Below are 113,435 nucleotides of genomic sequence, written 5' to 3' on the forward strand. Positions count from 1 at the left end.
CGGACTTCGACGTGGAGGCGGAGAAGAAGCGGCTGGCCAACGCCTAGGTTCCGGGCTCAGCTCGCGAGGGCCTTCCTGGCGGACGCCTTCCTTGCAGACGTCTTTTTGGCAGGCGCCTTCTTGGCCGGTGCCTTGCTCGCGACGGCTTTCTTCTTGGCGGGCGCCTTTCTCGCGGCGGCTTTCTTCGCCGTGGCTCTGCTGGCGGGTGCCTTTTTCGCCGGAACCTTCTTGGCGGGTGCCTTTTTCGCCGGAGCCTTCTTGGCCGGAGCTTTCTTGGCGGCGGCCTTCGCCGGAGCTTTCTTGGCCGGCTTGGCCGGACGCGCGGCGGACAGCTCCGCCAGGCGGCTCTCGAGTATCGAGACGTACCGTCCCAGGCTTGCGACGTAGTCGATCAATGACTTGTCCCCCAGCTGGATCCAGCCGTTCCCGAGGGGCCCGCGCAGTTGCTCCCAGATCTCTTCGAGCAGTTCGCGGTCGGTGCGGGTGTTGGTCGGCTTGGGCAGGTGCGGCACCGGGGCCGGCGTAACCGCAACCGGTGTCGGTTCGCTGAACTCACCGCGCATCGCCTTGGCGACCTCGCCACGGAACCAGTCCATGCTGAGATTGCCCGGGTCCCATTTCCCCTGCGCGGACCCGGCCCACTCCTTGTGACCGATGTTGCGCTCGGCCCCGTATCCGAGCCGTGTGGTGAGCGCAGCGGCCACATCGCGCATCGAGATGATCTGCGCATCCGGCCACCGCTCGTCGGCGCGATAGCTGCCGTCGGGGTTGATTGTCGGCCAGGCGCATTCGACCCCGATGAGCCGGTTGTTCGCCGCATTGGCAGGCAGGCCGAAGCCGCTACCCCGTCCAGAATGGTTGCAGACACCGACCGCGACGATGGTGACCGTCCCGTCAGGGGCGATGTGCAAATTGGCCAGCGGGCCCTGCAGATCGGGGCGGCCGGCTCGAATGCTCTCCGCCCTTTCCCGGCTGTTGCCCGTGTGGTGCCACATCACTCCCCAGATGTCGCCGAAATCCCCGACGCCCGAGTTCTCCCACCCCGCAAGGGTCTTCAACTTGTCTCCGAGAACGGGACGCAGCACCTCCTCCAGCCAGACCGGATCGCCGGCCCATCCGGCCTGTTGCTGCGCCGGCACCTGAACTTGGCCGTTCAGGGCACGGGCCAGCACCTCATGTGCCTCGTCCCATTTCTCCCGGTACCGGTCAGGGAAGGCGCTGCCCTGCACAAGTTGGGCGAACACACCGGCCGAGTGTGCGTCGCGCGCGTTGACGTAATCATCGGACAACCGGTCCAGGAACATGTCTGCGGCGGCATCCAGCGTCATCCGCTGGCTGGCGGTGCCCCACCATGCCTCACCATTCGGCCCTGGTTGTTGCTGGAAGTAGCCGGACGAGCGGTTGTCGTCTGAGGTGGAATCGTGCGGGAAGCCTTCTGTATCAGGATCGTTCGTGGGGTTCGACGGGCACCACCACTGCCGGTTCCCGTTCCCGTCAGACGAGCCCACCTCGGTGGAGATGGTCATCAATGCGATGATCGTCGCGGTTTCGGTCAGTCCGCGACGACGCGACACGGCGTGCACCTCCCGCGCAATCTGCTCGCGGGTCCTCAGCGGGGCGGGTTTGAAGGATGTGAAACTCATTGGTGTTACCTCGAATTCGATGTGGATGGTTACATGCGTACCGACGTGCGATCGGCCCAGTCGCGCACGTGGTCGATGCCGAGTTGAAGGTAAGTGCGTCCGGGCAACACGTCGACGAATTCATAGGTGATGTGTGGCCTGGTCGGCGGCTGGGCGGCGAAGAACGTCAGGGCCAGGCGCGCGGCATGCACCGCGGCCGCGGTCTCGGAGCCGAATTGAGCCGGGACCACTCCCGGCAGCAGCGAGGAGACGAGCCCCGCCCAGACACCGTTGAGTATCCCGAGCGGATTGGGCGGCAAGTCCACACCCGCCTCGTCCAGAATCTTGATCAGATGCGGAATGACCTTCTGCATCATGCCGATCGGATCGCTGACCGTGGTATCCATGACGATGTTCTGACCTTGCCGGCAGACGTCACCGACGTCGCCCAACGGCACGTTGGCGTAGAAGTCGTCCGGTTGCACCAGCTCGCACCAATCCCAGGTACATGCCTCGCGGGGCAGATGGAAATTGCTGATGCCCTCCCCGTCCGGAACGGGGCCGAGGAAGAACGTATGCCCAAACGCCCGTGAGGGATTCGCGATCATCATGCCGCAGACATAGTTGTCGGCGAATTTCTCCAGGCGTCCTCCCGGCAGCAGCTCGGCGCGCACCTTGCTCGCGCCGATCGCGCCCTGCGAATACCCGAGCAGGCAGAAAGACCGCTTCGGATGCTGCTCGATCCAGTCGATGGCCAGCTCCACCGCGATATCGACCGAGTCGTTACCGCTCGGTGCGTTCGGGTTGTTCTCGGCGCCGACGGGAATGCCGCCCATCGAACCCGGATACAGGATCGGGATCTCTTCGAGGCCGGCAGCCTGCGCGACCCGGGACGTGTAGTCCATGCCGACGATGCCGCCCGTGCCACGGAACGTGAGCCCCGCGTGACGAGGAGGCGGAGGCGGAGGCCAGGCACCAAGGCGCACACGGGTTTTGAAATCGGCGATGCCATTTTCGGGCAGACCGACACGTCGTTGAAACTCGGTGACCGCATCGGCGGTGACCTGATCGTAGACGTCGCCCTCGGTGACGCCCATGGCGCGGGCCCAGTTGAACTTGGCCACCAGTTTGTCGCGGATCAATGCGATATCGGGTCCGCTCATCGGCGGATCTGTCAGTTCGAAACCTCGCCACGTCATCAGCGGAGACCTTCCACGGAAACCAATGCCGATCACTTGCGCCTGCCCCCTGCGGGTGCGGCAATCCGATACTCGCAGTCAGCTCACCCAGGAGCGCGAGTAGTGAGGTACTCGAATTTCGGTCGGCGGATCAGTCCGGAGGCGGCGGGTCGAGCATCTCGACCTTGTTGCCGTTCCAGTGATAGCGCACGGTCGTCACGATGCCGTCGGCGCAGGCGTTGCAGCTCTGACCCGAACGGTAATTCAGCACGACGGTGTCATCGGTCGAGGCGTTCGCGTCCAGCGACGTGAACCCGTATGCCTTCCAGGTTCCGGTTCCGAGGAACGTCCCACGGTGAAACATCAGCGCCTGGACCGGTGAACTGCCCGTCCCGCCTTCGATGCCGACCAGGATGGTGGACAGGTTGGCACAGGGGTTGTAATTGCTCTCCAGCGGCGCGCCCGCCCAGCGGCGGCCGGTGACCCGGTCGACGGGCATCCGTGCCAGGGCCGACCACAAAGCGCTCATCTCATCCGGACCGCACACCGCCCGCGCCGGCGTCGTGCGCGCGGACAACCCCATGAGGCCCGTGACCATGACGACAATCGCTACGACGCTCACGATCGCCCGACGAGGTGCGATGCTCACGGCGGCCCTCCCGCCTCAGTCAGTCAAGCCGAGTCCGTCCAGACTAAAACAGCAGCTGAGCCGGCGGGCCGACTCAGCTGCTGTTCTACGTGCTCAGCTCGATGGGACGGAGCCCATCGGCAGGACTACTTGACCAGGGTGAACTGGCCGATGTTGGTGATGCCGCGACGGAAGAAGTCGGCGCAGCCGGTCAGGTACTTCATGAACCGGTCGTACACTTCCTGACCCTGCAGGGCGATGGCCTCGTCCTTCTTGGCCTCGAGGTTGGCCGCCCACATGTCGAGCGTGCGCGCGTAGTGCGGACGCAGCAGGTGGATGCGCTCCAGCTTGAAACCCGAGCCGTCGGCCAGCTTCTCGATGTCCTCGACCGCGGGCAGCTGCCCACCGGGGAAGATCTCCTCACCGATGAACTTCATGAACTTCAGGTCGCTGATCGTCAGCTTGATGTTGTTCTCACGGAAGAACTGCTGGGTGTGCGCCAGGATCGTGTGCAGCAGCATCCGGCCACCGTTGTCGGGCAGGATGTTGTAGGCCCGCTCGAAGAAGATCGGGTAACGCTCCTGCTTGAACGCCTCGAACGCGCCGATCGAGACGATGCGGTCGACAGGCTCGTTGAACTCTTCCCAGCCCTGCAACCGGATCTCGACGTTGCGGTTGGTGTCGATCTTGGCCAGCCGCTTGCGGGCGTAGTCCGACTGCTCCTTGCTCAGCGTGATCCCGATGACGTTGACATCGTGGTTGATCAGCGCACGCTCGAGGCAGCCACCCCAGCCGCAGCCGATGTCCAGCAGCGTCATACCCGGCTTGAGGTCGAGCTTGCCCAGCGCGAGGTCGAACTTGGCGTTCTGCGACTCCTCGAGGTTCATGTCCTCGCGCTCGTAGTAACCGCAGGTGTACCCCATGGTCGGCCCGAGGAAGAGTGCGTAGAACTCGTTCGAGATGTCGTAGATCGACTGCGACTCCTCGTAGTACGGAGCAAGATCGGACTCGACGTTAGACATGCGAAAAATTACCTCTTTGCGTTTTCTGCTGCTGACGACCGTTAGTTGCGGGCCGACACGTGTTCTTACATGCAGACTCTATAGAGCGAGCCAGCAGGCCCTACTGTGGGTAGACTAGCTAAGCCTCGGCCATAGTGCCAGCGCGGGTCGGTTCAGTACTTGTAGAACCCCTGGCCTGATTTTTTGCCCAGTTGCCCCGCCTCCACCATCCGCAACAAGAGCGGCGGCGCGGCGTACAAAGGCTCTTTGAACTCGTCAAACATCTTGTCGGCAATCAGCTTCAGGGTGTCCAGACCGACCAGGTCGGACAGGCGCAGCGGGCCCATCGGGTGGGACAACCCCGCCACTACTGCCTTGTCGACATCGTCAATTGTGGCAAAGCCACCTTCGACCATTCGGATGGCCGCGAGGAGGTACGGAACCAGCAACGCGTTGACCACGAAACCGGACCGGTCAGAACAACGGACAACCTGTTTTCCGAGAACCGTGCCGGCGAATTCCTCGACGCGCGCGGCGGCGCCGTCGGAGGTCACCAGAGTGCTGACCAATTCGACCAACGGCAACACCGGAACCGGGTTGAAGAAGTGCAGGCCGAGCACCCTGGCAGGATTCTGGGTAGCTGCTGCGAGTTTCATGATCGGAATGCTGGAGGTGTTGGAGGCCAGCACCGCGTCGGGATCGGTGACCACGCGGTCCAGGTCGGCGAAGATCTTCGCCTTGACGTTCTCGTCCTCGATCACGGCCTCGATGACCAGCTGCCGGTCGGCCAGATCGTCGATCGTGGTGGTGAACGTGAGCTTGCCCAGCGCGGCATCCTTCTCCCGCTCGGTGACCTTGCCCGCGCTGACCGCGCGCTCGAGCGACTTGGTGATGCGGTTGCGCCCCGCGGTGACCAGTGCGTCGGTGGTCTCGAACACCAGCACGTCGACGCCGGCACGGGCGGACACCTCGGCGATACCCGCGCCCATCTGGCCGGCACCGATCACGCCTACTCGTTCAATTTGATTGCTCACTACTTCACTTTCGTCTCAAGATCTGGACATGCGACAGGCCCCGCCCAAGAATTCTGAGCGGGGCCTGCGCTGTCAACCTTTGGCAGGTCTAGTGGCTCCGGCTATTCGGTTCCACTTCGCATGCTCAGTGGCTCCGGCTATTCGGTTCCACTTCGCATGCTCAGTGGAACTGACCCTCTTCGGTGGAACCGGCCAGCGCGGTGGTCGAGCTGTTCGGGTCGACCGTGGTGGCGATCCGGTCGAAGTAGCCGGCGCCGACCTCACGCTGGTGCTTGGTGGCGGTGTAACCGCGCTCTTCGGCGGCGAACTCGCGCTCCTGAAGCTCGACGTAAGCCTTCATCTGCTCGCGGGCGTAGCCGTAGGCCAGGTCGAACATCGAGTAGTTGAGGGCGTGGAAGCCCGCCAGGGTGATGAACTGGAACTTGAAGCCCATCGCGCCCAGCTCGCGCTGGAACTTGGCGATGGTGTCGTCGTCCAGGTGCTGCTTCCAGTTGAAGGACGGCGAGCAGTTGTAGGCCAGCATCTGGTCCGGGAACTCGGCCTTGACACCCTCGGCGAACTTCTTGGCCAGCTCCAGGTCCGGGGTGCCGGTCTCCATCCAGATCAGGTCGGAGTAGGGCGCGTAGGCCTTGGCGCGGGCGATGCAGGGCTCGAGGCCGTTCTTGATCCGGTAGAAGCCCTCGGCGGTGCGCTCACCGGTGATGAACGGACGGTCACGCTCGTCGACATCGGAGGTGATCAGGGTGGCGGCCTCGGCGTCGGTGCGGGCGATGACGACGGTAGGAACGTCAGCCACGTCGGCAGCCAGGCGGGCCGAGGTCAGGGTGCGGATGTGCTGCTGGGTCGGGATCAGCACCTTGCCACCGAGGTGGCCGCACTTCTTCTCCGAGGCGAGCTGGTCTTCCCAGTGAGAACCGGCGACACCGGCGGCGATCATGGCCTTCTGCAGCTCGTAGACGTTGAGCGCACCACCGAAGCCGGCCTCACCGTCGGCGACGATCGGGGCGAGCCAGTTCTCGACCGAGGTGTCGCCCTCGACCTTGGCGATCTCGTCGGCGCGCAGCAGCGCGTTGTTGATGCGGCGGACCACCTGCGGCACCGAGTTGGCCGGGTAGAGGCTCTGGTCGGGGTAGGTGTGGCCGGACAGGTTGGCGTCACCGGCGACCTGCCAACCCGACAGGTAGATGGCCTTCAGGCCGGCGCGGACCTGCTGGACGGCCATGTTGCCGGTCAGCGCGCCCAGCGCGTTGACGAAGTCCATGTCGTGCAGCTGCTCCCACAGCACCTCGGCACCGCGGCGGGCCAGGGTGGCCTCTTCGACGACGGAACCCTGCAGGGCAACCACGTCGGCCGGGGTGTAGGTACGGGTGATGCCCTTCCAGCGGGGGTTGTGATCCCAGTCGTGCTGGATCTGCTCCGGTGACTTGGGGGTGCCCACGGTCGACATAGGACTGCTCCTTCGGTTTTGGTTCAACCGCCGCGGATAGTTGCTAACGCCGCAGCAGCTTCACTGGTGTGCTAATCCGAAGATGGCACAACCTATATCCGCAGGTCCACCCGTTTCAGTTGCCAAGTTTCGCCAAAGCGCTTAGTTAACTTGCAAAGGTTGCGAAGAAATATGATGGCTGTACCGGTTCAGAAGCTACCGGCGAGTAGCCCAAAGGTGCAGGTCAGTACGCTCGTACTGTTAAACCGGGAGGGGTCAGAGCGAGAACAGTGAAGCGATCGCTTTTGTCTCGTCGCCGACGGCATATGTGAGCGTTCTAACAGTGCGGTCGGAGAGCTCTTCGCCGAATTTGTCGGTCGATCCGGCCGGATGAACATGCGACAGGATCTCGAGCTTCTCGCCGAGGGCCACCGCGGCATCGTGCTCGATGGTCACCCGCAGCGGCTTCTCCAGCAGCTCGGGATGCGAGTAGAGGTAGTCCTCGATCACCGTCCAGTAGACCGAGTTGTTCATGTGGTCGAACAGGTCGATGTCGGACACCCGCACCGGGTACTCGCGGATCTCGGCCGCATCCTCACGGCTGCCGGCCTTCAGATAGGACTTCCAGCGCAGACGCGCTTCGTCGGTGGTGCGGCGCAGGCCCGCCAGGAAGTCGTCGGAGATCCGGGCCGGCCCCTGGGTTTCGCGGTTGATGTTGATCCAGAACGCCTCGGACTCCATGAGCCCGCCCTTGCGGCCGTCGATCCGCACGCGCATCTCGCACCACCGGTTCGAGGTGCCCGAACACCACCGGCGCATCCGCAGCATGTCCTGGAACTCGATGGGCCGGATCAGGTCGATCATCGTGCGCCGCACGATCCACAGCGGGTGGGTCTCCTCGAAGCCGAGTTCGCGAAGGTGGTCGGAACCGATGTCCTGGATGTGACGGGCGGCGGCGTCGAAGCGCAGCCGGCCCACCCGGTCGATGTCGCCGACCCGCAGCGGCCATTCCCGGTCGAAGACGTCGGGATGGGGATCGGGCACCGGCATCAGCACCTTGTTCAGCCCGGTGGTCGAAGTCTGCGCGGTTCCCGTCATCGTCATCTCCAGTCGCTGTCGCCTCAGCCGATCATGCCAGGCAGCCCGATAATGCCAGTAGAGGTAAAACTGCCAAGAATGCAAAGGCAAACTTCGCACCCTTGTTAGGCTGTTTGACGTGGCAAAAACGTTCGTGGGGTCGCGGGTGCGGCAACTGCGGAGCGAGCGTGGATTCAGCCAGGCGGCACTGGCCCAGATGCTGGAGATCTCCCCCAGTTACCTCAACCAGATCGAGCACGACGTGCGCCCGCTGACCGTGGCGGTGCTGCTGCGCATCACCGAGGTTTTCGGGGTGGACGCGACGTTCTTCGCCTCGCACGACGACACCCGGCTGGTCGCCGAGATGCGCGAAGTGGCGATGGACCGCGACCTGGGCGCCGACATGGACGTTGGTGAAGTGGCCGACATGGTGGCGGCACATCCGAATTTCGCCCGCGCGATGGTCAACCTGCACCGCCGCTACCGCCTGACCACCACGCAGCTGGCGGCCGCCACCGAGGACCGGTACTCCGACGGCAGCGGCAGCGGATCGATCACCATGCCGCACGAGGAAGTGCGCGACTACTTCTACCAACGGCAGAACTACCTGCACGAACTCGACACCGCTGCCGAGGATCTGACCGCCAAGATCCGCATGCACCGCGGCGATCTGGCCGGCGAGCTGGCCAACCGGATGACCACGGTGCACGGCGTGCGGATCGTGCGGCGCATCGATCTGGGCGACACCGTGCTGCACCGCTACGACCCGGCCACCAAGACCCTTGAGATGGGCAACCACCTCTCCAGCGGCCAGCAGGTCTTCAAGATGGCGGCCGAGTTGGCCTTCCTCGAGTTCGGCGACCTGATCGACAAGATGGTCGACGAGGGCATGTTCACCAGCGACGAATCGCGCACCCTGGCCCGGCTGGGGCTGGCCAACTACTTCGCGGCAGCGACCGTGCTCCCCTACCGCCAGTTCCACGACGTGACCGAGAACTTCCGCTATGACGTGGAGCGGCTGTCGGCGTTCTACTCAGTGAGCTACGAGACCATCGCGCACCGGCTGTCCACCCTGCAGCGCCCGTCGATGCGCGGCGTGCCGTTCTCCTTCGTCCGGGTCGACCGCGCAGGCAACATGTCGAAGCGCCAGTCCGCCACCGGTTTTCACTTCTCCTCATCAGGCGGCACCTGCCCGCTGTGGAACGTTTACGAGACCTTCGGCAATCCGGGCAAGATCGGCGTGCAGATCGCCCAGATGCCCGACGGCCGCAACTACATGTGGGTGGCCCGCACCGTGGAGCGCCGGGCATCGCGCTACGGCCAACCCGGCAAGACCTTCGCGATCGGGCTTGGATGCGAGCTGCGCCATGCCCATCGGCTGGTGTATTCGGAAGGGCTCGATCTCTCCGGCGACGTGGCGACCCCCATCGGCTCGGGGTGCCGGGTATGCGAACGCGACAACTGTCCGCAACGTGCGTTCCCCGCCCTCGGCAAGGCGCTGGACCTCAACGAGCACCGCTCGACGGTGTCGCCGTATCTGGTGCGCCAGCCGTAAAGGCCCGACGAAATCCACGATGCCCGGCGCGGGAATGGATTTCGAGCGTCCTCCGTTGACCACGAAAGTAAGTTACTTTTAGTAGGTTACTGTCAGTAAGTTGCTGCCCGTAGGTGACCGACGAGGAGTCAAGATGAGCGACCCACCCGTCGCCGCCCCGAAACAACGCCTGTCGAAGCAGGACCGGCACACCCAACTCCTCGACGTGGCACGGGAGTTGATCCGGGAGGCGGGCACGGAGGAGTTCACCCTCGCACGGCTCGCCGACCGGGCCGGCGTGACCAAGCCCGTGGTCTACGACCACTTCGGCGACAAAGCGGGAGTCCTCACCGAGCTCTACCGTGAGTTCGAGGAGCGCCAGCGCGAAATGCTCGACGCCGCACTGGAAAGCGTCGAGCCGGAGGTGCACGCCGTGGCCCGCGTGGTGGCGGACGCATACATCGACTGCTGCCTCACGGAGGGACGCGAACTGGCCGACGTGGTCGCCGCACTCGCCGGCTCCCCCACCCTGAGCCGGATGCGTCGGGAGGCCGAGGACGCGTACCTCGCCAAGTGCCGCCGGGCGTTGGCACCGTACTCCGTTGGGCTAGACGAAGCAGGTCTGCGCGCCGTCGTCGGGGCCGGCGACGCCTTGGCCCGAGACGCGCTCACCAAAAGGATCAGCTCCGCTGATGCCCGCGGCACCCTGGCCCGTGTCATCACGGCCATCGCTACCGACCGATAACACGATACGAAGCAGGTGACTTCATGACGATCACCCATCCGCCGAAGCCGGGCACCGCGCTGTGGCTCTACGCGCACCCCCGCCGCGGCTCACTGAACGACCACCTCTTCCGGGCCGGAACCGAAGCACTGTCCGCACGGTATGAGGTGATGACCTCCGACCTGCACGCCCAGGAGTTCGACCCGGTGCTCAGTAACCGCGACCTCGGAGAGCCCGCCGACAAGCCGGGAAACATCGTCGAGCTGGCAGGCGAGGCGTACTCCCGGGGCCAGCTGCCCGCCGATGTCCGCGCGGAACAGGCCAAGCTCGCCACAGCGGAGCTGGTGGTCGTGCAGTTCCCACTGTGGTGGTACGGGCCGCCGGCAATCTTGAAAGGCTGGTTCGACCGAGTGCTCACCAACGGGTTCGCCTACGGCGATCTCGATCCCGAACTCGGGGTGCCCCGGCGCTACGGCGACGGCGGCCTGATCGGGCGCAGGGCCCTGATCGTGGTGACCGCGGGCGAGGATGCGCGCTCGATCGGCCCGCGCGGCATCAGCGGTGACCTCGAGTCACTCCTCTTTCCTCTCATCCACGGCACTCTCTGGTACGTCGGGATCGAGACACTCGACCTGCACGTAATCTACGACGCCGACGGTTTGGAGCCGGCCGGCATCGACCTGGAGACTCAGCGCCTGCAGGACAGACTGCGGACCATCGATACCGAGCCGGTCCGCCGGTTCCGGCGCTTGCGCGACGGCGACTACCAGGAGACTCGCGCGCTGCGCGGAGACCTTCTTCGAGGCCGCACCGACCTGGGCATCCACCTGGCCGACCACGGATAGCCCACACCGGGTTGGTCTGGGGCACGAACCGGCGCCTGCACCTTCTGAAGTCCAAAACCTGTGCCAGACTCGGCTGGGTGAGTGCACTCGAGCCGGCCCGCATCGCACCCGGCGGATTCCGTGAGCTGGGCCCGGTCAACTGGGCCATCGCAAAGCTGGGCGCCCGCGCCATCCGCGCCCCCCGGTTTACCTTGATGAACGTGCTGGGCCAGCACAGGCTGCTGTTCCTGGCCTGGCTGCCGTATTCAGGACTGCTGCTCGGCCCGCTGGGCAAGTTGCCGCGTAAAGACGCCGAGCTGGTCATCCTGCGGGTGGGCCATCTGCGCGATTGTGAGTACGAGCTGCAGCAGCACCGCCGGCTGGCCCGCAGCCGCGGTGTCGACGCCGAGACCCAGGCCCGCATCTTCGAGGGGCCCGACGCCGAGGGTCTGACCGACCGTCAGCGGGTGCTGATCACCGCGACCGACGAGTTCGTCGTCACCCGGTCGGTGTCGGCGGAAACCTGGGCCGCGCTCTCGGCGATCCTGACCAAGCAGCAGCTCATCGAATTCTGCATGCTGGCAAGTCAATACGATGGCCTGGCGGCGACGATGACCACGCTGCGGATCCCGCTGGACTTCCCCGACTAGCAGTCGCCGCTAACCCGACCGTACCGCTTCGCGGTCCGACGTGGTCTTGGCGTTGCAGGCCTCGCTCAGCGAGCGGCCCGCCGTCTCCACACCCCAGGCCAGCGTGACCGCCAGCCCGACGAATGAGATGGCGGCACCGGCCAGCAGCACCCAGTTGACACCCTTGTCGAGGGCGAAGGGCATGAGGTAGACGGCTACCGCCGCACCGATCCGGCTGGCCGCGGTGCCGATGCCCACGGCCGTCGCGCGCACCTCCGTCGGGAACAACTCGTTGGGGTACACGATCTCCAGGAAGTTGGATGCCCCGGACAGCAGCGCGAAGGCGCACACCGCGGTGAAGACGATCATCACCGGCAGCCCGGGAACCAGACCCGCAATGCCCCAGATGATTCCGATGCCGGCGAAGGTGTAGATCAGCAGCGCCTTGCGGCCGATCCGGTCGACCAGGAACAGGCCCGGAACACCTCCGACGACGAACAGCGCGGCGAGGAACACCTCGGCACCGTTGCCGGTGATCCCGACCTCGCCCAGGATGTCGAACGAGAACGAGTAGATGGACAGCAGCGGGATCACCTGACACATCCAGAACAGGCTGACGAACAGTGTCCGCTTCAAGTAGGGCGGCTTGAACACCGAGCGGAAGGTCGCGCGTTCCGCCGGTTCGGGCTCGCCGAGGTCCTCGACGCCATAGTCGGGTCCGAAGACCTGTTTGATGGACCGGTCCGCTTCCTCGACGCGTCCCTTGCTGATCAGCCAGCGCGGTGATTCGGGTGTCCCCAACCGCAGGAACAGGGTGACGAGTGCGAACACGGCCGGGCTGGCCAGCATCCAGCGCCAGGCGTTGTCGCCGGCCAGGTGGGTGCACACCATCGCCACGGCGGGGGCGGCGGTGGCACCGACGGCCCATACGACGAACGTCGCGCCGAGCATGCGGCCCCGGTATTTGGCCGGCAGGTATTCGGCGAGCAGAGAGGTGGCGATCGGATAGTCGGCGCCGATCGCCATGCCGATGAGGAACCGCAACAGGATCAGTTGCCAGACCTCGGTGGCGAACATGCAGGCCATCGAAAAGACCGCAAGGGCAAGCAGATCCAGGATGTACATCATGTGGCGGCCGACCTTGTCGGTCACCCAGCCGAACAGTCCGCCGCCGACGAAGATACCTACGAGGACCGCGGCGGCGATCAGCCCCTTGTCGGCGGTGGTGACCGTGAACGACGTGCTCATGGTCGCCCAGGTGAACCCGATGATGGCAATGGCGTAGCCGTCGATGAACGGTCCGCCCGACGAGTAGAGCGTCAGCTTCTTGTGGAACGCCGTGAGCGGCGCGTCATCGATCAGTCCACTGCTAGATGCCATTGGGTTCCCTGTGCTGCCGATGTGGACGGGCCGCGGCCCGATCTGTCACATCGACATTCGTCCAGGGTGTTGCGGTCCAGAAGCAGAAAATCGCTCGAAACGCGTGCCCTGTTGTTGTGCGATCACACAAACCTAAAGGTAGGTGACCCCGAGCAGGACGAGGGAGAACAGCACCGGCGAGACCGGCAGCGCCCACAGGAAGGCCGCCCACGTGTGGGATTTCTGCTGGTACTTACGCCAGCCGAAGTATCCGCCGGCCGCCCCGCCGATGAACGACAGGGCGGCGACCAAGAGCACCCAGACGTTGACCCGGGAGCCCTCGGTCGCCAGCGTGATGGCGGCCAGCCACACAATGTGACCGACCACCAATCCGGCGATGCCGGCGACGATTTCGTTTCTCAAAAGTTGATCATGTGGCCGGCCAGACCGTGGAAGCACTCCTGCAGCGCCTCCGACAGGGTCGGGTGGGTGTGCACGTTGCGGGCCAGCTCGTTGGCCGTCAGATCCCACTTCTGCGCCAGGGTCAGCTCCGGCAGCAACTCGGACACGTCCGGTCCGATCAGGTGCCCGCCGATGAGCTCGAGGTGCTTCTTGTCGGCGATCAGCTTCACGAAGCCGGTCGGGTCGGCCAGGCCGTGGGCCTTGCCGTTGGCGGTGAACGGGAACTTGGCGACGACTACGTCGTAGCCCTCGGCCTTGGCCTGCTCTTCGGTGAGGCCGAAGCTGGCCACCTGCGGCTGGCAGAAGGTGGCACGCGGCATCATCCGGTAGTCGCCGAGGGCGAGAGTCTCTGCCCCGCCGATGGTTTCGGCGGCCACCACGGCCTGGGCCTCGGCGACGTGGGCCAGCTGCAGCTTGCTGGTGACGTCGCCGATGGCGTAGATGCCCGGCACATTCGTGCGCATGTAGTCGTCGATGGCGATGGCCCCGCGGTCGGTCAGCACCACACCGGCGGCCTCCAGGCCGTAGCCCTCGATGTTGGGTGCGAAGCCGATGGCCTGCAGCACCTTGTCGGCCTTGAGCTCATCGGTCTTGCCATCCTTGCTCACGGTGACCTTGACCGTCGAGCCATCATCGGCGATGGCCTCGACCTTGGTGCCGGTGAGGATCTTGACGCCCAGCTTCTTGTACTGCTTCTCGATCTCCTTGGAGACCTCGGCGTCCTCGTTGGGCAGCGCGCGCGGGAGGAACTCGACGATGGTGACGTCGACGCCGTAGTTCTTCAGCACGTAGGCGAATTCCATGCCGATCGCACCGGCGCCGGCGATGATGATCGAGCCCGGCAGGTCGCGCGAGAGGATCTGGGTTTCGTAGGTGACCACGTTGTCGGACAGGGCGGTGCCTGGAACGAGGCGGGTCGACGACCCGGTGGCGATGATGGCGTTGTCGAAGGTGAGTTCTTCTGAACCTCCCTCGTTGAGCTTCACCGTCATCGACTTGGGTCCGGTGAAGGTGCCGTAGCCGTGGACCTCGGTGATCTTGTTCTTCTTCATCAGGAAGTGCACGCCGGCGACGCGGCCGTCGGCGACCTTGCGGCTGCGGTCGAAGGCGGCGCCGTAATCGAAGGTGGCCTCACCGGTGATACCGAAGGTCTTGGCTTCCTTGTTGAAGATGTGTGCAAGTTCCGCGTTGCGCAGCAGCGCCTTCGACGGGATACACCCGACATTGAGGCACACGCCACCCCAGTACTTGGGTTCGACAATTGCGGTGTTCAGCCCCAGTTGGGCGGCACGAATGGCCGCGACGTATCCACCGGGACCAGCTCCGAGAACGACGACGTCAAAGTGGGTCACGTCCCCACCCTAGTGGGCGGCGCAATGGTCCTACCGGGCGATCCAGCCGAACACGTAGGCGCCGTAGAAAACCGCTGCGGCGGCCATCGCCGCCAGCGGCGCCGACATCAGCGCGATGGCCAGCGCCGATACCAGGGGTTTGCGCTGCGCGGTCGAGGCCACTAGGGCGCCGACCGTGGTGACGACGACGTAGACGAGTGCGACGAACACCGGCCAGGTCTTGTCGACGGATTGATACCAGTAGTAGTACAGGCCGGCCCCTGCCGCTGCGGAGACGAACCACACCGCGGCCAGGATGCCCACGAAGGTCCACCACTTCACCGACAGGTAGGACCCTTCCACCACGATGGGCGGGGCCGGGGTGGGCAGTGGCGCCGAGGGCGCGTCGTCGGAGACCGTCTCGTCGGGGGTCATGTCTTCCGCGGGCGTCGAGGCGCTCGTCGGTTCGTCGTCGAGAACCTCGTTTTCCCCGGTGTCGAACAGCGGGGTGAAGTCGGCGGTGGAGGTGTCGAGGCTTTCAGGCATGGGTCGCCGCCTGGATGATCGTCAGGGCGCCGAACCAGCCGGGCGCGATGGCCAGGACACTGGCACCGAGCGTCGTCACCCACCGTCGCCCTGAGACCAGGATCATCACCATCCCGAGGGCGCCGGGTACGCCGAGCACGAGTGCGATCACCACATCGGGCCGGACGGTGGCCGTGACCAGCAACGTCGTCGCGATCCCGGCCAGCAGGCCGACCGCTACGCCGACCAACATCGCGCTGGTCAGCAGCCACGCCCGTGGCAGCGGAATCACTCTTCGACGATAACGCCGCGGCCCGTGAGGTCCCGCTACATCTGTCCGGCGCGTCCCCCGGGGACCGGGCAGGCGTCGGCGGCCTCGTCGACGATGTGGGTGCCGGTGTCGGGCGGCCGGGCACCGGCGCTGTACTGGGCACCGGTCACCGGGGGCTGCCCGGCGAGTAGGTCATTCTCGGCTGCGGTGAAGGCTCGGCCGCGGGACAGGAACCGCATGCCTTCGGGTGATTCCAGGCTGAAGCCACCGCCGCGTCCGGGGACGACGTCGATCACCAGTTGCGTGTGCTTCCAGGCTTCGAACTGGGGGCCGGAGATCCACACCGGCACACCGGTGCCGACGTCAAGAACACCGAGAAGGATGTCGCGGTCACCCACGATGAACTCGCCGTCGGGGTAACACATCGGGGACGACCCGTCACAGCAGCCGCCGGACTGGTGGAACATCAGCGCCCCGTGGCGGCCCTGAAGCCGTGCCAGCAGGTCGGCGGCGGCCGCGGTGATCAGGGCCCGTGCCGGTGCTCGGCCCATCTCAACCTCGATTCTGTCGGCCGCCACTGGTGTTGTTCAGCTCACAGTACTCGCGCGGTCACAATGGACGGGTGTCAGAGGACCCTTATCTGTGGCTTGAGGACATCACCGGCGACGACGCGTTGGCGTGGGTGCGCGCCCACAACGAGCCGACGATCGCCGCGCTGAGTGGTGACCGTTTCGAGGCGATCCGCGCACAGGTGTTGGAGATTCTCGACACCGATGCGCGAATCCCCTATCCGGGCCGCCGCGGTGAGTACCTGTACAACTTCTGGCGCGATGAGGCGAATCCGCGCGGCCTGTGGCGGCGCACGACGCTGGAGAGCTACCGCACCGATGATCCGGACTGGGATGTGATCCTGGACCTCGATGAGCTGGCCCGCGCCGAGGACGAGAACTGGGTGTGGGGCGGGCCGGAGGTGATCGAGCCGGACCACACGCTGGCGATGATCAGCCTGTCCCGCGGCGGAGCCGACGCCACGGTGGTGCGCGAGTTCGACATGCGGGCACGGCAATTCGTGCCCGGCGGGTTCGAGCTGGCCGAGGCCAAGTCGTCGGTGTCCTGGGAGGACGAGGACACCCTGCTGGTGTGCACCGATTTCGGTGAGGGGTCGATGACCGAGTCCGGTTATCCGCGGATCGCCAAGCGCTGGCGCCGCGGTGAGCCCCTGGCCGACGCCGAGACGGTGTACGAGGCCGAGCCGACCGATGTCCGGGTGATCGCCTCGGTCGACCGGACCCCGGGGTTCGAGCACACCAGGCTGGGGCGTTACACCGACTTCTACCACCGCGTCCGCTACGAAGTGCGTGACGGCGAGCTCATCGAGCTCATGGTCCCGACCGACTCGTCACTGTCGCTGCACCGCGAGTGGCTGCTGATCTCGTTGCGGACCGACTGGCAGGTGGGAGGGGTCACCTACCCCGCCGGGGCGCTGCTGGGCACCAACTTCGACGATTTCCTTTCCGGCACAGCCGAGCTCGCGATGATCTACGAGCCCGACGAGCACAGCAGCCTGTCGAGTGTGCAGTGGACCAAAGAGAAGCTGATCCTCATCACCCTGCGCGATGTCGCCAGCCATGTCGAGGTGGTCATCCCTGGGACGTGGGAGCGCAGGGACGCTCCGGACATTCCGCCGGCGACGGACACCATCGTGGTCGACATCGATCACTTCGGTGACGAGGTCTTCTACAACTCAAGCGGATTCACCACGCCGTCTCGGCTGTTGTACGGCACCGCGGGTGGACCGCTGGTCCAGGTCAAGTCCGCGCCGGCGTTCTACGACGCGGACGGAATCGGCGTCGAGCAGTACTTCGCCGCGTCCAAGGACGGCACGAAGGTCCCGTACTTCGTCGTGGGTCGCCGCGACGAGCCGAGCCCGACCTACCTGTACGGCTATGGCGGATTCCAGAACTCGCTCACCCCGGGCTACATCGGCGGCGTCGGCCGGGGCTGGCTGGAGCGCGGCGGCACCTACGTGCAGGCCAACATCCGCGGCGGCGGTGAGTACGGCCCGGGCTGGCACAAGCAGGCGATGCGGGAGAACCGCCATCTGGTGTACGAGGATTTCGCCGCGATCGCCGCGGATCTGGTGCGTCGCGGCATCACCACGGTGGAGCAGCTCGGTGCGTCGGGCGGCAGCAACGGCGGCTTGCTGATGGGCGTGATGCTGACCCGGTATCCGGAGCTTTTCGGCGCACTGGTCTGCAGCGTGCCGCTGCTGGACATGAAGAGGTTCCACCTGCTGCTCGCCGGCGCGTCCTGGGTGGCCGAGTACGGCAACCCCGACGATCCGGCCGACTGGGAGTTCATGTCGAAATATTCGCCATACCAGAATATTTCGGCCACGGCGCAGTATCCACCGATCCTGATCACCACGTCGACCCGTGACGATCGGGTGCATCCGGGCCATGCCAGGAAGATGACGGCGGCGCTGGAGGCGGCCGGGCACCGCGTGTTGTACTACGAGAACATCGAGGGCGGGCACGGGGGCGCGGCCGACAACAAGCAGGCCGCGTTCAAGGCGGCGCTGACCTACGAGTTCCTCTGGCAGACGATCGGCGCCTAGCCCAGCACTCCCCGTCCGGCGATCATCGGCAGGTCCAGGAAGGTCCGGATGCCGATGGCGTGTCGGGGAATCGCCTGCCGGATATGCTGGCCGCCATGTCGGTGTTCCGCCGCTACCTCGCCTTTCAGGGGATGATGTTCGTCTTCGGCATCGTCGGCCCCATCTTCCTCGTCATCTACTTTGCCGCGCAACCGGATCCGACATTGAAGTGGATGTACTGGGCCGGCTTGTTCATCACCGCGGCCGACATTCTGATCGCTCTGGCGCTCACCGCATCGAGCATCAAGGAGGACCGGACACCCACCGATGTCCGCATCGCCCTCACCCTGCAGCACCTCCGCCAACGTCGCGACGATTCCTGACTGCAGCACTGGGGCAGCGACGCCGAATGCGGTCAAACCGCGATCTCAACAGGCTCTGCGATGTCCTCGCGTACCGGTGGTCGCGGCCGGGCGAGCAGCGAATGCGCACGCCCGTAGGCCAGGTAGACGACCGCACCGATCCCCATCCAGATCGCGAAGCGAAGCCAGGTCTCGACTTCGAGGTTGAGCATCAGCCACAGGCAGGAGCCCGCGGCCAGGATCGGGATCAGCGGGACGAACGGGACCCGGAAGCCGCGCTTCAGATCTGGCCGGGTCCGGCGCAGGACCGGGACGCCCACCGCGACCAGCACGAACGCCACCAATGTGCCGATGTTGACCATCCCCGCAAGCGTGCCGAAGTCGACGAACGCTGCCAGGCCCGCGCAGACCGTGCCGACGATGGCCGTGAGCCGCACCGGCGTGCCCCGCTTGCCGGTGCGTGCGAGGCCGCGGGGAATCAGGCCGTCGCGAGCCATCGCGAACAGCACGCGGGTCTGGCCGAGGAACATCACCATGACGACGGTGGACAAGCCGGCCAGCGCGCCGATGGCGATGATGTTCTTCACCCAGGTAGCGCCGTGGAGGGCAAATGCCGTTGCCAGGGTGACGTTTTCGCCCTGGAGCTGGGTGTAGTGCACCATGCCGGTGAGCACGATCGATACCGCGACGTAGCACACGGTGACGATGGCCAGCGACGCGAAGATGCCGCGCGGCACGTCGCGTTGCGGGTTGCGGGTCTCCTCCGCGGCGGTGGCGACCACGTCGAAGCCGACGAACGCGAAGAACGCGATGCTTGCCGCCGACAGCAGGCCGAGCCACCCGAAGCTCGTGCCGCCGGATCCGGTGAGCCAGGCGAGCATCGACTGGTGCACGCCGTCGGCCTTTGCCGACGGTTCCGACGGCGGGATGAAGGGCGTCAGGTTGGACGGTTTGAAGTAGGTGGCCCCGACGATCAGGATCAGGAGGATCACCGCGAGCTTGATCGCCACCGCGATGGCCGATACCCGCGACGACAGCTTGGTCCCGGTCGCGAGAAGGAACCCGACGATCGCGATGATCGCCACCGCACCCCAGTCGAACGAGACCGACCCGATATGCGCCACCGGCGACAATCCGCCGAGCACATCGCCGAGGTACTGCGACCATCCTTTGGCGACAACGGAAACCGCGAGCGCGAACTCGAGGATCAGGTCCCAGCCGATGATCCAGGCGATCGCCTCACCGAAGGTGGCGTAGGCGAACGTATAGGCGCTGCCCGCGACGGGAACCGTTGAGGCGAACTCGGCGTAGCAGAGCGCGGTCAGCCCACACGCGATCGCCGCCAGAACGAAGGCCAAGGACACCGACGGCCCGGCCATGGTGCCCGCGGTCCGGGCGGTCAGGGTGAAGATGCCGGCGCCGATGACGACCGCGACACCGAACACGGTGAGATCCCGTGCTGTCAGGTCCTTGCGCAGCTTCGAGTCCGGCTCGTCGGTGTCCTGGATCGACTGCTCGACCGATTTGGTGCGGAACATCCCGCCCGCGGCCGGCATCAGATCGCCCCGTCGAGTCGCCGCTCGGCGAACAGGTTGGCCGCCGCACCGGTGCCGATGCCCGCATCGCGTGCCGTGGCGATGATGTCGCGGCAACGGTCGAAGATGCGCGTCACGTCGGCTTCGACGTCCGCGGGGTCCGCACCATGCAGTTCACCACCGACCTGGATGAGACCGCCGGCGTTGGCGACGAAGTCGGGCACCCAGGTGATCCCGCGACGGCCGAGGGCCTGCTCGACGTCGGCAGTGGCGAGCTGATTGTTGGCCGCACCGCAGATCAGCTTCGCCTCGATGGCTTCGGCGCTCGCCGGCGTCAGGGTGGCGCCGAGGGCGCACGGGGCGTACACGTCGACCGGGGCGGCGGCGACTGTACTCAACAGGCGGACCGACGGGTGGTCGGCCGAGACACGCTGCAGCGCGGCGTCGTTCACATCGCTCGCACACACCTCGGCGCCGTCGGCGAGCAGCAGGGTGATCAGTTCGCGGCCGACCTTGCCCACGCCTTCGACACCGACCGTCCGCCTTGCCAAGGATGCTGTTCCCCAGACGGATTCGGCACCTGCGCGCATCGCGTTGAACACGCCGAGCGCGGTCAGCCGCGCGCTGTCGCCGGAGCCGCCCGCGGCGACGCTGCGGCCGGTCACATGCGCGGTGTACTTGCCGATGACGTCCAGGTCGTCGGTGTTGGTGCCGACGTCGCCTGCGGTGACATATCGGCCGCCGAGACCGTTGACGAACCGCGCGTAGGCGGCGAACAACGCTTCGCTCTTGTCGGTCGCGGGGTCGCCGATGATCACGGCCTTGCCGCCGCCGAGGTTCACCCCGGCCGCCGCGGCTTTGTACGACATGCCCCACGACAGCCGGAGCACATCTTCGAGCGCTGCGAATTCGTCGGCGTACGGGTACATCCGGGTGCCGCCGAGCGCCGGCCCCAGCGCGGTCGAGTGGATGGCGATGATCGCCTTCAGGCCGGACTTGGCGTCCTCGCAGAACACGACCTGCTCATGGCTTCGTCCGCTCAATTCCTGCGAACGGCCGAACACTCCGACGGCGGTGGACATAGCGGTCACAACGAATTCCTTTCAGATTGCCGCATGTTCGGCGGCATGGGTTGGGCTGCCGCATGTTTGGCGGCAGTGACTCAGCGGTGGCCGGTCAGGCCGTGATGCCGAGGTCGCGCAGGCGGGCCCGGTACAGCTCGACGTTGCCGAGCTTGACGTCCTCGTAGCCCCGAACCAGGTCGGGCAGTCCGGCCGCCTCGACCGCTTGTGCGTAGTTTTCAGAGCTCAGCTCAGCGGCGAGACGGTGCACCATGTCGGTGTAGTGGGCCAGCAGCTCTCGCTCCACTTTCCGGACGTGGGCATAGCCGAAGGGGTCGAGCTTGGTGCCGCGCAGCACCTTGCCCTTGGCGAGCAGCTTCAATGCGCCATGCGATTTCGGGCCGAACCCGACCTTCTTCGTGCGGCCCATCGCCCGCAGCGCCGGCGGATGCAGCCGATAGGTGAGCTTTTTCCCACCGGGCACCTGCGCCTGCACGTCGGCCAGGAAGACCGGGTCGACCAGCAGGCGCGCGACTTCGTACTCGTCCTTGTAGGCGGTGAACTTGTGCAGCCCGCGCGCCACGGCCTCGCTGAACGCGGTGCTTTCGGTGACGGCACGTTCGGCCTGCCACACGGAATGGACCGTCTCGACATAGCGCCGCGCCACCTTCGCGTTCTGGTAGCGGACCAGCTCGCCGGCCCGCAGCTCGACCAGTCGGCGGACCTCGCCGTCGAAGGTGGTGCCCGCCAGCAGTTCTCGGCTTACGACGGCCGCGGTGCGCTGCGGGCCCGACACGGCCGCGGCGAACGCTGCCGGATCGGCGACCGCCACGCGCCCCCAACGGAAAGCCGCGACATTGGCGGCGACCGCGATCCCGTTGATACCGATGGCCTCCTCGATACTCGCCTCGGGCAGGCGCAGCCCGCCGTTCTGGAACGCGGCGCCGACGACGAGGAAATTGGCCGCCGCGGTGTTGCCGAACAACGCCTGGGCCGCGGCGAGCGCGTCGAAGTGGGTCAGCGTCCGGGTGGTCGCGGTGAGCCGGTCCAACAGTGACCGGGTGTCCGGGTAGGCGACGGACTTGTCGTACACCATGTCGCCCGTGGGGGTCTGGCTCGTGGAGGCAACGGCCACGGTGCGTTCCGGGCTGCCATAGGACAGGTTCTTGCTGTCGGTCGCGGTCAACAGGTCCATCGCGATGATGCAGTCGGCGCTGCCCGGGGTCAGCCGATTGGACGGCTCAAGTTCGGTGGTCGAGAACCGCAGGTGGGACACCACCGGTCCGGCCTTCTGGCTCAGCCCGATCTGGTCGAGGCTCTCCACCGCGTAGCCGGCGCGCAGCGCGGCGGTGGCCAGCACCTGGTTGACCGTCACGATCCCGGTGCCACCGATACCGGCCAGCAGGACGTTCTGGGTCCCGTTGGGCGCGGCAAGACCAGGATCGGCAACGCGCGGCGGCTCAGCAGCCCCGCTACGTCGGGATGATCTGCGCCCCTTCGTATCCGGCGTCATCTCCACCGTCACGAATGACGGACAGTCACCGTCGAGGCAGCTGTAGTCGGTGTTGCAGGAGGTCTGGTCGATGCGGGTCTTGCGCCCGAACTCGGTGTCGACCGGCTGCACGGACAAGCAGTTCGACTTGGTGCCGCAGTCGCCGCAGCCCTCGCAGACGGCCTCGTTGACGACAACGCGGGTGGTGCGGGTGGGCAGTGTGCCGCGCTTGCGCTGGCGGCGTGCATCGGCGGCGCAGTGCTGGTCGTAGATGAGCACGGTGACGCCGGGGATTTCGCGTAGCAGCTTCTGCGCCTCGTCGAGCCGGTCGCGGTGCCACAGCAGCGTGCCCTTCGCGAGCGCTTTCCTGTTGTGCCGCTTGGGTTCGTCGGCGCAGATGATGATCTGCCTGACGCCTTCGGTGGTGAGCTTGTGGGTGAGCTGTGCGACACCCAGGCCGCCCTCGACGTCCTGTGCGCCCGTCATGGCGACGACCTCGTTGTAGAGCAGCTTGTAGGTGATGTTCACCCCCGCCGCGATGCACGCCTGCACCGCAAGCTGCCCGGAGTGGAAGAACGTGCCGTCGCCGACGTTCTGGAACACGTGCGGGACATCGGTGAACGGCGCCTGCCCGATCCACTGGCTGCCCTCGCCACCCATCTGGGTCAGGCCGACCACCGCGCTGTCACTGCGACCGGACATCGTGACCAGCGTGTGGCAGCCGATGCCGCCGCCACCGATCGAACCCTCGGGAATCGCCGTGGAGCGGTTGTGCGGGCATCCGCTGCAGAAGTACGCGGTTCGCTTGGCGGACAGGACCTCCAGCGACAGCGGGGGCGGCGGAGTCCGCTTGAGCTCGAGATGTTCGCGCAGTACGCGGCGCAGCGGCGCCAGCAATCGGCCGGCGGTCAGCTCGCCGCCGACCGGGAACAGCGGCGCGCCGGTGGCGTCGTACTTGCCCACGATCTGCGGTGTATCTGCTGAGCCGTAAAGGATTTCGCGGATCTGGGTCTCGATGAACGCGGTCTTGTCCTCGATCACGATCACCTTCTCGAGCCCGCGGGCGAACGCCAGCACCGACTGCTGACCGAGGGGGTACGGCATGCCGATGCGCAGCAGGCGGATGCCCGCACGATGCATGGCCGCGTCGTCGACACCCAGGTCGAGCAGCGCCTGTCGCACCGCATCGAACGTCGTGCCGGTGGCGGCGATGCCGACCTTCGCCCGGTGCGGCGCGACCTCAAGGACATCGATCTCGTTCGCGTCGCCGAAGGCGCGCACGGTCGCCCAACGCGGTCCGTAGAGATCTGCTTCGGCGAGCAGGCTGTCCGCCGGTGCGGCCATCGGGCGTTGGCGGTAGGTGAACGGCTTTCCATCCCAGCTTATTTCGGGCACCATGATCGCCAGATCGACCACGTCGGGATCGATCGTCCACGCGCCGTCGGCGACGTCGGCCACGATCTTCATCGCCACCACGCAACCCGACGCGCGCGACAGCGCCACCCCCTGCATGCCCATCGTGATGATCTCTTCGGCGTTGCGCGGGAACAGCACCGGGATGCCCAGGGCCGCGAGTGACCGCTCGCTGACCGCGGGCACGGTCGACGACTTCGACGCCGGGTCGTCGCCGACCAGCAGCAGTATCCCACCGCGCGGGTTGACGCCGTACATGTTGGCGTGCCGCAGTGCGTCGGTGGCGCGGTCGACGCCGGGACCCTTGCCGTACCAGATGCCGACCACCCCGTCGTGGGTTGCGTTACCGGCGGGAAGATCGGTCTGGCTGCCCCAGACCGCGGTGGCGGCGAGTTCCTCGTTGAACCCCGGCGTGAAGACGATGTCGTGCTCGGTCAGCACGCCCGGCATGTCGAGCAGCATCTTGTCGACGCCACCCAGCGGGCTGCCCTGGTAGCCGGAGACGAAGGTCGCGACGCGACGTCCGGCGCGGGTATCCCGCGCGTGTTGTTCGACCATCATCCTGGCGATGGCCTGCACCCCGGTCAGCAGTACCGGGCCGGCCCCGGAGCGATACCGGTCAGCGAGGTCGTAGGGCGCGGAGGGTTCCACCACCGCGAGTTCGGAAGCGCTCAGCACGCTGGTCACGTCTCACCACCACACTTTCCACAACCCAGATCGTGAGCTGCAAAGCGAGAAAGATCTAGCAATCGGTGCAGCGAAATCTGCCTTTGCGCGTGATCTGCGTCAATAGTCAGCGGAAATGTTGATCAAACTGCTCAATTGTGACGTGGCCCACTGTGACGCACGCATCATTTTGTTCGGTCCTGGGTCAACTGCTGGACGAGAGGCAGCGACCGGTATTCGACCGGCGTCGCCATCGCCAGCATCGTTTCGGAGTGCTTCACCCCATCGATCCGGTGCACCTGCTGGATGATGCCGAGCAGTTCCTGCTGGGTCTGAGCGGCGATACGGACCAGCAGATCGGCCCGCCCGGTCGTCGCATGTACTTCGAGCACGTGGGGGTACGCCCGCAGCGCCTCGATGATGGCGTCCATCTTGTTCTGGTCCGTTTCGATGCCGACGAAGGCGTGCACCGCGAACCCGAGCTCGGCGAGGTTGATGTTCGGTGGATAGCCACGGACCACACCGGATTCCTCCAACCGCTTCATCCGGGCCTGCACGGTGTTGCGGGCGACCTTCAGCCGCGACGCCAGCTCAAGGATCGGCAGGCGCGGATCGGACGCCAGCATCGACAGCAGCGCGGAATCGAGGGCGTCGAGCTTGATGGCCATGGGACATTGTCCCACTTGATGAGTCGGCTGACGGATCAGCTCGACTTGCGCCGCAAACCGCCCAACATCGCGACCACCACGCCGAACACCACCAGCGCACCACCGGCGGCCAGCGTCAGATTGAGCCATTGATGCAGGCTGTCGATCGCGTGGCCGGCCATGGCGTCGGCGATCTGCCGGATGTCTCCGCTGGTGTGGTTGAGCGCCTCGTTGAGATAGCGCCGGCCGGTCTCCAGCCCGGCCCAGCCGGCCGCCCCCACCAGCAGCGCTGAAACACCCAGGGCGGCAAGGGCTTTACCACGGGCCCGGGCCGCAGCCAGCGTCAGCAGGGCGAATACGCCGGCCAGCACCGTCACCCCGACACTGACCCACGGGCCCCACACCGCCAGCGGACGCAAGATGCCCGGTCGCAAGTTGTCGGGCGCCGAGGACGCGATGGGAACCGTAAGGGTTTGCGGCACTTCGACTCCGAAGCCGGACAAGGTCTCGCGGAACGAGGCATCCGAGAGCATCGGGGCCAGGTCCACCACCCAGCTGCCGTCCTCGTTGCGGGACAGCCGGTCGGTGAACATCCAGGTGTGCGCAACCTGGTTGGCCAGCGCGAATTGGCCGGGGAAGTCCGGGCCCGCGGTGTAGGCGCCGGCCACGGCGCGGATCTGCCGCGCGTCCACCTCCGCACCGTTCTGCGCGGCCAGAGATTGCACCTGGGTGGTGAGTTCACCGGCCACCGCCTGCTGCAGCTGCGGGTCTTTCGCCGCAGCCGCGGCGAAGGCCGAGTAGCCCTGCTGGTCGATGATGTTCTTCTGAACCCACGCGGACGGCACCGCAGCGGCCAGCAGAACCGTCGTCAGCACCCACAGGAACAGCGTCATGACGAATCGCACGCCGTCCTCCTAGTCTCGGGCGGCGGCCAGACTGCTCAGTCCGACAGGGCACGCCCCACGATCAGCGGATCGGCGTGGCCGACCACGTCAAAATCCTTGTTGTCGTAGTCGAACTTACCGAGCACATAGCGCATGGCGTTGATGCGGGCGCGTTTCTTGTCGTTGCTCTTGACCACGGTCCAGGGCGCGATTTCGGTGTCGGTCCAGGCGAACATGTCTTCCTTGGCCGCGGTGTAGTCCTCCCATTTGTCCAGCGACGCGAGGTCGGTGGGTGAGAGCTTCCACTGCCGCACCGGGTCGACCTGACGGATCGTGAACCGGGTGCGCTGCTCGGACTGCGTGACGGAGAACCACAGCTTGGTCAGGCTGATGCCGTCGTTGACCAGCATCTGCTCGAACAACGGGGCCTGGCGGATGAATTCGGCATGCTGCTTGGGCGAGCAGTAGCCCATCACGCGCTCCACCCCGGCGCGGTTGTACCAGGACCGGTCGAACAGCACGATCTCACCGGCGGCCGGCAGGTGCTGCACGTAGCGCTGGAAATACCACTGGGTGCGCTCTTTTTCGGTCGGCTTCTCCAGCGCGACGACACGGGCCCCGCGGGGGTTGAGGTGCTCCATGAACCGCTTGATCGTGCCGCCCTTGCCTGCGGCGTCGCGGCCCTCGAAGACGATGACGTGCCGAAGCCCGTTGCCCTGGCTCCACTTCTGCAGCTTCAGCAGCTCGATCTGCAGCAGCCGCTTCTGCTCCTCGTACTCTTGGCGCGACATGCGGTCGGAGTACGGGTAGTTCTCCCGCCAGGTGTCCACGACCTCGCCGCCGGGCTCCAGCAACAGCACGGGGTCGTCATCGTCGTCGTCACGGACCGTATAGCCGGTGATGTCCAGAGTCACCGGCCGACGGTATCCACCCCGGCGAACACGAAGGTGTCGCCGGGGTGAACGCCCGGTACGTCGTTACCCGGAGTTACTTGGCCTTACGACGCGGACGAGCCAATGCCAGCTTGGTCAGGAGCTTGTTCATCCGAACGATGGCCTTCTCCGAGTTGTTGTAGTAGCTGCCGCCGGCGCCCACGCTGGTGCGCGGCACCACCACGGTCTCCTGCTTGCAGAACTTGCGCACCCCGTCGACGCCGCCGAAGCGGGCGCCGATGCCCGAGGTCTTCCAGCCGCCCATCGGCGCGGTGGTGCACATCAGGTTGGAGATGACGTCGTTGACGTTGACGGCGCCGCAGTCAAGCTGCAGCGCAATGGCCTTGGCCCGGTCGACGTCCTTGGAGAACACCGAGGCGCTCAGACCGTAGGGGCTGTCGTTGGCCAGCCGGATGGCTTCTTCGACCGAGGACACCTTCATGATCGGCAGGGTCGGCCCGAAGGTCTCTTCGGTCATGCAGGCCATCGTGTGATCGACGTCGACGAGCACGGTGGGCTCGAAGAAGCTGCCCCCGCCTTCGGGGCGCTTGCCACCGGTCAGCGCCTTGGCGCCGGCGGCGACGGCCTCGTTGACGTGCCGTTCGGTGATCGCGACCTGGCTGTCGTCGATCTGGGAGCCGAAGTGGTAGCCCTCGCCGGTGCCCATCTTGAGGTTCTCGACGGCTTTCACGGTGGCGGCGACGAACTGGTCGTAGACCGGATCGAGCACATAGACCCGCTCGACCGACACGCAGGTCTGGCCGGCGTTGAACATCCCGCCCCACACCGCGGCGTTGGCGGCCAGCTCGACGTCGGCGTCCTCGAGCACGATCATCGGGTCCTTGCCGCCGAGCTCCAGGCTCACCGGGGTCAGACGACGCGCCGCGCGCTCCATCACCTTGGCGCCCGTCGCGCACGAACCGGTGAACTGGATGTAGTCGGAGTTGTCGATGACGGCCTCGGACACCGCCCGCGCACCCTGCGCCAGGGCGAACACCTCGGGCGCACCGGAATCCAGCCAGCCGCGCAGCAGCACCTCGGCGGTCAGCGGGGTGCGCTCGGACGGCTTGAGCAGCACCGCGCACCCGGCGGCCAGGGCACCGATGGCGTCCATCATGGCGTTGGCCACGGGGTAGTTCCACGGCGCGATGATCCCGACGACGGGGCGCGGCCGGTAATGCACGGCAATCTTCTTGATCGACATGATCGGCAGCGCGGCCGGACGGGTATCCGGCGCCATCGCCTCCTCGACGACCTTGATGTAGTACGAGAGGATCATGATCAGCAGCGGGACCTCTTGCGCGGCGTCCATGGCCGACTTGCCGGTCTCGGCGATCAGGAGTTTCTCGATCTCGTCGCGGTGGTCCCCCAGCCACACCGCGTAGCGGGCCAGCACCTTGGCACGCCCTTTGGCGCCGCGGGCCTCCCACTCCTTCTGAGCTTCCCGCAGCCCGGCCGCGATGCGCGGCACATCGGCGGCGTCGGTCCAGGTCACCTGGCCGGCGACGGCGCCGGTTGCGGGGTTGTAAATGGTGCCGGAACCCGTGAACTCTCCGGTCAGAGCTACCTCTGGCGTCGCTGTCATGCCGCCTATGTTAATCACCGTGTGTGACCCACGTCGCACCGGGGTTGACACCTGTCAAGTGGGAGCGCGGCCCCAGGCGCCCAGATCAACGAAATGGTCGCCCCGCGTGGGCGGGAACGACCATTCCGTTGATCTCGCGGAGCGGCGCAGAGCGCGGCTACCCCTCAGTGCCCCGCCCCGGCCGCCTCGTCGCTCAGTCGTCCGATTTCTTGGATTCCGCCTTCTTCGGGCTGAGCTTCTTGGCCGTGTTCTCGGCGGCTTCCTTGACCTTCTTCACGACTCGGTCCACGTTGGCCTTGGCCTTGTCGGCCCGCTTCTCGGCCCGGTCCCTTGCGCCGTCGAGCGAGGCGTTGAGGCTGGTGACGTGAGGCTTGAGCTTGTTCACCTTGGGCGCGTCGGTGTCCGGCTCATCCGCGGCCGAGGACGTCCGGTTCTGAGCGCTGAACGTCGTCGGCAGGCTGCCGTCCTCGTTCACCTCGACCCCGAGAACGTTCGCGGCCGCGACGCGCACCGCGTTCCGTGCGCCGAGCATCTGGTTGTTGCGGAACTGCATGAGGGCGCCGTCGCCGGTCGGGTCGGTCGGAATGCCGTTGGTGCCGCCGCCCAACGATTCGGGCAGCGCCTCCGCGAGCCCCTCGATGGTCGGGTCGATCACCCATTGCGGGGCATCGATGTAGTTGCGGATGGCCTTGTACAGCTCGACGTTGTCACCGGATGCCATTGCCTCGGCGACGGCGGCCAGCCCCACGACCCCGAGCACGGTGCCGTTGACGGCCCGCACCGCCGACTCCTGCATGCCCGCAGCGAGCGCCGCGGTGTAGTTCTCGTTGGGCCACGGCTTGTCGACTCCGAGGGCCGAGGCGAACTGCGCGTTGATGGCATCCCGCAGTCCCAGCAGTTCGTTGTTGCGGAACTGCATGAAGTCGCCGTCATCGGCCGTTGTGTTCGTCACGTGGTCCGAACCACCGCCGAGCTCATCCGGCAACGTGATGGCGATCGCCTCGATCAGCGGGTCGGCGACGTAGAGCGGTGAATCGACGATCTGCCTGATCTGGGAGAACAGCCTCTCGTTGTCGCCGGCCGCGAGTTGCGCGGCGAGGACGAACGGAGTCAGTGGTGCCTGCGCGAACTGGTCGGCAAGCCGTTGGCCGGCCAGGAACGCCAAGCCGAGTTGATTCATCCCCTCGAAGCTGGCCATCAAGGACGCCGATGCGTCCAGGATGCGCGGCGGCGTCGGTGGTGACACCACCACCGGGGTCATGGCGATGACGCTGGCGCCGGCGATGGCGACACAAGCGGTCAGGCTGCTCGAGACACGACTGTTCATGGACGAAATCCCCTCGGATGACTAGATGTTGGGCTGACCGATTGCTCGGCTCGCGCAGCAAATTACGCCGACGAAAGCGATTTCTCAGGTTTTTCTCAGGCCGTATTTGCGTTTGCAACTAATCGATCGCTCAACACCGTTGCCGCAAAGCCGCAAATGTTGCCATCGGCCCAGTTCGCCTGCTGCTGACATGATTTGCCGACCCACCCTGAAGAATCCGAAACTCTTGCGGCACGCAACTGCCTCGGTCAGCACGCCGGGCTGAATGATCAAGCGATACTTGACACTTAGGCTTCGGCCAGAATTCAAGATCAATGGGATTGACGGGATGCTGATCACGATCCGCACGTCCCGAGTTGCCATCCCGGGAAACGTCGGCGTCCGACAAGCGGTCGCTCAGCGAAGCTCAGATGCGGGGCTACCCACGGTGCCAGATCGCCCGTCGCACGCCCACAGGGCCACCATGCCCACCACTGAAGTGCCCAGCAACAGTCCGCCGACAGTGTCGGTGAAGTAGTGAAAAGTCATTCCCAGGCCGAACATGCCCAGCAGGACGAGGCCGGCCGCGACGATCACCGACCACAGGCCCACCCCGGCAACCAGGACCAGCAGACCCGTCACCACCACGAGAAAGGTGGTGTGACCGCTGGGATAGGCCAGCGCGCCGCCTTTCTCCCTGCCGAAGACGGGCTTGAGGACCCGCACGATGGCGATGGCCACCAGCGGGCTCACCACCATCGCGAGTGCCAGCCGATTCCGGTGCTGCCGCACGGCGACGACGATGCCGATGACCAATGCGGCCGTCAGGACCGCGGGAGTGGTGACCCCCAGCAAGGCCGTCGCAGCAGAACCCAGGTCACTGCCGAGCCGCTGAAACCAGCTGTCGACCGGGAGCGGCGCCCCGCGGACGGCCCAGCCGAGCAGCACCATGCCGGCGAAGCCGATCGGCGGCCACCACCGGGCGATCAAGGGATGATGCCGCGCAGATACGCCGCCTGGCCCAAGTGCTGGGCGCAATCGTCGATGATGCTGACCAGCCGTGCGCTCGCCGTCACCGGCGGATCCCACCGCGTATCGACGATGCGGCCGAGGTCTTCGGCGGTCACGCCGGCGATGTAGGCCAGCGTCACCTTGTGCACCGCCAGGTAGTACCCGGCCAGCAGGTCGGCCGGGGCATGCACCTTCGCAACGTCCTGTGGGCTGTGCCCGTATCCGATGTCGTTGCCGGGCAGGTCGAGCCCGAACCGGTCTTTCCAGCCATCGCGGGTCCAGACCTGCTCGATGCCCGCGATGTCGCACAACTGCAGGTCCTGGCAGCGGGCGCTGTGCCAGATGAGCCAGGCGATGCTGTTGGCCTGCGGGGTGGGGCGGTAACTCGAGACCTCTTCGGTCAATCCGTCGGTGAGGTCGTCGACATGCTCGATGAGCCGGGTGAATGCGTCGCGCAGCAATTCTCGGACGGCATCGGAATCAGCGGCAGCCATGGCCTCGACGCTACTCGCGAACCGCCCCGTCACGGTCCCGACTACGATCACGGGCATGCCGTTGAATACCGGCGACGTGTTCGCCGGGTACACGATTCAACGTCTGCTCGGCTCCGGCGGCATGGGCGAGGTGTATCTCGCGCAGCATCCGCGGCTCCCTCGCCAGGATGCGCTGAAGATCATGCCGGCCTCGCTGACCAGTGATGCCCAATACCGCGATCGCTTCAACCGCGAAGCCGACATCGCCGCCTCGCTCTGGCATCCCCACATCGTGGGCCTGCACGATCGCGGTGAGTACGAGGGGCAGCTGTGGATCGCGATGGATTACGTGGACGGCACCGACGCCGCGCGCTACGTCCGCGAGCACCATCCCGGCGGGATGCCGCTGCGCGAGGCGGTCGAGATCGTCACCGCCATCGCCGAGGCACTCGATTACGCGCACGAACGCGGCCTGCTGCACCGCGACGTGAAACCCGCCAACATCCTGTTGGGCAGCCCGGAGGCGGCCCGGCGTCGAATTCTGTTGGCCGACTTCGGTGTTGCCCGCCGGATCGACGACATCAGCGGGATCACCGCCACCAACATGGCCGTCGGCTCGATGGCCTACTCCGCCCCCGAGCAGCTGCTGGGGCAGGCGATGGACGGAGGGGCCGACCAATATGCCTTGGCGGCCAGTGCGTTTCAGCTCCTGGTCGGGCATTCGCCGTTCCACCATTCGAACCCCGCGGTGGTCATCAGCAAGCAACTCAACGAGCTCCCGCCGAGCCTGCGCACCATCCGCCCCGAACTGGCCCACCTGGATGAGGTGATGCTCAAGGGCATGGCCAAGGATCGGGATGGCCGGTACGGGCGGTGCGGCGATTTCGCGACAGCACTCGCTGACGCCAGGGCGACCACCCCGGTTGCCAAACGACCTCCCGCCGCCCAACCGGCGGCACCGCAACCGGTTGCCGCTGAGCCGCCGCGGATCATCTCAGCTCCGGCCTTCACCTCACCCGGGCCTCCGATTGTCAGCGCGCAGCACCACTCCCCCACCTGGTCGGGCCCCAGCCCGATCCCCCGGCGCCCCGAGAAGCACAGCGCGGCAAGGGTTGTGGTGCCGATCGTGCTGGCAGTGCTGCTGGTGTGCGCCGTCGGCTTCGCGATCAGCCAGTTTGTCCGCGCCACTCCGACGGCGCGAGACACCCCGTCCTGGCAGCCGTATGTCGAGGCCGCCGAGACCTTCGCGCTGCACACCGTCACCGTCAGCGCCGACACCGTGGACACCGATCTCGCGATGATCATGGACGGCGCCACCGACGAGTTCCGGGCCGATCTGCAGAACCAGGCGCCTCAGATCAAACGCAAGGCCCAGGAATTGGGCGTCAAGACCGACGGAACCGTCACCGGAGCGGGCGTCGAATCATTGTTCTCGGATGAAGCGGTCGTGCTGGTCACCGTCGACACCAAGGTAACCGTCACGACCAATCGGGTCGGCGTCGTTTCTCTGCAGCGGGTCAGGGTCACGGTGGAGCATGTCGACGGCAGCTACAAGGCCTCGAAGCTGGAGTTCGTGAACTGATGCGGACACGGACGCGCGGTTGGACATCGCTGATCATCGCCCTCGTCGTCGGGGTCGTCGTGGCTTCCGGCCTGGGGTTCTGGCAGCTGTCGGTCAAGGGCCAGCCGGCGCCGGCACCCATCGCCGACGACGATCATGCCCGTGAGCAGGTCACCGGTTTCGTGGCCACCAATGTGGTCAAGATGCTGAGCTTCACTCCCACGACCAGCCGGGCCGAAATCGATGCGGTCACCGAACTGCTGACCGGCCCGGCGGTCGACGAGTACCGGAAGACGATCCGCGCGAAGGCCGACAACGTCACGCAGTCCGCGACGGTCCGCAACACCGGGGTGGAGTCGCTGACGGCCGACGACGCCGAAGTGGTGGCATTCGTCGACCAGACAAGCGAGACCACGGGCAACGACCAGTCGACCAAGGACGCGCTGGCCTACCGGGTCAGCCTCACCCGCGTCGACGGCGACTGGCGGATCTCCGAACTCGAACCGCTGTAGCGGCTACTGCGCGGGTGGCGCGCCGTGGAAGACCGCCTCGACGTTGTTGCCGTCGGGATCGCGGACGAAGGCGCCGAAGTAACCCGGGTGGTACTCGGGCCACAGCCGCGGCGCGTGCAGCGACTCGGCACCCAGCTTGAGCGCGGCGTCGTAGAACGCCGTGACGGCGTCCACGTCCGCGGCCTGGAAGGCGACATGGATCTCCCGGTTAGGCCCGCCGGCATCGCCTGCGCTGGCGTCGGCGATCCAGAAGTCCGGATGCCCGTCGGTGCCGTAGCCGATGGCCACGCCGTAGTCCATCTGCCGGCTGTAGCCCAGCACGCCCAGCACGGTGTCGTAGAACTGGGAGGCCTTGGTGAAGTCGGTGCAGTTGATACCGAAGTGATCGATCACCGCCTGATCTTGGCACGGCCCACCGACAACACCTCGAATTTCGGCGCACCCCATAGGCATACGCGGTTGATCGTCGTAGGTTAGTTAGATGAGCTACGACCTGTGCATCCGCGGCGGGACCATTGTCGACGGTCTGGGCGGCGAACCGTACGTGGGCGACGTCGCGGTGCGCGATGGAGTGATCGCCGCAATCGGTTCCGTGGCCGGGACGGCCGAACGCGAGATCGACGCCACCGGGTTGTTGGTCACCCCGGGTTTCGTCGATCTGCACACGCACTACGACGGTCAGGCGATCTGGTCGGACCGGCTCAATCCGTCCTCGGCGCACGGGGTCACCACCGCGGTGATGGGTAACTGCGGTGTCGGGTTCGCGCCCTGCCGCCCAGACGATCACGACGTGCTCGTCGATGTGATGGCCGGCGTGGAGGACATTCCGGGGGTCGTCATGGTCGACGGGCTGCCCTGGACGTGGGAGACGTTCCCCGAGTTCCTCGATGCCCTGTCCTCGCGCCGCCTGGACATCGACGTGGCCGCGTTCCTACCGCACTCCCCGCTGCGGGTGTACGTGATGGGCCGGCGCGGCGTGGACCGAGAACCGGCCACCACCGAGGATCTGGCACTCATGCGCAAGCTTGCCGCCGAGGCCGTGACCTGCGGCGCGCTGGGGTTCGCCTCGTCCCGTCTGACGATCCACAAGACCGAGAGCGGCAAGCCGATTCCCAGTTATGACGCCGGCTACGCGGAGATCGAGGCGATCGCCCGTGGGGTCGACGACGCCGGTGGCGGCCTGATCCAGTTCGTCCCCGATCTGGTCGCCGGCGACTACGAACCGGCGCTGCAGACGGTGTTCGACGTGGCCGCCGACGTGGGGTTGCCCGTCACGTTCACATTGGCGATCGGCAATGCCGGGCCGCCGTTCTTCGAGGACGCGCTGCGCATGGTGGAGAAGGCGAACACCGACGGCGGCAACATCACCGCGCAGATCTTCCCCCGCCCGATCGGACTGGTGCTCGGCCTTGAGCTGTCGGGCAACCCGTTCGTCCTCTACCCCAGCTACCGCGAGATCGCCCACCTGCCGCTCGCCGAGCGTGTCGCCGAGATGCGCAAACCCGAAGTCCGCCAACGGATTCTGGGCGATTCCGCGGCCAGCGACGGACATCCGCTGATGTTCGCCGTCCAGGCCTGGGACTACATGTATCCGCTGGGCGAGCAGCCCGATTACGAGCCCGACCCGTCGAACTCGATCGGTGCCCGGGCCCGGGCTCGCGGCGTCGACCCGCTCGAGGAGGCCTACGACCGCCTGCTCGACGACGACGGGCACGCCATGCTGCTGGTCACGCTGGCCAACTTCCGCGACAACTCCCTCGACACCGTCGCCGAGTTGATCCGGCGCGACGACGTCATCCTGGGTCTCGGCGATGGAGGCGCGCATTACGGCATGATCTGCGACGCGAGCTTCCCGACCTACCTGCTGACGCACTGGGTACGCGACCGGGGTGCGGGCACGCTGCGCGTCGCCGACGCCGTCCGGGAGCTGACCTCGGTACCTGCGCGTGTCGCCGGGCTGGCCGATCGTGGACGAATTGCGTTGGGCTACAAGGCCGATCTCAATGTCATCGACCATGCGGCACTGCGGTTGCACCGGCCGGTCGTCGCCTACGACCTCCCCGGGGGCGGGCGCCGCCTTGACCAGTCCGCGGACGGTTATGTCGCGACCGTGGTGTCCGGGGAGATCATCGCCGAGAACGGGGTCCCGACGGACGCGCGCCCCGGACGTCTGGTCCGCGGCAGACAACCTGCACCCATGTGACAGGTCCGCCACGACGGGGCGCCAACAGAACTATTCTCACGTCATGAGCGTGAAAGTGGATCTCAACCAGCTGGCCGACAAGCTGGCGGACTACACGTTCGCCTACCTCGTCACGGTCGACGACAACTACCACGCACACACTGTCGCGGTGGAGCCTCACCTGGTCAACGGCGTCATTCATGTGGGCCCGGTCGGTGGGCACACCCGCAGAAACCTCGCCTCTCACGAGCACGCGACGCTGGTCTGTCCGCCACGTCAGCCCGGCGGGTATTCACTGATCGTCGACGGCCGGGGTCAGGCCGGCACGGCCGGCGACGAGACGCATCAGATCGTGCCCAGCCGCGCGGTGCTGCATCGCAAGGCGGCGCAGCCCGGACCACCTGGTCAGTGCGACAGCGACTGCATCGTCTTGTCGGAGAACTGACCTCGCCGTTCCTCGCCGAGCGTGGCGCTCATGCCCGCAATTCCGCCAAAAAACGTGCATAAGGCCCACACTCGTCATCAAATCGGGCAACCGGCGGCCCGCAGCTTGGCCCGCACGCGATCGATCACGATGTGCGGCCGGGACATCATCTCCGCGCTGACCCGGACGACCGACCAACCGGCCTCCTCCAGCAACGCGATGCGGTCGATGTCCCAGGATCGCTGGCGCCGGTCGGTCCAGTGCTGAACGCCGTCGTATTCGACCGCGACCTTCCATTCCCGCCATCCCATGTCGACGCGGATGTGCAGTTCATGAAACTCGATCTGGGTCTCGGGAGTCGGCAAGCCGGCACCAACGACGATCAGCCGCAGCCTGCTCTCCTGAGGAGACTCGGCACCACCATCGAGCAAGGGCAACACCGAACGTAGCCGCGCGACACCTCTGGCGCCCGGGTGAGCCTCGGCCACGGCGAGTACATCGGCGGGCTTGATGTCGGTGGCGTTGAGCAGAGCATCCACGAGTGGGACGGCGACTTCACAACGGTATGACCGACCGAGGTCGAACGCTGTGCGGGCCGGGCTGGTCAGATCCATCCCGGCGACCGTGCACATCTCGGTGGGGCTGAGTGTCCACGAGTGCACGACCATCCCCGCGGGCATGCGTCGGTCGGCGCGGATGATTTCCGCGGGCCTGTCCGGGTTCAACCACTTGGTGCCCAGTACGGCGGCGGCCGAGGTTCCGGCAAGCGTCGCACCGGTGGACAGCCAGGCCGCCTGAGCTCTGATCCGGGCGGTCAGCTCAAGATCGCGCCTGACGTACACATCCCGATAGAGCGCGACGTGATCGCGGGCCAGCCGGCGTCGGGTCAACTCACCGCGGCGTACCGCGGCACTTCCGATGAAGGGTTCCATGCCCGCAGGCTGGGTGCCCGCACCGACGAGCGTGGCGCCCGTGCACGGAAACTCGGCAATCCCTGTGCACAGACGCCACGCTGGGGACAAAAACGAAAAAGCCCCGGCGCGCAGAGCGCACCGGGGCTTCCTCGTAAGCAGGACTTAGAAGTCCATACCGCCCATGCCACCGGTCGGGTCGGCCGCGGGGGCCGCCTTCTCCGGCTTGTCGGCGACGACGGCCTCGGTGGTGAGGAACAGCGCCGCGATGGACGCCGCGTTCTGCAGCGCCGAGCGGGTGACCTTGACCGGGTCGGCAACGCCGGCGGCCAGCAGGTCCTCGTACTCACCGGTCGCGGCGTTCAGGCCGTGACCCGCGGGCAGGTTCGACACCTTCTCGGCGACGACGCCCGGCTCCAGACCACCGTTGAAGGCGATCTGCTTCAGCGGGGCCGACAGCGAGACGCGCACGATGTTGGCGCCGGTGGCCTCATCGCCGGTGAGCGACAGCTCCTCCAGCGACGGAGCCGACTGCAGCAGGGCCACGCCACCACCGGCGACGATGCCCTCCTCGACGGCAGCCTTGGCGTTACGCACGGCGTCCTCGATGCGGTGCTTGCGCTCCTTGAGCTCCACCTCGGTGGCAGCGCCGGCCTTGATCACCGCAACACCGCCGGCCAGCTTGGCCAGGCGCTCCTGCAGCTTCTCGCGGTCGTAGTCGGAGTCGCTGTTCTCGATCTCGGCGCGGATCTGGGCGACACGGCCCTGGATCGCGTCGGCATCGCCGGCACCCTCGATGACGGTGGTCTCGTCCTTGGTGACGACGACCTTGCGGGCCTGGCCCAGCAGCGCGACATCGGCGGTCTCCAGCGAGAGGCCGACCTCTTCGCTGATGACCTGGCCACCGGTGAGGATGGCGATGTCCTGCAGCATGGCCTTGCGGCGGTCACCGAAGCCCGGAGCCTTGACGGCCACGGACTTGAAGGTGCCACGGATCTTGTTGACCACCAGGGTCGACAGGGCCTCGCCCTCGACGTCCTCGGCGATGATCAGCAGCGGCTTGCCGGACTGGATGACCTTCTCCAGCAGCGGCAGCAGGTCCTTGACGGTCGAGACCTTGGAGCTGACCAGCAGGATGTAGGGATCCTCCAGGACGGCTTCCTGACGCTCGGCGTCGGTCACGAAGTAACCCGAGATGTAGCCCTTGTCGAAGCGCATACCCTCGGTGAGCTCCAGCTGCAGGCCGAAGGTGTTGCTCTCCTCGACGGTGATGACACCCTCGTTGCCGACCTTGTCCATGGCCTCGGCGATCAGGTCACCGATGGACTGGTCACCGGCGGAGATACCGGCGGTGGCAGCGATCTGCTCCTTGGTCTCCACCTCCTTGGCGGACTTCAGGAGGGTCTCGGTGACCTTTTCCACGGCCTTCTCGATGCCGCGCTTCAGGCCGAGCGGGTTGGCGCCGGCAGCGACGTTGCGCAGACCTTCGCGAACCAGGGCCTGGGCCAGAACGGTGGCGGTGGTGGTGCCGTCGCCCGCGACGTCGTCAGTCTTCTTGGCGACCTCTTTGACGAGCTCAGCGCCGATCTTCTCGTACGGGTCCTCCAGCTCGATCTCCTTGGCGATGGACACACCATCGTTGGTGATCGTGGGGGCGCCCCACTTCTTCTCCAGGACGACGTTGCGACCCTTGGGGCCCAGCGTCACCTTTACCGCGTCGGCGAGGCTGTTCAGGCCCCGCTCGAGGCCGCGACGGGCCTCTTCGTCATACGCAATTGTCTTAGCCATTGCGAAGTGATTCCTCCGGATAGGGGATCGCACGTTCGTTGGTCGGGTTCAGTGCCCGCGACGGACGACTGGGGTGTGCTCCCGCAGGTGCGGCCCCGGTCTCACCGTCCCGACCTAGCACTCACTGATCGAGAGTGCCAACTGCATTCTTAGCACTCGACCAGGGCGAGTGCAAGGTTGTGGAGCGCTCGTTCAGTGTCCCGTCCTACGCCGCTGGCGAAATGCGGATCAGACGCCACATCAGCACCAACAGATCCCGCAGCCGTCCTACCGTGCGAGCACGAACTGCCAGCCCGCGGCCTGCATGGCCGGTATCGCCTCGGCGAAACCGGCGTGCGTGCCGGACTGGGGGTGGTTCATGTGGGCGATGACGATCGATCCCGGCGCGGCGTTCATGACGTTGGACCGCACGGCCGCCGCGGATGCCGTCGCACCATTGTCGGCGTTCACAGTGAACCCCAACGGTTGCTCGCCCAGTTCGCGCACGATCTCGACGGCCACGTCGTCATAGTGGGCGGTGCCGGGCCGGAACCAGGTGGGCGCCCGGCCGGTCAGCGCGGTCAGTCGCTGGTGATTGCCCCACACCTCATCGACCGCCTCGCCGGCCGAGCGGGTCCCGGCGATGCCATAGGCCGACCGTCCCGTCACCGACAGCGGCACATGCCGGGTGCCGTGATTGCCGATCTCGAACAGCGGGTTGGCGGCCAGCTGCCGCGCCCGGTCCGGGTTCCGGTCCAGCCATTTCGAGTTGAGCATGAGCACCGCCGGCACACCGTTGCGTTGCAGCGTGTCGAGCAGCGCGTCGTCGCAGGCACCGTCGCAGGCGTCGAACGTCAGCGCGATCTGGCGGCCGGCGGTGGCAAAGGACGTGGCGATCCCAGGCAGGGCCATCCCCCACTGGGTGGGCACACGTGTCTTGTCGGTGACGGCCACGGACGGCGGGTCGATGGCGTTGGGGTCCGCCCCGGCCGTCGGCATCCCGGCACGCAAGGTGTAGCCGGCGGCGACCGCGCTGACCGCGCTCGCCGCCAGGAAGGCGCGCCTGGTGATCACATTTGCTGACGGTAGGTCGGGATCTTGACGACCCGCCATCGATTGGCTGTGGGTTGGCTGCGGGCCTGCGCGTCAGTGCCCTTGCGACAACACGAACAGTTCGGCGCGATCGCCGTTGCGTACGAGCAACACGGTCTCGCAGTCGGGAGGCGTGCCCCGGTAGTTGTCGGTCAGGACGTCCTCACCGGACAAGACCCGGGTGCTGATCGCGAGCTGGGTTCCCGCATCGCAGTGGAATTCCGGGCGGCCGACGAAGTCCTGTTCGACGATCTCGTCATCGCAGGTGGCAGCTCGCAACCGGGGAAAGTCTGGATTCGCTTGGGCAAGTGCCTGTTTCGCGGAGTCGAAGCTCCCGCTCACCAGGCACCTCCCCCGGTAGAAGTCGGCACCGGCGAACATCGGCGCGACGGTCATTTCCTCGAACGTGACACCGTCTGGGATTCCGATGCGGCGCAGTTCCATCGCTTCGGCTGCCCCTTTGGCGTCGAGGCCGTGCGGGCCGAGGTCGTCGTCACCGAAACCGAATATGGCGAAGACAACACCCGATGCCACGATCAACAGGCCCACACCGGACACCACGACGGCGACGGCGATCAAGGCCACAACCCACCAGTTGATCCCCCGACCCATTCAGCCAGGCTAATGCGCCTACGACTGGTACCGGCGCACCTTTTCGGCGTAGTCATCGAGCAGGCGCAGCGATTCGTCCTTGCCGACCGACGGCAGGAACAGCCCGAGCTGGCCGAAGCCGAGATCCTCGGCGGCACGCCAATAGTCGGCCTTGATCGGTGCGCCGAACATCATCAACGGCACGTCCTGCACACCGCCGCCTCGCATCTGCCCGATCCGCTGCGCCAGCACATCCCTGGGCAGCGGGTTCGAAATCCAGCCTGCGCCATGACGAATCACCCTCTTGACCGTGGCGTCGGAATTGCCGCCGACATAGATGGGCGGGTGTGGTTGCCGAACCGGCTTGGGACGGCAGTACGACGATTCGAAGTTGACGTACTTGCCGTGGTACTCGGCGGGTTCATCGGTCCACAGCGCCTTGATCGCCTCGATGCTCTCATCCAGCCGTGCGCCACGGGTTTTCGGATCGGTGCCGTGGTCGCGCATCTCCTCGAGGTTCCAGCCGGCGCCGACGCCGAACACGAATCGGCCGCCGGAGACGAGGTCGATGCTGGCGGCTTCTTTGGCGGTGTGGATCGGATCGCGCTGAATCAGCAGGGCGACTCCGGTAACGAGTTCGATCGTGGACGTCACCGCCGCGGCGGCCGCGAGGGTGACGAACGGGTCGAGGGTGTTGTAGTACCACGGCGGCAAGTCGCCGCCGCTCGGATACGGGGACTCGCGACTGACCGGGATATGGCTGTGCTCGGCAACGATGAGTGAGGCGAAGCCCCGCTCCTCGATCGCGCGGGCCAGTGAGACCGGGTCGATGCTGTCGTCGTCGACGAAGGTGGCGATGCCGAACTTCATCTGGCCGACGCTACTCCCGCGGGCAGGCCGCCGGCCCGGGACGCGTGAGGCAAGCGGGGCGTGGTCACCGAGCGAACCGGCCGGCAGCGCCGATATGAACATCTGGCCAACTTCGGTCTCCGATGCCTCGCGGCGGCGACCGATCGACAGTGACCATCCACCTTCGCTCGCGCCGCCAAGTTACCCACTGTCACATGGGCGTTCAGACAAGCCATGGCAATGCAGCAACCATCCGCGTCCGAGAATTTGACTAGGTCATCAAATATCTGGCAAATCTCAAGATATTGATCTATCTGCGGGTTTAGCCACTCCCCAAGCCTTGCGGCAAGCAACAGTTGCGCCAGTTTGCTTGCATGTGCAACAACCGCCGAAAACCGCCTGAGAAAAAGCTGAGTTTTCAGACGGGTTGTGCGTAAATTTCTCCGCGAAACCGGGGGAAATCGCCCATCGGAATCGAGGGGTCTCACCAACTGGAGCGACATCGTCAGTGATTGCTGCTCGCCTGCCGAAAATATTGACGGCAGCGTCAACGCTCATTGTCGGAGATAGGGGCGTAAACGTGGGAAAGCACAGCGTCGCAGGAGGCCGCGGCCGGAGAAGCGCGGCAGGTCCCATCGCGACGGCAGGTCTGGCGAGTATCGCGTTGGCCGGGGCCGGCGTCATGCTCCTGTTGGGGCCCGACTCACCGACGATGAGATCGGTGACCGCGGATGTGCGGCTCGTCAACACCGAGGGCCCGTCCGGCGACTCCAACTCCGATGCAGGCACCACCACTGACAAGCCCAAGGCCGAGAAGCCGCGGCACCCTGACGTCAAGCAGGTGCAAGAACGTTTGCGCGAGCGGGCAGATGACGCGAAGAAGGCTCTCAACGACATCGCCCGGGAGGCCGGGCTCAAACGCGCCACCGATATTGTGACGGCAAAGGTCAACGGCGACAAAGACACTCGCAGCTCGCTTCGGCGCCATAGGTCACCGGCCACATCAAAGGCCGGTACCGGCTCGACCGACGCACCGACCACCACCGCCACGGAGGAGCCGGCACAGACCTCGGGCCCCCGTCACCGCCTGCGCGAGGTCACCGAGCGGGTGCCTACCGCGCTGACGCATCCCACGAGCACCGACGCGCCGGACGACGCCACGGCCACGAGCCTCCTGAGCGGCCACCAGGGTGACTCTGCCCCGGTCACGCGAGCGAAGGAGTTCGCCGCCCCGCCGCCCGCCCCGGCACCGGTGGCGCCGGTCAGCCCGATCACCGGACTGCTGTCCGCGGTCACACTCGGCACCATCATGACGCCCAACGCACCGACAGAACCTGCCGACATGCCCGCTGTCTGGGCGGTAATGGCTTGGGCGCGTCGGCAATCCGCGTACTCGACGAGCAACAACACGGCCGTGAACCGGAACACCCTGGTCGCCCCGAGCGCTGCGTCAGCCACCCTCGATCCGGGAGTCCTCGACCCGACCGAGATCGTCAACCGCTGGATCTATCAGCCGGTGCACTACGGCACGCAACTGTGGATCACCAGCCCCCTCGGCAGCGCCCTCGGCGGCGCGATCAACACGATCTCGGGGCAGTACCTGATCGGCAATGGCGTCGACGGCACCTTGGAGAACCCCGATGGCGGCGACGCCGGATTATGGATCGGCGACGGCGGTGACGGTTTCGACGGAGTCGCCGACGGGGTGGCCGGGGGCGACGGCGGTGATGCCGGCTGGTTCGGCGACGGCGGCGAAGGCGGTGCGGGCTGGGCCGGTCTGAACGGCGGCGACGGCGGCGACGGCGGCAGCTTCGCCGGTATCGGCGGCAGTGGCGGTGCGGGCGGCGCGTCGTCCAATGGCCAGGCTGCCGGTGATGGCGGCCACGGTGGCGACGCCAATGGCTGGCTGTTTGGCATCGCCGGCGACGGCGGGCAGGGCGGCGTAGGTGTCACCGGCACGACCGGCCGCGAAGGCGCCTGGGACGTCGACTACGGCAACGGTTTTGGCAACGGCGAGGATGGTGGTGTCGGCGGCGGCAATGGCGGCAAGGGCGGTGACGGCGGCAACGCCACCGGTTTCTTCTTCGCCAGCGGCGGCGACGGCGGCCAGGGCGGTACCGCCAGGAGCGGCGACGGTGGTGACGGCACCGGTGCAGGCAGCATCGGCGGTAACGGCACCATCGGCAACATCCAGGCATTCGGGGTGGACAGCGAGGCAAGTGGTACGGCCACCGGCGGTGACGGTGGCGACGCCACCAATGGTGGGCACGGTGGCACCGGCGGCCAGGGCCGCGTCGTGGCCAACGGCACCGGCAGCAAAGCCACGAACAGCACCGCGACGGCCGGTGCCGGCGGCGATGCCAATACTGGCAGCGGCGCCTTGGGCGGCCAGGCCTATGTCTTCGCGGGAACCTACGGTGACCCCGCCAGTGGCGGCAACATCGACGGCGGCACCGCCGTCGGTGGTGACGCCGTCAATGGCCAGGGTGGGATCGGCTTGGTCGAGGCGATCAACGGAACCATTTCCGACAGCAGCGCGACGGGCGCGGACGGCAATTCCGGCGGTCTGGGCGGATACGCGACGGTGAGCGCCACCAACGGCGGCACCATCTCGGGCAGCCATGCGGTTGGCGGCCAGAACAGCGACGCCGCGGCCGGCGGCAACGCCACGATCACCGCAGGCGGTGCCGGCAGCACGGTGACCGACGCCGACGCCACCGGTGGTGACGCAGGGACGGGCGACGCCAACGGCGGGATCGGTGGCAACGGCGGTGCCGCCAACGTCGCTTCGACCAACGGCGGGAAAGTCGAGAATGCGTCTGCGACCGGAGGTGCCGGCGGCGACGGCAGTAACGGCGGCAAGGGCGGCGCAGGCGGCATCGGCGGGGTCATCGCCCAGCGGTCGGGTAGCCAAGCCACCGGTGATGCCCTCGGCGGATCCGGGGGATCAGCCGATGGCGCCGGAAGCTTTGGCGGACAGGGCGGCGACGGCTGGGTTCAGGCCGGCCTCTACGCCAACCTGGGCGCCGACAGCACGGCGAGCGGTTACGCCCGTGGCGGTGCCGGCGGCGACGCGACCGGTGGCGGCAAGGGCGGTGCCGGCGGTTTCGCCACCGTCATCTCCTCCGGCGACAGCTCCGCGGCCGATGGCTCTGCCTACGGCGGCGCAGGCGGCGCCGGATCCAACGGCGGAACCGGCGGCGGCGGGGCGCGGGCACAGATCACCGCGTTGGGCAACCATTCCACGGCCGGCGGCACGGTCAGTGCCGGTGACGGGGGCAGTGGCACCGGCGCCGGCGTCACCGGCGGCGCCGGGGGGCAGGCCGTCATCGGTGCGGGGCAGAGCTCCGGCTTCGGCGACGCCACCGCCCAGGGCACCGCGACCGGTGGCGACGGCGGCGACGGTCTGAACGGTCACAACGGCGGCAGCGGTGGTGGGGCTGTGATCACGGCCAGACGCGAGGGCGACTCCATCACCGGCAGCACCGCGACCGGCGGCAAGGGCGGCATCAACGGGGCATCCGGCGGCGGTGCCACCATCAACGCGGCCGGAACCAGTTCCGCGGTGCCGAGCGTCATCGTGGACTCATCGGCGACCGGTGGCGATGCCGGTTCGGGCAACGCAAGTGGCGGAGCCGGCGGCAACGGCGGGAACGCCTCGATCTCGGCCGCTGGTGGCGGCGAGATCTCCGACACCCACGCCACGGGCGGCAACGGCGGGAACGCCGATGCCGACACGGCGATCGCCGGTGCCGGTGGTACTGCCGGCGTGACCGCCACCGACGCCACGATCACGAACACCTCCGCCACCGGTGGCAACGGATCCGACAGTGCCGCCGGCGGCAACGTCGTCATCACTGCCACCGGTGCCGGCACCACGATCACCAACGCCAAGGCAACCGGTGGCAATGCCGGACTGGGCGACGCCAACGGCGGCACCGGTGGCAAGGGTGGTGATGTGAAGCTGACGGCCGACACGGGGGGTCACATCGGAACGGACGACCACGTCGCTACGGCCATCGGCGGCGATGGCGGAGATGGAACCAACGGCGGCACCGGTGGCGCCGGCGGCACCAACGGCGCCGGCGCCGGCCAGACGGAATTTGTGGCCCGATACGGCGGCACCGTCTACGGCGAGGTCCGCGGTGGGCGGGGCGGTGACGCTGACGGCGCCGGCAACAAGGGTGGCGAAGGCGGGTTCGGTTACATGAGTGCCGGCCGGGACAACCTGGTGGTGTCCGGCCCCAACGGCAATCTGACCATCGCCCCCGGAAGCAACTCCCTGGCCCACGGGACTGCGGTGGGCGGCGACGGCGGGTCTGCTTCTGGCACAACGGGTTCCAAGGGCGGCAATGGCAGCCGGGTGGCCATCAATGCGGCCGGCGAGAATGCGGTTGCCGAAGGCACCATCACCGGCGGCACCGGCGGTAACGCCACCGACGGCGGCACAGGCGGTGGGGATCAAGGCATTTCGTCGATCAGCGCGCTGGGGCCGAATGCCGTGGCAACCGGTGTCACCGCGTTCAGCGGCAATGGTGGCGACGGGATCGACGGAGGCACGGGTGGCAAGGGCGGCTATTTCCAGATCGGCGCCTACAGCTTCAACGATCCTGCCGGTGCCAACTACATCAACAACACGATGACGGCAGGCGGCGGTGGCGACGGCACCGGCGTCGGGTTCACCGGGGGCAACGGGGCAAACCTGACGCAATCCGCGGCCGGGGCCACGGCCAAGCCCGGAAACCCGATCCAGGGTCAGACGATCACCACCGCCGACGGAGCCAACAACCCGTAGTCGGCGTCGGGCGAGCAGAGCTCCGCACACCCACTCCCTGGTGTGCGGGGCTCCTGCTTTTGTCCTATGTAGGCACCACCCTTAGCCCGTCGAACACCACCGAGGTAACGCGCTCGGCCACGTCGTCGTTGTAGGCCTGCATGGCCTGGCAGCCGACCAACAGTGCCTTCACTTCCGCGACGGTGACGTCACCGCGCACCGTGCCGGCCTTCTGCCCGGCGGTCAGTAGGTCGCCGAGGACAGAGAGGTATTCGCCTTCGGCCTCGGGCACCACGGTGTTGACGTCGATGCCCGATCCGGCCAGCGCGTCGACGAGTCCGCGGTCCGCGGCACCCCACTGGAGAACCATCGACCGGAGGAAGTCGAAGAGGCCTTCATCGGGATTCACCTCGAGCAGGCCGCGCGCCTCTTCGACGATGCCGCGGATCCGTTCGGCGATCACTGCCTGGAACAACGCCTCTTTGGTGGGGAAATGCCGATAGACGGTCCCGGCCCCGACGCCCGCCCGCCGTGCGATCTCGTCGATGGGCACGGACAGTCCGTCGGCCGCGAACGTTTCGTAGGCGACCTCGAGCACCCGGGCACGGTTGCGCGCCGCATCCGCACGCATCTGTCATCACCTCACAACCCACTCAGCATCGAACCATTGACAAAGCGGGGCGCACGTTCCGTATATTCGTACACAACCGGAGTGCTCACTCCGCTTAGCCCTACTAGGAGTCTCTCATGACCAAGTGGACTACCGCCGACATTCCCGGCCAAAGCGGCCGAACCGCCGTCGTCACAGGGGCCAACACCGGCCTCGGGCTCGAAACCGCAAAGGCCCTGGCCGCCAAGGGCGCCCACGTCGTCCTGGCCGTCCGCAACATCGACAAGGGCGAGGCCGCCGCCGAGTGGATCTCGCGCTCGGTACCGGACGCCGATCTCGAACTGCAGCGCCTCGACCTCGGCTCGCTGGCGTCGGTGCGTGAATCCGCCGAGGAGATCAAGGCCAAGCACGATCGCATCGACCTGCTTATCAACAACGCCGGCGTCATGTATCCGCCGAGAGAGACCACCGTCGACGGGTTCGAGCTGCAGTTCGGCACCAATCATCTCGGCCATTTCGCACTCACCGGCCTGCTGCTCGAGCGTCTGCTGCCCGTCCCGGGGTCGCGCGTCGTCACCGTCAGCAGCATCGGGCACCGCATCAACGCAGCGATCCACTTCGACGACCTGCAGTGGGAACGCAGCTACAGCCGGGTGGGCGCCTACGGCCAGTCCAAGTTGGCCAACCTGCTGTTCACCTACGAGCTGCAGCGTCGCCTGATCGGCCAGAACACCACCGCACTAGCCGCACACCCGGGCGGTTCGGACACCGAGTTGATGCGTCACCTGCCCGGCGTCCTGCAACGGACTGTCCCGCTGTTGCGGCCGCTGTTCCAGGACGCCGCGGCCGGCGCACTGCCGACGCTGCGAGCGGCTACTGATCCAGGTGCCCTCGGCGGGCAGTACTTCGGGCCGAACCTCACCACCCGCGGCTACCCCAAGGTCGTGCCGTCCAGCGACCAGTCCCATGACCTGGAGCTGCAGCGCCGGCTGTGGGCAGTGTCCGAGGAACTGACGGGCGTCACCTTCCCGGCGTTGCAGCCTTCGCGCGCCTGACGGCCCGCCGATTTCGACACCAGGGCCGTTCCGACGCACGTGGAGCGACCCTGGTGTCGATCTCGACGCGAACCACCGCATCGCCGCTAGGCTGGCGGTCGTGTCGTTCTGGGATCCCAGGAATGTGCCGCCTTATCCCCCGATCCGCTATACGAAGGACGAGCCCGAAGTCAGCGCGCGGCTCAGACGCGGTGACGAGCCGCCCGACTATGACTCGGGCAGGATGGTGTACCACTACCTGGCCAACCAGCAGCAGACCGATGGCGATTACGGCCTGTACCGCGTCGACATCAGCCCGCCGGGTGGCATCCACGGGTTCCGCAATGACGCCGATGCGCCGACGTCGCTGCTGATGTTGTTTGCTCCCGGCGCGCCACGGGAGGCTTTTTTCGAAGGGTTCGCCCAGTTGGCCGACCTCAGCGACGAGGAACGCGCCGAGTGGTTCATCAAGAACGACAACTACTTCCTCTGACCGTGCGCCGCTCGCTGATACTTGCCTACGCCGCGCTGGCCTCCATGGTGCTCGCGGGGTGCGTGGACGACCGGGACAGTGAAGCCCGGTCGATCGGGGCAAAGGTCCGCGCGCTGCCCGGCGTCGCCACCGTCGAGGTCGACTACAAGAACGACTTCACCCACGGCGAGTTCTTCGACCTCGACGTCGAGCTTGATGCCGCGGCCACCACCGAACAAGCCCAAGATGTGGTCCACACATTCGAATCGGCCGCGCGCGGTGTCGAGTTCGACGCCCACTACGTCGAGCTGAAGATCGGCAGCGACAAGGGCGACGTGACACTGCGTCCGCTGTCCGGCACAGGTACCGAGGTGGTGGCGCAGTGGTTCGGCGTGATGTCCTCGCCTGTGGTCGAACGCGTCGCGATGGGGGCCGATCACCCGCCCATCGTGACGCTGCGCCAACCCGTCGATACCCGCTCGGCGGACGAGCTGCTGCGTCATCATCCCGAGCTCGGCGATGCGCAGTGGCTCCTGCAGGTGCCCAAGACAAAGTCGTTCGAGTCGACCAGCACCTACACCTCGTACGGCGTGATTCCCGACGCTGCCACTTCGCAGGCGTGGACCGAGATTGTCCGACTGGCCGGTCCGCATCTGGTGATCGGCAAATTCGGCACCGACCCGACCACCGACCGACCGGTCTCCAGCATCGAGATCAGCATGAAGCCCAACACCAAACCCTGGGACGCCGACATCGCCAGGTCCGTCGCTGCCGTTTTGGTCGGGCTCGGCCGGCCTGTCGATCTGATCCTCAAGGGCGGCCACCAGTGGGTGGAGATCACGATCGGCGGCTGCTTTCAGCATGAGAAGGCGCACGTGGCGTCCGTACTCGAAACCGAACTGACCCGCGAGTACGAACGCTGCTGAGCGTTTGCTCCATCTCAGCCGGGTTCGCGACGTGGGCTCGGCACACCCGGGGTGAGCGAACGCACCGGACCGGCAGCAGACAACCAGCTCGATGAGCGACACGCCCGGCGGGCTCCTGCGGATATGCGCCGACGTAACGCACTGGCCTAGACTGCTTTCCGACTGAGAGGAGTCCTCGGGTGCGGGCTGATGCAGCGCCCAGCACCCAGGCACTGCGGGGCTGGCAGCGCAAGGCGCTGGTGAAGTATTTGACGGCCAAACCGCGGGATTACCTCGCGGTCGCCACGCCTGGCGCAGGTAAGACTACGTTTGCGCTGCGGATCGCGGCGGAGCTACTCAACGACCGCACGGTCGATGCGATCACCGTGGTGGTGCCCACCGAGCACCTCAAGATCCAGTGGGCGCAGTCAGCGGCACGGAACGGCATTTCGCTCGATCCGAAATTCAGCAACTCGAACTCGCAGACCTCGGCCGAATACCACGGTGTCGTCGTCACCTACGCGCAGGTGGCCAGCCACCCCACCAGGCACCGGGTGCGCACCGAGAACCACAAGACCTTGGTCATCTTCGACGAGATCCACCACGGCGGTGACTCGAAGAGCTGGGGCGACGCGATGCGCGAAGCCTTCGACGATGCGACGCGGCGGCTGGCCCTCACGGGTACCCCGTTCCGCAGCGACGACAGCCCGATCCCGTTCGTCAACTACGAACCCGATGAGGGCGGCTTCCAACGCTCCCAGGCCGACCACGTGTACGGCTATTCCGATGCGCTGGCCGACGGTGTGGTGCGGCCGGTGGTGTTCCTGGCCTATTCGGGTGAGGCACGCTGGCGTGACAGTGCCGGCGAGGAGCACGCGGCCCGGCTGGGCGAACCGCTGACGGCCGAGCAGACCGCACGTGCCTGGCGGACCGCGCTGAACCCGACCGGTGAGTGGATGCCCGCGGTCATCGCGGCCGCCGACAAGCGGCTGCAGCAGAAGCGTCAGCATGTGCCCGATGCGGGCGGCATGATCATCGCGACCAACCAGACCACGGCCCGCGCCTACGCCGACCTGCTCACCAAGATCACCGGTGAGGTGCCCACCGTGGTGCTCTCCGACGACCCGAGCGCCTCGGACCGGATCAGCCAGTATTCGGCGGGAACCAGCCGGTGGCTGGTCGCTGTGCGCATGGTGTCCGAGGGCGTGGACGTGCCGCGCCTGTCCGTCGGGGTGTACGCGACGAGTGCGTCGACGCCACTGTTCTTCGCCCAGGCCATCGGCCGGTTCGTGCGGTCACGCCGGCCCGGCGAGACCGCCAGTATTTTCTTGCCCTCGGTGCCGAACCTGTTGCTGCTGGCCAGTGAGATGGAGGCGCAGCGCAACCACGTGCTGGGCAAGCCGCACCGTGAGTCCGACGGTCTCGACGACGAGGCGCTCGAAGCCGCCGAGAAGCGTAAGGACGAGAAGAGCGAGCTGGAGAACGGCTTCGAGTACCTGGGTGCGGACGCCGAACTGGACCAGGTCATCTTCGACGGCGCCTCGTTCGGCACCGCCACCCCGGCCGGCAGCGACGAGGAGGCCGATTATCTCGGCATCCCGGGCCTGCTCGATGCCGAGCAGATGCGAGACCTGTTGCGCCGCAGGCAAGATGAGCAACTCACCAAGCGAACGGCCGAGGCGGCAGCATCGGGCGGTCCCCCACCACCGCGCACCACACACGGTCAGATCCGGGAGTTGCGGCGTGAGCTCAACGCGTTGGTGACCATCGCCCATCACCGCACCGGAAAGCCGCACGGCTGGATCCACAACGAGCTTCGACGCATCTGCGGAGGCCCTCCGGTGGCCGCCGCCACCACTGATCAGTTGAAGGCCCGCATCGAAGCCGTGCGGGATTTGAAGGCCTGACGAAGGACCCGCACAGCAATAAATTCAGAGTCCGCCAAACTCGCCCGAGACCGAACTGGAACTTGTTACAGTCGGCCAATTGCGTTCTGTGACAGCCAGAACAGTTGGGGGGAGGCGAAATGACGACGACGTCCGCTACCGCTGGCGGGGCACGTTTCATCGGGCGGGTGGGCACACTCGCGGTCGCGCTGGGCATCGGCGTGGCGATGGCCAACGGCACCGCGATCGCGTCGACCGGGACCGGTAGCTCAGACTCGTCCGGCAGCACTTCAGGGACAACCAGCAGTCCGAAAACGGATAGCTCGACCCCGAAGCGCGGCCCGCGTAAGCCGTCGTCTTCCGGCCCCGAGAAGCTGGCCAAACACCTCGGCGAGGTGTCCGCCAAAGTGGAGTCCGCCCTGAGCGGCTCGACGGCCGCGCAGCATCGGTCGGCCACAGTATCTTCCGCCCGCAAGGCCGCCAAGAACCGCAACGACGACAAGCCGGGCGCCGCGGCCGGCGAGGCCGTTGAGTCCGCCATCGGCAGCGTCCGGCAGGCGGTATCCCGCGCCGTCGGCGCACCGGCCGATGCGCCCCGCAAGCGCCCGGCCGTGCTGGACACCAAACCGGAGGCCGAAGCCACCGCGCCCTTGGAAACACTGACGGTCGTCGCGAAGGCCGTGACCAATGATGTTGTGAACAAGGTGGTTCCGTCGTTCGCGCCCCGTGTCCAGGCGACCCCGGCGCAGGTGATACCTCAGCTCGTGGCGGCGGACGTGACTGAGCGGCTCAAACCGCGCATCCCCGAAACGCCGGTGAACCCGGTCCAAGATCTCGGGCTGGCGGCGCTGCTCGGGTGGTCGCGCCGCGACGGTCAGCAGGCCTCGTCGTTCGACCTCTTCGGCCGGTCGCGCGAGACTCAACAGGTCGAGAGCACCGTCACCACCTCGGAGGTGACCGAGGAGGGCACCAGCATTTTGGCCACCGAGGATCAGCTTGAGGCCGAACAACAGGTCAGCGAGATCGTCAACACCCCCATCGTCCAGGTGGCCAAGCTGGTCCTGATGGCGGCCTGGTACGTGGAGGCGGCGAAGAACTTCTCGGCGGTCGGTGGCCCCGACTGGACGAATCTGTCCCAGCTCAACGAGGCCGCCACCGAGTTCGCCAACCAGTCGGCGACGGAGTTCCTGCTGCTGAATTCGAACGATCCGAAGCTGCTGCTCCAGGTCAACCCGCCGCACAGCTGGAATGGGCAGGACGCCGGCGGCACCCGGATCTGGTACGACAACCCCGACACCGTCTACCGATTCACGGGCATCAACGGCGCCTCGACGTACGAGATCCAGGGGAAGATCGAGGGCTACGACCCGGCCGACCCGAGCACCCATCCCACCTCTGCCAACACCAATTTCAGTGTGCTGACGGGCATCAACGGTGTCACTGCCGAAAATCTCGATGGTGAGCAACTCAGCATCCGCGACGACGGGACGTTCACCATCGTGGTGAGCCCGAACGCGGCACCGGAGAACCCCGAGCAGGGCATGAACTACATCCAGGCACCGGCCAACTCGACCATCCTGGCCACCCGAAACACGTTGGGGGACTGGAACACCGAGACACCGATGACGCTGACGATCGAGAAGACCGACGGGCCGCCCAGCAGCTTGTTCAGCCAGATCGGTGGATTCGCCATCCCGGGTATCGGCGAGACCGTGGTCAAGAACCCGGCGTTGATGAACCTGGTGTCGATCATCCCGGCGTTCGACAAGGCACCGCTGCTGCTGTCGTCGACCGAGACCGCCCTGCTGATGCTGGTCACCGGAATCAGCGGCGAGAACACCTACATGACAGTGGCCACCGGCGCCACCGGCACGCCCAACACGCTGTCTCAACCGCAGCACAACGCGCAGTTCCTCTCCACACAGTTGCAGAGCGCCGGCTACTTCCAGCTCAAGGACGACGAGGCGATGATCATCACGGTGTACCCGGGTGACGCCGAGTATTTCGTGGTGCCGGTGACCAACGACTGGACCATCACCAACGACACCCGCAACGAGCAGACCAGCCTGAACAACAGCCAGGCGATCAAGAATGCGGACGGCTCCTACACGATCGTGGTGTCCAAGAACGATCCCGGCGTGGCGAACTGGGTGTCCACCGGCGGGCTGAACCAGGGCACCATCTCGATGCGGTTCCAGGGTGTGGACCCTGATGCCGAGAACATGCCGCGGGTGGAGACGCAGGTGGTGAAGGTCTCGGAGGTCGAGGGCATCGTGAGCGATCCGGATGATCCCAACTACAACCTCGACCAGTTGGACTACGACCGCGCGCAGCAGATCGCCGAGCGTCAGGCCGGGTACGACCGCCGGTACACGGTGTAGCGGCGGGCGGGCTACAAGCCCAGCAGTTCGGTAAGGTCGGCGACCGAGTCGATGACGTAGTTGGGTTGCATCGCGAATTCGTCTGCGGCCCAGCGGTCCAATGTGGCCTGCCGGAACTTCCCGGTCCGCACCAGCACCCCGGCCATCCCCACCACCTGGGCGGCCAGCACGTCGTTGTTGAGGTCGTCGCCGATCATGTACATCTCTTCGGGGTCGGCGCCCAGCCGGTTCGCGGCGGCCAAAAAACCTTCGGGGGCGGGCTTGCCGACGGCGATGGCCTTGCGGCCCGAGGTCTCCTCCATGCCGGCCAGGTACATGCCGGTGTCCACCCGAAGCCCGTCGGTGGTCGTCCACGCCGTGCTGCGGTGCATCGCCACGACCGGGACCCCTTGTGCCATCCAGTCGTACACCCAGCTGAGGGTGAGGTGGTTGTACTCCGGCCCGGCCCCGCCGAGCAGGACCACGTCGGGGGTCTCGGGTGCGGCGGGTCCGGTGAAGTCGCCGGAGTACACGACGTCGACGCCGGGCATGTCCTCACCGATCTGCCCGCTGTTGACCAGGAAACATCGCGCACCCGGATAGCGGTCGCGCACGTACTCGGCGGTCAGCGCGGCCGCGGTGATCACTTCGTCGGCGGCGACCTCCATCCCGGCCGCGGTCAGCAGGTCGGCGATCTGCGCACGGGTGCGGGTGGTGGTGTTGGTCAGGTAGGACCGGGCGATCTCGTGTTCAGCCAGGATCCGCAACGTCTGGGCCGCACCTTCGATGGGCTGCCAGGACGTCACCAGCACACCATCGATGTCGAACAGCACTCCACCGATAGCCATGCAGCGACAGTAAACGCCCGCGATTTCAGCGCAACTCGGGGCCCGCCGGGCCGGTTGCCCAGGGGTTGTCGGCCACCCATGGGCAGGCGGCCACCGCCACCGACCACGCCTGCGCGGCCGGCACGTCGATCACGGCATAGCGCTTCTCCCCCGCCGCCGTCGCGGCGATCAGGGTGGCCACCCCGGCCCGGCGCTGAAAGAACGTCTGGCGCACCGTCCACCCGATGATCCCGGTGGCATCCAGGTGGTCGCGGCGCCGCTCCAGGCTGCCGGTGCGGGCCACCAACCAGCCGTCGCGCACCACGTGGCCCAGGGACCGCGCCCGGTCGGCGGCCAGCAGGCAGGCACCCCCGACGCACAGTGCCCACAGCAGCCACACCCATGCCGGCACCCCGATCACCGCCGGCACCACCCCCAGCAAGGCGGGCGGCGTCAGGGCCCGGGTCCAGCGCCGGCGTACCGCAGCCGGCCCGTGGGACACCAGTGGTGCGTCGACGGCGCCGGGGCTGTCGATCAACTCGGCCAGCACCGACGTGGCAGTCGCGGAAGGGCAGGGTGGCAGCAGGAGCGAGGCCTCCCCCTCTCCTCCGACGCCGGTCATCACCGCGTCCAGGCGGGCACCACCGAACGCGCGGACCAGCAGTGGCTCACGCAGGGTGCCGCCGCGCATCCGGCGCATGTCGTAGGTGTGCTCACGCAGCCGCAGCAGTCCGTGCTGCAGGTGCAGTACGTCGGAATCTTTGCGCAGCACCAGATTCCCGTAGGTGAGCAATGACCGCAGCACCGAGAGCAGCACCGAGAAGACCAGAATCGCCAGCGCCCCGAGAACCACGCTGGCCAGGACCCCGAGGCGTTCGGCGAATGCGATGCCCGACCGGGCCAGCTCTGAATCCCGCAGCGCGGGGCCCACTCCGGCTTGGTAGATCACCCCGAACGCGGCGGCGATCATGGCCAGGCCGGTGAAACTCAGCGGGCTGTATCGCAACCAGGACGGCTGCCAACGGGCCAGCTCCCGGCCGGCCGGCGCGTCGACCACCGGTACGGCGTCGGCCAGCAGGATCGCGCGCAGCCTCGGAACCTGCTGCGCCTCGACGGCATCGAGGGCAAACTCCGTGTCGCCCTTGGCCTCCTGGCCGGTGCTGATCCGTAACACGGTCAACCCGAGCAGCCGGTGCAGCAACCGCGCATCGGTGGATACCGACCGGATCCGGTTGCGCGGCACCGACAGCACCTTGCGCTGCAACAGCCCGGTGCGCAGTTGCACCTCGTCCGGTTCGATGCGGTAGCTGGTGGTGAACCACCTGGCCAGGCCGACAGCGACGGTCAGGGCGATCGCCGCGATCGTCCATCCCTGGTTGCCGGTCGCCGAACCCAGCACCACCGCCCCGATCAGCAGCGGAATCTGCTGCAGCACTTCGTGAACGGGGTGGACCAGCAGCATGCGCGGGCTCAGCCGCTGCCACGGCGGTTGGACGGCCGGCTCGGGCGGCGCCGTCACGTGGCGTCCTGTTCACCGATGGCGGCGATGTCGGTCAGCTGCGCCACCACCCGCTCGGCGACGTCGTCATCGAGCGCCACGATCCGCACCGCCCCGGCCGAGGAGGCCGTCGTCACCGTCACGTTGGCCAGCCCGAACAGCCGGTCCAGCGGGCCCCGGTAGGTGTCGACGGTCTGCACCCGGGAGATCGGCGCGATGCGACGCTCCTGTACCAGCCACCCGGTGCGGGTGTACACCGCCGGGGTGCCGGACTCGACATTGATGTCCCAGCGGTGTACCCGGTAGCGCCACATCGGGACCACCACGATGAACAGCACCGACCCCAGCACCGTGACGATCGCGGCGGTCCCGTGCAGCCACGGCATCCGGGAGTCGAGTGCGAACCAGATCACCTGGGCCATTGCCAGCACCGCCCACGGGATCGCCGCGCCCACCGCCCACACCAGTGGCGCCTTGCGGCTGGGCGGCTGGGCCGGATCGACCAATTTCATTGGGCGAACACCGTCTTCCAGTCGTTCTTCATGTCGACGACGGTCCAGCCGTTCGGCCCGGCCGCCTGCAGCGCGGTGACGAGTTTTCCGGATGACGGCGGGTTGGCGTCGTAGGCGTACTCGCGTTCGGCGTCGGTGTGGTGGATCAGCACGCCGAGGCTGGGCCGCGGATTGTCGATCGTGGTGTACTCCAGCATCGCCTGGTCGCCGTCGCTGTTGCCGACGGCCAGGATCGGGCGCCGGCCGATGAACTCGTGGATCCCCGACGGCTTGCCGGCCTTGTCGTCGACAAACACGTAGTCCATGGTCTTGACGAGCACCGGCTTGCCGTCCCGCAGTTCGTATCTGGTGGTGCCGGTGGAGCCCACCACCTGCTCGGGCGGGATCCCGTAGACCCGTTGCGAGAACACCCGCATGAAGTCGGCGCCCCCACCGGAAACGATGAAGGTGCGGAACCCGTTGTCCCGCAGGTAGTTCAGGAGCTGTTGCTGTGGCTCATAGGTCAGCTGGTCGTAAGGCTCGCCGAAGCGGGGGTGGCGTGCGGTCGCCATCCAGTCGGTCACCCGCTGGTTGAACTCGTCGGTGGTCATCCCGGAGTGGGTGAGGGCCAGCACGCGCAGCAGACCTTCGTGCCGGTCACCGGCGAGCAGCGTCGCCACATCTGCCTTGAGCGCGGCCTGCACCATGGGGTCGGCGGCCAGCGCGGGCTCCTGGGGCGCCCGGCGTTTGAGCTCGTCGATGACGAACGCCGCCTGGAACGGCAGCGGCGCTTCGGCCCACAACGTGCCGTCGTTGTCGAACACCGCGACGCGGTCTGCCGGTTCGACGAAATCGGGGGTGTCGGCGGCGCTGACCCGCTCGACGAACTCGGTGATCGAGTTCTTGGCCGATGTGTCGTTCCACGCGGACAACGGATCTGCGGCAGTCTCGTTCGACGAACAGCCGGTCAAGCACAGCAACATGGCGAACAGGACAGCCAACAGGTTGCGCATGACTCCCAGACTGCTATGGCACCGGGGTGCCGTCCAGCGTCGGGATTACCGAGCCGGGTACTCGGCCGTCATCTTCCGCAGGTACGGACAGTCCTCGGCGGGGTTGTCGTCGGGACAGGTCAAGAGGTGTTCAAGGTGGTCCTTGGCTTTCGCCAGCCGGTCCTGTTGCCGCTCGATCTCGCCGAGGCGGTCGCGCACGGCGTCGCGCCAGTCATGGTCACCCGCGGTGAGGATTGCCTCGATCTCGTCCAGACTCATGAGGCCGCTCTCCCGCCACATTTTGATCAGCCCGATCCGGTGCAGTTGCTCCGGGCCGTACAACCGCCAGCTGGAGCGGCGCTGGGCCGGATGGAGCAGGCCGCGCTTCTCCCAGTACCGCAGGGCGGATTCGGCCAGACCGAATTGCCGCGCGGCCGCACCGATGCCGATGAAGCCGTCGTCACTCATGTCACCCCCGCCTTCCGGCCTTGATCTAAAGCCCGCTTGAAGTGCTCTTGTTAGGTAACCCTAACTAACTCCGCGTGAAAAGAAAGGCTCTCCCGTGAGCAACGGATATATCGAAACCGTCATCATCGGCGCTGGCCAGCAGGGCTGCGGCGTGGCCGGGGCGCTCCAGGAACTCGGGCACGAGGCGATTGTGTTCGAGAAGGGCGAGGTCGGCCAACGCTGGGCGCACGAACGGTGGGACAGCCTGCTCGTCGGGAGCGGCAACCGCTCGATCCGGCTGCCCGGGTGGGATTACGACGGCGACGACCCGTTGGCCCTGCCCTCGGGCCCACAGGTGGCCGGCCATCTGCGGCGCTATGTGCGGGACCGCGATCTGACGGTCCGTGAGCACACCCCGGTACAGGCCGTCGAAGGCCGGTTCGGCGTATCCGACGACGACATGCGGTTCAGGACCCGGCTGCACGACGGCGAGACGGTCGAATCGCGCAACCTCGTCGCAGCCCTCGGCGGCTACGCCCAGCCACGCAAGCCCATCCTGTCCTGTGACGTCGATTCGGCCATCCATCAAACCCATTCGTCGGACTACCGCAATCCTGGTTCGCTTCCTGGCGGGGCGGTGCTGGTGGTCGGCGCGGGCATCAGCGGTCAGCAGATCGCCGACGAACTGATAGATGCCGGACGACGGGTCTTCCTGTCAGTGGGGCGGCACCGAGCCTGGCCCCGGCACTATCGCGGCCGCACCATCCATGAATGGATGCATGTGTTCTCGCTGTACGACGACTTCGTCGCCGCAGGCGCCGGTGACAGCGCGCGGCTGCCCGGATTGCCGGTGTGCGGCAACAGGCTTGGCACCGCCGAACTCAATCTCGGCACCTTGGCCGAAAAGGGCGTCGTACTGGTCGGTTCGGCGCGCGGGGCACGGGGAAGCGAGCTGATGCTGGAAGACAACGTCGTCGACGTCGCCGAGGAATCCGCACTCACATTCCGAGAGGTGATCAACAAGATCGACACCGGGCTGCGCGACCGCGGCTTCGTCGCCCCCGCGGCTGCGACAGCACCCGCCGTGAATCTCGATGCGATCACGGGTTTCGGCACCCGACTCGACCTGGCCCGCCACGGCATCTCAACCATCGTGTGGTGCACCGGATTCCGCCCGGACTATCGGATCCTGCCTGCCCAGGCGCTCGACGAGAACGGGGCACCACTTCAGCGGGGCGGCATCCTGGGCGCCCTGCCCGGCCTGTACTACGCGGGTCTGCCCGACGGTAACTCGCTGGCCCGGACCGGCCTGGCCGCAGTCGCGGACAACGGCCGGTTCATCGCGGGCCAGATCCATGCCGATCACGTCATGCGGACGAAGTCGTCGGAATCCCTGATCGCAGCGGTGTGAGGCGCAGCGATGCCCCCGTAGAGTTCGAAACATGAGCGCCAATTCCAAGTGGACCGAGGCCGATGTCCCCGATCAGTCCGGCCGGATCGCGATCGTCACCGGCTCCAACACCGGCCTGGGGTATGAGACCGCCCGCGTGCTCGCCGCCAAGGGCGCGCATGTCGTCGTCGCGGTGCGCAATCTGGACAAGGGCCGTCAGGCCGTCGACCGGATCACCGCCGCCGTGCCGAAGGCTGATCTCAAGCTGCAGCAGCTCGATGTAGGCTCGCTGGATTCGGTCCGTACCGCGGCCGACGAACTCAAGGCCGCGTATCCGCGGATCGATCTGCTGATCAACAACGCCGGAGTCATGTACCCGCCCAAGCAGACCACGGTCGATGGCTTCGAGCTGCAGTTCGGCACCAACCATCTCGGCGCCTTCGCGCTGACCGGACTGCTGCTCGACCATCTGCTGCCGGTCGACGGGTCGCGCGTCGTCGCGGTCGCCAGTGTCGCGCACCGCATCCAGGCCGCCATCCACTTCGACGACCTGCAGTGGGAACGCAGCTACAACCGGGTCGCCGCGTACGGGCAGTCCAAGCTGTCGAACCTGTTGTTCACCTATGAGCTCCAGCGTCGTCTCGCCGCCAAGAACGAGCCGACGATCGCGGTGGCCGCCCATCCTGGGGTCTCGACCACCGAGCTCACCCGCCACATCCCCGGCGCCGGGCTGCCGGGCGTCAACCAACTCGGCAGCCTGCTCGTCAACAGCGCACAGAAGGGTGCGCTTGCCACGCTGCGGGCCGCCACCGACCCCGACGTGCACGGCGGCCAGTACTACGGACCCGACGGCTTCCGGGAGGTGCGCGGCTACCCCAAGCTCGTGAGCTCCAGCAAGCAGTCGCATGACGAGGAGCTGCAGCGCCGGCTCTGGACGGTGTCCGAAGAGCTCACCGGCGTCAGCTTCCCGGTGTGATGATGCGTAGCGTCGAAGAACACCAGAAAGTGGTCGCCGGGCTGATCAAAGCCCGTACACCACAAGCTCTTCCGTTGAACGGCACGCTCGGACTCATGCTGGCCGCCGACGTGGTCGCCCCGTTGTCCCTGCCCGGCTTCGACAACTCGGCGATGGACGGGTACGCCGTGGTCGCCGACGACGTCGCCGGTGCCACCGACGATGCGCCGGTGCGACTGCCGGTCGCCGAGGACATCCCGGCCGGCCGCACCGACCCGCTGACGCTGCAGCCGGGCACCGCGCACCGAATCATGACCGGGGCTCCCCTGCCGTCCGGAGCCACCGCGGTCGTCCCGGTCGAGGCCACCGACGGGGCGACGGACACGGTCACCATCCGTGCCGCCGCCCGCCCGGGCCAGCACGTGCGCCGCGCCGGTGAGGATGTCACCGCCGGCACCACGGTGCTGCGTGCCGGTCAGGTGGTCAGCCCGGCCGCCCTCGGGTTGGCCGCGGCGCTGGGCCTGGCGACGTTGCCCGTGGTGCCGCCGCAGCGCGTCATGGTGATGTCCACCGGCACCGAGCTCGTGGCCCCGGGCACCGAGCTGCAGCCGGGGCAGATCTATGAGTCGAATGCGGTGATGCTGGCCGCGGCGGTCCGCGACGCCGGCGCCCAGGCGACGATCGCCCCGATGTCCGCCGACGATGTCGACGCCTTCCGGGCCGCGCTTGCCGAGCACGCCGGGGATGCGGATCTGATCATCACCACCGGCGGTGTCAGTGCAGGCGCGTATGAGGTCGTCAAGGACTCACTGTCGGATCAGGTGGAGTTCGTGAAGGTGGCGATGCAACCCGGTATGCCGCAGGGGGCGGGGACCGTCAACGGAATTCCGATCATCACGCTGCCCGGCAATCCGGTCAGCGCGCTGGTCTCATTCGAGGTGTTCGTCCGCTCGCCGCTGCGCGCCGCGATGTGCCACACCGAACCGGACCGGCCGCGGCGGACCGCACAGCTGACCGAGGATTTGACGTCGCCGCGCGGAAAACGGCAGTTCCGGCGGGGTGTGCTGACCGGGGAGTCGGTGAGCAGCTATGGTCCCCCTGCCTCGCATCATCTGCGCTGGCTCGCCTCGGCGAACTGTCTGTTGGAGATCGGCGAGGACATCACCGAACTGAAGGCCGGGTCGACGGTCCCCGTCTGGGACCTGAGCTAGCAATTCCGACGGCGCCCGCACGTAGAATCCTCCCGATGGCCAGACGCCCCGACCTCCAGTCCGGACCAGAACGCCTTGTGGCGCTGGTGCGATCCAGTGTTCCGCCGATGCATTCGGCGGGCCTTCCGTTCGTCGGCGCCAGCCTCGGCGTGGCCGCCCTGGGCCGTAAGCGCCCTTGGGTGCGCCGGGCCGGCCTGCTGGCCGCCGGGGCCAACGCGGCGTTCTTCCGGCACCCACCCCGGGTACCGCCGACGCGCCCCGGCGTGGTGGTGGCTCCCGCCGACGGGCTGGTCTGCCTGATCGAAGAAGCCGTGCCCCCGGCCGAGCTCGGGTTGCCCGATACGCCGCGGCCGCGGATCAGCATCTTCCTGTCGGTTCTCGATGCCCATGTGCAGCGGGCGCCGATCGGCGGTGACGTCGTGGCCGTGCAGCATCGTCCCGGACGCTTCCATTCGGCCGAGCTCGAAGCCGCGAGCGAGGACAACGAACGCAACAGCGTCGTCATCCGCGCCGCGGATGGCACCGAGGTGATCGCGGTGCAGATCGCGGGTCTGATCGCGCGACGCATCGTGTGCAATGCGCACGTCGGCGACAAGCTCGACATCGGCGAGACCTACGGCTTGATCCGGTACGGCTCCCGGCTGGACACCTATCTCCCTGTTGGTTCCAAGCTGCTCGTCTCCCGCGGCCAGCGGACGTTGGCCGGAGAGACCGTCCTGGCGGAGTTGCCATGATCAAGCCGCGCATGAGGCCCCCGTCGTTGATCAAGGGCCGCATGAAGCCGCCGCCGTTCAGCGTGCGGATGCTGCCGAGCGCGATGACGGTGGCCGCGATCTGCCTCGGCCTGTCCTCGGTCAAGATGGCGCTCGACGGGCGGCCCACCGAGTCGATGGCGTTCCTGGCGGTCGCGGCGATCCTCGACGCACTCGACGGCCGGGTGGCCCGGATGCTCAACGCCACCTCCAAGATGGGCGAGGAGATCGACTCGCTGGCCGACGCGGTGAATTTCGGTGTGGCACCGGCATTCATCGTCTACGGCACCTTGCTGTCGCATTCGCGGATCGGGTGGATCGTGGTGCTGCTGTATGCGGTGTGCATCGTGTTGCGGCTCGCGCGGTTCAACGCACTGCTCGACGTGGATCAGCCCGCGTACGAGAAGGAGTACTTCGTCGGGATGCCCGCCCCGGCAGGTGCCATCGGCGCGATCGGTCTGCTGGCCGCCAAGATGCAGTTCGGCGAGGGTTGGTGGACCAGCGAGTGGGCGGTGTCGATCTGGATGATCGGCGTCTCGCTCTTGGTGGTCAGCCGGATCCCGATGCGCAAGATCCACACGTTCTCGGTGCCGCCGAACATGGTGGCGCCCTTGCTGGCCCTGGTCGCGATCGGCGTGGCGGCGTCGGTGTTCTACGGCTACATCGTGATCATGGTGATCATCGTGGCCTACGTCATCCATATCCCGTTCGCGGTGCGCACCAAGAAGTGGGTGGCCAGCCACCCCGAATCGTGGGACGACAAGCCGCAGCAGCGCCGTGCCACCCGGCGCGCGATTCGCCGGGCGCAGCCGCACCGGCGCTCGATGGCGCGCCTGGGACTCCGGAAGCCGGGACGCTGACATGTCGCAGCTCGAGGTTGATGAGGATCACGCGCTCGGGCATCTGCGCCTGACGGCACGGCTGAACACCTCCGCGCTCGACTCCCGTCGTGGGGTGGTCCGGCTGCACCCGGAGGCGATCGCCGCCCTGGGTATCCGCGAGTGGGACGCGGTGTCGCTGACCGGTTCCCGGACCACCGCCGCGGTCGTGGGCATTGCTCCCGGCGGCACGCCGACCGGAACCGCCCTGCTCGACGACGTCACACTGTCCAATGCCGGACTGCGTGAGACCGCGACGGTGATCGTGGCGCCGGTGACGGTGTACGGCGCCAGGGCTGTCACGGTGAGCGGGTCCAAGCTGGCGACCGACTCGATTTCGTCGGCGACGCTGCGGCAGGCCCTGCTGGGCAAGGTTATGACGGTCGGCGACACGGTGTCGCTGCTGCCCCGCGATCTCGGCCCGGGCACCTCGACGTCGGCGGCCACCGCCGCGCTGGCGTCGTCGGTGGGCATCACCTGGACCTCCGAGCTGCTGACGGTCACCGGGGTCGATCCCGCCGGGCCGGTGAGCATTCAACCGAATTCGGTGGTGTCGTGGGGATCTGGCCTCGAGCCGAGTACGTCGGATTCCACCGGCGCACATACCGTCAGCCCAGCGCGTACCGAGCCGGCGGTGAGCTTCGACGACCTCAAGGGCTCACACACCCAGGCCGGCAAGCTCACCGAGTGGCTCAAGCTGTCACTCGACGAACCCCAGCTCCTCGAAACCCTGGGTGCCACCCCGAATCTCGGCGTGCTGGTCACCGGCCCGGCCGGCGTGGGCAAGGCCACCATGGTGCGTACGGTGTGCGCCGAGCGGCGGTTGGTGGAACTCGACGGGCCGGAGGTGGGGGCGCTGGCCGCCGACGACCGGTTGCGCCGGGTGTCCGACGCCGTGGCGACCGTGCGCGACGGCGGCGGCGTGCTGCTGATCTCCGACGTCGACGCGCTGTTGCCGGCCACCGCGGCCGACCGTGCTCCGGAACCCGTCGCGGCCCTGATCATCGCCGAGCTGCGGGATGCCGTGGCCACCCGTGGCGTGGCGTTCATCGCGACGTCGGCCGTGCCCGTCGGGGTGGATCCGCGGCTACGGGCACCGGACCTGTGCGACCGCGAACTCGCCCTGACCCTGCCCGACGCGGCCACCCGCAAGGCGCTGCTGGAGGTGCTGCTGCGCGGCGTTCCGGCCGCCGAGTTGGATCTGAGCCAAATCGCGGACCGGACACCGGGTTTCGTGGTGGCCGATTTGGCTGCCCTGGTGCGCGAGGGCGCGTTGCGGGCAGCCTCGCGGGCCAGCGCCGACGGCAACGAGCCGGTGCTGTGGCAGGAGGACCTGACCGGGGCGCTGACCGTGATCCGTCCGCTGTCGAGGTCCGCGGCCGAAGAGGTGTCGGTCGGCTCGGTGACGCTCGACGACGTCGGTGACATGGTCGAGACCAAACAGGCACTCACCGAAGCGGTGTTGTGGCCGCTGCAGCATCCGGACACCTTCCAGCGGCTCGGCGTTCAGCCGCCGCGTGGCGTGCTGCTGTACGGTCCGCCCGGTTGCGGCAAGACCTTCGTGGTGCGGGCCCTGGCCAGTTCTGGCAAGCTTTCCGTGCACGCCGTCAAAGGCGCTGAGCTCATGGACAAGTGGGTCGGCTCGTCGGAGAAGGCGGTGCGTGAGCTGTTCGCCCGGGCGAGGGATTCCGCGCCGTCACTGGTGTTCCTCGACGAGATCGACGCGTTGGCTCCGCGACGCGGGCAGAGCTTCGATTCCGGGGTGACCGACCGCGTGGTGGCCGCCCTGTTGACCGAACTCGATGGCATCGAACCGATGAACGACGTCGTCGTACTCGGTGCGACGAACCGTCCCGATCTCATCGACCCTGCACTGCTTCGGCCCGGCCGGCTGGAGAAGTTGGTGTTCGTCGAACCGCCGGATGCCGATGCGCGCCGCGAAATCCTGCGCACCTCAGGCAAATCCATCCCGCTGGCCGCCGATGTCGACCTCGACGCCCTGGCCACCGAGCTGGATGGCTACAGCGCGGCCGATTGTGTGGCCCTGCTGCGGGAGGCGGCGTTGACGGCGATGCGCCGGTCCATCGATGCCGCCGACGTCACCGCCGCTGACGTCGCCAAGGCCCGTGAGACCGTGCGGCCGTCGTTGGATGCCGAGCAGGTGGCATCGTTGCGGGAGTTCGCCGCCGGGCGCTGATTGGCTCAACTGGATGGGGGTTTTGTGGGTGGACTGAGAGCATTCTCTATGGCGATGCTCGGTCTCGTTGCTTTTGCGTGCGCAGCGTGGGCCGGACTGGCTGTGGTCCAAGGCCACTACCTGACGGCATTGATAGCTGTCGGTGCCACAGTTTTCTGGCTCGCACCACTACGCGTCTGGTGGATCATGCCTTCAGTCGTTGCACGGGCTGTCTGCGACGCTGAAGGGACGACCATCCGGGTCGACCGACGCGTAGACATCCTGCTGTTCATCGGCGTGCTGACCGGAGCTCTCGCTCTTGGCGCCGGTGGCGTACTGGGTGCCATGAACAAGCTTGATATCCCCTTACCCCCGGATATTGCCCCCATGTTCGCGATGGCATTCATCGGACCGGCCTTGGTCTTTGTCGTCGCCCTGGTACTGACAGTCAAGCGTGGAGGGGTCGGATACATCCGCCTGACCGCGGAGGGCTTCAAATTCGTCGAGGCGTTCTCGACGGCGAGCGGTGAGTGGGCACAGGTCGTCGATGTCACCGACAAGGCACCCGAGGACATGCCGGCCAAGAACCCCGTGGCCATGGTGATGGCCGATGGTGACGTCAAGATGATCAAGGAGCCTGGGCTGTACTCCCGTGACGGACGGGCGATACTTCGGTTTGTCAGGTTCTACTGGCAGAACATCGATGACCGTGTTGAGCTAACCGACGGCCGAGCACTAGACCGACTTCGCGCCGTGCAGCTTGAGGAGGCCACCGACGCCGCCTGACGTGGCCAGTAGGTGGCTAACGAACATCGCAATTATTGGTGCGTCGGCTACGCCCGGCTGATTGCTAGCCTTGGTCAGAAGGCCGACAGTGAGGGGAAGTACCACAGCGATGGGCACCTTTGTAGACGTCTACTCCTCGCTCAACTGGGCCAATGGGCTCATTCTCGACCACCCCTCCAGCATGGACACGCGGAACGGGAAAGACGGACACGTCGGATGGGGCATGGCCGGCATCGGGTCCGATTTCGTCGGTCTGATGCAATCGATGGGTTCGCTGGGTAGCGCACGATTCGCCGGGGCCACCGCCACTCCGATCATCCAGGCGGCACTGGTTGTAATGATGGGGATGGCGAACAGCTGCGGCTTCGGTGAACCCGACAAAGGTGGCTACTTTGACCAGGGAGCCAGCAAATTCGGTGAAGCGAAGAACAAGCTCGAAACCGCAGACCGCCCAGAGAGTTGGGAAGGCGACGCCGCCAATGCGTATGAGGTTCGCAACCGTGAACATGGCTGGCGGGCCGACAAGCTGAAGGCCGCCGACGAGGCGATCAGGGATGCCGTCAAGAGTCAGGCCGAACAGAATGGCGTCACGCGCAAGATGCTCGACCGTTGCCAAACGACCCTTGGCCTCGCCATCGCCCCAGCAATCGCGATGAATGCGGTCCCAGGTTGGGGCCAAGCCGCCTCGCTGGCATTTCAAGCCGCCGCCGTCGCCGGTACTTTGCCTCTCGCCGAGTGGAGATTCCTCGACCTCATCAACAACTCCGCGCACAACGCCACCGTGATTCGGCGCGCCGGCGCCACCTACGACCAGGTCGCCGCCGAGGCCGAGGCCTGGTGAGCAACAGCGTATTCCGGCAATTTTCCGGAGTTGGCGAAAGGACATCCATGTGAGCGACGACTTGAAGGTCCTTGCAGAGCATCTGAACGACCGCGCGAAGACACAGCGCGAGGCTGCGGGAACATTCAGTGCCGCCGACGCGGTCACCGACGGTGCAACTCTCGCGGTGGCCCGGACTCACGGCTTAGCTTGCTCAGTCGCAATAGCAGCACTCGGTGCAGCTCAAAATTCACGAACAGCTGCCACTCAGGCGATGAACAAGCTATCCAACGACCTTGCCGACAAGCTGGACAAGGGTGCCGCCGACTACAAGCGCACGGATCACCAGGAGCAAGGCAACCTCGACGGTCAGATGCGTCCGCCGCGCTAGCCTTCCGCCAGGGCCGCCAGCCGGTCGATCGAGCCCCGCAGCTTGTCCGCCGTGGTCGCGCGCGCACGCACCAGTCGCTTCTCATCGGTGAGCTGCGACCAGTCGTAGGTGTGGGTGACCAGGGTTCGGTTGTCGCCCAACGGTTCCAGCTCCCAGCGCCACAGGTGGCCGGGCGGTTCCTTCCCCACCTCCGACGGCCGCCACGCGATACGCCGGCCTTCTTCGAACGCCACGATGCGATTCTCGCGGTTGCCACCTTGCTTGATCGTCATGACGAACACGTCCCCGACCGCCCGCACCCGCTGGCCGGACGGCGCCTCGGCGAGATTCTCGTTGCCATCCCACCGCGGCTGCTGTGATGGGTCTGCGATCAGCTCGAAGATGGCCTCGGCCGGTGCGGCGATCTCTCGACTGGCTGCGACAACCCTTGAGGCTTCGGACTTGGTTTCCACCTCCCTGAGGATACTCAGTCTCCTACGTCGCCGCGGAACGGCGAATTCGACCTCACCCTCCACAGCAGACACTGTGACAAGTGTGCAGCTCGTCGCGACGAAATGCTGAAATCACCTCAACAGACTGCACATTCGTCACAGTGTCCGGCACACCACATCAAGCCGAGCCCACAAACCGTTTTACCGAACCAACAGCTTCCGGATCGCATCAGCCAGGTCCTTCTCCATCCAGGCCGGCAACTCGGCGTCGTTGGCGTGCCGCCGCACCATGGCGTAGGGCAGGTCGACGACGGCGCGCGATATGGCGTCCATGGAGCGGGCGTCGTCATCGCCGACAATCGCCCGGGCCAGCTCGCGTAGCCGCTCGATGAGTGGCGCGTTCATCGCCGACAGCGTCGCGGTGAACTCCGCGTCGGGGGCGCCGTCGAGCAGGTCGCTGGGCCGGATGGTCAGCAGCAACCGGGCGTCTTCGGGGACCGCCCGGGCGAAGTCCACGGCCGCGACGCCCATCGCCACCGCCGCCTCGAGCGGAGAGTCGCCGGTCGCCGCCATCGCGCGGGATTGAAACCGTTCCAGGGCCCGCAACCAGGCCGCGGTCAGCACGCCATTGCGATTGCCGAACCGGTGATACAGCGTGCCCGCGGGGGCGCCGCTGACCTTGGCAATTGCCGCAACGCTTGCGGCCCTTGGACCTTCGGCGAGCACGAGTGCCCGCGTCGCATCCAAGATCGCATCGGTTTCATGCTTCCGCGGAGGCGCCATGATCTAGTACAGTCCTTCTATATGGAACGTTTACCCTATATCGATGAGCATGCCATAACCGTCGACGCCGACGCTGCCACGACATGGGCCGCCGTCTTGCGCACACTGTGCAGCGACCCCGCCGAACCGCGGGCGCCTTTCGGATTCGCCATCGGCGAGTGCACGCCACGTCAACGCCTCGTCCTCAAAGGCCGCCACCCGTTCTCGATCTACAACTGGATCTTCGAACTGGACGATCTCGGCCCGCACCGCACCCGGGTCCGGTCACAGACCTGGGCAGCCTTCCCGGGCATCCACGGAAAGATCTACCGCGCTCTGGTGATCAGCTCGGGCGCTCACACAGTGGCGGTGCGCCAGACACTCAAACGCATTGCGGGACAACTACGCCCGCGTCCGGATGTACTGGCGTGATCCTGAACTGGGGCGCCACGGCCCAGGAGCGCGACGCCCGCCTTCCATGCGACGCCGTCGCGCCGGCCGCCGCACTGTCCGCCGACCGCGCGATCAGCATCGAGGCACCACCGTCGACCGTGTTCGGCTGGCTCTGCCAGCTGCGCGTCGCGCCCTACAGTTACGACCTGATCGACAACTTCGGCCGCCGCAGCCCGCGTACCCGCGACCCGGCACTGACACATCTGGGCACCGGCCAACGCTTCATGCAGATTTTCACGCTGCACTCATTCGCCCAAGACGAGCACGTGACACTGCAGTCCGGCCACGTCGCAGTCACCTATGCCGTCCGGGGCAGCGCAGGCGGCACCCGATTGCACGTACGGGTCCGGTTCGACGGTCCGCGACTCATCGGGTGGGCGCTAGCCCTGGGCGACGCGGTGATGATGCGGAAACAGCTGCTCACGTTGCGCGAACTGGCCGAGCGGGACGCCATCGGAATTACATCTTGACGATGACAAGTTCCGGTGGGATAGTTCAACTAGTCACTGACTAGATTCACGGGAGTCCGTATGGCCGACACCGCCTTACCCACCGTTGAAACCGCACGCGCCGGCGACCGGGAGCGTGAACGCACCGCCAACGACCTCGGCCAGGCCCTTACCCAGGGCTACCTGGGTATGCCCGAATACGAGGATCGGCTGCGGTCGGCGTTCCGGGCGCAGACCACCGACGAGCTGCACCGCCTCGTCGCCGACCTACCCGTCAACCGTCTGCGGCGTAACGATCCCCGACGCCACGCCGCCCAGCAGCGGGCCGCCCGCCTGAGCGTCAAGATCCACCTCGCCGCCTATGTCGCCGGCTGTCTCCTGATGCTCGGCATCTGGCTGGCCTTCGGGTTCGGCGGTGGCGGCTGGTACTTCTGGCCGGTCTGGCCGATCATGGGCTGGGGCATCGGCGTTGCGTCACATGCCATTCCGATCTGGGCTCACGGTTCGATGAGCCCGGCGCGGATCGCATAGCGCGTCAGCGCCAGCCGGTCCCGCAGGCCCAGCTTTGCCAGGATGTTGGTCCGGTGCCGGTCCACTGTCTTGGCACTGATGGTCAGGGTGGCAGCGATCTCGCGGGTCGAGTAGCCCTCGGCGATCAGCTTCAGCACCTCCTCCTCGCGCGGAGTGAGGATGGTGGCAGGCAACTCGCCGCCTTGACGTGACCGGTGCAGATAGTCACGGATCAGCGCCGTCACCGCCCCGGCGTACAGGAACGGCTCGCCGCGCATGGTCGCGCGGCAGGCCTCGAGCAGATCGCGGTCGGCCACGGACTTCAACACGTAGCCCGAAGCCCCGGCCTTGAGCGCCTCGAAGAAGTACTGCTCGTTGTCATACATCGACAGGATCAGGATCCGCACGTTCGGGTGGCCCCGGTTGATCTCACGCGCGGCCTGCAACCCTGTCATCCGCGGCATCGCGATATCGAGGATCGCCAGGTCCACCGGCGTCGTTTCCAGCGCGGTCAGCGCCTCGTACCCGTCGGCCGCCTCGGCCACCACCTGCAGATCGGATTCGGCGTCGATGATCATCCGCAGTCCGCTGCGAACCAGGGCGTGATCGTCGGCGAGCAGGATCCGAGCGGCCATGTCAGGTACCCCGCAACGGGATGACCAACCGCACTTCGGTACCCCCGCCCGGCGGTGAGCTGATGGTCAGCGCGGCGTTCACCAACAGCGACCGCTCGCGCATTCCGTTGATGCCCGCGCCTTCTCGCGTCGGTTCGGTGGCGACGCCGCCGCAGCCGTCGTCGGCCACGCGCAACGTGAGTTCACTCTCCCCGGTGTGCAGATCCACCCACACCTTTCGTGCCCCAGAGTGTCGCGCCACATTGGTCAGGCCCTCCTGGGCGATCCGATAGCACACCAGCTCGACGTCCGGCTTCAACCGATCCGTTTGCAGCGCAATGTGTTTGACCACCGCGATACCCGAGGCTTGGGCGAAGTCGTTGCAGAGTGCGTTGAGCGCGCTGTGCAAACCGAGGTCCTCCAGAGCATCCGGGCGCAGCCGTCGGGCGATGTCGCGTACCTCGTCGAGACTGGCCCGCACGATCTCCTGGGCGTCGGCGAGTTCGGCGTGGATCGCCTGCGGGGCCCGGTCGACGGCCCGTTTGAGAGTGAGCAGCGCGACGGTGAGGGTCTGGCCGATCTCGTCGTGCAGTTCTCGCGCGATGCGCTGGCGTTCGTTCTCCTGTGCCGCCAGCGCGGATGCACTCGCGGTGGTCCGCTCGGTCTCCAGCCGGTCGAGCATGGCATTGAACGACTCGATCAGGTGCTGCAGATCGCCGGTGCCGCGGTCGTCGACACGGTCGCTGCGCTTGGGCGGATCGACTCGCCGCATTGACGCGGCGAGCCGATCCAATGGGGCAAGACTCGATCTCAGAAGTAGCGCGTTAGCCGTCAGGATAATCGCCAAACCCACCACCAAAACTGGGATTTCGGTGAGTTTTATCCGGGAGGACACCGAGGCCGGCGACAGGGCCAGGATCAGGGTGCCCAGCGTGAAGATCAACCCGTTGATCAGGAACACCCGGCGGAACAACGCGGTCGCCGGGGTGCGCGCCGGTTTCACCCCACCAGGGTGACCCGCGACCAGCGCTCTTGTCCATACAGGCAATACCCCCAGCGGAATGGGTGTCAGCCCCGATGGTCACCGACCACAGCGTCACCCAGACTGGCAGCCACCGCCGGAGCCGAGCCGTCCCGAATTGATCGGAGAACGAGGACGATGACACTAGCGACGCATTGGAACGAGCTCATGCAGGCACATGAAATCGCCGCCCACCTGCCGACTGTGCGGATCGATGACCCCGTCTCGAAGGCCGTCCAGCTGATGGTCGTCAACCGGCTTCCGGGCCTGGTGGTGGTCGATGACGACGACCGCCCGGTGGCGGTGCTGCCGGGAACCCAGGTGCTGCGCTTGGCGATTCCAGAGTCCTACCAAGACGATCCGGCGTTGGTCCGCACCGTCGACGAGATCCACGCCGATCTGTTCTGGCACGGCCCGGGCAAACTCACGGTCGGCGACTGTCTCCCTGGGCCCGCGACCAAGCCTGCGACCGTGACACCGGACGCGACGCTGTTGGAGATCGCCACCGTGATGGCCAACAAGCGCAGTCCGCTCATCGCCGTCGTCGACCGCAACGGGCGGCTCACCGGGGCCGTCACGCTCGAGCGGCTACTGACCAGCCTGGCGGTCTCCGGGCCCGGCGACTGACCCTCCGAGCCGATGCTGGCTCCGGTCCTGGCGCTGACGATCTTCGTCGTCGCCTTCTGGTTCATCGCCACCGAGCGAGCCGACAAGGTCAAGACCGTCCTGGTCGCCGCAGGCCTGATGGCCCTGCTCGGGTTGATCCCCGGCGCCGAGGTGTTCCACTCCGAGCACCAGGGCATCGACTGGAACGTCATCTTCCTGTTGCTCGGGATGATGGTGATCGTCGGTGTCATCAAGCAGACCGGGCTGTTCGATTTCCTCGCGATCTGGGCCGCCAAGCGTTCCCGCGGCAATCCGTTCCGGTTGATGGTCATGTTGATGGCGATCACCGCCTTCGCCTCGCCTGTGCTCGACAACGTGACCATCATCCTGTTGATCGCGCCGGTGACCCTGGTGATCTGCGATCGGCTGCGTATCCCGCCGCAGCCCTATCTGATCGCCGAGGTGCTGGCCTCCAACATCGGTGGCGCCGCCACCCTGATCGGGGATCCGCCGAACATCATCATCGGCAGCCGGGCCGGTCTGACCTTCAACGACTTCCTGATCCACATGGCGCCGGTCGTCGTCATCATCTTCGGGTTGTTCGTTCTGTTCACCCGGGTGCTGTTCCACCGAGACCTGCGCGCCGACCAGGTGCAGATCGACGAGGTGATGGCCCTGCAGGAACGGCGGGCGATCAAGGACAAGCGCCTGCTGATCCGCTCCCTTCTCGTCCTCAACGTGGTGATCGTCGGGTTCGCGTTGCATTCGGTGTTGCACGTGGCGCCGTCGATCGTGGCGCTGCTGGGTGCCGGGGCGATGCTGCTGGTCACCGACATCGATGTGGCCGACGTCCTGCCCGAGGTCGAATGGCCCACACTGGTCTTCTTCATGGGCCTGTTCGTCATGGTCGCCGGGTTGGTCCACACCGGTGTCATCGGTGCGCTCGGGTCGGTGGCCGAATCGGCGTTCGGCGACAACTGGTTCGCGGCGGCGACCGCACTGCTGTTCGGTTCGGCGATCGTCGGCGCCTTCGTCGACAACATTCCCTACACCGCGACGATGACGCCGGTGGTGGAGGGCATGGTGGCCCAGGTTCCGGAACCCCAGACCGGCCAGGCACTGTGGTGGGCGTTCGCACTCGGGGCTTGCTTCAGCGGCAACGGCACCGCGATCGCGGCCAGCGCCAACGTGGTGGCCATCGGTATCGCCAAGCGGGCCGGGCACCCGATCAGCTTCTGGCGGTTCACCCGTTACGGGCTCGTGGTCACCGCACTCAGTACGGCCCTGGCCTGGGTGTACGTCTGGCTGCGGTATTTCTGACGTGCGCTTGCACCGCGAGGCTGTACTCAGGGACAAAGTCACGCCGATTTCTGTCCCTCAATACAGTCTCGGTGCCAACGATGCCTACCCCGCAGCGGACATCCAGTGTGTGATCGCTGCCCGCAGCGACGCCGCATCCGGCAGCCGCTCGCTGGCCCAGGCCACGTAGCCGTCCGGCCGGACCAGCACGGCATCGGGAAGTTCGGGTCGGTTGTCCGTCGCCTGGACCACATCGCAACCGGCGACGTCTACCGCCTCAGCCGTGACGAGCACGAACTTGCCCGCCCTCAGCAATTCATAGAGCCGGGTCCCCCCACAGTCGACATCGGCCATCCGGCGTCCCACCAACCAGTTCTCGTCCTTCGACCGTGGATAGGCGATTCCGATGCCGCTGAGCCGTTCGGCCACAAAACGCCTGGCGCGAGGGATGCGCAACACCGTCCCCAACACGAGTACCCGCAACCGGCGCGACGTGGCCGAACTCAACACGATCTGGTTGAACGTGTCGGTCAGCCGGAGTACACCGGCGCCGACAGGATGGCGCTCACGTTCGTAACTGTCCAGCAGCCACGACGGTGCCTGCCCGCGAGCCGCCGACGCCAGCTTCCAGCCCAGATTGAACGCGTCGCCGAGCCCGGTGTTCATGCCCTGCCCGCCCAGGGGCGAATGCACGTGCGCGGCGTCGCCGGCCAAAAACACCCGGCCCGACCGGTAGTGCCGGGCCTGGCGCCGCTCGCTGAGGAACCGCGAACTCCACCGCATGTCGCTCATGCCGAAGTCGTCGCCGGCGATGCGGGCAAACGCGTCGCGCATCTCGTCGAGCGTCACCGGCTCGTCCAGCGGCGCCTGTTCCCGCTGCCGGTCCCACGCGATGGCGCGGAACCAGCCGTCGCCGAACGGCACGAACAACACCACGCCCTCGGTCCCGGTCCGGGCGAACAGCGTCTCCTCCGGTGGCGAGGCCAGCCGGACGTCGGCCAGCAGGATGTGCGTCTCATACTGTTTTCCGACGAAGTCGATGCCGACCAGTCGTCGCACCGTGCTGTGGGCCCCGTCGCAGCCGACCACGTACTGGGCGCCCAGGCGCTCACCACCTGCCAGCTCGACCGTGACGCCCTCTCCGTCCTCACGCAGCCCCACCACCTCAGCACCGCGGCGGATCTGCACCCCGAGTTCGGTGGCCCTGGCCTCGAGCACATGCTCGGTGCCGCTCTGCGGAACGATCAGCACCATCGGAAAGCGGGTCGGCAGTTCCCGCAGATTCAGGGTGGCCCCGCCGGGCGGGGCCACCTCGTGCACCTCGACTCCACGGCTCAGCAACTCATCGGCGAGCCCGCGGCCGTCCAGCAGTTCCAGGGTCCGCGCATGTACGGCAAACGCCCGGGTGATGTTCGGCGTGGCGGTACGTTCCTCCAGCACCGTGACCGGCGCCCCGCCGAGCGCGAGCTCACATGCGAGCATCAGACCGGTCGGCCCGGCGCCCACCACCAGAACCCCTTTGGTTGCCAAGAGAATTCACCCCCATAGCGCGCGGTGGCTCTGCAGGCTGATCGTAGTCACAACGGCCCACGTAGAATGGGCGAAAATGCCATAGCCACTCATGCCGATGCTCTTCGCGCAAGCGCTCATCGGTAGCCGACACCCCGACCCCAACCCGATCGGAGTGCCATGCTCGCCGTTCTGCTCGCCCACGCGGTTGCCACCGCGCTGGCGCCACTTCTGGTGGCCAGATGGGGCAGGCGAGCGTTCTATCCGTTGGCCCTGGTGCCGCTCGGATCCCTGGTCTGGGTCGGGTTGAACTGGCCGAGTCACGACCGCGTCCCGACCCTGAGCATCCCGTGGGTGCACGAGCTGTCGATGGACATCACGCTGCGGTTCGACTCGCTCGCAGCCATCATGAGCGTGCTGGTGCTGGCCATCGGGGCGCTCGTCCTCTTCTATTGCGGCGAGTACTTCCACCACCACGACGGAAAGATCGAGAAGCGGCTGCCCAGCTTCGCCGCTGAGCTCGTTGCCTTCTCCGGGTCCATGTTCGGCTTGGTGGTCAGCGACAACATGCTGGTTCTCTACATCTTCTGGGAAACCACCACGGTGCTGTCCTTCCTGCTGGTCGGCCACTACGCCGAGCGGGCCACCAGCAGGCGGGCCGCCACCCAGGCGTTGTTGGTGACCACGTTCGGCGGCCTGGCCATGCTGGTCGGCATCATCGTGCTGGGCAACCTGTCCGGCACCTATCTTCTGTCCGAGCTCATCGCGTCTCCTCCGGGCGGCACAGCGGCCGCCATCGGGGTGGCGCTGATCCTCATCGGCGCGTTGTCCAAATCGGCGATCGTGCCGATGCACTTCTGGCTACCGGGCGCGATGGCCGCACCCACTCCGGTCAGCGCCTATCTGCACGCCGCGGCGATGGTCAAGGCCGGTGTCTATCTGGTGGCCCGGATGGCGCCGGGCTTCGCCGACACATCGCTGTGGCGCCCGATGGTCGTCGGTCTCGGACTGCTCACGATGCTGCTGGCCGGCTGGCGCGCGGTCCGTGAATACGACCTGAAACTGATCCTGGCCTTCGGCACGGTGAGCCAACTCGGCCTGATCACGGTCATGGTGGGCACCGGCGGCAGCGACATGATGCTGGCCGGGCTGGCCATGTTGTGTGCGCACGCGATGTTCAAGGCCGCGTTGTTCATGGTCGTCGGCATCATCGACCACACCACCGGCACCCGCGACATCCGGCGCCTGGCGGGCCTGGGGCGCCATCACCGGCCGCTGCTGATCATTGCCGCGTGCGCCACCGCGAGCATGGCTGCGCTGCCGCCGTTCTTCGGCTTCGTCGCCAAGGAGGCCGACCTCGAGACGGTTCTGCACAGTCCGGCCCTCGGTTCCGTGGCGCCGTGGGTACTGACCGGCATCGTGGTCGGGTCGGTGTTCACCACCATCTACAGCCTGCGCTTCATGTGGGGCGCGTTCGCAGGCAAGGGCCTGCCGAACCCGAGCACCCGGGTCCTCGAAATGCACCGTCCTTCAATCACTTTCCTGGCAGCGCCGGCGACCCTCGCCGCAGCGGGCCTGGTCTTCGGCCTGTGGCCCGCGGGCCTGGACGCGGTGCTCGACGAATACGCCGACACCTTGCCCGGGGGGTCGGGTTACCACCTGGCCCTCTGGCACGGGTTCGGCCTGCCGCTCCTGCTCTCGGTAATCGTGCTCGCCGTCGGCATCGTCGTGTTCTTCGGCCGGAACCGCTTGCCCCGCACCCGGTTTGCCTATCAGCCGCTGGGCAACGCCGACCGCATGTACGACGCGGTGATTCGCGGCCTGGACATCACCTCGGTGCGCCTGACCGGAGAGACCCAGCGCGGGTCGCTGCCGGCCACCCAGTCGGTCATCCTGTCGACGCTGGTCGTGCTGCCCATCGTGATGCTGGCGCTGGGCGCACGGGACCGTCCGGACTTCGCGCTGTGGGATTCCCCGCTGCAGGTGGTGGTCGGGTTGTTGATGCTGGCCGCCGCGATCGGCGCGACGGTGATGCGCAACCGCCTCGCCGCGGTGCTTCTGGTCGGGGTCACCGGTTACGGCTGCGGTGCGATCTTCGCCTTCCACGGCGCACCCGATCTGGCGTTGACCCAATTCTTGGTCGAAACACTGGTTTTGGTGATATTCGTGCTGGTCCTTCGGATCCTGCCCGCCGAGGCCGACGCCACCAACATCAACCGTCACCGGCTGCCGCGAGCGGCTCTGGCGCTGGCGGTGGGCGCCGCGGTCACGACCCTCGCGGTGTTCGCGATGGCCGCGCGCAACGGTGTGGGTATCGCCGAGTTGATCCCCGACGCGGCCTACTACCGCGGGCACGGCGCGAACGCGGTCAACGTACTGCTGGTCGACATCCGCGCCTGGGACACCATGGGCGAGGTGATGGTGTTGCTGGTGGCCGCGACGGGTGTGGCGTCGCTGGTGTTCCGGCACCGGCGATTCGGTGCCGCGCCGCGCGTCAGCACCGCCGTCGGCCAGCCCGACATCGGCCCCATCGGGGCCTACAGCCCAGCCGTCGGCGATGTCACCTGGCTGCGCGGCAGCGAACTGCGTGATCCTCGACATCGCTCCCTGGTGCTGGAGGTCGCGACCCGCGTCATTTTCCCGCTCATCATGGTGCTCTCGGCGTACTTCTTCTTCGCCGGGCACAACACCCCCGGCGGCGGCTTCGCCGGCGGGTTGACGGCGGGCCTGGCGCTGGTGCTGCGGTACCTGGCCGGTGGCCGCTACGAGCTCGGCGAGACGCTGCCGCTCGACGCGGGCAAGATCCTCGGCACCGGGCTCGGCCTCTCGGCGGGAACGGCGGTCGCCTCAATCCTGTTGGGAGCGCCCGCATTGTCCTCGGCTGTCCTGCAATTCGACGTGCCGGTGCTCGGTTCGGTCAAGATGGTGACCGCGTTGTTCTTCGATCTGGGGGTGTATCTCATCGTTGTCGGTTTGGTGCTCGACATCTTGCGCAGCCTCGGCGCCCGCGTGGATGCGGAGATCGCCCGATGACGACATTCCTGGTCCCGCTGATCATCATCGGCGGGCTCACCAGCACCGGCGTGTACCTGCTGCTCGAGCGCAACCTGACCCGGATGTTGTTGGGGCTGTTGCTGATCGGCAATGCCGTCAACCTGTTGATCCTGACCGTCGGTGGCAGGTCGGGAAATCCACCGATCCGCGGGCGCACCAGCAACGGCGCCACGACCGACGCCGATCCGTTGGCGCAGGGCATGATCCTGACCGCGATCGTCATCAGTATGGGGCTGGCGGCGTTCGTGCTGGCGCTGGCCTACCGCTCGTATCGGCTCACCACGGTCGAAGAGGTCGGTAACGATCCCGAGGACACCCGGGTCTCGCAGCAAGCGGGTTCTCAGGAAGAAGAAGTCATTCCACTGCCCGATCCCAATCGCGACACCGACGCACCCGACGAACTCGACGCGCTGCCGGGATTCGAGGGGTCGAAGTGAGCGCCCAGGCCCTCATCCCGTTGCCGGTGCTGATCCCGGCGCTCGCCGCGGCGGCGACGCTCGTGGCCGGGCGCCGTCCCCGGTTACAACGTGTCATCACCCAGTTCGCCCTGACTGCGGTGGTCGTGGTGTGCGCGGCGCTGCTGTACCTGGCCGACCGGGACGGCACCCTGGTCCTGCACGTCGGTGGCTGGGGCCAGAGCGTGCCCGGCATGGGGCCGTTGGGCATCACCCTGGTGGTGGACCGGCTTTCGGCGCTCATGCTCGTGGTGTCGGCCATCGTGCTGCTGGCGGTGGTCGCGTACGCCATCGGGCAGGGTATCCGCGACGGCGACGAACGCCAGCCGACGTCGATCTTCCTGCCCACCTATCTGGTGCTGTCGGCGGGTGTGTGCACCGCCTTCCTTGCGGGTGATCTGTTCAATCTGTTCGTCGGCTTCGAGGTGCTGCTGGCCGCGAGCTTCGTCCTGCTGACCATCGGCGCCAGCGAGGACCGCGTGCGAGCCGGTATCTCCTATGTGCTGGTTTCGATGGTCTCGTCCCTGATCTTCCTGATCGGCATCGCGCTGGTGTACGCGGCGACCGGGACGCTGAACATGGCCGAGCTGGCATTGCGCCTCGACGACATCCCGGCGGGCACCCGCACCGCGCTGTTCGCCGTGCTGCTGGTGGCGTTCGGCATCAAGGCCGCCGTGTTCCCGCTGTCGACATGGCTGCCCGACTCCTACCCCACCGCGCCCGCGCCGGTCACCGCGGTGTTCGCCGGGTTGCTGACGAAAGTCGGTGTCTACGCGATCATCCGGGCCCATTCGCTGCTGTTCCCCGACGGCGGGATGGACAACGTCCTGCTGGTCGCGGGCCTGCTCACCATGGTTATCGGCATCCTCGGCGCAATCGCCCAGAGCGACATCAAACGGCTACTGTCCTTCACACTCGTCAGCCACATCGGCTACATGGTGTTCGGTGTCGCGCTGGCCAATCAGCTCGGCATGTCGGGCGCGATCTACTACGTGGCGCACCACATCGTGGTGCAGACGACGCTGTTCCTGGTCGTCGGCCTGATCGAGCGGCAGGCCGGGGCGTCGACGTTGCAGAGATTGGGCGGGCTGGCCGCGGCAAGTCCGGTGCTGGCGTTCGTGTTCGTGGTACCCGCCCTCAACCTCGGTGGCATCCCGCCCTTCTCCGGCTTCATCGGGAAGGTGGCGCTGCTGGAGGCGGGCGCCGAGAACGGTTCGGCACTGGCCTGGATCCTGGTCACCGGCAGTGTGGTCACCAGCCTGCTGACGCTCTACGTGGTGGCCCGGGTGTGGACGAAGGCGTTCTGGCGGGCCCGCGCCGATGCGCCCGAAGGGCATTTGGCCGGGGCGGCACCGGCGGTGCTCCTCGACGACATCGAGGACATCGAGTTCGCCGATCGTGACAGTGTGGGACGCATGCCGGTGGGAATGTTGGCTCCGACGGGCGCTTTGATCGCGGTCGGGCTGGCCTTGACCGTGGCGGCCGGGCCGATCTTCTCCTACAGCGAGCGCGCGGCGGCCGAAGTCCTGGACCGCGGACAGTACATCTCGGCTGTGCTCGGGGGTGATCAGCGATGAGGTGGCTGCTGCTTCGGGTCTGGATGCTGTGCTGGCTGATGTTGGTGTGGGTGCTCTTGTGGGGCAGCATCTCTGCGGCCAACATCATCGCGGGCCTGACCGTCGCCGTGGTGATCACGGTGCTGCTGCCGTTGCCTGCCGTCCCCGTGGAGGGCCGGGTCCATCCGTTGTCGCTGCTGCGGTTGGCCACTCAGGTCGCCGTTTGGCTGGTGATGTCCTCGTTCCAGATGGCATGGCTTGCGGTCAGGCCAGGGCCGCTGCCGGTCAATGCGGTGTTGCGGGCGCATCTGGCGATCAAGTCGGATCTGGTGCTGGCCCTTGGGGTCAACATCATCAATCTGACCCCGGGCACCATCGTGCTGGAGATCGATCAGACACGGCGGCTGATCTACGTACACGTCGTCGACGTGGGTTCGGACCGGGCGATCAACCGGTTCCACAGTCAGATCACCACCCTGCAAAGGCTTTTGGTGGCGGCCTTCGAACGCGAGTCTGATTGGCGCCCCGCGGTCAACAAGGAGGGCGCCTGACATGACTACGGTCTGGACCATCGCCGCGGTCATGCTGGCCGCCGCTGCGGCGATCACGATGTTTCGTCTTCTGTCGGGACCCAGCACGCTGGACCGGCTGGTCGCGTTGGACACCCTGGTGGCCGTCACGCTGTGCGGCATCGGAACCTGGGCGGCGTACAGTCTCGACACCACCGTGACCTACAGCCTGACGGCGTTGGCGTTGATCAGCTTTGTCGGTTCGGTGAGCGTGGCGCGGTTCCGTGTGCCCGACACCAGTGAGCCGCGGCGGAAGCAGGCGCCATGAACATCCTCGACATCATCACCGCGGTCCTGATCCTGGCCGGGTCGACTCTGGCCTTGACCGCGGCAATCGGGGTGGTGCGGTTCGGCGACACCATGTCGCGGATGCATTCGGCGACCAAGCCCCAGGTGCTCGGGTTGCTGCTGGTGCTGGCCGGCGCGGCGATCCGGCTCCGCGGCCACGCCGATGTCGGCATGCTGATCCTCACGGGTTTGTTCACGTTGATCACCGCGCCGGTGATCGCCAACCGCGTCGGGCAGCTGGCCTACCGCGAGCAGCGCAACCGGGAGAATCTGCTGACCCGGGACGAGATGGCGGAGTTCGGGGAGACTGAAGGCGATGGCCAGAACTGACGACGACAGCTGGGACATCACCGAGAGCGTGGGTGCCACCGCGCTCGCGGTGGCGATGGCGCGTGCCAACGAGACCGTCACGGATTCCCCGTTGTTCACCGATCCGTGTGCGCAGCTGTTTCTCGATGCCGCGGCCGCGCGGGGGTGGCGCCCACCCACCGGGGCGATGGCGCAGCGGATTCGCGCCATCGGCGATTACGCCGCGTCGCGGACCAAGTGGTTCGACGAGTTCTTCCTCGCCGCAGGGGCTGCGGGCATCCGCCAGGCGGTGATCCTGGCGGCCGGGCTCGATGCCCGTGCCTGGCGGTTGCCCTGGATCCACGACAGCGTGGTGTTCGAGATCGATCAGCCGCAGGTGCTCCGGTTCAAGGAGGATGTCCTGGCCGCGCACCGGGTTGCCCCGAAAGCCCGGCATGTCGCCGTCCCCGTCGACTTGCGGCGCGACTGGCCGAAGGCGTTGCGGGAGGCGGATTTCGATACAACCGAGCCGACGGCCTGGTCGGTCGAGGGCTTGCTGCCCTACCTCCCCGCCGATGCGCAGGACCAGTTGTTCGAGCGCATCACCGAACTGTCGGCGCGGGACAGCCGGATCGCGGTCGAGGCCTTCAGCGCCGAGTTCTTCTCCGAAGACCACCTGGCACGCCGCCGCGAGCAGATCGAGAAGATGCGTGCCCAGGCCGGCGACAACGACGAGGACATGCCGGATCCGGAACGGCTGTGGTTCGTCGAGGACCGCGCCTACGTGCCAGACTGGCTCAGCCAGCACTGCTGGGAGGTCGGGGCGCTGCCCGCCGATGACCTGATGGCGCGCTACCACCGCACCCTGCCCGCCGACACCACCGAAGGCACCATGTCCACGGAGTTCGTCGAGGGTGTTTTCACCGAAACACATTCCGGATGACGCAGATTCGGCAGCCGGAGAATTGGAAGAACCGGGCTGCCGTGCTCGCCTTGGCATTCGTGCTGTTCGGCGGGATGGTGGTGGCCTGCCTCGTGATGGCGGCGAACGCGCTGCAGCGCGACGATGACGTGTACGCCGTCATCTCCGGCGGTTTGGCCGTCACCATCGCCAGTGTGCTGGTGAGCACCGCCCTCGGCGCGTTCGGATCGAGCACTCTGCGCGGGGTTTCGTCTGAGGCAGGCACGACGCTTCGACCCAGCCCGACGACCCGGTGGTGCATGGCCGTCGCCGCGATGAGCCTCACCTTGACCGCAGTGCTGTACCTGATGGCCGCACGGTGGCGAAACGACTTGCCGTTCATGAACCCCGGCAGTCCCGGTGATGCCACCACAATGATGTGGATACTGCTGATCATCACCGTGATCGGCTCCGGCTGGTACCTCGTGAAGGGCAAGACCCCGGTGGTGCGCCTCGGCCCGGACGGCGTCACCTACGTCGAGGGCTCGCGGGTGCACAACGAATCCTGGGACGACATCGTCGACATCACCGACATCTCACCGAACCGCCATTCCCGACAGCCGATCTGCCTCACGCGCGAGGATGACCGGCCCGTCGTGATCGAGAATGCGGGCCTGTACGCTCCCGTCGGCGCTGCGCTGTACTGGATGATGCGTCATTACTGGCGGCATCCGGAGAACCGCGTGGAACTCACCGACGGCCGTGCGCTCGAGCGGCTCGGCATCGCCGATTTCGTCCCGGAGTAGTCACCGGGTTTCATTGTCAGTGACCGGGTTTGGCTTCCAAGGCGGCGAGGAAACGCCGGATCGTGTCGGCAACGCGTTGCGGCACCATGGCGGTGGCGAAATGGGACTGGTCAGACCACGTCACTCGTTCAGCGTGCGGAAGCACCCGCGCCAAGCGGTCCATCCCCTCGGGTAGAGGCGGCCAGCTCAGGCCGCCCTGCATCAGCAGCACCGGCACGGTGATGGCCGCCCACCGGTCGACTCCCTGAGTGTCATCGGCCATCGCCTCCAGATCCGCACCGGCAGACAGTGTGGTGGTGCGGCCCAGTTCTTCACTTTCGGGCTCGAACGAGGCCGTCGCCACCACTTCCGCAGGTATGCACGCGACCTCCCGCGCGAAGAGCTCCAGCGCATCCCCATAACGCGCGTCGGCGCACAACCGCCGGTATCGGTCGAGGATCGGCAACAGGTGCGGGCCGGACAACAGCACGGGCGGTTCGAACAGCGCGAGCGAAGCTATGCGCTCGTCACCGTCGATCGCGGCGTGCAACGCGACCGTCGCCCCGTAAGAGCCTCCGACGACGTGTGCGCGCTGCCCGCAGGTCGCAGCCACCAGTCCCAGCACGCACCTCAGGTCGGCGGCCTCGACGGCGAAACTGTTCGGGCGCGTGCCCGTATCGCTCGGTGGGTGGTTGCGGCGCGCATACCGCACGGTCCGGTAACCGGTGAGCCGTTGCGCGATATCGGCCCACGAATCGAGACCACCGCTGGAGCCGTGCACGAAGACCACCGGCGGTCCGACCCCGTCCTCCTCCACCACCAATTCGGTTCCGTCGGAGGCACTCAGCGTCGAAGCCATCACCTGAGTATCCCGGCTACTCCGACAGCTGGAATTCCACCATCGCGGTGACGGTGTCGACTGCCTCGCTCAGTACCTCGACCCGCGCTGCCTCCGACGGGGCGGCCAACAGTGAATAGCGGTCGGCCTGCCCGATGGGTAGCCGACTCGCCAAGGCATACAAGCGGTTCTCCGGGTCGACGCCGGCGGACTCCACGATCTCACGGCTGCGGATCGGTGTGCCGCGAGCCTCCCCGATCCGGTCGAGCAACGCCACCATGCGGTCTTCTACATCGCTGATGCGCGCGGGGTCGGCCGGGCCGTCGGGTTCGTCGGGCCAGAGTTGGATCTCGGCGCGCGGGTACGGATCGTCGTCGAGCCAGCGCTGCACCCGGATTCGCTCCCCCATCACGCACAACAGCCGGTACTTGCCGGCACCGAATTCCTGGCAGTCCACGATCTTGGCCCGCGCTCCGACGTCGCACCGCCGGTCACCGCCGCCCACCTCGCGGCCGGCCGAGATCAGCACCACCCCGAAGGACGGCTCCGACATGGCCATGCAGTCGCTCACCATCGCCACATAGCGCGGTTCGAAGATCCGCAGCGGCAGCTCCTGGCCGGGCAACATGGCCACTTCGAGTGGAAACATCGGTGAGACCGTCATGGGGCCAGGATCGTCCTCCCTCTCGGGTTGGTCAATGCGCGTGAGCCGGTAGCCTCTGGTGATGCCACCGTCAGCGGAGCTTGAGGCAGCCCGCACGCTGCTGTCCGATCCGGGCTACACCGATCTCGACACGGTCGACCGCCAACTGATCGAACTGCTGCAGGCCGATGGCCGTATCCCATACGCTGAGCTCGGCCGTCGCGCTGACATCACGGAAAAGACTGCGCGCCGCCGTGTTTCGCGATTGTTGGACGAGGGCTACATCACCATCGCCGCCATCACCGATCCGGCGGTTCTCGGGTTCGGCTCGCTGGGGTTGGCCCTGCTGACCGTCGACGGATCGCGCACGCCGGTCGAGCTCGCCGCCGAAATCGCCCGGTTGCCCGAGGCCGATTACGTGACGGCGACGACGGGTCCGTACGGCGTGGTGCTGGAGTTGGTCTGCACCGATGCCCGCGAACTTCACGATGTGGCCTTCGGCACGATCGCGACGCTGCCCGGCGTGCGCTCGGTCGAACTGCTCCCCTACCTGCGGCTGCACTATCAGCAAGCCCGGTTGTCCGGTGTGCTGGCCGGCGGCGCGGTGCGGCCGCGCCCGCTCGACGACATCGACCGCGCGATCTTGACGCGCCTGGCCGTCGACGGCCGCGCCGCCTTCCGCGACTTCGCTTCCGCACTGGGCTTGTCCGAGACCACCATCCGGTCGCGTTACAGCCGGATGGTGGACACAGGTGCGGCCCGGGTGATGTGCATCGCCAACCCGCTGCGGCTCGGTTACCGCCACAGCAGCTGGGTGGCGATCCGCACCGAGGGCCGGACCGGCGCCCAGAAGGTCGCCGAGGCGCTGACCCGAGTGGAAGCGGTGTCGTACGTGGCGTTGACCGCGGGCCGCTGGGATGTCCTGGCCGAGGTGGTGACGGCGCGTGGCGAGGACCTGCTCAACGTGCTCGACGAGAGCATCCGCGGCCTCGACGGCGTCACCGCGATGCAGGCGTGGCCCTATGTCACGGTGCACTACAAGGCAATTCACCCGCGGCACGGCCGTGGGTGGCACCCGCATGCGGTCACTGACCGGTGATTACCCGCCAGACCGGGATCGACTTGTCGGAGATCCCGCACATCAGATTCGCCAGCTCCACGTAGACCTCGGGCGCGATCCCGATGACTTGCTCCTGCTCGCCGATCGCCTTCATCACCGCGAGCCGGCCCTGCTGGTCCATGGCGTCGTATTCGCCGCAGGTGGTGCTGGCCAAGCCGGGCGGCATGGTCGGAGCGGGCGATGCGGGCCGCTCGGTGGGCGGCCGCATCGTCGTCCTCGGGGTGGACGTCGTGGATATCGCGGTCTGCGCGGGGTCGGCCATCGGCGTACCGGCAGTGACATCACTGCAACCGGCCAGACCGATCGCCGCGACGACAAGCCCGGACAGCACGACGCGCTGCATATTCCTCACCCTACAGCTGCAGTTCGCCGACGAGGGCGTCCACGACTTCGCGAAGGTCGCCGTCGTTCTCCTCGGCCACTCGGCGCTGCCGCTGATACGAGCCCCCGCTGCGGTAGATGTCGGTCACCGAGGCGAGCTCGTCCGAGCATCCCAGCGACTTGGCCACGGGCTCAAGGTGATTCAGCAATTCATCGAGGTCTTCGGTGACCAGCCGCTCGTTGCTGTCGGCGTCGAGGATGATCACGGCGTCCAGGCCGTAGCGGGCCGCACGCCACTTGTTCTCCTGCACGTGCCAGGGCGGCATGGTCGGCAACTGCTCACCGGCGTCCAGCCTGCGGTCCAGATCGACGATCAGGCAGTGGGTCAGTGCGACGAGCGCACCGAGCTCACGAACGTTGGACACCCCGTCGAAGATCCGCACTTCAACGGTGCCCAGGTGCGGCGACGGCCTGATGTCCCAACGGATCTCGTTGAGGTGGTCGATGATGCCGGTCTTCTTCTGATCGTGGACGAATCCCTCGAACTCCGGCCAGGTCTGGAACTGGAACGGCAGACCGGCGGTGGGCAACTGCTGGAACATCATCGCGCGGTTGCTCGCGTACCCGGTGTCCTCACCGTCCCAGAACGGCGACGACGCCGACAGTGCCAGCAGGTGCGGGTACTGGTTGAGCAGTGAGGAGATGATCGGCATCACCTTGTGCGCCGAGGAGATCCCGACGTGCACGTGCACGCCCCAGATCAGCATCTGCCGGCCCCACCACTGAGTGCGTTTGATCAGCTCGGCGTACCGGGGCGCGTCGGTCAGCTGCTGCGCCGACCATTTCGCGAACGGATGGGTGCCCGCGCAGAACAGCTCCATGCCGCGGTCGTGCACGATCTTGCGCACGGAGCCAAGGGTGCCGCGCAGGTCATCCATCGCCTCACCGGTGTTCTCACAGATTCCGGTGACGATCTCGATGGTGTTGCGCAGCAGCTCCTTGTGCACGTGTGGGCTCTCGCCGACCTCGGCGATCACCTCGGCGGCTCCGTTGCTCAGATCACGAGTGTCGGCGTCGACGAGAGCGAACTCCCATTCGACGCCGACAGTTGGCCGGGGCGACCCGGCGAAATCGATACGGCTGTCAGCCGGCGCCGATAACACCGCACGCCACCCGACTTCCGGCGTCGCCGGTGGCCAACGTCGTCTGATCGGGACCCGGAGTGCCGTTCACCTGCTGGTAGCGCTCCGGCGGGATGTTGGCGAAGTTGTCGGACTTCTCGTGGATGATGATCGCGGTCTTGGTGCCGGCGAGCAGATCCTCGGCGGTGAAGGCGTCGGTGGTGGTCACCAGCTTTCCGGAGCCGTCCGCGCGGATCTGCAGTGAGCTCAGGTCACCGCTGCTGGCCGGATGCCCGGTTTGCCCTGCCACGTGAAAGTGACCTCCGGCGGAGTTGAAGTCACCGGGCGCACCGCCGGTCGGTGCCACGGAGTTGGCCTCGCACTTGCCGACGGAGTGGATGTGCAGGCCGTGGAATCCGGGAGCCAGCTTGCCCGGAGCGGTGGTCTCGACGGTGACGGTCGCGAACCCGTCGGCGAACTGGAAGTCTGCGGTTGCCACGGCGGTCCCGTCGGCGGTCTTGAGCTCCGCGGTCACCGTCTCGCCGCCAGTGGTGGCCTGCGCACCGTGCCCGCTGCCGTGCTCACCGGGAGCGGCCGAGGGCGAGGGCGATCCGGTCCAGATCGCCGGGGTGGTTCCGGGCGCGTCGGACGGCACCTGACCGGGAGGGCTGCAGGCGCTCAACGCGACAACAGGGGCAGCGAACAGGACGGCAACACTGACGGACTTCAGCATGGCCCAAAGCCTAGCCGGTGACTACTACGATCACGCCCGGTGGTTGCTCGGAAAGTTCCGGACGCCGCGGTTCGACGGGTGCCTGGATAGCCTTGCCGACGGCTTCGGCGGCTTCCTTCTCGCCCGGAGCCTCACCGAAGAACACCGTGGTGCCGGCGACACCCTCCAACGTGAGGTTGCCGGTCTCGGTGACGTTCCAGCGCGCTTCACGCAGCCGGTTGGCCGTGGTCTCGGCCGCACCGGGGACGTCGGAGATGTTGTACACCCGCACGTCGGCCTTGGCCTCGGGAGCCGGTTCGGCCTTGGCCGATGTCTTCGTGGTGCTCGTCGCGGTCGTCGTGGCCACCGCCGAAGACTGATCCGCGGAGTCGTCGTCTGAGCCGATCGCCTGGAACCCGACCAGCAGGAACACGACCCCGAGGAACAACAGCACCATCACCATGGCGCGGAGGGGTAACCCGGAGGAGTCTCGCTGATTCATCGCCACCACTGTATCGAGCGAACCGCCCGATCCCTCATCGCGTGACCTTTAGGTAGTGATTAGGTAGTGATATCGAAGCCGAGCCGCCGCGCAGCCCGCGCCTTCTGGCGGCTGGCCCGCATGCGCCGCAGCCGCTTGACCAGCATCGGGTCGGCAGCCAGCGCCTCGGGACGGTCCACCAGCGCGTTCAGCACCTGGTAGTACCGCGTGGCCGACATCGAGAAGAGCTCTTTGATCGCGTCTTCCTTGCTGCCCGCGTACTTCCACCACTGGCGCTCGAAAGCCAAAATATCGTGTTCGCGCCGGGTGAGCCCATCGCTCAGATCAGAGTCGTCCCCGGATTGCTCAGTCCGCGCCATGGCGCCGTCCATATTGCTCCCTGGACCCTTCCGATACGTGAGAAATGACATCGCTGTGGTTCGGCGATTATTCAACCACGGCTTGCTGGGTCCGGCTGACACATAAACCCGCGAGTCGGGGGAGAAGGCTTTCCCACTTAAGCTTCCCCCATGGCCGTCGTACCGATTTGCATCGTCGGAGATCCCGTTCTGCACACCCCGACCGAGCCGGTGCCGGTCGGCCCGGACGGTTCGCTTCCCGCAGACCTGCCCGAACTCATCCAGACCATGTTCGACACCATGGACGCGGCCAACGGGGTTGGCTTGGCCGCCAACCAGATCGGCGTGTCGAAGCGGTTGTTCGTCTATGACTGCGCCCCGACGCGCGGCCACACCACGCGCCGCCGCGGGGTGGTCATCAATCCGGTGCTGGAGACTTCAGAGGTTCCCGAGACGATGCCCGACCCCGACGAGGACGAGGAAGGCTGCCTGTCGGTGCCGGGCGAGAATTTCCCGACCGGCCGGGCTGACTGGGCGCGGGTCACCGGCCTGGACGCCGACGGTTCGCCGGTCACTCTCGAGGGCACCGACTTGTTTGCCCGGATGCTGCAGCACGAGACCGGGCATCTCGACGGGTTCCTCTACATCGACCGGCTCGTGGGCCGGCATGCCCGCGCCGCCAAGAAGACCGTCAAGCGCAACGGCTGGGGTGTGCCTGGTCTGTCCTGGATGCCCGGCGAGGTTCCCGACCCGTTCGGTCACTGATACCCGTCCCTGATGCCTGAGTTGCCCGCGCCCGGGTCCCGGGTCAGCCTGCGTTACCGGCTTCGGACCGGGTCGGCCAAGCCGATGACCGACGTCATCGGCCATCTGGAGGCCCTGGAGCCGGCGGTGCTGATCCGCACCAAGGACGGCGAGCTCGTCGACATCGATCCAGCCGACATCGTCAGCGTGCGCGAGCTGTCGCACGCCCCGGTGCGGGCCTCGGAGATCCGCGCGCTCGAACACGCGGCGGCCCTGGCGTGGCCGGGTGTCGAACAGCAGTGGCTGGGCGGCTGGCTGCTGCGCGCCGGGCACGGCGTCACCAGCCGCGCCAATTCGGCCATCCCGCTGGACGTCTCGGCGCAGATCGCCGACCTCTCCGCGGTACGCGACTGGTACCGCGAGCGCGACCTGCCGGCTTGGCTGGCCCTGCCCGAACGGCTGCTGCCGCTGCGCACCCCCGGGATCAAACCGGCCCGGGTCATGGTGCGTGACGTCACGCCGGGGCGACCATCGCCGTCGAGCGTCACGCTGGCCCAGCAACCGGATGCCCAGTGGCTGCGGATCTACCAGCGCGAGGTCCCCGTCGATGTCCTGACGGCGGTGGTCGACGGTGCGCTCACCTTCGCGACGGTGCCCGATTGCGCGGTCGGCCGCGGCGCCCTGACCAAGGCGCCCGACGGCACGGCCTGGCTGGGCATCTCGTCGGTCCGGGTCTCCCCCGACCATCGCAGGCAGGGCCATGCCCGGGCGGTGTGCGAGGCACTGCTGGCCTGGGGTGCCGAGTCGGGAGCCGGCCGGGCCTACGTCCAGGTGGAGATCGACAACCCCCCGGCCATTGCGCTGTACACCGCGTTGGGCTTCCGGCTGCATCACCAGACCCGCTATGTCGCGGCCGACAATGTGCTCGGTTCGCGCTGACCCGTAACCTCTATCCCCATGCGCCTGGCCACCTGGAACGTCAATTCGATCCGAACCCGAGCTGACCGCGTGGTCGACTGGCTGGAGCGGGCCGATGTCGACGTGCTGGCCATGCAGGAGACCAAGTGCACCGACGCGCAGTTCCCGATGCTGCCGTTCGCGGCGCTGGGCTACGAGGTGGCCCACATCGGGCTCAACCAGTGGAACGGCGTGGCCATCGCGTCGCGCGTCGGCCTCGACGACATCGAGATCGGCTTCCCGGGACAGCCGACCTGGAGCAGCAAGCCCGAGGAAGAGGCCATCGCCGAGGCCCGCGCGCTCGGCGCCACCTGCGGCGGGGTGCGGGTGTGGAGCCTGTACGTTCCCAATGGCCGCACGCTGGCCGATCCGCATTACGCCTACAAACTGGATTGGCTTGCCGCGCTGCGGGATACCGCGGAAGGCTGGCTGAAGGAGAACCCGGAGCAGCCCATCGCCCTGGTCGGCGACTGGAACATCGCCCCCAAGGACGAAGACGTCTGGGACATGGCCGCGTTCAACGGCAGCACCCACGTGTCCGAGCCCGAGCGGGCCGCGTTCCAGGCCATGCACGACGCCCAATTCACCGACGTGGTACGGCCTTTCACCGAGGGGCCGGGGGTCTACACGTACTGGGACTACACCCAGCTGGCCTTCCAGAAGCGCCGCGGCATGCGCATCGACTTCATCCTCGGCTCCCCCGGTCTGGCCGCCCGCGTCACCAATGCCGAGATCGTGAAGGACGAACGACGCCCCAAGAAGGGCACCACCGCACCCAGCGACCACGCCCCGGTCGTGGTCGAGCTCGGCTGAGCCTTTCGGTCAGTGCGGGACGGCTAACATTGGCCCGACGGGAGGGGGCCGGATGACGACCAGGTGGAGCGCGGTATCCAAATCGCCGACCTTGCCCGTGGGCCACGCACCGGCCGCCGGGCTCACCGCCACCGACCTGTTCACCCCGCCGGCGGCGCCCACGGTCACCCTCGACGAGAAGCTGCGCCGCGCCTACTTCTGGCTGATCAACAAGGCCGTGATCTCCCCGTTTTACGACGTCGAATTCGGATCGGACACCACGGTCACCTATCCGCTCGGTGATGCCGGCGCTGCCCTGAGCCTGCCGAAGCAACCCGCCTATTCCTCCAATGTCCTTGTCCCCCTGCTGACTTTCGCGGTCGGCGGAAGGTGTCTGCTGATCGGCGGCCCGGGTCGCGGCAAGACCACCCTGGCAGTGTTGATGGGGGTGCTGGCCGGGTCCGCGCCCGCCGATGTGCGCCGCCATGTCCAGCAGGGCCAGCCGCAGCTGACCGTGGGCGATCTGGTCGGGATCCCGCTGCCGCGCGACCTGGTGCAGGCGGGGAGCCTGGCCGAGATCACCATCGCCTGGAAGAGCTGGCTGACCGCACCGGTCAAGATCGTCGACGAGTACAACCGGATTCCGACCAAGACCCAGTCCGCGCTGCTGACCATGGTCGCCGAGGGGTATGTGGAAAGCCACGACCAGATGCACGTCACCGCACCCGAGCACGGCGTGCAGAGCTGGTTTTTCACCGCCAACGACGACGGCGGTGGCGGCACCTTCCCGGTGATCCAAGCGCTGCGCGACCGCATCGACGTGACCGTTCAGGCGTTCGGCTTCAACAGCCGGTTCCTCGATGAGCTGGTGAGCCGGGTGGAGGCCGGTGACCGCCCCGAGGACAACGTGCCCGCCGAGCTGGTGTTCGGCGCTGCCGAGCAGGCGGCCATGGTCGAGCAGATCCGTGCTGTTCCGGTGCCCACCGACGTGCGCCGTCAGTTGGAGTTCTTCGTCAGCCACTTCGAATTCGTCCAGCACGGCGGTCGCCGCTTCGAGTACCGGACCAAGGATGTGGTGGCCACGGCCGGCCTTGAGGTCGAGCAGATCATCGACGCCAATTCGGGTGCCGATCTGCAGGTCGATCTCGGCGCGCAGACCGTCAACGGGGTGTCCGTGCGGTCCCTGCAGAACCTGGTGCTCTACGCCAAGGCGCTGGCCTGGTTCCGGGGTAACGACACCGTCACCCTCGAGGATGTGCGGGCGATGGTGCCGTTCGCGTTGCGCGGCAAGCTGTTACCGAATACTGCCCATCCCCGGTTCGACACCGGCGCCGACCGGGAACTGGCCTCGGATCCGGCGAGCTGGCTGACCGACCTGTTCGACAACTCGTGCCGGGAGTTCGTCGCACTGGCGCGTGAGGGCGAGGATCCGGTGGCCGAACTGCTCGACCAGTTCGGCCGCGGCCTCGATGGTTTGGACGCGCTCGAGGTGTCGCGGCGCCTCACCACGATCGAGGCTCGCATCTCGGCGGTCTCCGGCGTCGGCAAGATCTACGGCCGGGATTTCGATGATCTGGTCGCGTTGAAGTATCTCTACCAACGGTATTCGAACTATCTGCACTGGCTGGAGAGCGGCCGGTGATTGCCCGGGCGTACCACCAGGTCAACCTGGACCCTGCCGCGCCCGCCGACCTCCCCACGGTGCCCGGACTCGATCTGGCCACCTCGGCCGACAACGTGGCGCGTTTCGGCGGTGACCCGCACCGTTACCGTCATGCGCTCAGCGGTATCGCGGCGCCGGCCGAGACCATGTTCAACGCGGCGGCGGTGGCCGCCTGGCGGGCCGGCGTGCTGGGGATCCGCGACGACGCGTTGTCCCGCGTGCAGCTGCTGCCGATCGATCTCGCGGCCTCGGTGCTGGGCCTACCGGTGGATGCGGTTGTCCCCTTCACCGATGGGCAGGCGGTCGACCGGTTCTACTGGCCGTTGCGCCGGCCGGGCGAATTGATCGCGCGGATCGGCGGTTTCACCGGCCTCGGAGGCCGCTGGGACCAGCCGCCCACCGATCCCGTACCTTGCCTGCCCGGCAGGTGGACCGTGTCTGTCGGTGCGCAACGCTGGCAGATCGATGCCGACGTATTCGGCCACGTGATCTCCGACGCCCCCGCAGCCGGCGTGCACCAGGGCCGAGCCGCCACGGCGCAACTGGTCGTGCGCCCCACCTCACATCTGGCCGAGATCTGGCCGGCATGACCGGACGGGCACCCACCGACGCCGAGCTGGACGCCTGGCAGGCCGCCCTCGACCTGTGGGGCGTGCAGCTGCATCGACCGAACATGGTGCGCGACAGCACAACCGGCACGTTCGCCTGGTTCGCCTTCCCGCCGTCCATTTCGATCGACGTCGACGAGCTGGCCCGCCAGGGGGCCGAGGGTCATCTGATCAGCGTCTTCGCGCATGAGATCGGCCATCACGTGCTGTCTCCCAGTACCCGCGTCGTTTCGTTCAAACTGCTGCAGCAGATGGCCCGGGCGATCGTGGCGAGCGATCCGCGCCGGGCCATCCCCGTCACCGGCACGGCCCGGCACCTGTCGAATCTGTGGTCGGACCTGCTCATCAACGACCGGGTGGTCCGGATGCAGCGCCGCCTGCACCCGGATACCGAACCGGACATGATCGCCTTGTGGCGCACACTGACCGCTCGGCAGCCGGTGACGAATGCGGCGTGGTGGGTGCTGATGCACGCCTATGAGCTGCTGTGGTCGCTGCCGTCGAACACCCTGTGCCCCAACGATCCTCCCTCGGTGCCCGAGACAGTGCGAAAGGACGTGCGGGCTCGCCAGGACGTCGACCCGGCCACGCTCGACGTGTCGATGGTCCGCAAGGACCTGCAGGACAAGGAACGTGTGCACCGGGCCGCGGCCATGCGGGTGCGCGCCCTGCAGGACGAACTGTTGCTGAGCCAACCGGTACAACCGGTTGCCGACGCCGAGTACGTGGCTCAGGCGGTCCGCACCTTCGGGGCGGACCCGGTGGGCGGGGCACTGACCTTCGGCATGGTGCTGGTGCCCTATCTGGTGTTGGAGTCGATGATCCCCGACGGAGCCGCACTCCCCGGCGGTGGCTGCGCCGAACAGGACGGAGACCCCGCGACCGCAGCCGAACTGGCACAGGTGCTCGCCGATCCGCGGCTCGACGAGCCGCCGGTGCACCCCGCGGCAGCTGCGCTCGGGGCCTCCACGCCGGAGCAGGCACCGGGCCAAAGTCACGGCGTCGCACAGACACTGGCCCTATTCTCCGGATCAGACCCCAACGCCGTCATGCTGGCCTGGTACGAGGCGCAGGCCCGGCCGTGGATCCGCCCACTGCTGCAGTCAGGGCACGGCGTGGCCGCTCATGGAATCCCGGGACCGTTGGAGACATGGGAGCTCGGCGACGATGCCACCGAGCTGGACTGGCCGGCCACGCTCGCTGTGAACCCGGTGGTGGTGCCCGGGGTGACCACCCGTCGTCGCACCCAACTGCCCGACGATCCGGTCGTCACCACCGAAGCGGTGACCCTGGATCTCTACATCGACTCGTCCGGCTCGATGCCGCGTCCCGAGCGCGGTTCGCCGGCCGTGCTGGCCGGCATGATTCTCGTGCTGTCGGTACTCAAAGGCGGCGGGCGGGTTCGGGTCACGTCATGGTCGGGCCGCGGCCAGGTCGCCGGTGACAGCGTGTACACCCGCGACCGGTTGGAGATCATGCGTCAGCTGACGACCTTCTACAGTGGCGGCACCGTGTTTCCCCTCGATCTGCTGGCCCACCGGTATCCACCCGGCGACCACAAGCCTGATGAGCTGCGCCACCTGGTGGTGTTGTCCGACGACGGTCTGACATCACTGTTCGGCGCAGGCCAGCAGGAGTACGCCGGTGTGGCAGCGGCGGTCCGTCGGCAACTCGCCACCGCCACCCTGCTGGTGCAGGACCGAACGCGCTCGGTGGCCGCTCCGGCCGCCGAGGCCGGTTACGGCGTCGACTACTTGGACAACATGTCCGACGCGCCGGCGGTCTGCGCGCGGCTGGCCGCGCACATCGCCGGGTATCGGCGAGAGGTGCTGCATGGCTGAACAATTGACGAACTGGTTCGCCGAGGAATTGGACGAGCAGGTGGTGTGGTCCGCGCTGAGGCCCGGCCCCACGGTGGACGAGGTCGCCGCGCGGATGGCGAGTACGCCGCAGCCGTTTCTCGCTGACACCGTCGACGTGGTGGCGCTCGCCTGTGACGTGTTCAACCATACCGGCTGTGCAGCGGCCGCCCAGCGCATCACCGAGCGCGGCTCACCCGCGTCCCGGCGCGGCGCAGCCATCGGGTTGTGGTTGTTCGCCAGTGCGGATCTCATCGGTCCGTTCACCGCGCCGCTGGACGAGCGGAAGGCCGCGACAGCGTTGTTGGCGTTGGCTTTTCGGGTGGCCCCGCTGGTCGACCCCGGCCGTTGGCTCAGCGACGCGGAACGCCGCGACGAGGCGGTGCGCACCTTCCTGCTGTGGAACGGCCTGTTGCCGCACGGCGAGGATGCCGTGCAGGCCCGTTCGTTGTTCGAGATGCGTGATTCGGTGCGACGCGAAAGCGCACTGGCTCAGGCTCTGGCCGATCACGAGCACCGCATGGCCGTGCAACGCCGTCTGGCCGACGCCCAGGCCAAAGAAGCTGCGGCACGGTACAACAGTGAGTGACGACCCGCTGCGGCTCGACGACTACGTTCGGTTCGGCCAGGTGGCGCTGACCGACGAGCAGCGCTGGCCGGGACTGTCGGCGGCCGGCCGGGCACGCCTGAGCAGCCTGGAACAGCACCGCCACGCGCCGGCCTGGGGTCATCGCGCCGGGCACCGGCTCACCCCCGCCGAACAGCGGGCCGCCACCCGGCAACTGCCCCTTGATGATTGGCTGCCGCAGCATCTCGCACTGGCCCGCACGCTACCCGCCTATCGCCGCCACCCGGGCCCGCTGAACGACCTCGGCGACTTTCCGCTGATCGGGCGCGAAGACCTGGTCGAGGACATCGCGGCGTTCGTACCGCCGGGCGCCGATCTGAGCCGGATGCTGCACGGCACGAGTTCGGGCAGCACCGGCGCCGCGCTGGTAATTCCCGACGACCCCGATGAGCTGGCGCGCGGATTCCACTGGCTGCGCGGGCTGGTCGGTGCCGACTGGGAACCGGTCGAGCATCGAGTGGCCTTGGTGCAGGCGGTGTTTCAACGGCAGGCGTTCACCTATACGTCGGTGATCCCGGGCTTCGACGAGGCGTTGATGGCACGGCTGAACCTGCATCCGGCCGCCTGGGCAGGCGGCGGCGCGCAGCGTGACGCGTATCTGCGGGACACCGATCCGCAGGTGATCAGCGGAACCCCCACCTCGTTGGAGGTGCTCCTGGAACCTGGGCTGGCCGCCACGCTGCGACCGCTGGCGCTCATCTCCGGGGCCATGACGCTGGCCGCCCCGTTGCGCCGCGCCCTCGAGGCGGCCTACGACTGCCCGGTGCTGGACGTCTACGGCTTGCACGAAACCCGGCCCATCGCGGTCAGCGATGACGGCGGGCCGTTCGTGGTGGCGCAGCGCCGCCTCCACGTCGAGGTGCTGGCCGGCGAGGTCGTGGTGACCTGCGGCGAAAACCAGTTCCTGCCACTCGTGCGTTACCGCACCGGCGACTACGCGCGGCTGGTCAGCCATCGCGGGCAGCCCGCGCTGGCCGATCTGGAAGGCAGGGAGGCAACGGTTTTCGTGTCGGCGACCGGCGTCGCGGTGCCCTGCGTCGACCTCACCCAGCAGCTGCAGGCCGCGGGTGCGCGCGGGTGGAGCGTCACCCAGGACGTCCAGGGCCGCGTCGCGGCGGTGATCGCCTCCGGCGACCAGCACCGGGTAACCGAAGCGCTGCGCCTCCTGTTGGGACACCCGGTCGAAGTCACGCGGGTGAGCACCCTCGCCGGGCTGGGGCCCGGCAAGCCACGCCGCTATGCCTGCGCTATCGCGCCGACGCGACGATGAGTTCGACGGCCTCGGCCACGCTGTCGGTGCAATGGAGCAGGGCGAACTCGGATTCGGAGATCTTTCCGTCGCGCAGCACGGTGTTGCGGATCCAGTCGACCAGGCCCGACCAGTAGTCGACCCCCAGCAGGATGATCGGAAACTCGGTGACCTTGTGGGTCTGCACCAGGGTCAGCGCCTCGAACAGTTCGTCGAGAGTGCCGAATCCGCCCGGCAGGCAGACGAACGCCTGCGCGTATTTCACGAACATGGTTTTGCGGACGAAGAAGTAGCGGAAGTTGATGCCGAGATCGACCCAGTGGTTGAGCCGCTGCTCGAAGGGCAGCTCGATACCGAGTCCGACGGAGTAGCCGCCGGACTCACTGGCCCCGCGGTTGACCGCCTCCATGGAGCCCGGGCCACCCCCGGTGATCACCGCATAACCCGCCCGCACCAGAGCGATGCCCAGCTCCTCACCCAGCCGGTACTCCGGTGAATGCGGAACAGTGCGGGCCGATCCGAAAACTGTGACTGCCCTGGGCATCTCCGACAGGGCATCGAAACCGTCGACGAACTCGCCCTGGATGCGCATCACCCGCCACGGGTCGGTGTGCACCCAATCGGTGGGGCCGCGCCGGTCCAGCAGCCGCTGGTCGGCGGTTGAGGTGGCGCAGCGGTCACGACGCAGTTGCACCGACCCGCGAATCTGGATCTGCTCGTCGTTCTCGGTCATGCGGGCTTGACGCCCACCGTGATGGCGTCGCTGATCGGCGTCCACACCGGCCGGCGCACCCGATGCTGCTCGGCGACGGTGAACCCGGCCCCCTCGAACAGCGCACGCATCTCCTTCTCGGTGGGGCTGTGCGCGGGCGCGCCCAGACCGGCCGACAGCGCATGCAGCGGCAGGAACGTCCGGCGGGGGCTCATCGTCGTCACTGCCACCATGCCGCCGGGCGCCAGCACCCGGTAGAACTCCGCGAGCGCGGCGGGCTGATCGAAGAAATGGAAGGCCGACGTGGTGACCACCGCGTCGAGGAATTCGTCCTGGAACGGCAGTTCCTCGGCAGGGGCCGACATCCACCGCACCCGGTCGGAACGCTTGCCGGCCTGGGCCAGCATTCCGGCGGACATGTCCAGGCCGTAGACCTCGTCCGGAAGCAGTTCTCGCTGGATGCGATCGGCCAGGATGCCGGTACCGCATGCGATGTCGGCGATCGACCGGGCACCGCGCTGCTGCAGTTGGGCGATCACCTCATCCTGGGCGGGCCGGTACACCCACCGCTGCAGGCAGCCCTGGTCGTAGGCCGGCGCGGCGAAACTCCAGAAACTCGTGACGGCGTCGTTGAACCCGCGGCGTTGTGTGGTGGTCACGAGCCCGAGTCTAGGTTGGCCGCTCAGGCCTCGTTGTCGGCTCCGGCCTCGGTCCCGTAGCGGCCCGCACTGAACATCGACGCCACCGCACCGATCACCATCATCACCGCAGCGGCGGTGAACACCACCGTCAGCCCGGAATGGAACGGTTCGGTGATCAGCTGCGGGAAGAACGTCTGCCCGGTGATCACGTCGGCGTTCACGCCCGGCTGATGCAGCGCGTCGTACGGCGCGAGCAGTTCGGCCATCGGGTTGTAGCCCAGGAAGGCCGCGAACAGGCTGCCGACCGGAGGCAGGTTCGCCACGTCCTGGGCCACTGATGCCGAAACACCTTGCTCGGTAAGGCCGCTGGTCATGGCCCCGGGCAGCGTGTTGGCCAGGCCGACGATCATCAGTGAGAAGAAGATGCCGATCGACAGCGAGTTGCCGGCGTTGAAGAAGGTGGACCGTACCCCGGAGGCCGCGCCACGCTGATCGGCCGGCACGCTGGACATGATGGCCGCGGTGTTGGGGGCGGTGAAGATGCCGCCGCCCAGGCCGTTGAGGAACACCAGGATCGCGAACACCCAGTAGTCGAAGTTGACCGGGATGAGCAGGAGCGCGATGAAGGTGGCCGCCATCAGCAGCATGCCGCCCACCGTCAGCGGCCGTGCGCCGAATCGGTCGGAGAGCGATCCGGCGATGGGCGCGGCGACCAGGAACCCGATGGTGACGGGCAGCAGGTAGATGCCGGCCCACAGCGGGGTGGACTCGAAGCTGTAGCCGTGCAGGGGCAACCAGATGCCCTGCAGCCAGATGATCAGCATGAACTGCAGTCCGCCGCGGCCCACCGAGGACATCAGCCCGGCCAGGTTGCCCATGCCGAATGCCGCTGACTTGAACAGCCGGATGTCGACCATCGGCGACGACACCTTCAGCTCGATGACGCAGAAGGCCACCAGCAACAACAGGCCGACCGCGATGGAGCCCAGAACCCAAGGGCTCGTCCAGCCGGTAGTCGAGTCGCCGTAGGGCTGGATGCCGTAGGTGATGCCGATCAGCAGCACGGTCAGGCCCAGGCCGAAGGTCAGCGTGCCGGCCCAGTCGAGTCGCCCGGCGGTGCGGACGCCGAGTTCTTTCAGCGAGCGGTAGCTCCAGATGGTGCCGATGACGCCGATCGGCACGCCCACCCAGAAGACGGCCTTCCAATGCCACTCGGAAAGGAAGCCGCCGATCAGGAGGCCGAGGAACGAGCCGGCGACGGCGGCCACCATGTTGGTACCCAGCGCCATCCCGCGCTGGTTTGCCGGGAAGGCGTCGGTGAGGATCGCCGATGACGACGCCATCAGCATGGCGCCGCCGACGCCCTGAACCACGCGCCAGCCGATCAGCCAGATCGCCCCGCCACCGAGTTGGAACGGGTCGAATGACAGGGCGATCGCGGCCACGGTGAAGACCACGAAGCCGAGGTTGTAGATGCGGACGCGGCCGTACATGTCGCCGAGCCGCCCGAATGGGACGACGAGCACGGCAGTCACCACGAGGTAGCCCATCAGCATCCACAGCAGGTAGCTGACGTTGCCGGGAGCCAGCGGGTTCAGCCCGATACCGCGGAAGATCGCGGGCAGCGAGATCAGCACGATCGAGGCGTTGATCGAGGCCAGCAGGATGCCCAACGTGGTGTTGGACAGCACCACCCACTTGTAGAAGGGGTGGTCGTGATCCATCCGTTTGCGCCGGTCGGCGGTCTCGGCCTGCGCGGCGTCGACGTCGCCGGCGGCGTTCCTGATCTCAGTCGTCATTCCGTCTTCGCTCTGGTCATGTGCAAAACACATATATTAGCTATACAAATCATGTGTGGGCAATCGGAGAGGTTCACGAACCTCGCCATCGCCGGTTTCCACGTCAGGGGCGTAGACCGGCGCGACACACAGCCCTGGTGCCGGAAACGGCGGCCTCCGGGGTTCCCCACCCCCAACGTCTGCGCTAGGTTGGGGCCTGCAAACCACACACGCGGGAGTGCGCACGAGCGCGCTGAGAGGACGGGTACGCCCGTCGACCGTACGAACCTGACCGGGTAATGCCGGCGTAGGGAGATTTTTATGACCGACCTTTTTGTCGACCCCTCTGTGACCACTGGTCCGATCACCGGAAGTACCAAGGTCTACCGCGAGATCGACGGAATGCGGGTGCCGTTCCGGCGGGTCAATCTCACCAACGGTGAACACCTTGACCTGTACGACACTTCGGGCCCGTACACCGACGGCGATGCGGTGATTGACCTGAACACCGGCCTTCCGCCACGCCCCAACGTGATCCGCGACCGCGGCACCCAGCTGCAGCGGGCCCGCGCCGGGGAGATCACCGCCGAGATGGCGTATATCGCTGAGCGCGAGGGCGTTTCACCCGAGCTGGTGCGTGATGAGGTGGCCCGAGGGCGCGCCGTGATCCCGGCCAACCACAAACACCCCGAGGCCGAGCCGATGATCATCGGCAAGGCGTTCGGCGTGAAAGTCAATGCCAACATCGGCAATTCGGCTGTCACCTCGTCGATCGGCGAGGAGGTCGACAAGATGGTGTGGGCCACCCGCTGGGGTGCGGACACCATCATGGACCTGTCCACCGGCAAGGACATCCACCAGACGCGGGAGTGGATCCTGCGCAACTCCCCCGTTCCGGTCGGCACCGTGCCGATCTACCAGGCGCTGGAGAAGGTCAACGGCGATCCCACCAAATTGACGTGGGAGATGTACCGCGACACCGTGATCGAGCAGTGCGAGCAGGGTGTCGACTACATGACCGTGCATGCGGGCGTGCTGCTGCGCTACATCCCACTCACGGTCAAGCGCGTCACCGGCATCGTGTCCCGGGGCGGGTCGATCATGGCGGCCTGGTGCCTGGCGCACCACACCGAATCGTTCCTGTACACCCACTTCGACGAACTGTGCGAGATCCTGGCGCGCTACGACGTGACATTCTCGCTCGGCGACGGGCTGCGGCCCGGGTCGATCGCCGACGCCAACGACGAGGCCCAGTTCGCCGAGCTACGCACCCTGGGTGAGCTGACCAAGATCGCGAAATCCCATGGCGTGCAGGTGATGATCGAAGGCCCCGGCCACGTCCCCATGCACAAGATCGTGGAGAACGTGCGGCTGGAAGAGGAGTGGTGCGAGGAAGCGCCGTTCTACACACTGGGCCCGCTGGCCACCGACATCGCTCCGGCCTATGACCACATCACCTCGGCGATCGGCGCGGCCATCATCGCCCAGGCCGGCACCGCAATGCTGTGTTACGTCACCCCCAAGGAGCACCTGGGCCTGCCGGACCGCAAGGACGTCAAAGACGGGGTGATCGCCTACAAGATCGCCGCGCACGCCGCCGATCTTGCCAAGGGACACCCCCGCGCACAGCAGCGTGACGACGCACTGTCGAAGGCCCGGTTCGAGTTCCGCTGGCACGATCAGTTCGCGTTGTCCCTCGATCCCGACACCGCGCGCGAGTTCCACGACGAGACGCTGCCCGCCGAGCCGGCCAAGACCGCGCATTTCTGTTCGATGTGCGGGCCGAAGTTCTGCTCGATGCGCATCACGCAGGACATCCGCGACGCCTACCCCGACGGGGTTCCCGACGACATCGCCGCCGGCATGGCCGCCAAGTCCCAGGAGTTCGCCGACCACGGCAACCGCGTCTATCTACCCTTGACGACGTGAACTACTTGCCGTTGACCCCCGCGGGTGACAGCCCGCTGCGGGTGATGACCATCGCCGGGTCCGACTCCGGCGGTGGTGCCGGTATCCAGGCCGACATGCGGACCTTCGCGATGCTCGGCCTGCACGGCTGCGTCGCGGTCACCGCGGTGACCGTGCAGAACTCCGTCGGCGTCAAGGGCTTTCACGAGATCCCCCTCGACGTGGTGTCCGGCCAGATCTCGGCGGTGACCTCCGACATCGGCATCCAGGCCGCCAAGACCGGGATGCTGGCCTCCTCGGAGATCATCACCACGATCGCCGAGACCTGGCGTGCCGAAGGTCTGGCCGGATCCGTGCCCTTGGTGGTCGACCCGGTGTGCGCATCGATGCACGGTGATCCCCTACTGCACCACAGCGCACTGGACGCGCTGCGCACCGAGCTGTTCCCGCTGGCCACGCTGGTCACCCCGAACCTCGACGAGGTGCGGTTGCTGGTGGACATCGAGGTCGTCGACGAGGCCTCACAGCGCGACGCGGCGCGGGCCCTGCACGCGCTGGGCCCGCAGTGGGCATTGGTCAAGGGTGGCCACCTGCGCTCGTCGCCGGACAGTCCCGACCTCCTGTTCGACGGCACCGATTTCTACGAGTTCCAGGCCCCGCGGGTCGACACCGGAAACGATCACGGTGCCGGCGACACCCTCGCGGCGGCGACGGCTTGCGCACTGGCACATGGTTGTTCAGTTCCGCAGGCGGTGGAGTTCGGCAAGGCCTGGGTCACCGAATGTATCCGCGCGGCCTATCCGCTGGGGCACGGCCACGGCCCGGTGAACGCGTTGTTCCGGTTGCAGGGATGAACCTCGAGGCGATCGCGGGCGTCGCGCACGAACCCGAAGGGCCGGCGCAGGGCGTCGTCGTCCTCACCCACGGTGCGGGCGGCAACCGCGACTCGGCGATGCTGGTCAAGCTCTGCGACGAGTGGGCGTCGCGCGGCTGGCTGGCCATCCGCTACAACCTCCCGTACCGCCGCCGCAGGCCGAAAGGTCCGCCGTCGGGTTCGGCCGGCGGGGACCAGGAAGGAATCGGCGAGGCGATCGCGCTGGCCCGCACCCTGTCCGACGGGCCGGTGATCGCGGGCGGGCATTCCTACGGTGGCCGGATGACGTCGATGGTGACGGCGGACGGGGCGGGCCCGGACGTGTTGACGCTGTTCTCCTACCCGCTGCATCCACCGGGCAAGCCGGAACGCGCCCGCACCGAGCACCTGTCCCGCATCACCGTGCCCACGGTGTTCACCCACGGCACCGCCGATCCGTTCGGCACGATCGACGAGCTCACCGCGGCCGTGGCATTAGTGAGCGGTCCGACCGAGCTCGTCGTCGTCGACGGTGCCCGCCACGACCTCGGATCCAAGCGGGCGGACGTGGCCGCCCTCGCGGTGGACGCGGCGCTGCGGGCAGTCGATATCGTCGAACCATGACCTACCCGCCCGGTCCCCGCGGTCCGCAGGGCCACAATTACCCGCCACCGCCCCCGCAGCCGTATTCCACCGGTCCCGACCAGTTCTCGGCGCCACCGAAGAAGTCGCCGGCACTCAAGTGGGTGCTGCTGGGTGTCGTGGTACTGGTCGCGATCGTGGTTGCCGCCGGTGCGGTGTTCTACCTCGCCCGCGACCGCGGTGCCACCGAGGCCAGCCAGGTCCGCTCGGGTGATTGCCTGACCGAGATCCCCGACAGCAGCCGTGTGCTGTACGTCAAGACGGTCAGCTGCGACCAGCCGCACAAGGGTGAGGTGTTCGCGGTGCTGTCGCTGCCCGACGGCGATTTCCCCGGCGATGCCGAGGTGGTCAAGTACACCGACAAGTGCGGACCGGCATTGGCCAGGTACGCCCCCGGCGCCAGCGAGGAATCCGGGATCCAATTGTTCGTCCTCTACCCGACCGAGGACTCCTGGCAACGGGGCGACCGCACCGTGACATGCATCGCTACCAGCAAAAATCCCCGCAGCGGCAAATTAGAGTAACGCGCTACTCTAGGCCGCCCGCACCGCGTGGTCAGACACTCGACACATGGTCGAGATCGATACGCAGCCGGCTGCAGCCACCCTGCCGCTCGCACCGCGCAATCCCCTGTCCTATCGGCAGAAGATCAAGGCGATGCGGTCCTTCATCGAGGGGCACCAGCGGCTGCGCGACGCCGGAGGCCCCGTCAGCCGGATGGTGCTGGGCCCGCGGTGGCTGATACCGCCGGTGCTGTTGGTCACCTCCCCGCAGGGGGCCCGCGATGTCCTGGGCCGCCGCGATGCGGTCGCCGATCGCGGCGGTGCCGTCAACATGGTGCAGCTGCGCCGGCTGATGGGCGGCAACCTGCTGAACCTGCCGCATGAGCGCTGGCTGCCGCGACGGCGAACGCTGCAGCCGATGTTCACCAAGCAGAACGTCCCGCGGTACGCGGGACACATGGCCGCCGCGGCACATTCGATCGCTGACGGCTGGGATGACTGTGCGACGGTCGACCTGGATGTCGCGTGCCGGTCACTCACGCTGCGGGCACTGGGCCGCTCGGTGTTCGGACTGGATCTCGATGACCGCGCCGACGACGTGGGCCCGTCGCTGCGTACCGCGTTGTCCTGGATTTCCGATCGGTCGGTCCGCCCGGTCAACTTTCCGCAGTGGGTGCCGACCGGCGGACAGCGCCGGGCCAAGGCGGCCAACGCCTGCTTGCACCGGCTCGCCGCCGAGATCCTCGCCGCGGTGCGCGCCGATCCCGATCGGGACGCACCGCTGGTGCGCGCGCTGATCGAGGCCCGTGATCCCGATACCCGCCGGCAGCTCACCGACGACGAAATCTGTGATGAATTGGTGCTTTTCATGCTCGCCGGGCATGACACCACCTCCACCACGCTGTGTTATTCGCTGTGGGCACTGGGCCGCGATCCCGATCTGCAGTCCCGCGTGTACGAGGAAGTCGCGGCGCTGGGCGACCGCACGCTGACGCCCGAAGACGTGCCGCACCTCGAGCACACCGTTCGGGTGTTGCACGAGGCGTTGCGGCTGTGCCCGCCCGGTGCCGGCACACCGCGGATGCTCAACGAAGAGATGGTCGTCGACGGCTACCGCGCCGAGGCCGGCACGATGGCGATGGTCAACTTCTATGTCATGCACCGCGACCCGGCGCTGTGGGACGATCCGCTGACCTTCGACCCGGACCGATTCACCCCCGAGCGTTCGGCGGGCCGAAACCGTTGGCAGTACCTGCCTTTCGGCGGTGGCCCGCGATCGTGCGTCGGCGACCACTTCGCCATGCTGGAGGCCACCCTGGCCTTGGCGACCATAGTGCGCGAGGTTTCGGTGACCTCGCTGCGCGACGACTTCCCGGTGGAGACCCCCTTCACCGTCATCGCCGCCGAGCCGATCCCGGCCCGCATCACCAGGAGGAGAAAGCCATGAAGTTCCTCGTGCACTGGAGCCAGGTTCCGGGCAAGTACCGGGACGGAATCGAGAAGTTCAAGGAGACCGGCGGGCAGCCGCCGGCGGGCGTCACCATGCTGGGGCGCTGGTGGGGAATGAACGGCCAGGGCTTCGCCGTGGCCGAGTCCGACGACGCGACAGCCATCTTCCAGGTGGCCGCCGAGTGGGGCGAGTTCCTCACGATGGACATCACCCCCTGTGTCGAGGACGCCCAGGCCGGCGAGGTGATCGCCAAGCTGTTCTGACGGTTCTGAACCCGGCATGGTGCCACCATTCCGCAGCTAGGTTGGACATCGAGGAATCCTCGGCGGCGGAAGGTGGTACCTGTCCCATGAGCACTCCCATCGACAACGGGTGGCCAGCACTGCGGGTGTCGGACTGGGAACCCACCCGCGACACGCTTCACATGTGGACACAGATCGTCGGCAAGATCCGACTGGCGTACTCGCCACTGCTCAATCACTGGTGGCAGGTGACCCTGTATGTGAGCCCGCGCGGCTTGACCACGTCATCGATTCCGTATCGAGACCGGTTGTTCGACATGGAGTTCGATTTCATCGACCACGTGCTGGCGATCCGCACCAGCGACGGCGGCTTGTCCACAGTCGCGCTTACCCCGAAATCCGTCGCGGAGTTCTATGCCGAAACCCTCTCCGCACTGGACCAACTGGGCATCGAAGCACGAATCCATGCGAGCCCCAACGAGGTCGAGCCCGCCATACCGTTCGCCGAAGATCACCAGCACGCGTCCTACGACCCGCGGGCCGCCAATCTGTTCTGGCGTCAACTGATTCAGGCGCACCGGGTGATCGGCGATTTCCGGGCCTACTTCATCGGCAAGGTGAGCCCGGTGCACTTCTTCTGGGGCTCCTTCGACATGGCCTGCACAAGGTTCTCCGGCCGTCCCGCACCCGAGCACCCGGGCGGTGCACCCAACTGCCCCAATGGCGTAATGGTGGAAGGTTATTCGCACGAGTTGAGCAGTTGCGGCTTCTGGCCGGGCGGCGGTGACGAGGGCGCGTTCTATGCCTACGCCTATCCCGAACCGGAGGGCTTTGCCGACTACTCCGTCGGCCCGGATGCGGCCTACTACAGCCAGGACTTCAAGCAGTTCCTGCTGCCCTACGAGGCGGTGCGCACGGCACCCGATCCCGACGGTGCGCTGATGGAATTCCTGCAGTCCAGCTATGCCGCCGCTGCCGACCTGGCCGGCTGGGACCGCTCGGCCCTCGAGTGCGATCCGCGACGCTGGAGTTGATCGGCCTCTCGACAAAGTACCCGGTACCTGCGGTACTGTCTGCAGCATGAGCCCGGGGGAATTCCACGCGGTCATCGTCGGTGCCGGCTTCGCCGGCATCGGCGCCGCCATCCAGCTCAAGCGGCTGGGCATCGAGAACTTCGTGATCCTCGATCGCGAAGATGACCTGGGCGGCACCTGGTACGTCAACCACTACCCCGGCCTGGCCGTCGACGTGCCGACCACGACATACTCGTATTTCTTCGAGCCGAATCCGAACTGGTCACGGCTGTTCTCCACCGGCACCGAGATCAAAAGGTACGCCGACGAGATCGCCGACAAGTACGACGTGCGGCGCCACATCCGGTTCAACGCAGGCGTCGAAGGCGCCCGCTGGGACGAGGACGCCTCACTGTGGCGCGTCACCTTGGCCGACGGAGAAACGCTCAGCGCGCGGTTCCTGATCACGGCCACCGGCTTTCTCTCCCAGCCGCACACCCCCGACATCCCCGGCATCGGCGACTTCTCCGGCAAGGTCATCCACACCACCGACTGGGATGACAGCTATCGGCCCGACGGCCGCCGGATCGCGGTGATCGGCACCGGTGCCACGGCCGTACAGCTCATCCCCGAGCTGGCTCGCGACGCCGCCGACCTGACCGTCTACCAGCGCACGCCGATCTGGGTCGTGCCGAAGATCGACCTGAAGTTTCCGGCGCCGATACGCCGGTTGTTCGCCCGCGTGCCGGCCACCCAGCGGGCGATCCGCGCCGTCACCGATGGCATCTACGCGTTCATGGTCGACACCGCGGTTCTCAAGCACCGGTACTTCCGCCGGTTCAACATCGCCGCGGCCGACCTGGCCAAGCTGCACCGGTTCGCCTCGATCCGTGACCCGGAGCTGCGCCGCAAGCTGACGCCGGATTACGACTTCGGCTGCAAGCGTCCGACGTTCTCCAACGGCTACTACCGCACGTTCACCAAGCCCCACGTGCACCTGCAGGCCGACGGCATCGAGCGCATCGAACCCGACGGCATCGTCAACGCCGACGGGACCGTGACGAAGATCGACACGCTGGTCCTGGCGACCGGATTCGACCTGTGGGAGGCGAACTTCCCGGCCTTCGAGGTGATCGGGCGCGACGGCCGCAACCTCGGCAAATGGTGGCGGGAAACCCGCTTCCAGGCCTACCAGGGCATCTCGATGCCGTACTTTCCGAACTATCTGAGCCTGGCCAGTCCGTACGCGTTCCTGGGTCTGAACTTCTTCAACACGATGGAGTATCAGATGCGCTTGATGGACCGGCTGTTCGCCGAACTCAATCGCCGGAAGGCCACGACGTTCGAGGTCACCGAAGAGGCCAACAGCCGGTATCTGGACCTGATGACGGAGTTGCTGGGCGACTCCCTGTTCACCCTCGGAAACTGTGCATCGGCACGGTCGTACTATTTCAATCCGAGCGGCGAGGCAACGCTGCTCCGTCCGATGACGACCCGCCGGGCCGTCGCGGAAGCTTCACGATTCCCGTTGAGCGACTACACATTTGCCTGATCAGAGAGGATCACACATGGCAGAGGGCAAGAACTCCAAGCTGGCCAAGCTCGTCGGCCTCAGCGTGGTCGGCGCCGGCATCTCACATTTTGTGAAGCCGCAGCTGTTCGAGTCGATCACCAAGCCGGCGTTCCCGAACGACACGAGGACGCACATCTACACCAACGGTGGTATCGAGACCGCGATCGGCCTGGGCCTCCTGCTGCCCAAGACCCGCAAGCTGGCCACCATAGGCACCCTCGGCTATGTGGCCTACCTGGCCGGCAACGCCGTCCGCAACCGGTAACGACCCAGCAGAGTCAGATCGATCAGCACGGCGACGACGGCGCGGGCCTGCTCTGAATTCTGATAATTCATGAGCCGGCCCAAGTCGATCACCAGGGCCATCGCCGCATGGACCGCAAACCGTGCCTGGCTCGCACTCCACCTCGGATGCAACGGCATCACGACCTCGACCCACGATTCCACGGCCGCCCGTTGCAGGTCGCGCAGGATCTTCTGGTCGGCGGGCGTCATGTTCAGGCGTTCGGTGTAGTAGACGTAGTCGAGTTCGGGGCGGTCGAACGACCGGGCCACGTAGTCGTCGATGAGGGCACCCAGCGCCTGTTCCGGATCCTCGACCGCGCCGAGGATCTCCGACATGTCCGCCGACAGTCGGTCGGCGGCGCGCCGGAACCCGGCCGCCAGGATGTCGGACTTGCCGGAGAAATACCGGTAGATCCCCGATGCGGGCATGCCGACTGCGGCAGCGATGTCCTCCATCGTGGTGTCGCGATAGCCGTTCTGATTGAACAGCCGCATCGATTCGGTCAGCAGCGCTTCGTATTTCGTGGCGCTCGCGACGGGCGGCGGCGCCGCCGGGGGATCCGTCGCATTGGGGAACTCGGGAAGGTCGGCGGCCAGCACGGTGTCGCAGATGTCGGCGAGCAAGGCGCGAATCTGACCGGCGGGCAATTTGGACCGATGGTCGACGACGCTGCCGACCACGCCGAGCACCGCGGTCGACAGGGTCCAGCGGGCGCGCGAGCTGAGTTCGGGCCGCAACTCCATCAGCGGCCGGTGAATCCGCCGATGCACGGTGCGCACCTGCGCATCGAGGGTGCTCTGGTCGTCGCCGCGCAGATAACGGGCTTCCCAGCGGTACAGGCCACCGGATTCACGATTAACCAAAGCGGTGTCGCTGAGTGCCGCGACGAGCCGGCGCAACTGCTCACGCGGGTCCCCATCGGCCTCGTCAGCAAACGCCGTTCCATCGACGAGTTGCTGGCTGAGATTGAGTACGGCATCGCGGAACAATTCGTACTTACTCGAATAGTGCCGGTACAACGCGGCCGCGGAGATTCCGACGCGCGAAGCGATGGCCTCCATGCTCACACCGTGATAGCCGAGAGCGCTGAATGACTCCGCAGAGGCCCGCGCTATCTGGGCCTTTCGATCCTTGGGACGGCGTCGCACACCACTGGCACCACTGTCGATCGACCGGGGCGAGATGCGCGCCATTCCGTCACACTAACCGACCGAACAGCCGGGTCAAAATGGTAGTTCGACAGAGAATGGGCGTTAACATAGACGGCAATAATGCCGGATGGGGGTCCCGTGCTTGCCAGGTTGCGGAGGTTGCTGACCTACCGCGTCGCAGTGGGCGAACTGATCGTCGTCGCTGTGGTGCTGGGTGTGCCGTATCTGGTGATCGGTACGTTCTGGTCCGGTACGCACACCGACCACCTGCAAGCGATGGGTGGCCTCGACGCGGTGGTGTCCTTTCTGGGGGCCATCGTCTCGTGGCCGGTGTTGTTGTTCACCGACGTATGCATGACGTGAAGGGGAATTGGTGAGTTTTCGCGCCGTCTACATCGGCCTCGCCGGGGCAGTGATCCTGGGCATCGGGCTGTACCTGCTGAGCCTGCCGGTCTACCTTGACGACTTCGACCGGTTCGGCATGCAGATCCCCTGCGGCTCCGGATACTCGGCCCACCTCGTGCAGGCCGAGGCCGCCGGGCAGGAGTACGTCGACAAGTGCGGGTCGGCCCTGACGATGCGCCGGCTGTGGACCATCCCGATCGCCGCGATCGGAGCGCTGGCCCTGATTGCGGTGTTGTTCCGGGCAGCGACGTCATCGGCACACGAGACGCTGCTGCCGAACCGCGATACGCCCTGAGTCGCCGGTACAGCTAGATCGGGTCGAACGATGAGATCAGCCATTTCCCATCGATTTTCGTGAGCCCGACTTTGACGGCGCTGGCGGCCTGTGCCGGTTCGGGGTTGTCGCGGCTGGTTGTCGCCTGATTCAGGAAGACCAACACCTTCGCGGTGTCGGACTGCACCTCCACCGGGGCTGCGCGAACGACCGACGCGGTGGCGTGGATGTCCTTCTGCTTGGCTGCCGGCACCACGAACTTATTGGCGAACTCGCTGTAGTAGTCCAGGAAGTCACCGGTGAGGTGGGACCGTGCGCCGGCGATGTCCTGATCCAAACTGTTCGGCGCGTAGGACAACAACGCCAATGAGCCTTCGGTCGCGGCATCGACTACCGCCGTGGACGCCACGGCATTTCCCTGATCCGCGCGGTACACACCGAAATACAGCGCTGCCGCGGCGCTCGCCGAGGCCAGCACCAGGCACACGACCGCGATCGGTCGCCACCGCCGCGCAATGCGATGGGTCCGCTGTCCCTGGCGCTCGGAGTCGTTGGCTTCGTTCGTGTTCGGCTCGTCGGGAACCGACTCACCTTCCGAGGTGATCGCGGCATCGACTTCTGCTGTAGTTGTGCTCACGGGACGAACTCCACCTTCGACATCTTGATCTGCCCGCCGTCTTTGACCATGGTGAGGCTCAGGCGCCAGTTCCGCGGTTGCTGATTCGCACCGGCCGAGTTGCTGACCGTGGTCGCCGTGCTGACGAGGACAACCGCGGAGTCCCCGTCCATCGACTGCACCGCGGAGGCGCGCGCCGTCGCCTTCGTCGTCGCTTTCGAGTCCTGTGCCGCCTTCACCAGGTCTTCGGCCGAGGACTGAATGTCGTCCTTGAACGAGCCGGCCGAGTTGTCGATGATCTGCCGGACGTTGTCCTGTGCGGTGGCGCTGTCGATCGACATCAGGGTGACGGCGGCCTGCGACGCGGCGGCGGCGAACTCGGCTCGGCGCTGCTGCTCACGCTCGGCTTGCTGGTGTAGCCAGATCATGTATCCACTGGCCGCCAACAAGGCGCCACTCACCAGGATGGCCACGCCGGCGAGCAACGTCGCGAGCTTCGGGCGCCACCTGCGCTTCTCACGCGGGGCCTCATCGGTATCGGCCTTGTCGGTATGGGTCTGGTCGGCGTCCGCCCGATCCGACATCTCCTCCAGGTCGTCGGCCTCGTCGGAAACGGCTGTCTCAGTTTCCTCTTCGGAGCGGCTGAGTAACCGCATAGTGCACCTCCGGTTGGTCTCGGCCAGTCGCGGATGGCACCAGTTGCTGCTGTCGCCCCATGGCCGATGTGACTGCTGCCACACGGTAGTGCTGCAGCGGTCCGCCTCAGCGTTGCTGTCCCACCCAGCGGACTAATCCCTGCCCGCAGCCGATTACCAGTTCCGCAGCGAGCACAACGCCCCTTTGGGCCCGGCAGCGCGATGGACGACGATGCCGTCGATGGCCAGTTCGCATCGCAGGGTATGGGGATCCTGCGGGGCCAGGCCGGCCGTGGAGACGGTCACCATGGCCCATTTCATGGGATCGGCGAGCATGGTCTCGCGAACCCAGGGCTTGCCCGGTTCCAGCGTGAGATCGTCCTTGGGACTGAACACGTAGGTGTTGTGGCTGTAGTCCGCCCATGTCGGCGGGTCGACCTCGCGGTAATAGATGCCGACGGCCGTCGGCTGCTCGGCGGTGACCGTGTAGGTCACACGGTGCATCGTCGGAGCTTCGTCGGCGTGTGCCGGTGCCGCCAGGGAAGGGCCCACGCCGAGTGCGACGGCAACCAGTGTGCTCACCGCACCCGCGCGCTCAGAGGTCGCCACGGAGCCACCTCACCGATCCGTCACTTGGCACGCAGCTCAGGAACAGCCCGTCGGGCGCCTGGGCGACCGAATTCTCGAAGCCTTGGCATGGCGAGTTCTCCTCACGAATCCCCTTCAATGGCGGTGAGCGGAAGTAGCGCGGCTCGTACCGGCGCGGTGACCCGCAGAAGACCAGCCGGCCCCAGGATGTGGTGCCGAAGACGTAGTACGCCGTATCCGAACACGGCGCGCCGAGCACGACGCCGCCGGTGATCCCGGGTACGCACGAGGGTTCACTACATCCCAGAGGTTCCGCACTCGCAGGGGCGGGGGCGGTCAACGCCGCCGCGACGAGCAACCCTGCCGTTACTGCCACCGGTATCCGCACGTACGACACTGTGGCACGGCTGAATCCGGCTGCCGGCGTATGGCCCACTAGGTGGGACATTGTTCGTCAAAAAACTACGGAAGTAGCACAGTTAGCACAGCCGCGGCGACCGCCGGTGGCCGGTGGACAGAGGAGTTTGGTCATGCGGGTGTCGACGGCATTCATTGGGGCAGCGGCGCTCTCCGCTGTTGCCGTGGCAGGCTTGTGCAGTCCGGTCGCCGAGGCATCCCCGAGTTGGGGACTCAACGGCACCTACACCGCCACCTCGAACGGCGAGTGGGCCAAGACCAACGACATCTTCCACGACGAGGCCAGTATCCGTGGCACGTGGACGATCTCGACGACGTGCAGCTACCCGAGCGAGTGCACCGGCACCGTCGACACGGACTGGGGATGGAGCGCACCGATCTACAAGAAGAGCGGCGTCTGGTACGTCAAGAAGACGGTGGACAACTGGCAGCCGTGCGGTGACGGCACTGCGGGCCCAGGCCTGCAGGTATACCGCTTCTTCCCCTCGAACGAGAACGCCACAGCAGTCGATCCGGCATCGACGACATTGGTGGGCGAGGATTCGACCACCGGCGTCAGCGGATCGTGCGGCACCAGCAAGGTCGTATTCATCACCATGCCGTTCAAACTCGTGAAAACAGCCTGACCGACCAAGACCCCCGCAACGGATGCCAAGTTCCGTTGCGGGGGTCTTTTGGATCAGGTGGTGAACAGGTCTTCCCAGGTCTGTTCACCGGTGTGCGGCACGAGATCGGTTTGCCGGTACACCTTTCCGTCCGGGGTGGCGTACCGCCCGGTACGCGGGTCGTAGGTGGCGATCGCCACCGACGGCCCGCCAGATCCCGCGGGGGCAAACGCACTTGGTGCGACCACCGGTACGTCCGGACTCGGCGGCACCTCGGCCGTCGGCTCAGCAGGTGCCTCAGCCGGCGGCGCCGGAGGCGGCACGGCCGCCGGTGGCATCGGGGTGCCCTCGATGGGACCGTGGATA

115 protein-coding genes, 1 pseudogene and 1 riboswitch (2 of these 117 only partly in view) are annotated in these 113,435 nt (G+C 66.9%); of the genes and pseudogenes, 60 read left to right on the forward strand and 56 right to left on the reverse strand.

Annotated elements, in window-relative coordinates:
* Nucleotides 1-47, forward strand: the end of a protein-coding gene (locus BN2156_RS15950; protein WP_162490871.1) for a polyphosphate kinase 2 family protein. 820 nt of this gene lie to the left of the window's left edge; 47 of the gene's 867 nt are visible here — the last part of the coding sequence; its start codon lies beyond the left edge, outside the window; it ends in the stop codon at nt 45-47.
* A gap of 291 nt (nt 48-338) precedes the next feature.
* On the opposite strand, the pseudogene BN2156_RS31430 reads toward BN2156_RS15950, so the two are convergent.
* The 7 genes and pseudogenes from BN2156_RS31430 to BN2156_RS15990 all read right to left on the reverse strand — a co-directional run.
* Nucleotides 339-1,139, reverse strand: a pseudogene (locus tag BN2156_RS31430) (N-acetylmuramoyl-L-alanine amidase); the annotation flags it as partial.
* 533 nt (nt 1,140-1,672) lie between these two features.
* A complete protein-coding gene (locus BN2156_RS15965; RefSeq protein WP_090516037.1) occupies nt 1,673-2,821 on the reverse strand; it encodes a peptidoglycan-binding domain-containing protein in 1,149 nt (382 codons plus the stop codon).
* A 130-nt stretch (nt 2,822-2,951) separates the two neighbouring features.
* Nucleotides 2,952-3,449 carry an LppP/LprE family lipoprotein gene (locus BN2156_RS15970; RefSeq protein ID WP_131725172.1) on the reverse strand — a complete coding sequence of 166 codons (498 nt, stop codon included), beginning with the start codon at nt 3,447-3,449 and terminating at the stop codon, nt 2,952-2,954.
* Between the two features lie 125 nt (nt 3,450-3,574).
* Entirely contained in the window at nt 3,575-4,450 is an 876-nt protein-coding gene (locus BN2156_RS15975) for a cyclopropane mycolic acid synthase family methyltransferase (protein ID WP_090516039.1), read from the reverse strand.
* Nucleotides 4,451-4,602: 152 nt separating this feature from the next.
* Complete coding sequence (locus BN2156_RS15980) at nt 4,603-5,463, reverse strand: 3-hydroxybutyryl-CoA dehydrogenase (RefSeq protein WP_090516040.1); 861 nt, start codon at nt 5,461-5,463, stop codon at nt 4,603-4,605.
* A gap of 160 nt (nt 5,464-5,623) precedes the next feature.
* Nucleotides 5,624-6,910 carry an isocitrate lyase gene (aceA, locus tag BN2156_RS15985; protein ID WP_090516041.1) on the reverse strand — a complete coding sequence of 429 codons (1,287 nt, stop codon included), beginning with the start codon at nt 6,908-6,910 and terminating at the stop codon, nt 5,624-5,626.
* A gap of 255 nt (nt 6,911-7,165) precedes the next feature.
* Nucleotides 7,166-7,987, reverse strand: coding sequence for an acyl-[acyl-carrier-protein] thioesterase (locus BN2156_RS15990; protein WP_090517407.1), 822 nt, complete (start codon nt 7,985-7,987; stop codon nt 7,166-7,168).
* A 118-nt stretch (nt 7,988-8,105) separates the two neighbouring features.
* Between BN2156_RS15990 and ramB the strand changes: the two genes are divergently transcribed.
* From ramB to BN2156_RS16010, 4 genes are all read left to right on the forward strand, one after another.
* Nucleotides 8,106-9,521 carry an acetate metabolism transcriptional regulator RamB gene (gene ramB / locus BN2156_RS15995; RefSeq protein ID WP_090516042.1) on the forward strand — a complete coding sequence of 472 codons (1,416 nt, stop codon included), beginning with the start codon at nt 8,106-8,108 and terminating at the stop codon, nt 9,519-9,521.
* A gap of 133 nt (nt 9,522-9,654) precedes the next feature.
* Complete coding sequence (locus tag BN2156_RS16000; RefSeq protein ID WP_235625368.1) at nt 9,655-10,245, forward strand: TetR/AcrR family transcriptional regulator; 591 nt, start codon at nt 9,655-9,657, stop codon at nt 10,243-10,245.
* 23 nt (nt 10,246-10,268) lie between these two features.
* Entirely contained in the window at nt 10,269-11,069 is an 801-nt protein-coding gene (locus BN2156_RS16005) for an NAD(P)H-dependent oxidoreductase (protein WP_090516043.1), read from the forward strand.
* A gap of 77 nt (nt 11,070-11,146) precedes the next feature.
* Entirely contained in the window at nt 11,147-11,698 is a 552-nt protein-coding gene (locus BN2156_RS16010; protein ID WP_090517409.1) for a carboxymuconolactone decarboxylase family protein, read from the forward strand.
* A 9-nt stretch (nt 11,699-11,707) separates the two neighbouring features.
* Here the strand turns inward: BN2156_RS16010 and BN2156_RS16015 are convergent, their stop codons facing one another.
* The 6 genes from BN2156_RS16015 to BN2156_RS16040 all read right to left on the reverse strand — a co-directional run bounded on the left by BN2156_RS16015 (nt 11,708) and on the right by BN2156_RS16040 (nt 16,176).
* Entirely contained in the window at nt 11,708-13,057 is a 1,350-nt protein-coding gene (locus tag BN2156_RS16015) for an MFS transporter (RefSeq protein ID WP_090516044.1), read from the reverse strand.
* A gap of 132 nt (nt 13,058-13,189) precedes the next feature.
* Nucleotides 13,190-13,459: a flagellar basal body-associated FliL family protein gene (locus BN2156_RS16020; RefSeq protein ID WP_090516045.1), complete on the reverse strand. Its 270-nt coding sequence runs from the start codon at nt 13,457-13,459 to the stop codon at nt 13,190-13,192.
* A complete protein-coding gene (gene lpdA, locus BN2156_RS16025; RefSeq protein ID WP_090516046.1) occupies nt 13,456-14,850 on the reverse strand; it encodes a dihydrolipoyl dehydrogenase in 1,395 nt (464 codons plus the stop codon). Before lpdA ends, BN2156_RS16020 begins: the two co-directional genes overlap by 4 nt.
* Nucleotides 14,851-14,880: 30 nt before the next feature.
* Entirely contained in the window at nt 14,881-15,375 is a 495-nt protein-coding gene (locus BN2156_RS16030) for a hypothetical protein (RefSeq protein ID WP_235625369.1), read from the reverse strand.
* On the reverse strand, nt 15,368-15,646 hold the full coding sequence (locus BN2156_RS16035; protein WP_210436655.1) for a putative holin: 279 nt from the start codon (nt 15,644-15,646) through the stop codon (nt 15,368-15,370). The genes BN2156_RS16030 and BN2156_RS16035 overlap by 8 nt, the downstream gene beginning before the upstream one ends.
* A gap of 35 nt (nt 15,647-15,681) precedes the next feature.
* Nucleotides 15,682-16,176: a DUF779 domain-containing protein gene (locus BN2156_RS16040; protein ID WP_090517412.1), complete on the reverse strand. Its 495-nt coding sequence runs from the start codon at nt 16,174-16,176 to the stop codon at nt 15,682-15,684.
* 29 nt (nt 16,177-16,205) lie between these two features.
* Between BN2156_RS16040 and BN2156_RS16045 the strand changes: the two genes are divergently transcribed.
* On the forward strand, nt 16,206-18,242 hold the full coding sequence (locus BN2156_RS16045) for a prolyl oligopeptidase family serine peptidase (protein ID WP_264035488.1): 2,037 nt from the start codon (nt 16,206-16,208) through the stop codon (nt 18,240-18,242).
* A 95-nt stretch (nt 18,243-18,337) separates the two neighbouring features.
* Nucleotides 18,338-18,604 (forward strand): hypothetical protein, encoded by a 267-nt coding sequence (locus BN2156_RS16050; protein ID WP_090517414.1) that lies wholly within the window; start codon nt 18,338-18,340, stop codon nt 18,602-18,604.
* 32 nt (nt 18,605-18,636) lie between these two features.
* Here the strand turns inward: BN2156_RS16050 and BN2156_RS16055 are convergent, their stop codons facing one another.
* The 10 genes from BN2156_RS16055 to BN2156_RS16100 form a co-directional block, all read right to left on the reverse strand.
* Complete coding sequence (locus BN2156_RS16055; RefSeq protein ID WP_090516047.1) at nt 18,637-20,139, reverse strand: amino acid permease; 1,503 nt, start codon at nt 20,137-20,139, stop codon at nt 18,637-18,639.
* A complete protein-coding gene (locus BN2156_RS16060; RefSeq protein ID WP_090516048.1) occupies nt 20,139-21,200 on the reverse strand; it encodes a Glu/Leu/Phe/Val dehydrogenase dimerization domain-containing protein in 1,062 nt (353 codons plus the stop codon). Before BN2156_RS16060 ends, BN2156_RS16055 begins: the two co-directional genes overlap by 1 nt.
* Before the next feature lie 94 nt (nt 21,201-21,294).
* Nucleotides 21,295-24,771, reverse strand: a complete 3,477-nt coding sequence (locus BN2156_RS16065) for an indolepyruvate ferredoxin oxidoreductase family protein (protein WP_090516049.1) — start codon at nt 24,769-24,771, stop codon at nt 21,295-21,297.
* Between the two features lie 164 nt (nt 24,772-24,935).
* Nucleotides 24,936-25,418, reverse strand: a complete 483-nt coding sequence (locus BN2156_RS16070; protein WP_090516050.1) for an Lrp/AsnC family transcriptional regulator — start codon at nt 25,416-25,418, stop codon at nt 24,936-24,938.
* Nucleotides 25,419-25,453: 35 nt separating this feature from the next.
* Nucleotides 25,454-26,302 carry a hypothetical protein gene (locus BN2156_RS16075; RefSeq protein WP_090516051.1) on the reverse strand — a complete coding sequence of 283 codons (849 nt, stop codon included), beginning with the start codon at nt 26,300-26,302 and terminating at the stop codon, nt 25,454-25,456.
* Between the two features lie 35 nt (nt 26,303-26,337).
* The gene (gene ppk2 / locus BN2156_RS16080; RefSeq protein ID WP_090516052.1) at nt 26,338-27,195 is read right to left on the reverse strand and encodes a polyphosphate kinase 2; all 858 of its coding nucleotides are present in this window, start codon (nt 27,193-27,195) and stop codon (nt 26,338-26,340) included.
* A 73-nt stretch (nt 27,196-27,268) separates the two neighbouring features.
* Nucleotides 27,269-28,798, reverse strand: coding sequence for an aldehyde dehydrogenase family protein (locus BN2156_RS16085; protein WP_090516053.1), 1,530 nt, complete (start codon nt 28,796-28,798; stop codon nt 27,269-27,271).
* Between the two features lie 193 nt (nt 28,799-28,991).
* On the reverse strand, nt 28,992-30,125 hold the full coding sequence (locus tag BN2156_RS16090; RefSeq protein ID WP_090516054.1) for a hypothetical protein: 1,134 nt from the start codon (nt 30,123-30,125) through the stop codon (nt 28,992-28,994).
* Between the two features lie 396 nt (nt 30,126-30,521).
* A complete protein-coding gene (locus BN2156_RS16095) occupies nt 30,522-31,094 on the reverse strand; it encodes a phosphatase PAP2 family protein (RefSeq protein WP_162490872.1) in 573 nt (190 codons plus the stop codon).
* The gene (locus BN2156_RS16100; RefSeq protein WP_090517416.1) at nt 31,091-31,609 is read right to left on the reverse strand and encodes a mycothiol transferase; all 519 of its coding nucleotides are present in this window, start codon (nt 31,607-31,609) and stop codon (nt 31,091-31,093) included. Before BN2156_RS16100 ends, BN2156_RS16095 begins: the two co-directional genes overlap by 4 nt.
* 55 nt (nt 31,610-31,664) lie before the next feature.
* Between BN2156_RS16100 and BN2156_RS16105 the strand changes: the two genes are divergently transcribed.
* On the forward strand, nt 31,665-33,170 hold the full coding sequence (locus tag BN2156_RS16105) for a serine/threonine-protein kinase (protein WP_090516055.1): 1,506 nt from the start codon (nt 31,665-31,667) through the stop codon (nt 33,168-33,170).
* Entirely contained in the window at nt 33,170-33,661 is a 492-nt protein-coding gene (locus tag BN2156_RS16110) for a hypothetical protein (protein ID WP_090516056.1), read from the forward strand. The genes BN2156_RS16105 and BN2156_RS16110 overlap by 1 nt, the downstream gene beginning before the upstream one ends.
* Nucleotides 33,662-33,664: 3 nt before the next feature.
* On the opposite strand, the gene BN2156_RS16115 is transcribed toward BN2156_RS16110, so the two are convergent.
* Nucleotides 33,665-34,054 (reverse strand): VOC family protein, encoded by a 390-nt coding sequence (locus BN2156_RS16115; RefSeq protein WP_090516057.1) that lies wholly within the window; start codon nt 34,052-34,054, stop codon nt 33,665-33,667.
* A gap of 88 nt (nt 34,055-34,142) precedes the next feature.
* On the opposite strand from BN2156_RS16115, the gene BN2156_RS16120 reads away from it, so the two are divergent.
* Both BN2156_RS16120 and BN2156_RS16125 read left to right on the forward strand, forming a co-directional pair.
* Nucleotides 34,143-35,864 carry an N-acyl-D-amino-acid deacylase family protein gene (locus BN2156_RS16120; protein WP_090516058.1) on the forward strand — a complete coding sequence of 574 codons (1,722 nt, stop codon included), beginning with the start codon at nt 34,143-34,145 and terminating at the stop codon, nt 35,862-35,864.
* A 43-nt stretch (nt 35,865-35,907) separates the two neighbouring features.
* Complete coding sequence (locus BN2156_RS16125; RefSeq protein ID WP_090516059.1) at nt 35,908-36,288, forward strand: hypothetical protein; 381 nt, start codon at nt 35,908-35,910, stop codon at nt 36,286-36,288.
* 77 nt (nt 36,289-36,365) lie between these two features.
* Here the strand turns inward: BN2156_RS16125 and BN2156_RS16130 are convergent, their stop codons facing one another.
* From BN2156_RS16130 to BN2156_RS16155, 5 genes are all read right to left on the reverse strand, one after another.
* Nucleotides 36,366-37,199 carry an endonuclease domain-containing protein gene (locus BN2156_RS16130; protein ID WP_090516060.1) on the reverse strand — a complete coding sequence of 278 codons (834 nt, stop codon included), beginning with the start codon at nt 37,197-37,199 and terminating at the stop codon, nt 36,366-36,368.
* A 144-nt stretch (nt 37,200-37,343) separates the two neighbouring features.
* Nucleotides 37,344-38,966 carry a chaperonin GroEL gene (gene groL / locus BN2156_RS16135; RefSeq protein WP_036442113.1) on the reverse strand — a complete coding sequence of 541 codons (1,623 nt, stop codon included), beginning with the start codon at nt 38,964-38,966 and terminating at the stop codon, nt 37,344-37,346.
* Between the two features lie 267 nt (nt 38,967-39,233).
* Nucleotides 39,234-40,019 (reverse strand): polysaccharide deacetylase family protein, encoded by a 786-nt coding sequence (locus BN2156_RS16145; RefSeq protein ID WP_090516061.1) that lies wholly within the window; start codon nt 40,017-40,019, stop codon nt 39,234-39,236.
* 72 nt (nt 40,020-40,091) lie between these two features.
* Nucleotides 40,092-40,649, reverse strand: coding sequence for a hypothetical protein (locus BN2156_RS16150; RefSeq protein WP_090516062.1), 558 nt, complete (start codon nt 40,647-40,649; stop codon nt 40,092-40,094).
* A gap of 18 nt (nt 40,650-40,667) precedes the next feature.
* Nucleotides 40,668-41,498, reverse strand: coding sequence for an LLM class F420-dependent oxidoreductase (locus BN2156_RS16155; RefSeq protein ID WP_090516063.1), 831 nt, complete (start codon nt 41,496-41,498; stop codon nt 40,668-40,670).
* Nucleotides 41,499-42,198: 700 nt separating this feature from the next.
* Here BN2156_RS16155 and BN2156_RS31380 point away from each other — a divergent pair.
* Nucleotides 42,199-46,272 (forward strand): PGRS repeat-containing protein, encoded by a 4,074-nt coding sequence (locus tag BN2156_RS31380; RefSeq protein WP_159402843.1) that lies wholly within the window; start codon nt 42,199-42,201, stop codon nt 46,270-46,272.
* Between the two features lie 64 nt (nt 46,273-46,336).
* On the opposite strand, the gene BN2156_RS16165 is transcribed toward BN2156_RS31380, so the two are convergent.
* Nucleotides 46,337-46,882, reverse strand: coding sequence for a TetR/AcrR family transcriptional regulator (locus BN2156_RS16165; RefSeq protein ID WP_090516064.1), 546 nt, complete (start codon nt 46,880-46,882; stop codon nt 46,337-46,339).
* A 116-nt stretch (nt 46,883-46,998) separates the two neighbouring features.
* Between BN2156_RS16165 and BN2156_RS16170 the strand changes: the two genes are divergently transcribed.
* The 5 genes from BN2156_RS16170 to BN2156_RS16190 all read left to right on the forward strand — a co-directional run bounded on the left by BN2156_RS16170 (nt 46,999) and on the right by BN2156_RS16190 (nt 53,539).
* The gene (locus tag BN2156_RS16170) at nt 46,999-47,916 is read left to right on the forward strand and encodes an SDR family NAD(P)-dependent oxidoreductase (protein ID WP_090516065.1); all 918 of its coding nucleotides are present in this window, start codon (nt 46,999-47,001) and stop codon (nt 47,914-47,916) included.
* A 79-nt stretch (nt 47,917-47,995) separates the two neighbouring features.
* On the forward strand, nt 47,996-48,388 hold the full coding sequence (locus BN2156_RS16175) for a cupin (protein ID WP_407661741.1): 393 nt from the start codon (nt 47,996-47,998) through the stop codon (nt 48,386-48,388).
* A gap of 2 nt (nt 48,389-48,390) precedes the next feature.
* Complete coding sequence (locus BN2156_RS16180; protein ID WP_090516067.1) at nt 48,391-49,293, forward strand: hypothetical protein; 903 nt, start codon at nt 48,391-48,393, stop codon at nt 49,291-49,293.
* Nucleotides 49,294-49,472: 179 nt separating this feature from the next.
* A complete protein-coding gene (locus BN2156_RS16185; RefSeq protein ID WP_090516068.1) occupies nt 49,473-51,179 on the forward strand; it encodes a DEAD/DEAH box helicase in 1,707 nt (568 codons plus the stop codon).
* Nucleotides 51,180-51,298: 119 nt separating this feature from the next.
* Entirely contained in the window at nt 51,299-53,539 is a 2,241-nt protein-coding gene (locus tag BN2156_RS16190) for a DUF1214 domain-containing protein (protein ID WP_090516069.1), read from the forward strand.
* A gap of 11 nt (nt 53,540-53,550) precedes the next feature.
* Here the strand turns inward: BN2156_RS16190 and BN2156_RS16195 are convergent, their stop codons facing one another.
* From BN2156_RS16195 to BN2156_RS16215, 5 genes are read right to left on the reverse strand one after another with little or no spacing between them, the layout of a single operon-like run.
* Entirely contained in the window at nt 53,551-54,366 is an 816-nt protein-coding gene (locus tag BN2156_RS16195; protein ID WP_090516070.1) for an HAD-IIA family hydrolase, read from the reverse strand.
* A gap of 25 nt (nt 54,367-54,391) precedes the next feature.
* Nucleotides 54,392-55,864 carry a PH domain-containing protein gene (locus BN2156_RS16200; protein ID WP_090516071.1) on the reverse strand — a complete coding sequence of 491 codons (1,473 nt, stop codon included), beginning with the start codon at nt 55,862-55,864 and terminating at the stop codon, nt 54,392-54,394.
* Nucleotides 55,861-56,355: a PH domain-containing protein gene (locus tag BN2156_RS16205; protein ID WP_090516072.1), complete on the reverse strand. Its 495-nt coding sequence runs from the start codon at nt 56,353-56,355 to the stop codon at nt 55,861-55,863. The genes BN2156_RS16200 and BN2156_RS16205 overlap by 4 nt, the downstream gene beginning before the upstream one ends.
* The gene (locus BN2156_RS16210; RefSeq protein ID WP_090516073.1) at nt 56,352-57,347 is read right to left on the reverse strand and encodes an HAD family hydrolase; all 996 of its coding nucleotides are present in this window, start codon (nt 57,345-57,347) and stop codon (nt 56,352-56,354) included. Before BN2156_RS16210 ends, BN2156_RS16205 begins: the two co-directional genes overlap by 4 nt.
* A 45-nt stretch (nt 57,348-57,392) precedes the next feature.
* A complete protein-coding gene (locus BN2156_RS16215; protein WP_090516074.1) occupies nt 57,393-57,794 on the reverse strand; it encodes a MerR family transcriptional regulator in 402 nt (133 codons plus the stop codon).
* 94 nt (nt 57,795-57,888) lie between these two features.
* On the opposite strand from BN2156_RS16215, the gene BN2156_RS16220 reads away from it, so the two are divergent.
* The 9 genes from BN2156_RS16220 to BN2156_RS16260 all read left to right on the forward strand — a co-directional run bounded on the left by BN2156_RS16220 (nt 57,889) and on the right by BN2156_RS16260 (nt 67,132).
* Nucleotides 57,889-59,184 carry a flavin-containing monooxygenase gene (locus BN2156_RS16220; RefSeq protein ID WP_090516075.1) on the forward strand — a complete coding sequence of 432 codons (1,296 nt, stop codon included), beginning with the start codon at nt 57,889-57,891 and terminating at the stop codon, nt 59,182-59,184.
* A gap of 31 nt (nt 59,185-59,215) precedes the next feature.
* Entirely contained in the window at nt 59,216-60,139 is a 924-nt protein-coding gene (locus BN2156_RS16225) for an SDR family NAD(P)-dependent oxidoreductase (RefSeq protein WP_090516076.1), read from the forward strand.
* A 2-nt stretch (nt 60,140-60,141) separates the two neighbouring features.
* Nucleotides 60,142-61,329, forward strand: coding sequence for a molybdopterin molybdotransferase MoeA (moeA, locus tag BN2156_RS16230; RefSeq protein WP_090517418.1), 1,188 nt, complete (start codon nt 60,142-60,144; stop codon nt 61,327-61,329).
* Between the two features lie 35 nt (nt 61,330-61,364).
* Nucleotides 61,365-62,063, forward strand: coding sequence for a phosphatidylserine decarboxylase (locus BN2156_RS16235; protein ID WP_090516077.1), 699 nt, complete (start codon nt 61,365-61,367; stop codon nt 62,061-62,063).
* The gene (gene pssA / locus BN2156_RS16240; protein WP_234815653.1) at nt 62,060-62,941 is read left to right on the forward strand and encodes a CDP-diacylglycerol--serine O-phosphatidyltransferase; all 882 of its coding nucleotides are present in this window, start codon (nt 62,060-62,062) and stop codon (nt 62,939-62,941) included. Before BN2156_RS16235 ends, pssA begins: the two co-directional genes overlap by 4 nt.
* Before the next feature lies 1 nt (nt 62,942).
* Entirely contained in the window at nt 62,943-65,156 is a 2,214-nt protein-coding gene (locus BN2156_RS16245) for an AAA family ATPase (RefSeq protein WP_090516078.1), read from the forward strand.
* Between the two features lie 48 nt (nt 65,157-65,204).
* A complete protein-coding gene (locus tag BN2156_RS30570; protein WP_131725173.1) occupies nt 65,205-65,921 on the forward strand; it encodes a hypothetical protein in 717 nt (238 codons plus the stop codon).
* A 109-nt stretch (nt 65,922-66,030) separates the two neighbouring features.
* Entirely contained in the window at nt 66,031-66,762 is a 732-nt protein-coding gene (locus BN2156_RS16255; RefSeq protein WP_090516080.1) for an EspA/EspE family type VII secretion system effector, read from the forward strand.
* 49 nt (nt 66,763-66,811) lie between these two features.
* Nucleotides 66,812-67,132 (forward strand): type VII secretion target, encoded by a 321-nt coding sequence (locus BN2156_RS16260; RefSeq protein WP_159402844.1) that lies wholly within the window; start codon nt 66,812-66,814, stop codon nt 67,130-67,132.
* Here BN2156_RS16260 and BN2156_RS16265 read toward each other — a convergent pair.
* Both BN2156_RS16265 and BN2156_RS16270 read right to left on the reverse strand, forming a co-directional pair.
* Nucleotides 67,129-67,584, reverse strand: coding sequence for an SRPBCC family protein (locus BN2156_RS16265; RefSeq protein WP_090516082.1), 456 nt, complete (start codon nt 67,582-67,584; stop codon nt 67,129-67,131). The genes BN2156_RS16260 and BN2156_RS16265 overlap by 4 nt on opposite strands.
* A 180-nt stretch (nt 67,585-67,764) precedes the next feature.
* Nucleotides 67,765-68,346 (reverse strand): TetR/AcrR family transcriptional regulator, encoded by a 582-nt coding sequence (locus tag BN2156_RS16270; RefSeq protein WP_090516083.1) that lies wholly within the window; start codon nt 68,344-68,346, stop codon nt 67,765-67,767.
* Nucleotides 68,347-68,367: 21 nt separating this feature from the next.
* Between BN2156_RS16270 and BN2156_RS16275 the strand changes: the two genes are divergently transcribed.
* The 3 genes from BN2156_RS16275 to BN2156_RS16285 are packed head-to-tail and all read left to right on the forward strand — an operon-like array spanning nt 68,368 to nt 69,758.
* A complete protein-coding gene (locus BN2156_RS16275; RefSeq protein ID WP_090516084.1) occupies nt 68,368-68,757 on the forward strand; it encodes a hypothetical protein in 390 nt (129 codons plus the stop codon).
* Entirely contained in the window at nt 68,754-69,248 is a 495-nt protein-coding gene (locus tag BN2156_RS16280) for a hypothetical protein (protein WP_090516085.1), read from the forward strand. Before BN2156_RS16275 ends, BN2156_RS16280 begins: the two co-directional genes overlap by 4 nt.
* Before the next feature lie 60 nt (nt 69,249-69,308).
* Nucleotides 69,309-69,758 carry a DUF1707 domain-containing protein gene (locus BN2156_RS16285; RefSeq protein ID WP_090516086.1) on the forward strand — a complete coding sequence of 150 codons (450 nt, stop codon included), beginning with the start codon at nt 69,309-69,311 and terminating at the stop codon, nt 69,756-69,758.
* Here the strand turns inward: BN2156_RS16285 and BN2156_RS16290 are convergent.
* Nucleotides 69,725-70,372: a response regulator gene (locus BN2156_RS16290; RefSeq protein ID WP_090516087.1), complete on the reverse strand. Its 648-nt coding sequence runs from the start codon at nt 70,370-70,372 to the stop codon at nt 69,725-69,727. The two genes, BN2156_RS16285 and BN2156_RS16290, sit on opposite strands and share 34 nt — an antisense overlap.
* 1 nt (nt 70,373) lies before the next feature.
* A complete protein-coding gene (locus BN2156_RS16295) occupies nt 70,374-71,354 on the reverse strand; it encodes a sensor histidine kinase (RefSeq protein WP_090516088.1) in 981 nt (326 codons plus the stop codon).
* A gap of 156 nt (nt 71,355-71,510) precedes the next feature.
* Here BN2156_RS16295 and BN2156_RS16300 point away from each other — a divergent pair, with 156 nt between their 5' ends.
* Together BN2156_RS16300 and BN2156_RS16305 are read left to right on the forward strand one after the other, a co-directional pair.
* A complete protein-coding gene (locus BN2156_RS16300; RefSeq protein ID WP_235625374.1) occupies nt 71,511-71,999 on the forward strand; it encodes a CBS domain-containing protein in 489 nt (162 codons plus the stop codon).
* Nucleotides 72,000-72,011: 12 nt separating this feature from the next.
* Nucleotides 72,012-73,298, forward strand: coding sequence for an ArsB/NhaD family transporter (locus BN2156_RS16305; RefSeq protein WP_090516090.1), 1,287 nt, complete (start codon nt 72,012-72,014; stop codon nt 73,296-73,298).
* Between the two features lie 84 nt (nt 73,299-73,382).
* Here BN2156_RS16305 and BN2156_RS16310 read toward each other — a convergent pair whose 3' ends face one another.
* Nucleotides 73,383-74,807 (reverse strand): FAD-dependent oxidoreductase, encoded by a 1,425-nt coding sequence (locus tag BN2156_RS16310; protein WP_090516091.1) that lies wholly within the window; start codon nt 74,805-74,807, stop codon nt 73,383-73,385.
* 159 nt (nt 74,808-74,966) lie between these two features.
* On the opposite strand from BN2156_RS16310, the gene BN2156_RS16315 reads away from it, so the two are divergent.
* The 8 genes from BN2156_RS16315 to BN2156_RS16350 are packed head-to-tail and all read left to right on the forward strand — an operon-like array spanning nt 74,967 to nt 82,703.
* Nucleotides 74,967-77,819: a Na+/H+ antiporter subunit A gene (locus tag BN2156_RS16315; protein WP_090516092.1), complete on the forward strand. Its 2,853-nt coding sequence runs from the start codon at nt 74,967-74,969 to the stop codon at nt 77,817-77,819.
* Complete coding sequence (locus BN2156_RS16320; protein ID WP_090516093.1) at nt 77,816-78,277, forward strand: Na(+)/H(+) antiporter subunit C; 462 nt, start codon at nt 77,816-77,818, stop codon at nt 78,275-78,277. Before BN2156_RS16315 ends, BN2156_RS16320 begins: the two co-directional genes overlap by 4 nt.
* A complete protein-coding gene (locus tag BN2156_RS16325) occupies nt 78,274-79,872 on the forward strand; it encodes a Na+/H+ antiporter subunit D (protein ID WP_090516094.1) in 1,599 nt (532 codons plus the stop codon). Before BN2156_RS16320 ends, BN2156_RS16325 begins: the two co-directional genes overlap by 4 nt.
* Nucleotides 79,869-80,402: a Na+/H+ antiporter subunit E gene (locus BN2156_RS16330; RefSeq protein WP_090516095.1), complete on the forward strand. Its 534-nt coding sequence runs from the start codon at nt 79,869-79,871 to the stop codon at nt 80,400-80,402. The genes BN2156_RS16325 and BN2156_RS16330 overlap by 4 nt, the downstream gene beginning before the upstream one ends.
* 1 nt (nt 80,403) lies before the next feature.
* The gene (locus BN2156_RS16335) at nt 80,404-80,688 is read left to right on the forward strand and encodes a monovalent cation/H+ antiporter complex subunit F (protein ID WP_090516096.1); all 285 of its coding nucleotides are present in this window, start codon (nt 80,404-80,406) and stop codon (nt 80,686-80,688) included.
* The gene (locus BN2156_RS16340) at nt 80,685-81,038 is read left to right on the forward strand and encodes a monovalent cation/H(+) antiporter subunit G (RefSeq protein ID WP_090516097.1); all 354 of its coding nucleotides are present in this window, start codon (nt 80,685-80,687) and stop codon (nt 81,036-81,038) included. Before BN2156_RS16335 ends, BN2156_RS16340 begins: the two co-directional genes overlap by 4 nt.
* On the forward strand, nt 81,025-81,939 hold the full coding sequence (locus BN2156_RS16345; RefSeq protein ID WP_090516098.1) for an SAM-dependent methyltransferase: 915 nt from the start codon (nt 81,025-81,027) through the stop codon (nt 81,937-81,939). Before BN2156_RS16340 ends, BN2156_RS16345 begins: the two co-directional genes overlap by 14 nt.
* Complete coding sequence (locus BN2156_RS16350) at nt 81,936-82,703, forward strand: hypothetical protein (RefSeq protein ID WP_090516099.1); 768 nt, start codon at nt 81,936-81,938, stop codon at nt 82,701-82,703. Before BN2156_RS16345 ends, BN2156_RS16350 begins: the two co-directional genes overlap by 4 nt.
* A gap of 16 nt (nt 82,704-82,719) precedes the next feature.
* On the opposite strand, the gene BN2156_RS16355 is transcribed toward BN2156_RS16350, so the two are convergent.
* Both BN2156_RS16355 and BN2156_RS16360 read right to left on the reverse strand, forming a co-directional pair.
* Nucleotides 82,720-83,541, reverse strand: a complete 822-nt coding sequence (locus BN2156_RS16355; protein WP_090516100.1) for an alpha/beta fold hydrolase — start codon at nt 83,539-83,541, stop codon at nt 82,720-82,722.
* A 16-nt stretch (nt 83,542-83,557) separates the two neighbouring features.
* A complete protein-coding gene (locus BN2156_RS16360) occupies nt 83,558-84,184 on the reverse strand; it encodes an LON peptidase substrate-binding domain-containing protein (RefSeq protein WP_090516101.1) in 627 nt (208 codons plus the stop codon).
* Nucleotides 84,185-84,245: 61 nt separating this feature from the next.
* Here BN2156_RS16360 and BN2156_RS16365 point away from each other — a divergent pair, with 61 nt between their 5' ends.
* Nucleotides 84,246-85,262 (forward strand): Lrp/AsnC family transcriptional regulator, encoded by a 1,017-nt coding sequence (locus tag BN2156_RS16365; RefSeq protein WP_090516102.1) that lies wholly within the window; start codon nt 84,246-84,248, stop codon nt 85,260-85,262.
* Here BN2156_RS16365 and BN2156_RS16370 read toward each other — a convergent pair.
* Genes BN2156_RS16370 through BN2156_RS16390 form a run of 5 tightly spaced genes read right to left on the reverse strand, consistent with a single transcriptional unit; the run spans nt 85,249 to nt 88,310 of the window.
* Nucleotides 85,249-85,626: a hypothetical protein gene (locus BN2156_RS16370; RefSeq protein WP_090516103.1), complete on the reverse strand. Its 378-nt coding sequence runs from the start codon at nt 85,624-85,626 to the stop codon at nt 85,249-85,251. The genes BN2156_RS16365 and BN2156_RS16370 overlap by 14 nt on opposite strands.
* Nucleotides 85,627-85,636: 10 nt before the next feature.
* The gene (locus BN2156_RS16375; protein ID WP_090516104.1) at nt 85,637-86,767 is read right to left on the reverse strand and encodes a glutamate--cysteine ligase; all 1,131 of its coding nucleotides are present in this window, start codon (nt 86,765-86,767) and stop codon (nt 85,637-85,639) included.
* Nucleotides 86,748-87,458 (reverse strand): superoxide dismutase[Cu-Zn], encoded by a 711-nt coding sequence (gene sodC, locus BN2156_RS16380; RefSeq protein WP_090516105.1) that lies wholly within the window; start codon nt 87,456-87,458, stop codon nt 86,748-86,750. Before sodC ends, BN2156_RS16375 begins: the two co-directional genes overlap by 20 nt.
* 10 nt (nt 87,459-87,468) lie before the next feature.
* Nucleotides 87,469-87,939, reverse strand: a complete 471-nt coding sequence (locus BN2156_RS16385; RefSeq protein ID WP_210436656.1) for a LytR C-terminal domain-containing protein — start codon at nt 87,937-87,939, stop codon at nt 87,469-87,471.
* 59 nt (nt 87,940-87,998) lie between these two features.
* Nucleotides 87,999-88,310: a nucleoid-associated protein NapA gene (locus BN2156_RS16390; protein WP_029110770.1), complete on the reverse strand. Its 312-nt coding sequence runs from the start codon at nt 88,308-88,310 to the stop codon at nt 87,999-88,001.
* A gap of 138 nt (nt 88,311-88,448) precedes the next feature.
* Here BN2156_RS16390 and BN2156_RS16395 point away from each other — a divergent pair, with 138 nt between their 5' ends.
* Genes BN2156_RS16395 through BN2156_RS16430 form a run of 8 tightly spaced genes read left to right on the forward strand, consistent with a single transcriptional unit; the run spans nt 88,449 to nt 96,798 of the window.
* Nucleotides 88,449-89,042: a peptide deformylase gene (locus tag BN2156_RS16395; protein ID WP_090516107.1), complete on the forward strand. Its 594-nt coding sequence runs from the start codon at nt 88,449-88,451 to the stop codon at nt 89,040-89,042.
* Nucleotides 89,043-89,054: 12 nt separating this feature from the next.
* Complete coding sequence (locus BN2156_RS16400) at nt 89,055-89,960, forward strand: N-acetylglutamate synthase, CG3035 family (RefSeq protein WP_090516108.1); 906 nt, start codon at nt 89,055-89,057, stop codon at nt 89,958-89,960.
* Nucleotides 89,961-89,978: 18 nt separating this feature from the next.
* Nucleotides 89,979-90,791 (forward strand): exodeoxyribonuclease III, encoded by an 813-nt coding sequence (locus BN2156_RS16405; protein WP_090516109.1) that lies wholly within the window; start codon nt 89,979-89,981, stop codon nt 90,789-90,791.
* Between the two features lie 52 nt (nt 90,792-90,843).
* The gene (locus BN2156_RS16410) at nt 90,844-92,412 is read left to right on the forward strand and encodes an AAA family ATPase (RefSeq protein WP_090516110.1); all 1,569 of its coding nucleotides are present in this window, start codon (nt 90,844-90,846) and stop codon (nt 92,410-92,412) included.
* On the forward strand, nt 92,409-93,023 hold the full coding sequence (locus BN2156_RS16415) for a hypothetical protein (protein WP_090516111.1): 615 nt from the start codon (nt 92,409-92,411) through the stop codon (nt 93,021-93,023). The genes BN2156_RS16410 and BN2156_RS16415 overlap by 4 nt, the downstream gene beginning before the upstream one ends.
* Nucleotides 93,020-94,882 carry a hypothetical protein gene (locus tag BN2156_RS16420; RefSeq protein ID WP_090516112.1) on the forward strand — a complete coding sequence of 621 codons (1,863 nt, stop codon included), beginning with the start codon at nt 93,020-93,022 and terminating at the stop codon, nt 94,880-94,882. The genes BN2156_RS16415 and BN2156_RS16420 overlap by 4 nt, the downstream gene beginning before the upstream one ends.
* Complete coding sequence (locus BN2156_RS16425; protein WP_090516113.1) at nt 94,875-95,489, forward strand: hypothetical protein; 615 nt, start codon at nt 94,875-94,877, stop codon at nt 95,487-95,489. The genes BN2156_RS16420 and BN2156_RS16425 overlap by 8 nt, the downstream gene beginning before the upstream one ends.
* Nucleotides 95,482-96,798, forward strand: a complete 1,317-nt coding sequence (locus BN2156_RS16430; protein WP_090516114.1) for a phenylacetate--CoA ligase family protein — start codon at nt 95,482-95,484, stop codon at nt 96,796-96,798. Before BN2156_RS16425 ends, BN2156_RS16430 begins: the two co-directional genes overlap by 8 nt.
* On the opposite strand, the gene BN2156_RS16435 is transcribed toward BN2156_RS16430, so the two are convergent.
* From BN2156_RS16435 to BN2156_RS16445, 3 genes are read right to left on the reverse strand one after another with little or no spacing between them, the layout of a single operon-like run.
* Entirely contained in the window at nt 96,776-97,510 is a 735-nt protein-coding gene (locus BN2156_RS16435) for an LOG family protein (RefSeq protein WP_090516115.1), read from the reverse strand. The two genes, BN2156_RS16430 and BN2156_RS16435, sit on opposite strands and share 23 nt — an antisense overlap.
* Nucleotides 97,507-98,148 carry a class I SAM-dependent methyltransferase gene (locus tag BN2156_RS16440; RefSeq protein ID WP_090516116.1) on the reverse strand — a complete coding sequence of 214 codons (642 nt, stop codon included), beginning with the start codon at nt 98,146-98,148 and terminating at the stop codon, nt 97,507-97,509. The genes BN2156_RS16435 and BN2156_RS16440 overlap by 4 nt, the downstream gene beginning before the upstream one ends.
* A 23-nt stretch (nt 98,149-98,171) precedes the next feature.
* Nucleotides 98,172-99,929 (reverse strand): MFS transporter, encoded by a 1,758-nt coding sequence (locus BN2156_RS16445; RefSeq protein WP_090516117.1) that lies wholly within the window; start codon nt 99,927-99,929, stop codon nt 98,172-98,174.
* Between the two features lie 201 nt (nt 99,930-100,130).
* A riboswitch (TPP riboswitch) is annotated at nt 100,131-100,239 on the forward strand.
* Between BN2156_RS16445 and thiC the strand changes: the two genes are divergently transcribed.
* From thiC to BN2156_RS16490, 9 genes are all read left to right on the forward strand, one after another.
* Nucleotides 100,230-101,837: a phosphomethylpyrimidine synthase ThiC gene (gene thiC, locus BN2156_RS16450; RefSeq protein WP_090516118.1), complete on the forward strand. Its 1,608-nt coding sequence runs from the start codon at nt 100,230-100,232 to the stop codon at nt 101,835-101,837. (Overlaps the previous riboswitch by 10 nt.)
* Entirely contained in the window at nt 101,834-102,670 is an 837-nt protein-coding gene (gene thiD, locus BN2156_RS16455) for a bifunctional hydroxymethylpyrimidine kinase/phosphomethylpyrimidine kinase (RefSeq protein ID WP_090516119.1), read from the forward strand. Before thiC ends, thiD begins: the two co-directional genes overlap by 4 nt.
* Entirely contained in the window at nt 102,667-103,293 is a 627-nt protein-coding gene (locus BN2156_RS16460; protein ID WP_090516120.1) for an alpha/beta hydrolase family protein, read from the forward strand. Before thiD ends, BN2156_RS16460 begins: the two co-directional genes overlap by 4 nt.
* The gene (locus BN2156_RS16465) at nt 103,290-103,835 is read left to right on the forward strand and encodes a septum formation family protein (protein ID WP_162490873.1); all 546 of its coding nucleotides are present in this window, start codon (nt 103,290-103,292) and stop codon (nt 103,833-103,835) included. Before BN2156_RS16460 ends, BN2156_RS16465 begins: the two co-directional genes overlap by 4 nt.
* Nucleotides 103,836-103,881: 46 nt before the next feature.
* The gene (locus BN2156_RS16470; RefSeq protein WP_090516121.1) at nt 103,882-105,261 is read left to right on the forward strand and encodes a cytochrome P450; all 1,380 of its coding nucleotides are present in this window, start codon (nt 103,882-103,884) and stop codon (nt 105,259-105,261) included.
* A complete protein-coding gene (locus BN2156_RS16475) occupies nt 105,258-105,527 on the forward strand; it encodes a DUF3303 domain-containing protein (protein WP_090516122.1) in 270 nt (89 codons plus the stop codon). The genes BN2156_RS16470 and BN2156_RS16475 overlap by 4 nt, the downstream gene beginning before the upstream one ends.
* Nucleotides 105,528-105,613: 86 nt before the next feature.
* Nucleotides 105,614-106,540, forward strand: coding sequence for a DUF5996 family protein (locus BN2156_RS16480; protein ID WP_090516123.1), 927 nt, complete (start codon nt 105,614-105,616; stop codon nt 106,538-106,540).
* 46 nt (nt 106,541-106,586) lie between these two features.
* A complete protein-coding gene (locus BN2156_RS16485) occupies nt 106,587-108,071 on the forward strand; it encodes a flavin-containing monooxygenase (RefSeq protein WP_090516124.1) in 1,485 nt (494 codons plus the stop codon).
* A 16-nt stretch (nt 108,072-108,087) separates the two neighbouring features.
* Nucleotides 108,088-108,357: a DoxX-related protein gene (locus tag BN2156_RS16490; RefSeq protein WP_090516125.1), complete on the forward strand. Its 270-nt coding sequence runs from the start codon at nt 108,088-108,090 to the stop codon at nt 108,355-108,357.
* Here BN2156_RS16490 and BN2156_RS16495 read toward each other — a convergent pair.
* Nucleotides 108,324-109,571, reverse strand: a complete 1,248-nt coding sequence (locus tag BN2156_RS16495; RefSeq protein WP_090516126.1) for a TetR/AcrR family transcriptional regulator — start codon at nt 109,569-109,571, stop codon at nt 108,324-108,326. The two genes, BN2156_RS16490 and BN2156_RS16495, sit on opposite strands and share 34 nt — an antisense overlap.
* Before the next feature lie 96 nt (nt 109,572-109,667).
* On the opposite strand from BN2156_RS16495, the gene BN2156_RS16500 reads away from it, so the two are divergent.
* Together BN2156_RS16500 and BN2156_RS16505 are read left to right on the forward strand one after the other, a co-directional pair.
* Nucleotides 109,668-109,892 carry a hypothetical protein gene (locus BN2156_RS16500; RefSeq protein WP_162839237.1) on the forward strand — a complete coding sequence of 75 codons (225 nt, stop codon included), beginning with the start codon at nt 109,668-109,670 and terminating at the stop codon, nt 109,890-109,892.
* A gap of 10 nt (nt 109,893-109,902) precedes the next feature.
* Nucleotides 109,903-110,229, forward strand: coding sequence for a hypothetical protein (locus BN2156_RS16505; RefSeq protein ID WP_090516128.1), 327 nt, complete (start codon nt 109,903-109,905; stop codon nt 110,227-110,229).
* 13 nt (nt 110,230-110,242) lie between these two features.
* Here BN2156_RS16505 and BN2156_RS16510 read toward each other — a convergent pair whose 3' ends face one another.
* The 4 genes from BN2156_RS16510 to BN2156_RS16525 form a co-directional block, all read right to left on the reverse strand.
* Nucleotides 110,243-110,845: a twin-arginine translocation pathway signal gene (locus BN2156_RS16510; protein ID WP_090516129.1), complete on the reverse strand. Its 603-nt coding sequence runs from the start codon at nt 110,843-110,845 to the stop codon at nt 110,243-110,245.
* A complete protein-coding gene (locus tag BN2156_RS16515; RefSeq protein ID WP_090516130.1) occupies nt 110,842-111,480 on the reverse strand; it encodes an Rv1363c family protein in 639 nt (212 codons plus the stop codon). Before BN2156_RS16515 ends, BN2156_RS16510 begins: the two co-directional genes overlap by 4 nt.
* 153 nt (nt 111,481-111,633) lie before the next feature.
* Complete coding sequence (locus BN2156_RS16520; RefSeq protein ID WP_090516131.1) at nt 111,634-112,068, reverse strand: Rv2576c family protein; 435 nt, start codon at nt 112,066-112,068, stop codon at nt 111,634-111,636.
* Nucleotides 112,055-112,435, reverse strand: a complete 381-nt coding sequence (locus tag BN2156_RS16525; RefSeq protein WP_162490874.1) for a hypothetical protein — start codon at nt 112,433-112,435, stop codon at nt 112,055-112,057. Before BN2156_RS16525 ends, BN2156_RS16520 begins: the two co-directional genes overlap by 14 nt.
* A 142-nt stretch (nt 112,436-112,577) precedes the next feature.
* Between BN2156_RS16525 and BN2156_RS16530 the strand changes: the two genes are divergently transcribed.
* Nucleotides 112,578-113,090 (forward strand): Rv2253/PknI dimerization domain-containing protein, encoded by a 513-nt coding sequence (locus tag BN2156_RS16530; protein ID WP_090516132.1) that lies wholly within the window; start codon nt 112,578-112,580, stop codon nt 113,088-113,090.
* A gap of 53 nt (nt 113,091-113,143) precedes the next feature.
* On the opposite strand, the gene BN2156_RS16535 is transcribed toward BN2156_RS16530, so the two are convergent.
* On the reverse strand, nt 113,144-113,435 hold the 3' portion of the coding sequence (locus BN2156_RS16535) for an MCE family protein (RefSeq protein ID WP_090516133.1). 1,277 nt of this gene lie beyond the right edge of the window; 292 of the gene's 1,569 nt are visible here — the last part of the coding sequence; its start codon lies beyond the right edge, outside the window — the gene reads right to left on this strand; its stop codon occupies nt 113,144-113,146.

The organism is Mycolicibacterium neworleansense (assembly GCF_001245615.1).
GTDB classification, from domain to species: Bacteria; Actinomycetota; Actinomycetes; order Mycobacteriales; family Mycobacteriaceae; genus Mycobacterium; species Mycobacterium neworleansense.

Excerpts from the sequence above, each read along its gene's own strand:
- BN2156_RS16330 (WP_090516095.1), top strand. The coding sequence starts at position 79,869 with ATGAGGTGGCTGCTGCTTCGGGTCTGGATGCTGTGCTGGCTGATGTTG.
- BN2156_RS16285 (WP_090516086.1), top strand. The coding sequence starts at position 69,309 with ATGGCCGACACCGCCTTACCCACCGTTGAAACCGCACGCGCCGGCGAC.
- moeA (WP_090517418.1), top strand. The coding sequence starts at position 60,142 with ATGCGTAGCGTCGAAGAACACCAGAAAGTGGTCGCCGGGCTGATCAAA.
- aceA (WP_090516041.1), bottom strand. The coding sequence starts at position 6,910 with ATGTCGACCGTGGGCACCCCCAAGTCACCGGAGCAGATCCAGCACGAC.
- BN2156_RS16100 (WP_090517416.1), bottom strand. The coding sequence starts at position 31,609 with ATGGCTGCCGCTGATTCCGATGCCGTCCGAGAATTGCTGCGCGACGCA.
- BN2156_RS16475 (WP_090516122.1), top strand. The coding sequence starts at position 105,258 with ATGAAGTTCCTCGTGCACTGGAGCCAGGTTCCGGGCAAGTACCGGGAC.
- BN2156_RS16030 (WP_235625369.1), bottom strand. The coding sequence starts at position 15,375 with ATGCCTGAAAGCCTCGACACCTCCACCGCCGACTTCACCCCGCTGTTC.
- BN2156_RS16480 (WP_090516123.1), top strand. The coding sequence starts at position 105,614 with ATGAGCACTCCCATCGACAACGGGTGGCCAGCACTGCGGGTGTCGGAC.
- BN2156_RS16425 (WP_090516113.1), top strand. The coding sequence starts at position 94,875 with ATGGCTGAACAATTGACGAACTGGTTCGCCGAGGAATTGGACGAGCAG.
- BN2156_RS16385 (WP_210436656.1), bottom strand. The coding sequence starts at position 87,939 with ATGAATCAGCGAGACTCCTCCGGGTTACCCCTCCGCGCCATGGTGATG.
- BN2156_RS16365 (WP_090516102.1), top strand. The coding sequence starts at position 84,246 with ATGCCACCGTCAGCGGAGCTTGAGGCAGCCCGCACGCTGCTGTCCGAT.
- BN2156_RS16530 (WP_090516132.1), top strand. The coding sequence starts at position 112,578 with ATGCGGGTGTCGACGGCATTCATTGGGGCAGCGGCGCTCTCCGCTGTT.
- BN2156_RS16000 (WP_235625368.1), top strand. The coding sequence starts at position 9,655 with ATGAGCGACCCACCCGTCGCCGCCCCGAAACAACGCCTGTCGAAGCAG.
- BN2156_RS30570 (WP_131725173.1), top strand. The coding sequence starts at position 65,205 with ATGGCGATGCTCGGTCTCGTTGCTTTTGCGTGCGCAGCGTGGGCCGGA.
- BN2156_RS16485 (WP_090516124.1), top strand. The coding sequence starts at position 106,587 with ATGAGCCCGGGGGAATTCCACGCGGTCATCGTCGGTGCCGGCTTCGCC.
- BN2156_RS16400 (WP_090516108.1), top strand. The coding sequence starts at position 89,055 with ATGCCTGAGTTGCCCGCGCCCGGGTCCCGGGTCAGCCTGCGTTACCGG.
- BN2156_RS16210 (WP_090516073.1), bottom strand. The coding sequence starts at position 57,347 with ATGCGCAACCTGTTGGCTGTCCTGTTCGCCATGTTGCTGTGCTTGACC.
- BN2156_RS16355 (WP_090516100.1), bottom strand. The coding sequence starts at position 83,541 with ATGGCTTCGACGCTGAGTGCCTCCGACGGAACCGAATTGGTGGTGGAG.
- BN2156_RS16165 (WP_090516064.1), bottom strand. The coding sequence starts at position 46,882 with ATGCGTGCGGATGCGGCGCGCAACCGTGCCCGGGTGCTCGAGGTCGCC.
- sodC (WP_090516105.1), bottom strand. The coding sequence starts at position 87,458 with ATGCTGAAGTCCGTCAGTGTTGCCGTCCTGTTCGCTGCCCCTGTTGTC.
- pssA (WP_234815653.1), top strand. The coding sequence starts at position 62,060 with ATGATCAAGCCGCGCATGAGGCCCCCGTCGTTGATCAAGGGCCGCATG.
- BN2156_RS16245 (WP_090516078.1), top strand. The coding sequence starts at position 62,943 with ATGTCGCAGCTCGAGGTTGATGAGGATCACGCGCTCGGGCATCTGCGC.
- BN2156_RS16215 (WP_090516074.1), bottom strand. The coding sequence starts at position 57,794 with ATGAGTGACGACGGCTTCATCGGCATCGGTGCGGCCGCGCGGCAATTC.
- BN2156_RS16300 (WP_235625374.1), top strand. The coding sequence starts at position 71,511 with ATGACACTAGCGACGCATTGGAACGAGCTCATGCAGGCACATGAAATC.
- BN2156_RS16225 (WP_090516076.1), top strand. The coding sequence starts at position 59,216 with ATGAGCGCCAATTCCAAGTGGACCGAGGCCGATGTCCCCGATCAGTCC.
- BN2156_RS16495 (WP_090516126.1), bottom strand. The coding sequence starts at position 109,571 with ATGGCGCGCATCTCGCCCCGGTCGATCGACAGTGGTGCCAGTGGTGTG.
- groL (WP_036442113.1), bottom strand. The coding sequence starts at position 38,966 with ATGGCTAAGACAATTGCGTATGACGAAGAGGCCCGTCGCGGCCTCGAG.
- BN2156_RS16460 (WP_090516120.1), top strand. The coding sequence starts at position 102,667 with ATGAACCTCGAGGCGATCGCGGGCGTCGCGCACGAACCCGAAGGGCCG.
- BN2156_RS16345 (WP_090516098.1), top strand. The coding sequence starts at position 81,025 with ATGGCCAGAACTGACGACGACAGCTGGGACATCACCGAGAGCGTGGGT.
- BN2156_RS16195 (WP_090516070.1), bottom strand. The coding sequence starts at position 54,366 with ATGGCTATCGGTGGAGTGCTGTTCGACATCGATGGTGTGCTGGTGACG.
- BN2156_RS15965 (WP_090516037.1), bottom strand. The coding sequence starts at position 2,821 with ATGACGTGGCGAGGTTTCGAACTGACAGATCCGCCGATGAGCGGACCC.
- BN2156_RS16340 (WP_090516097.1), top strand. The coding sequence starts at position 80,685 with ATGAACATCCTCGACATCATCACCGCGGTCCTGATCCTGGCCGGGTCG.
- BN2156_RS16335 (WP_090516096.1), top strand. The coding sequence starts at position 80,404 with ATGACTACGGTCTGGACCATCGCCGCGGTCATGCTGGCCGCCGCTGCG.
- thiC (WP_090516118.1), top strand. The coding sequence starts at position 100,230 with ATGACCGACCTTTTTGTCGACCCCTCTGTGACCACTGGTCCGATCACC.
- BN2156_RS16070 (WP_090516050.1), bottom strand. The coding sequence starts at position 25,418 with ATGGCCATCAAGCTCGACGCCCTCGATTCCGCGCTGCTGTCGATGCTG.
- BN2156_RS16105 (WP_090516055.1), top strand. The coding sequence starts at position 31,665 with ATGCCGTTGAATACCGGCGACGTGTTCGCCGGGTACACGATTCAACGT.
- BN2156_RS16410 (WP_090516110.1), top strand. The coding sequence starts at position 90,844 with ATGACGACCAGGTGGAGCGCGGTATCCAAATCGCCGACCTTGCCCGTG.
- BN2156_RS15990 (WP_090517407.1), bottom strand. The coding sequence starts at position 7,987 with ATGACGGGAACCGCGCAGACTTCGACCACCGGGCTGAACAAGGTGCTG.
- BN2156_RS16305 (WP_090516090.1), top strand. The coding sequence starts at position 72,012 with ATGCTGGCTCCGGTCCTGGCGCTGACGATCTTCGTCGTCGCCTTCTGG.
- BN2156_RS16120 (WP_090516058.1), top strand. The coding sequence starts at position 34,143 with ATGAGCTACGACCTGTGCATCCGCGGCGGGACCATTGTCGACGGTCTG.
- BN2156_RS16420 (WP_090516112.1), top strand. The coding sequence starts at position 93,020 with ATGACCGGACGGGCACCCACCGACGCCGAGCTGGACGCCTGGCAGGCC.
- BN2156_RS16360 (WP_090516101.1), bottom strand. The coding sequence starts at position 84,184 with ATGACGGTCTCACCGATGTTTCCACTCGAAGTGGCCATGTTGCCCGGC.
- BN2156_RS16270 (WP_090516083.1), bottom strand. The coding sequence starts at position 68,346 with ATGGCGCCTCCGCGGAAGCATGAAACCGATGCGATCTTGGATGCGACG.
- BN2156_RS16005 (WP_090516043.1), top strand. The coding sequence starts at position 10,269 with ATGACGATCACCCATCCGCCGAAGCCGGGCACCGCGCTGTGGCTCTAC.
- BN2156_RS16315 (WP_090516092.1), top strand. The coding sequence starts at position 74,967 with ATGCTCGCCGTTCTGCTCGCCCACGCGGTTGCCACCGCGCTGGCGCCA.
- BN2156_RS16205 (WP_090516072.1), bottom strand. The coding sequence starts at position 56,355 with ATGAAATTGGTCGATCCGGCCCAGCCGCCCAGCCGCAAGGCGCCACTG.
- BN2156_RS16060 (WP_090516048.1), bottom strand. The coding sequence starts at position 21,200 with ATGTCCACCGCCGTCGGAGTGTTCGGCCGTTCGCAGGAATTGAGCGGA.
- BN2156_RS16290 (WP_090516087.1), bottom strand. The coding sequence starts at position 70,372 with ATGGCCGCTCGGATCCTGCTCGCCGACGATCACGCCCTGGTTCGCAGC.
- BN2156_RS16465 (WP_162490873.1), top strand. The coding sequence starts at position 103,290 with ATGACCTACCCGCCCGGTCCCCGCGGTCCGCAGGGCCACAATTACCCG.
- BN2156_RS16110 (WP_090516056.1), top strand. The coding sequence starts at position 33,170 with ATGCGGACACGGACGCGCGGTTGGACATCGCTGATCATCGCCCTCGTC.
- BN2156_RS16090 (WP_090516054.1), bottom strand. The coding sequence starts at position 30,125 with ATGAACAGTCGTGTCTCGAGCAGCCTGACCGCTTGTGTCGCCATCGCC.
- BN2156_RS15975 (WP_090516039.1), bottom strand. The coding sequence starts at position 4,450 with ATGTCTAACGTCGAGTCCGATCTTGCTCCGTACTACGAGGAGTCGCAG.
- BN2156_RS16370 (WP_090516103.1), bottom strand. The coding sequence starts at position 85,626 with ATGCAGCGCGTCGTGCTGTCCGGGCTTGTCGTCGCGGCGATCGGTCTG.
- BN2156_RS16255 (WP_090516080.1), top strand. The coding sequence starts at position 66,031 with ATGGGCACCTTTGTAGACGTCTACTCCTCGCTCAACTGGGCCAATGGG.
- BN2156_RS16190 (WP_090516069.1), top strand. The coding sequence starts at position 51,299 with ATGACGACGACGTCCGCTACCGCTGGCGGGGCACGTTTCATCGGGCGG.
- BN2156_RS16490 (WP_090516125.1), top strand. The coding sequence starts at position 108,088 with ATGGCAGAGGGCAAGAACTCCAAGCTGGCCAAGCTCGTCGGCCTCAGC.
- BN2156_RS16050 (WP_090517414.1), top strand. The coding sequence starts at position 18,338 with ATGTCGGTGTTCCGCCGCTACCTCGCCTTTCAGGGGATGATGTTCGTC.
- BN2156_RS16015 (WP_090516044.1), bottom strand. The coding sequence starts at position 13,057 with ATGGCATCTAGCAGTGGACTGATCGATGACGCGCCGCTCACGGCGTTC.
- BN2156_RS16320 (WP_090516093.1), top strand. The coding sequence starts at position 77,816 with ATGACGACATTCCTGGTCCCGCTGATCATCATCGGCGGGCTCACCAGC.
- BN2156_RS16040 (WP_090517412.1), bottom strand. The coding sequence starts at position 16,176 with ATGGGCCGAGCACCGGCACGGGCCCTGATCACCGCGGCCGCCGCCGAC.
- BN2156_RS16470 (WP_090516121.1), top strand. The coding sequence starts at position 103,882 with ATGGTCGAGATCGATACGCAGCCGGCTGCAGCCACCCTGCCGCTCGCA.
- BN2156_RS16130 (WP_090516060.1), bottom strand. The coding sequence starts at position 37,199 with ATGGAACCCTTCATCGGAAGTGCCGCGGTACGCCGCGGTGAGTTGACC.
- BN2156_RS16350 (WP_090516099.1), top strand. The coding sequence starts at position 81,936 with ATGACGCAGATTCGGCAGCCGGAGAATTGGAAGAACCGGGCTGCCGTG.
- BN2156_RS16390 (WP_029110770.1), bottom strand. The coding sequence starts at position 88,310 with ATGGACGGCGCCATGGCGCGGACTGAGCAATCCGGGGACGACTCTGAT.
- BN2156_RS16155 (WP_090516063.1), bottom strand. The coding sequence starts at position 41,498 with ATGAAGTTCGGCATCGCCACCTTCGTCGACGACGACAGCATCGACCCG.
- BN2156_RS16085 (WP_090516053.1), bottom strand. The coding sequence starts at position 28,798 with ATGACAGCGACGCCAGAGGTAGCTCTGACCGGAGAGTTCACGGGTTCC.
- BN2156_RS16275 (WP_090516084.1), top strand. The coding sequence starts at position 68,368 with ATGGAACGTTTACCCTATATCGATGAGCATGCCATAACCGTCGACGCC.
- BN2156_RS16435 (WP_090516115.1), bottom strand. The coding sequence starts at position 97,510 with ATGACCGAGAACGACGAGCAGATCCAGATTCGCGGGTCGGTGCAACTG.
- BN2156_RS16055 (WP_090516047.1), bottom strand. The coding sequence starts at position 20,139 with ATGCCGGCCGCGGGCGGGATGTTCCGCACCAAATCGGTCGAGCAGTCG.
- BN2156_RS16150 (WP_090516062.1), bottom strand. The coding sequence starts at position 40,649 with ATGGGTCGGGGGATCAACTGGTGGGTTGTGGCCTTGATCGCCGTCGCC.
- BN2156_RS16125 (WP_090516059.1), top strand. The coding sequence starts at position 35,908 with ATGAGCGTGAAAGTGGATCTCAACCAGCTGGCCGACAAGCTGGCGGAC.
- BN2156_RS16405 (WP_090516109.1), top strand. The coding sequence starts at position 89,979 with ATGCGCCTGGCCACCTGGAACGTCAATTCGATCCGAACCCGAGCTGAC.
- BN2156_RS16515 (WP_090516130.1), bottom strand. The coding sequence starts at position 111,480 with ATGCGGTTACTCAGCCGCTCCGAAGAGGAAACTGAGACAGCCGTTTCC.
- BN2156_RS16395 (WP_090516107.1), top strand. The coding sequence starts at position 88,449 with ATGGCCGTCGTACCGATTTGCATCGTCGGAGATCCCGTTCTGCACACC.
- BN2156_RS16235 (WP_090516077.1), top strand. The coding sequence starts at position 61,365 with ATGGCCAGACGCCCCGACCTCCAGTCCGGACCAGAACGCCTTGTGGCG.
- BN2156_RS16445 (WP_090516117.1), bottom strand. The coding sequence starts at position 99,929 with ATGACGACTGAGATCAGGAACGCCGCCGGCGACGTCGACGCCGCGCAG.
- BN2156_RS16170 (WP_090516065.1), top strand. The coding sequence starts at position 46,999 with ATGACCAAGTGGACTACCGCCGACATTCCCGGCCAAAGCGGCCGAACC.